The sequence below is a fragment of the Stenotrophomonas sp. AS1 genome, from assembly GCF_048957655.1.
GTDB lineage: Bacteria > Pseudomonadota > Gammaproteobacteria > Xanthomonadales > Xanthomonadaceae > Stenotrophomonas > Stenotrophomonas bentonitica_A.
Genome location: NZ_JARVXM010000003.1, coordinates 228,845 through 343,280, shown reverse-complemented (window position 1 = coordinate 343,280; position 114,436 = coordinate 228,845). Strand labels below are relative to the sequence as shown.

Annotated in this window: 99 protein-coding genes, 1 tRNA gene and 1 pseudogene (2 of these 101 cut by a window edge); 52 read left to right on the top strand and 49 right to left on the bottom strand. The window is 67.6% G+C overall.

Features of this window, described 5'->3' with window-relative positions; translation table 11 throughout:
• From PV764_RS05830 to PV764_RS05795, 8 genes are all read left to right on the top strand, one after another.
• On the top strand, positions 1–402 hold the 3' portion of the coding sequence (locus PV764_RS05830) for a CYTH domain-containing protein (protein ID WP_026069817.1). The gene continues 102 nt to the left of window position 1, outside the view; the window shows 402 of its 504 coding nt (coding positions 103–504); the start codon falls outside the window, past its left edge; its stop codon occupies positions 400–402.
• A 45-nt stretch (positions 403–447) separates the two neighbouring features.
• On the top strand, positions 448–1,140 hold the full coding sequence (locus PV764_RS05825) for a DsbA family oxidoreductase (protein WP_019183443.1): 693 nt from the start codon (positions 448–450) through the stop codon (positions 1,138–1,140).
• Between the two features lie 67 nt (positions 1,141–1,207).
• Positions 1,208–2,215 carry a beta-N-acetylhexosaminidase gene (nagZ, locus tag PV764_RS05820; RefSeq protein WP_019183442.1) on the top strand — a complete coding sequence of 336 codons (1,008 nt, stop codon included), beginning with the start codon at positions 1,208–1,210 and terminating at the stop codon, positions 2,213–2,215.
• A complete protein-coding gene (locus tag PV764_RS05815; RefSeq protein WP_019183441.1) occupies positions 2,215–2,769 on the top strand; it encodes a hypoxanthine-guanine phosphoribosyltransferase in 555 nt (184 codons plus the stop codon). Before nagZ ends, PV764_RS05815 begins: the two co-directional genes overlap by 1 nt.
• On the top strand, positions 2,769–3,515 hold the full coding sequence (locus PV764_RS05810; RefSeq protein WP_070425660.1) for an S-methyl-5'-thioinosine phosphorylase: 747 nt from the start codon (positions 2,769–2,771) through the stop codon (positions 3,513–3,515). The genes PV764_RS05815 and PV764_RS05810 overlap by 1 nt, the downstream gene beginning before the upstream one ends.
• An 88-nt stretch (positions 3,516–3,603) precedes the next feature.
• On the top strand, positions 3,604–3,810 hold the full coding sequence (gene cspE / locus PV764_RS05805) for a transcription antiterminator/RNA stability regulator CspE (RefSeq protein WP_019183439.1): 207 nt from the start codon (positions 3,604–3,606) through the stop codon (positions 3,808–3,810).
• Positions 3,811–3,873: 63 nt separating this feature from the next.
• The gene (locus tag PV764_RS05800) at positions 3,874–5,130 is read left to right on the top strand and encodes an FAD-dependent oxidoreductase (RefSeq protein ID WP_421116294.1); all 1,257 of its coding nucleotides are present in this window, start codon (positions 3,874–3,876) and stop codon (positions 5,128–5,130) included.
• Between the two features lie 256 nt (positions 5,131–5,386).
• Complete coding sequence (locus PV764_RS05795) at positions 5,387–5,656, top strand: hypothetical protein (protein ID WP_019183437.1); 270 nt, start codon at positions 5,387–5,389, stop codon at positions 5,654–5,656.
• Positions 5,657–5,700: 44 nt separating this feature from the next.
• On the opposite strand, the gene pdeM is transcribed toward PV764_RS05795, so the two are convergent.
• Genes pdeM through PV764_RS05775 form a run of 4 tightly spaced genes read right to left on the bottom strand, consistent with a single transcriptional unit; the run spans position 5,701 to position 11,405 of the window.
• Positions 5,701–6,345 carry a ligase-associated DNA damage response endonuclease PdeM gene (gene pdeM / locus PV764_RS05790; RefSeq protein WP_019183436.1) on the bottom strand — a complete coding sequence of 215 codons (645 nt, stop codon included), beginning with the start codon at positions 6,343–6,345 and terminating at the stop codon, positions 5,701–5,703.
• Positions 6,335–8,782, bottom strand: a complete 2,448-nt coding sequence (locus tag PV764_RS05785; protein ID WP_284128903.1) for a ligase-associated DNA damage response DEXH box helicase — start codon at positions 8,780–8,782, stop codon at positions 6,335–6,337. The genes pdeM and PV764_RS05785 overlap by 11 nt, the downstream gene beginning before the upstream one ends.
• Positions 8,783–8,796: 14 nt before the next feature.
• Positions 8,797–10,401, bottom strand: a complete 1,605-nt coding sequence (locus tag PV764_RS05780) for an ATP-dependent DNA ligase (protein ID WP_421116293.1) — start codon at positions 10,399–10,401, stop codon at positions 8,797–8,799.
• A complete protein-coding gene (locus PV764_RS05775; protein ID WP_421116292.1) occupies positions 10,398–11,405 on the bottom strand; it encodes a ligase-associated DNA damage response exonuclease in 1,008 nt (335 codons plus the stop codon). The genes PV764_RS05780 and PV764_RS05775 overlap by 4 nt, the downstream gene beginning before the upstream one ends.
• 109 nt (positions 11,406–11,514) lie before the next feature.
• Here PV764_RS05775 and PV764_RS05770 point away from each other — a divergent pair, with 109 nt between their 5' ends.
• Positions 11,515–13,146 carry an isovaleryl-CoA dehydrogenase gene (locus PV764_RS05770; RefSeq protein WP_421116291.1) on the top strand — a complete coding sequence of 544 codons (1,632 nt, stop codon included), beginning with the start codon at positions 11,515–11,517 and terminating at the stop codon, positions 13,144–13,146.
• A 74-nt stretch (positions 13,147–13,220) separates the two neighbouring features.
• Here PV764_RS05770 and PV764_RS05765 read toward each other — a convergent pair whose 3' ends face one another.
• The 3 genes from PV764_RS05765 to PV764_RS05755 form a co-directional block, all read right to left on the bottom strand.
• Positions 13,221–13,625, bottom strand: coding sequence for a hypothetical protein (locus tag PV764_RS05765; RefSeq protein ID WP_070425654.1), 405 nt, complete (start codon positions 13,623–13,625; stop codon positions 13,221–13,223).
• A gap of 152 nt (positions 13,626–13,777) precedes the next feature.
• Positions 13,778–14,119, bottom strand: a complete 342-nt coding sequence (locus tag PV764_RS05760; RefSeq protein WP_019183430.1) for a hypothetical protein — start codon at positions 14,117–14,119, stop codon at positions 13,778–13,780.
• 124 nt (positions 14,120–14,243) lie between these two features.
• Entirely contained in the window at positions 14,244–15,419 is a 1,176-nt protein-coding gene (locus PV764_RS05755) for a thiolase family protein (RefSeq protein WP_019183429.1), read from the bottom strand.
• 177 nt (positions 15,420–15,596) lie between these two features.
• Here PV764_RS05755 and PV764_RS05750 point away from each other — a divergent pair, with 177 nt between their 5' ends.
• Entirely contained in the window at positions 15,597–18,539 is a 2,943-nt protein-coding gene (locus tag PV764_RS05750) for an autotransporter serine protease (RefSeq protein ID WP_284128905.1), read from the top strand.
• Between the two features lie 77 nt (positions 18,540–18,616).
• On the opposite strand, the gene PV764_RS05745 is transcribed toward PV764_RS05750, so the two are convergent.
• A complete protein-coding gene (locus PV764_RS05745) occupies positions 18,617–19,714 on the bottom strand; it encodes a Glu/Leu/Phe/Val dehydrogenase dimerization domain-containing protein (RefSeq protein WP_026069816.1) in 1,098 nt (365 codons plus the stop codon).
• A 288-nt stretch (positions 19,715–20,002) separates the two neighbouring features.
• Between PV764_RS05745 and PV764_RS05740 the strand changes: the two genes are divergently transcribed.
• Positions 20,003–21,115, top strand: coding sequence for an HDOD domain-containing protein (locus tag PV764_RS05740; RefSeq protein ID WP_019183426.1), 1,113 nt, complete (start codon positions 20,003–20,005; stop codon positions 21,113–21,115).
• Position 21,116: 1 nt separating this feature from the next.
• Here the strand turns inward: PV764_RS05740 and PV764_RS05735 are convergent, their stop codons facing one another.
• The 3 genes from PV764_RS05735 to PV764_RS05725 form a co-directional block, all read right to left on the bottom strand.
• Positions 21,117–22,694 (bottom strand): phospholipase D family protein, encoded by a 1,578-nt coding sequence (locus PV764_RS05735; RefSeq protein ID WP_019183425.1) that lies wholly within the window; start codon positions 22,692–22,694, stop codon positions 21,117–21,119.
• A gap of 48 nt (positions 22,695–22,742) precedes the next feature.
• The gene (locus tag PV764_RS05730) at positions 22,743–23,453 is read right to left on the bottom strand and encodes an rRNA pseudouridine synthase (RefSeq protein ID WP_019183424.1); all 711 of its coding nucleotides are present in this window, start codon (positions 23,451–23,453) and stop codon (positions 22,743–22,745) included.
• Positions 23,454–23,534: 81 nt separating this feature from the next.
• Positions 23,535–24,032 carry a M48 family metallopeptidase gene (locus PV764_RS05725; RefSeq protein WP_019183423.1) on the bottom strand — a complete coding sequence of 166 codons (498 nt, stop codon included), beginning with the start codon at positions 24,030–24,032 and terminating at the stop codon, positions 23,535–23,537.
• A gap of 73 nt (positions 24,033–24,105) precedes the next feature.
• On the opposite strand from PV764_RS05725, the gene PV764_RS05720 reads away from it, so the two are divergent.
• Together PV764_RS05720 and PV764_RS05715 are read left to right on the top strand one after the other, a co-directional pair.
• On the top strand, positions 24,106–24,660 hold the full coding sequence (locus PV764_RS05720) for a DUF2058 domain-containing protein (RefSeq protein ID WP_019183422.1): 555 nt from the start codon (positions 24,106–24,108) through the stop codon (positions 24,658–24,660).
• A gap of 109 nt (positions 24,661–24,769) precedes the next feature.
• Positions 24,770–25,036: a DksA/TraR family C4-type zinc finger protein gene (locus tag PV764_RS05715; protein WP_019183421.1), complete on the top strand. Its 267-nt coding sequence runs from the start codon at positions 24,770–24,772 to the stop codon at positions 25,034–25,036.
• Positions 25,037–25,112: 76 nt separating this feature from the next.
• On the opposite strand, the gene PV764_RS05710 is transcribed toward PV764_RS05715, so the two are convergent.
• Positions 25,113–25,694: a mechanosensitive ion channel family protein gene (locus tag PV764_RS05710; RefSeq protein WP_019183420.1), complete on the bottom strand. Its 582-nt coding sequence runs from the start codon at positions 25,692–25,694 to the stop codon at positions 25,113–25,115.
• Between the two features lie 80 nt (positions 25,695–25,774).
• Positions 25,775–25,966 carry a hypothetical protein gene (locus PV764_RS05705; protein ID WP_019183419.1) on the bottom strand — a complete coding sequence of 64 codons (192 nt, stop codon included), beginning with the start codon at positions 25,964–25,966 and terminating at the stop codon, positions 25,775–25,777.
• Positions 25,967–26,101: 135 nt separating this feature from the next.
• On the opposite strand from PV764_RS05705, the gene PV764_RS05700 reads away from it, so the two are divergent.
• Genes PV764_RS05700 through PV764_RS05690 form a run of 3 tightly spaced genes read left to right on the top strand, consistent with a single transcriptional unit; the run spans position 26,102 to position 28,100 of the window.
• Complete coding sequence (locus tag PV764_RS05700; protein WP_019183418.1) at positions 26,102–26,686, top strand: RNA polymerase sigma factor; 585 nt, start codon at positions 26,102–26,104, stop codon at positions 26,684–26,686.
• Complete coding sequence (locus PV764_RS05695; protein ID WP_019183417.1) at positions 26,683–27,207, top strand: hypothetical protein; 525 nt, start codon at positions 26,683–26,685, stop codon at positions 27,205–27,207. The genes PV764_RS05700 and PV764_RS05695 overlap by 4 nt, the downstream gene beginning before the upstream one ends.
• Before the next feature lie 11 nt (positions 27,208–27,218).
• Entirely contained in the window at positions 27,219–28,100 is an 882-nt protein-coding gene (locus PV764_RS05690; protein ID WP_019183416.1) for a DUF4097 family beta strand repeat-containing protein, read from the top strand.
• 45 nt (positions 28,101–28,145) lie between these two features.
• Here the strand turns inward: PV764_RS05690 and PV764_RS05685 are convergent, their stop codons facing one another.
• From PV764_RS05685 to PV764_RS05675, 3 genes are all read right to left on the bottom strand, one after another.
• Positions 28,146–28,325, bottom strand: a complete 180-nt coding sequence (locus PV764_RS05685; RefSeq protein WP_019183415.1) for a hypothetical protein — start codon at positions 28,323–28,325, stop codon at positions 28,146–28,148.
• A gap of 11 nt (positions 28,326–28,336) precedes the next feature.
• Positions 28,337–28,636 (bottom strand): YkgJ family cysteine cluster protein, encoded by a 300-nt coding sequence (locus PV764_RS05680; protein ID WP_080114834.1) that lies wholly within the window; start codon positions 28,634–28,636, stop codon positions 28,337–28,339.
• A gap of 317 nt (positions 28,637–28,953) precedes the next feature.
• Complete coding sequence (locus PV764_RS05675; RefSeq protein ID WP_399619173.1) at positions 28,954–30,309, bottom strand: Hsp70 family protein; 1,356 nt, start codon at positions 30,307–30,309, stop codon at positions 28,954–28,956.
• 119 nt (positions 30,310–30,428) lie between these two features.
• Between PV764_RS05675 and PV764_RS05670 the strand changes: the two genes are divergently transcribed.
• The gene (locus PV764_RS05670) at positions 30,429–30,764 is read left to right on the top strand and encodes a zinc ribbon domain-containing protein YjdM (protein WP_019183411.1); all 336 of its coding nucleotides are present in this window, start codon (positions 30,429–30,431) and stop codon (positions 30,762–30,764) included.
• A 6-nt stretch (positions 30,765–30,770) separates the two neighbouring features.
• Here PV764_RS05670 and PV764_RS05665 read toward each other — a convergent pair whose 3' ends face one another.
• On the bottom strand, positions 30,771–31,910 hold the full coding sequence (locus PV764_RS05665) for a tetratricopeptide repeat protein (RefSeq protein ID WP_421116290.1): 1,140 nt from the start codon (positions 31,908–31,910) through the stop codon (positions 30,771–30,773).
• Between the two features lie 229 nt (positions 31,911–32,139).
• Here PV764_RS05665 and PV764_RS05660 point away from each other — a divergent pair, with 229 nt between their 5' ends.
• The 4 genes from PV764_RS05660 to PV764_RS05645 all read left to right on the top strand — a co-directional run bounded on the left by PV764_RS05660 (position 32,140) and on the right by PV764_RS05645 (position 35,073).
• Positions 32,140–32,745: a hypothetical protein gene (locus tag PV764_RS05660; RefSeq protein WP_070471019.1), complete on the top strand. Its 606-nt coding sequence runs from the start codon at positions 32,140–32,142 to the stop codon at positions 32,743–32,745.
• Between the two features lie 60 nt (positions 32,746–32,805).
• Positions 32,806–32,985: an oxidoreductase-like domain-containing protein gene (locus PV764_RS05655; protein WP_037553198.1), complete on the top strand. Its 180-nt coding sequence runs from the start codon at positions 32,806–32,808 to the stop codon at positions 32,983–32,985.
• Positions 32,986–32,999: 14 nt separating this feature from the next.
• Positions 33,000–33,647, top strand: coding sequence for a DUF998 domain-containing protein (locus tag PV764_RS05650; protein ID WP_421116289.1), 648 nt, complete (start codon positions 33,000–33,002; stop codon positions 33,645–33,647).
• A 79-nt stretch (positions 33,648–33,726) separates the two neighbouring features.
• Positions 33,727–35,073: a virulence factor family protein gene (locus PV764_RS05645; RefSeq protein ID WP_421116288.1), complete on the top strand. Its 1,347-nt coding sequence runs from the start codon at positions 33,727–33,729 to the stop codon at positions 35,071–35,073.
• A gap of 23 nt (positions 35,074–35,096) precedes the next feature.
• Here the strand turns inward: PV764_RS05645 and mprF are convergent, their stop codons facing one another.
• Positions 35,097–37,661, bottom strand: coding sequence for a bifunctional lysylphosphatidylglycerol flippase/synthetase MprF (gene mprF / locus PV764_RS05640; RefSeq protein WP_421116287.1), 2,565 nt, complete (start codon positions 37,659–37,661; stop codon positions 35,097–35,099).
• Positions 37,662–37,856: 195 nt separating this feature from the next.
• Between mprF and PV764_RS05635 the strand changes: the two genes are divergently transcribed.
• Positions 37,857–38,204: a RidA family protein gene (locus tag PV764_RS05635; protein WP_019183404.1), complete on the top strand. Its 348-nt coding sequence runs from the start codon at positions 37,857–37,859 to the stop codon at positions 38,202–38,204.
• 106 nt (positions 38,205–38,310) lie between these two features.
• Here the strand turns inward: PV764_RS05635 and rnfB are convergent, their stop codons facing one another.
• The 8 genes from rnfB to PV764_RS05595 form a co-directional block, all read right to left on the bottom strand.
• The gene (gene rnfB / locus PV764_RS05630; RefSeq protein ID WP_019183403.1) at positions 38,311–38,733 is read right to left on the bottom strand and encodes an Rnf electron transport complex subunit RnfB; all 423 of its coding nucleotides are present in this window, start codon (positions 38,731–38,733) and stop codon (positions 38,311–38,313) included.
• A 28-nt stretch (positions 38,734–38,761) separates the two neighbouring features.
• Positions 38,762–39,403, bottom strand: a complete 642-nt coding sequence (locus PV764_RS05625) for an HAD-IB family phosphatase (RefSeq protein ID WP_266086183.1) — start codon at positions 39,401–39,403, stop codon at positions 38,762–38,764.
• Between the two features lie 60 nt (positions 39,404–39,463).
• Positions 39,464–41,542, bottom strand: coding sequence for a methionine--tRNA ligase (metG, locus tag PV764_RS05620; protein WP_421116286.1), 2,079 nt, complete (start codon positions 41,540–41,542; stop codon positions 39,464–39,466).
• 97 nt (positions 41,543–41,639) lie between these two features.
• Positions 41,640–42,083, bottom strand: a complete 444-nt coding sequence (locus PV764_RS05615; RefSeq protein ID WP_266085437.1) for a DUF2147 domain-containing protein — start codon at positions 42,081–42,083, stop codon at positions 41,640–41,642.
• 101 nt (positions 42,084–42,184) lie between these two features.
• Positions 42,185–42,604: a VOC family protein gene (locus tag PV764_RS05610; protein WP_421116285.1), complete on the bottom strand. Its 420-nt coding sequence runs from the start codon at positions 42,602–42,604 to the stop codon at positions 42,185–42,187.
• On the bottom strand, positions 42,601–43,641 hold the full coding sequence (locus PV764_RS05605; protein WP_421116375.1) for a serine hydrolase domain-containing protein: 1,041 nt from the start codon (positions 43,639–43,641) through the stop codon (positions 42,601–42,603). Before PV764_RS05605 ends, PV764_RS05610 begins: the two co-directional genes overlap by 4 nt.
• A gap of 57 nt (positions 43,642–43,698) precedes the next feature.
• On the bottom strand, positions 43,699–45,615 hold the full coding sequence (locus PV764_RS05600; RefSeq protein WP_421116284.1) for a DUF885 domain-containing protein: 1,917 nt from the start codon (positions 45,613–45,615) through the stop codon (positions 43,699–43,701).
• A gap of 131 nt (positions 45,616–45,746) precedes the next feature.
• Positions 45,747–46,424 carry a DUF502 domain-containing protein gene (locus PV764_RS05595; RefSeq protein ID WP_019183396.1) on the bottom strand — a complete coding sequence of 226 codons (678 nt, stop codon included), beginning with the start codon at positions 46,422–46,424 and terminating at the stop codon, positions 45,747–45,749.
• Positions 46,425–46,522: 98 nt separating this feature from the next.
• Here PV764_RS05595 and PV764_RS05590 point away from each other — a divergent pair, with 98 nt between their 5' ends.
• Complete coding sequence (locus PV764_RS05590) at positions 46,523–47,794, top strand: hypothetical protein (RefSeq protein WP_421116283.1); 1,272 nt, start codon at positions 46,523–46,525, stop codon at positions 47,792–47,794.
• Positions 47,795–47,817: 23 nt separating this feature from the next.
• Here the strand turns inward: PV764_RS05590 and PV764_RS05585 are convergent, their stop codons facing one another.
• The 6 genes from PV764_RS05585 to PV764_RS05560 all read right to left on the bottom strand — a co-directional run bounded on the left by PV764_RS05585 (position 47,818) and on the right by PV764_RS05560 (position 53,626).
• Positions 47,818–48,546 (bottom strand): hypothetical protein, encoded by a 729-nt coding sequence (locus PV764_RS05585; protein ID WP_421116282.1) that lies wholly within the window; start codon positions 48,544–48,546, stop codon positions 47,818–47,820.
• A gap of 50 nt (positions 48,547–48,596) precedes the next feature.
• Positions 48,597–49,061, bottom strand: a complete 465-nt coding sequence (locus tag PV764_RS05580; RefSeq protein ID WP_019183393.1) for a DUF4442 domain-containing protein — start codon at positions 49,059–49,061, stop codon at positions 48,597–48,599.
• A 68-nt stretch (positions 49,062–49,129) separates the two neighbouring features.
• Positions 49,130–50,761: a CHASE2 domain-containing protein gene (locus PV764_RS05575; RefSeq protein WP_421116281.1), complete on the bottom strand. Its 1,632-nt coding sequence runs from the start codon at positions 50,759–50,761 to the stop codon at positions 49,130–49,132.
• The gene (locus tag PV764_RS05570) at positions 50,758–52,416 is read right to left on the bottom strand and encodes a FecR domain-containing protein (protein WP_421116280.1); all 1,659 of its coding nucleotides are present in this window, start codon (positions 52,414–52,416) and stop codon (positions 50,758–50,760) included. The genes PV764_RS05575 and PV764_RS05570 overlap by 4 nt, the downstream gene beginning before the upstream one ends.
• Positions 52,417–52,631: 215 nt before the next feature.
• Positions 52,632–53,495: a thioredoxin gene (trxA, locus tag PV764_RS05565; protein ID WP_421116279.1), complete on the bottom strand. Its 864-nt coding sequence runs from the start codon at positions 53,493–53,495 to the stop codon at positions 52,632–52,634.
• A complete protein-coding gene (locus tag PV764_RS05560) occupies positions 53,492–53,626 on the bottom strand; it encodes a hypothetical protein (RefSeq protein ID WP_266085418.1) in 135 nt (44 codons plus the stop codon). The genes trxA and PV764_RS05560 overlap by 4 nt, the downstream gene beginning before the upstream one ends.
• Here PV764_RS05560 and PV764_RS05555 point away from each other — a divergent pair.
• From PV764_RS05555 to PV764_RS05520, 8 genes are all read left to right on the top strand, one after another.
• Positions 53,625–54,236 (top strand): DUF998 domain-containing protein, encoded by a 612-nt coding sequence (locus tag PV764_RS05555; RefSeq protein WP_046273321.1) that lies wholly within the window; start codon positions 53,625–53,627, stop codon positions 54,234–54,236. The genes PV764_RS05560 and PV764_RS05555 overlap by 2 nt on opposite strands.
• 186 nt (positions 54,237–54,422) lie before the next feature.
• Positions 54,423–57,071, top strand: coding sequence for a leucine--tRNA ligase (leuS, locus tag PV764_RS05550; protein ID WP_070470989.1), 2,649 nt, complete (start codon positions 54,423–54,425; stop codon positions 57,069–57,071).
• Between the two features lie 162 nt (positions 57,072–57,233).
• A complete protein-coding gene (gene lptE / locus PV764_RS05545; protein ID WP_421116278.1) occupies positions 57,234–57,824 on the top strand; it encodes an LPS assembly lipoprotein LptE in 591 nt (196 codons plus the stop codon).
• A 31-nt stretch (positions 57,825–57,855) separates the two neighbouring features.
• On the top strand, positions 57,856–58,893 hold the full coding sequence (holA, locus tag PV764_RS05540; RefSeq protein WP_070425626.1) for a DNA polymerase III subunit delta: 1,038 nt from the start codon (positions 57,856–57,858) through the stop codon (positions 58,891–58,893).
• Positions 58,894–58,897: 4 nt separating this feature from the next.
• Positions 58,898–59,563: a nicotinate-nucleotide adenylyltransferase gene (gene nadD, locus PV764_RS05535; protein ID WP_019183385.1), complete on the top strand. Its 666-nt coding sequence runs from the start codon at positions 58,898–58,900 to the stop codon at positions 59,561–59,563.
• 121 nt (positions 59,564–59,684) lie between these two features.
• The gene (gene rsfS / locus PV764_RS05530; RefSeq protein ID WP_087947504.1) at positions 59,685–60,053 is read left to right on the top strand and encodes a ribosome silencing factor; all 369 of its coding nucleotides are present in this window, start codon (positions 59,685–59,687) and stop codon (positions 60,051–60,053) included.
• 84 nt (positions 60,054–60,137) lie between these two features.
• Entirely contained in the window at positions 60,138–60,608 is a 471-nt protein-coding gene (gene rlmH / locus PV764_RS05525; RefSeq protein ID WP_019183383.1) for a 23S rRNA (pseudouridine(1915)-N(3))-methyltransferase RlmH, read from the top strand.
• A gap of 57 nt (positions 60,609–60,665) precedes the next feature.
• Positions 60,666–60,742 (top strand) — tRNA-Asn (locus tag PV764_RS05520).
• A 124-nt stretch (positions 60,743–60,866) separates the two neighbouring features.
• Here the strand turns inward: PV764_RS05520 and PV764_RS05515 are convergent.
• Both PV764_RS05515 and PV764_RS05510 read right to left on the bottom strand, forming a co-directional pair.
• Positions 60,867–63,701 carry a TonB-dependent receptor gene (locus tag PV764_RS05515; protein ID WP_019182608.1) on the bottom strand — a complete coding sequence of 945 codons (2,835 nt, stop codon included), beginning with the start codon at positions 63,699–63,701 and terminating at the stop codon, positions 60,867–60,869.
• Between the two features lie 354 nt (positions 63,702–64,055).
• Positions 64,056–64,790, bottom strand: coding sequence for an SIMPL domain-containing protein (locus PV764_RS05510; RefSeq protein ID WP_070427441.1), 735 nt, complete (start codon positions 64,788–64,790; stop codon positions 64,056–64,058).
• Positions 64,791–64,920: 130 nt separating this feature from the next.
• On the opposite strand from PV764_RS05510, the gene PV764_RS05505 reads away from it, so the two are divergent.
• The 4 genes from PV764_RS05505 to tldD are packed head-to-tail and all read left to right on the top strand — an operon-like array spanning position 64,921 to position 72,373.
• Entirely contained in the window at positions 64,921–65,502 is a 582-nt protein-coding gene (locus PV764_RS05505; RefSeq protein WP_421116277.1) for a Maf-like protein, read from the top strand.
• Positions 65,495–66,982: a ribonuclease G gene (gene rng, locus PV764_RS05500; RefSeq protein WP_019182611.1), complete on the top strand. Its 1,488-nt coding sequence runs from the start codon at positions 65,495–65,497 to the stop codon at positions 66,980–66,982. Before PV764_RS05505 ends, rng begins: the two co-directional genes overlap by 8 nt.
• Positions 66,983–67,012: 30 nt before the next feature.
• Positions 67,013–70,873, top strand: a complete 3,861-nt coding sequence (locus PV764_RS05495; protein WP_421116276.1) for a YhdP family protein — start codon at positions 67,013–67,015, stop codon at positions 70,871–70,873.
• A gap of 54 nt (positions 70,874–70,927) precedes the next feature.
• On the top strand, positions 70,928–72,373 hold the full coding sequence (gene tldD / locus PV764_RS05490) for a metalloprotease TldD (RefSeq protein ID WP_019182613.1): 1,446 nt from the start codon (positions 70,928–70,930) through the stop codon (positions 72,371–72,373).
• Positions 72,374–72,451: 78 nt separating this feature from the next.
• Here tldD and yjgA read toward each other — a convergent pair whose 3' ends face one another.
• Positions 72,452–73,066 (bottom strand): ribosome biogenesis factor YjgA, encoded by a 615-nt coding sequence (gene yjgA, locus PV764_RS05485; RefSeq protein WP_019182614.1) that lies wholly within the window; start codon positions 73,064–73,066, stop codon positions 72,452–72,454.
• Between the two features lie 68 nt (positions 73,067–73,134).
• Between yjgA and pmbA the strand changes: the two genes are divergently transcribed.
• Positions 73,135–74,502: a metalloprotease PmbA gene (gene pmbA, locus PV764_RS05480; protein WP_421116275.1), complete on the top strand. Its 1,368-nt coding sequence runs from the start codon at positions 73,135–73,137 to the stop codon at positions 74,500–74,502.
• A 78-nt stretch (positions 74,503–74,580) separates the two neighbouring features.
• Positions 74,581–74,958 carry a DUF4870 domain-containing protein gene (locus PV764_RS05475; protein ID WP_019182616.1) on the top strand — a complete coding sequence of 126 codons (378 nt, stop codon included), beginning with the start codon at positions 74,581–74,583 and terminating at the stop codon, positions 74,956–74,958.
• 102 nt (positions 74,959–75,060) lie between these two features.
• Here PV764_RS05475 and PV764_RS05470 read toward each other — a convergent pair whose 3' ends face one another.
• The 5 genes from PV764_RS05470 to PV764_RS05450 all read right to left on the bottom strand — a co-directional run bounded on the left by PV764_RS05470 (position 75,061) and on the right by PV764_RS05450 (position 79,870).
• Entirely contained in the window at positions 75,061–75,939 is an 879-nt protein-coding gene (locus PV764_RS05470) for a polyprenyl synthetase family protein (protein ID WP_266085398.1), read from the bottom strand.
• Entirely contained in the window at positions 75,929–76,189 is a 261-nt protein-coding gene (locus PV764_RS05465) for an exodeoxyribonuclease VII small subunit (protein WP_019182618.1), read from the bottom strand. Before PV764_RS05465 ends, PV764_RS05470 begins: the two co-directional genes overlap by 11 nt.
• 36 nt (positions 76,190–76,225) lie before the next feature.
• Positions 76,226–77,515 (bottom strand): tRNA lysidine(34) synthetase TilS, encoded by a 1,290-nt coding sequence (tilS, locus tag PV764_RS05460; RefSeq protein ID WP_421116274.1) that lies wholly within the window; start codon positions 77,513–77,515, stop codon positions 76,226–76,228.
• 64 nt (positions 77,516–77,579) lie between these two features.
• Positions 77,580–78,158 carry a WG repeat-containing protein gene (locus PV764_RS05455; protein WP_421116273.1) on the bottom strand — a complete coding sequence of 193 codons (579 nt, stop codon included), beginning with the start codon at positions 78,156–78,158 and terminating at the stop codon, positions 77,580–77,582.
• The gene (locus PV764_RS05450) at positions 78,158–79,870 is read right to left on the bottom strand and encodes an alkaline phosphatase (protein WP_102788074.1); all 1,713 of its coding nucleotides are present in this window, start codon (positions 79,868–79,870) and stop codon (positions 78,158–78,160) included. Before PV764_RS05450 ends, PV764_RS05455 begins: the two co-directional genes overlap by 1 nt.
• A gap of 149 nt (positions 79,871–80,019) precedes the next feature.
• Between PV764_RS05450 and PV764_RS05445 the strand changes: the two genes are divergently transcribed.
• The 7 genes from PV764_RS05445 to PV764_RS05415 all read left to right on the top strand — a co-directional run bounded on the left by PV764_RS05445 (position 80,020) and on the right by PV764_RS05415 (position 87,676).
• Entirely contained in the window at positions 80,020–81,348 is a 1,329-nt protein-coding gene (locus PV764_RS05445; RefSeq protein ID WP_019182622.1) for a dicarboxylate/amino acid:cation symporter, read from the top strand.
• Between the two features lie 654 nt (positions 81,349–82,002).
• Positions 82,003–82,533: a hypothetical protein gene (locus PV764_RS05440; RefSeq protein ID WP_070425617.1), complete on the top strand. Its 531-nt coding sequence runs from the start codon at positions 82,003–82,005 to the stop codon at positions 82,531–82,533.
• Entirely contained in the window at positions 82,530–83,168 is a 639-nt protein-coding gene (locus tag PV764_RS05435) for a hypothetical protein (protein ID WP_421116272.1), read from the top strand. Before PV764_RS05440 ends, PV764_RS05435 begins: the two co-directional genes overlap by 4 nt.
• A gap of 44 nt (positions 83,169–83,212) precedes the next feature.
• Positions 83,213–84,691: an adhesin gene (locus PV764_RS05430; RefSeq protein ID WP_421116271.1), complete on the top strand. Its 1,479-nt coding sequence runs from the start codon at positions 83,213–83,215 to the stop codon at positions 84,689–84,691.
• A 159-nt stretch (positions 84,692–84,850) separates the two neighbouring features.
• On the top strand, positions 84,851–85,537 hold the full coding sequence (locus PV764_RS05425) for a C39 family peptidase (protein WP_026069689.1): 687 nt from the start codon (positions 84,851–84,853) through the stop codon (positions 85,535–85,537).
• Positions 85,538–85,546: 9 nt separating this feature from the next.
• A complete protein-coding gene (locus PV764_RS05420; protein ID WP_421116270.1) occupies positions 85,547–86,311 on the top strand; it encodes a hypothetical protein in 765 nt (254 codons plus the stop codon).
• Between the two features lie 48 nt (positions 86,312–86,359).
• Positions 86,360–87,676 (top strand): hypothetical protein, encoded by a 1,317-nt coding sequence (locus PV764_RS05415; protein WP_046273255.1) that lies wholly within the window; start codon positions 86,360–86,362, stop codon positions 87,674–87,676.
• Between the two features lie 31 nt (positions 87,677–87,707).
• Here PV764_RS05415 and PV764_RS05410 read toward each other — a convergent pair whose 3' ends face one another.
• From PV764_RS05410 to PV764_RS05400, 3 genes are all read right to left on the bottom strand, one after another.
• The gene (locus tag PV764_RS05410) at positions 87,708–89,045 is read right to left on the bottom strand and encodes a sigma-54 interaction domain-containing protein (protein WP_421116269.1); all 1,338 of its coding nucleotides are present in this window, start codon (positions 89,043–89,045) and stop codon (positions 87,708–87,710) included.
• A gap of 246 nt (positions 89,046–89,291) precedes the next feature.
• Positions 89,292–90,068 carry a C40 family peptidase gene (locus tag PV764_RS05405; protein WP_421116268.1) on the bottom strand — a complete coding sequence of 259 codons (777 nt, stop codon included), beginning with the start codon at positions 90,066–90,068 and terminating at the stop codon, positions 89,292–89,294.
• Positions 90,069–90,199: 131 nt separating this feature from the next.
• Positions 90,200–90,739, bottom strand: a complete 540-nt coding sequence (locus tag PV764_RS05400; RefSeq protein WP_019182631.1) for a C40 family peptidase — start codon at positions 90,737–90,739, stop codon at positions 90,200–90,202.
• 111 nt (positions 90,740–90,850) lie between these two features.
• Here PV764_RS05400 and PV764_RS05395 point away from each other — a divergent pair, with 111 nt between their 5' ends.
• The 7 genes and pseudogenes from PV764_RS05395 to PV764_RS05365 all read left to right on the top strand — a co-directional run bounded on the left by PV764_RS05395 (position 90,851) and on the right by PV764_RS05365 (position 96,476).
• The gene (locus tag PV764_RS05395) at positions 90,851–91,330 is read left to right on the top strand and encodes an FKBP-type peptidyl-prolyl cis-trans isomerase (protein ID WP_019182632.1); all 480 of its coding nucleotides are present in this window, start codon (positions 90,851–90,853) and stop codon (positions 91,328–91,330) included.
• A gap of 83 nt (positions 91,331–91,413) precedes the next feature.
• On the top strand, positions 91,414–92,661 hold the full coding sequence (locus tag PV764_RS05390; protein ID WP_019182633.1) for a DUF418 domain-containing protein: 1,248 nt from the start codon (positions 91,414–91,416) through the stop codon (positions 92,659–92,661).
• 17 nt (positions 92,662–92,678) lie between these two features.
• A pseudogene (locus tag PV764_RS05385) lies at positions 92,679–92,819 on the top strand (amino acid dehydrogenase); the annotation flags it as partial.
• Positions 92,816–94,171: a glutathione-disulfide reductase gene (gene gorA, locus PV764_RS05380; RefSeq protein ID WP_019182634.1), complete on the top strand. Its 1,356-nt coding sequence runs from the start codon at positions 92,816–92,818 to the stop codon at positions 94,169–94,171. The pseudogene PV764_RS05385 and the gene gorA, both read left to right, overlap by 4 nt.
• Before the next feature lie 261 nt (positions 94,172–94,432).
• Positions 94,433–95,353, top strand: a complete 921-nt coding sequence (locus tag PV764_RS05375) for a DMT family transporter (protein WP_026069690.1) — start codon at positions 94,433–94,435, stop codon at positions 95,351–95,353.
• Positions 95,260–95,712, top strand: coding sequence for an MGMT family protein (locus PV764_RS05370; protein ID WP_421116267.1), 453 nt, complete (start codon positions 95,260–95,262; stop codon positions 95,710–95,712). The genes PV764_RS05375 and PV764_RS05370 overlap by 94 nt, the downstream gene beginning before the upstream one ends.
• An 89-nt stretch (positions 95,713–95,801) precedes the next feature.
• Entirely contained in the window at positions 95,802–96,476 is a 675-nt protein-coding gene (locus PV764_RS05365) for a rhomboid family intramembrane serine protease (protein ID WP_019182637.1), read from the top strand.
• 102 nt (positions 96,477–96,578) lie between these two features.
• On the opposite strand, the gene PV764_RS05360 is transcribed toward PV764_RS05365, so the two are convergent.
• The 5 genes from PV764_RS05360 to PV764_RS05340 all read right to left on the bottom strand — a co-directional run bounded on the left by PV764_RS05360 (position 96,579) and on the right by PV764_RS05340 (position 110,581).
• Entirely contained in the window at positions 96,579–98,591 is a 2,013-nt protein-coding gene (locus PV764_RS05360; RefSeq protein ID WP_046273319.1) for a M13 family metallopeptidase, read from the bottom strand.
• 202 nt (positions 98,592–98,793) lie between these two features.
• Positions 98,794–101,886 (bottom strand): TonB-dependent receptor, encoded by a 3,093-nt coding sequence (locus PV764_RS05355; protein ID WP_019182639.1) that lies wholly within the window; start codon positions 101,884–101,886, stop codon positions 98,794–98,796.
• 220 nt (positions 101,887–102,106) lie between these two features.
• Positions 102,107–104,215 carry a M13 family metallopeptidase gene (locus tag PV764_RS05350; protein WP_174704342.1) on the bottom strand — a complete coding sequence of 703 codons (2,109 nt, stop codon included), beginning with the start codon at positions 104,213–104,215 and terminating at the stop codon, positions 102,107–102,109.
• A gap of 220 nt (positions 104,216–104,435) precedes the next feature.
• Positions 104,436–107,249 carry a TonB-dependent receptor domain-containing protein gene (locus PV764_RS05345; protein ID WP_421116266.1) on the bottom strand — a complete coding sequence of 938 codons (2,814 nt, stop codon included), beginning with the start codon at positions 107,247–107,249 and terminating at the stop codon, positions 104,436–104,438.
• Between the two features lie 530 nt (positions 107,250–107,779).
• Positions 107,780–110,581, bottom strand: coding sequence for a TonB-dependent receptor domain-containing protein (locus tag PV764_RS05340; RefSeq protein ID WP_421116265.1), 2,802 nt, complete (start codon positions 110,579–110,581; stop codon positions 107,780–107,782).
• Between the two features lie 204 nt (positions 110,582–110,785).
• On the opposite strand from PV764_RS05340, the gene apbC reads away from it, so the two are divergent.
• Positions 110,786–111,643 (top strand): iron-sulfur cluster carrier protein ApbC, encoded by an 858-nt coding sequence (apbC, locus tag PV764_RS05335; protein WP_399619086.1) that lies wholly within the window; start codon positions 110,786–110,788, stop codon positions 111,641–111,643.
• A 75-nt stretch (positions 111,644–111,718) separates the two neighbouring features.
• Here the strand turns inward: apbC and PV764_RS05330 are convergent, their stop codons facing one another.
• A protein-coding gene (locus PV764_RS05330) for a TonB-dependent receptor (protein WP_421116264.1) crosses the window boundary here: on the bottom strand, positions 111,719–114,436 show its 3' portion. 324 nt of this gene lie beyond the right edge of the window; the window shows 2,718 of its 3,042 coding nt (coding positions 325–3,042); its start codon lies beyond the right edge, outside the window; its stop codon occupies positions 111,719–111,721.

The following is a 114,436-nucleotide window of genomic DNA, read 5'->3' as shown; positions in this document are numbered from 1 at the left end:
GCCTCGCTGGAGAGCGGCGCGCAGAAGGCGTCGGTGCGCGTGCGCATCCAGGGCGCGCAGGCCTTCCTCAACATGAAGTCGCGCGAGATCGGGCACACCCGGCAGGAGTTCGATTATCCGATCCCGGTGGAGGATGCGCGCGCGCTGCTGGCGCTGTGCGTCGGCGGGCTGATCGACAAGCGCCGGCACCTGGTCGAGCACGACGGGCTGCTCTGGGAGGTGGACGAATTCCTGGGCGAGAACGCCGGGCTGGTGGTGGCCGAAGTGGAGCTCGAGCACGCCGAGCAGACGGTTACGCTGCCCGAGTGGGCAGGCGAGGAGGTCACCGACCAGGTGCGCTATTACAACCTGGCCCTGGCCGCGCACCCCTTTTCACGCTGGTCAAGCGCTGAACGCGGCTGATCCGCGGCCCTTGTGAAGCGGCCTTGCCGCCCAAAATCTGGCCAGATGAAAATCGATATCTGGTCGGATGTGGTGTGCCCCTGGTGCTGGATCGGCAAGCACCGGTTCCAGCAGGGACTGGCGTTGCTCGGCGATGACGCGCCCGAGGTGGAGGTGCATTGGCACCCGTTCCTGCTCGATCCCGACGCCGGCACGGCCCCGGTACCGCTGCGCCAGGCGTACGCGGCCAAGTTCGGCAGTGCCGAGCGCACCGAACAGATCCTGACCCAGACCCAGGCCGCGGCGCGCGCCGAGGGCCTGCCGATGGATTTCAACCAGGGCCAGGTCCGGGTGACCACGCTGCCGGCGCACCGGCTGATGTGGCTGGCCGGGCGTGAAGGCGTCCAGGCCGAGGTCGGCGAGGCACTGTTCCGCGCGCATTTCGTGGAGGGGCGCAACCTGGCCGATCCCCAGACCCTGATTGCCGCCGGCGCCGCCGGCGGGCTCCAGGCCGAGCGCATCACCGCGCTGCTGGAAGGAGAGGAGGGGCTGGAGGAGATCCAGGCGCAGCTGGCGCAGGCGCAGCGCTTCGGCATTCAGTCCGTGCCCACCTTCGTGATCGACGATAAATACGCCATCCAGGGGGCCCAGCCACCGGAGGCGTTCGCCCAGGCCCTGCGCCAGATCGCGGCCGAACGCACGCCTGCAGGCCCTGCGGGGCACGGCGATGGCTGCGGCCCGGACGGTTGCGAGGTCTGACGCTGCGCGCGGGTTCTGCGACAATGCGGCAGTGCGCCATGGTGGCGCCCCGTATTGGAGACACCCCATGCTCGTGATCGGCGTTGCCGGGACCGAACTCACCGCCCAGGAACGCGAGTGGCTGCAGCACGACGCCGTGGCCGGCGTCATCCTGTTCAAGCGCAACTTCGCCTCGCGCGAGCAGATCGCCGAGCTCTCGGCGGCCATCCGTGCCGCCGCGCCGCGCCCGCAGCTGATCTGCGTGGACCAGGAAGGCGGCCGCGTGCAGCGCTTCCGCGAGGGGTACAGCGCGCTGCCGCCGCTGCAGGGCTTCGATGCGCTGTATGCCTCCGATCGCGAGGCCGCGCTGGCCCTGGCCGAGCAGCACGCCTGGCTGATGGCCAGTGAAGTGCGCGCCAGTGGCGTGGACCTCAGCTTCGCCCCCGTCGTCGATCTGGGCCGTGGCAACCTGGCGATCGGCAATCGCGCCTTCAGCGCGGACCCGCAGGTGGTCGCAGCGTTCACTGCCGCGTATGTGCGCGGCATGCACAGCGTTGGCATGGCCGCCACGCTCAAGCATTTCCCCGGGCACGGCACCGTGCTGGAAGACACCCATTTCCACGACGCCAGCGACCCGCGCTCGCTCGATGAACTGCGCGCGCTGGACCTGATCCCGTTCGCGGCCGGCATCGCCGCCGGCGCCGATGCGGTGATGATGGCCCACGTGGTCTACCCGCAGGTCGCGCCGGAGCCGGCCGGCTACTCGCCACGCTGGATCCAGCAGATCCTGCGCGAACAGATGGGCTTCCGCGGCGTGGTCTTCTCCGACGACATCGGCATGGCCGCTTCATTCGCCGCCGGTGGCGTGAAGGCGCGCGTGGATGCACACCTGGACGCCGGTTGCGACGTGGTGCTGGTCTGCCACCCCGAACTGGTGGAAGAATCGCTGCGCGCCGTCGAAGGTCGCACCCTCAACACCGCTGCGCTGCTCGGCCTGATCGGCCGCGGCGCGCTGGGCTGGGACGGCCTGCTGGCCGATTCCCGCCACGGCACCACCCAATCCCGTTTGCTTGACACCCTTGGAAGAACCGTCTGATGCCCAACCTCACCATTTCCCAGGCCCTGGCCCAGGCCGACCTGCTGGTCGACCGTCCCACCATCGACAAGGCCATCGCTGGCATCGCCGACGCCATCGCGCGCGATTACAAGGGCGAGGTCCCGCTGTTCCTGTCGATCATGCACGGCGCGCTGCCGTTCGCCGGCCAGCTCGCACTGGAACTGGGCGCACGCGGCCAGGACGTGCAGTTCGATTACCTGCACGCCACCCGCTACCGCGGTGAAACCACCGGCGGCGACCTGGTCTGGAAGCACAAGCCGGCCACCGCGCTGTTCGGCCGCCGCGTGCTGCTGGTCGATGACATCCTCGACGAGGGCTACACGCTGCAGGGCGTGCGCACCTGGTGCCTGGAGCAGGGCGCCACCGACGTGCGCATCGCCGCGCTGACGGTCAAGCTGCACGACCGCGCGCTGCCGGACGTCAAGGCCGACTACGCCGGCATCGACCTGCCGGACCGCTATGTGTTCGGTTTCGGCATGGACGTCAACGAAACGCTGCGCTGCGTGCCGGCCATCTACGCGATGAAGGAATGATGGAACACATTTCCCTTGCCGTCATCGGCGGCACCGGCGTCTACAAGCTGGCCCAGCTCGACGATGTGAGCAGCCACCAGGTGCAGACGCGCTACGGCACGCCGTCCGGCCCGATCCGCGTCGGCACGCTGCTGGGTCAGCGCGTGGCCTTCCTGGCCCGCCATGGTGAAGGCCACTCGCTGCCGCCGCACAAGATCAATTACCGTGCCAACCTGGCCGCGCTGCAGCAGATCGGCGCGCAGCGTGTGCTTGCGCTCAACACGGTCGGCGGCATCACCGAACTGTTCGGCCCGCGCGTGCTGGCCTGCCCGGACCAGCTGATCGATTACACCTGGGGCCGCATCTCCACCCTGTGCGAAGAGCCGGGCACCGACGTGCTGCACGTGGACTTCGGCCACCCGTACACGCCGATGCTGCGCAGCAAGGTGCTGGCCGCGGCGAAAGTGACCGGCGTGCGCCTGCAGGACGGTGGCTGCTACGGCGCGACCCAGGGCCCGCGGCTGGAAACCAATGCGGAAATCGCGCGCATGCGCCGCGATGGCTGCGATCTGGTCGGCATGACCGGCATGCCCGAAGCCAGCCTGGCCCGCGAGCTCGGCCTGGACTACGCCTGCCTGGCGATCGTGGCCAACTGGGCCGCCGGCTGTGGCGATGGCGATGAAATCACGATGGCCGAAGTGCTGGCCAATGTGGACGCCGCCTCCTCCGGCCTGCCCGAATTGATCGGTGAATTGGCACGGGGGTGATTGTCATTACCGTACAAGGTTTGCATACTCCGCCAGTGCGCTGGTTGAGCGTACACCACCCATTCATAGAAGAAGGTCTCGCATTACCATGCCGAACGGTACCGTCAAGTGGTTCAACGACGCCAAGGGATTTGGCTTTATCTCGCCGGAGGACGGCAGCGCCGACGTCTTCGCGCACTTCTCCGCGATCAACTCCAAGGGCTTCCGCAGTCTGCAGGAAGGCCAGAAGGTCACCTATGACGTGACCCAGGGCCCGAAGGGCGCCCAAGCCTCGAACATCGTGCCGGCTGAGTGATTTTCTCGGCTGCGCATTGAAAACCCCGCTTCGGCGGGGTTTTTTTTCATCAGTGAGTCCCCCATGACCCCTCGTCGCACCATCGCCATCGTCGGTTACGGCACCGCTGGCCAGGCCCTGTCGATCCTGCTTTCACGTGACCATCACCAGGTGCACGTGTTCGAGCGCGCGGCGCGGCCCGGTCCGGTCGGGGCCGGCTTCCTGCTCCAGCCGACCGGGCTGGAGGTGCTCTGGCAGATGGGGCTGCTGCCCGCGGTGATGCAGCACGGTGCCCCCGTGCGCCGCTTGCACGGCCAAACCCCGTGCGGGCGCACGGTGATGGACATGCGCTATGCCGACTTGAATCCAGCGCTGCACGGCGTGGGCATGCAGCGCGGTGCGCTGTTCTCGCTGCTGGCCGCTGCGTGGGAGCAGCCGGGCAATCTGCAGCCCGCTACGTCCATCGTCGAGGTGGACACCGCGCAGGGGCGCGTGCGTGACGCACAGGGGCGCTGGCATGGCCCCTATGATCTGGTGATCGCCGCCGATGGCGCGGCCTCGTCGCTGCGTGCGCAGGTGCAGGGCACATCGCTTGACCGCGAATACCCGTGGGGAGCGCTGTGGTGCCTGCTGCCGCGCGGCGATTGGCCGCACATCGATGAGCTGCGCCAACGCTATGTGGCGGCGCGCAAGATGATCGGGCTGCTGCCGGTGGGCACGCGACCCGGCAACGATGAGCCGCAGTTGAGCTTCTTCTGGAGCCTGCCACGCGACCGGTTCGCCCAGTGGGAGCGTGACGGCATGGCGCGCTGGCTGGATGAGATCGCCACATTGTGGCCGCAGGCGCACGCGCGGTTGGCGGGCGTGTGTGAACCCACACAGTTGGCTCGCGCCGGGTATCGCGACGCGGTGCTCGCGCGCTGGCACCGCGAGCGGCTGGTGCTGGTGGGGGACGCCGCCCACGCGATGAGCCCCCAGCTGGGGCAGGGCGTGAACATGGCGCTGATGGATGCACTGGCGTTGCGCGATGCACTGCGCGCGCACGCTGATCGCGACAATGCGCTGCAGGCCTACCAGGCACAGCGCCGCGCGCATGTAGCGATCTACCAGTACTGGAGCCGCTGGCTGACGCCGTTGTTCCAGTCCGAACGGGATGGCCTGGCGCGCGCCCGCGATGTGCTGTTCCAGCCGATGGGCCGCATCCCGGGCGGGCGTGGACACATGCTCCGCGTCCTCAGTGGAACGCAGTGCGGCTGGCTCGGCAGACTGCCGTTGTCGCCCGCGTTCATGCAGGCGATGCACGGGCTGCAGGACACGCGCGAGCGCGACGGCATCTGCTGATAACCCCGCGTAGCAGCCCATCGCAGCGGATGTGAAGGCGTGAATAACATCCATTGACGGTGGACTCACCGCCCACGTGGGACAACACTCAGGCAAACGCAGCGTGCATGTGGTTCATCCATGCACGACCTGCTGCTTCCACGGACGCGCTGTCCGATGCCTGATCGCTTGGAGCCCCGCGACTGCGGGGGGGTTGGGTGGGGCTGCGTTTGCGACCTACGGTCCGGTGGACCGATCGCAACCCAAGGAGATTGAAATGCTGTTCTCGGCCGAAACTCTGGAAAGTGAAATCCGCAAACTGCGCGGACTGCTGCAGATGCTGCATGAGGATCAGCCGGACGTGATGGAAGACGTGTTCGAGTTCCATGTCACCAGCCTCATCACGCACGCTGCGCCGGAACACCACCCGCGCATCCGCAGCGCTGCCCATGAGATGTTGACCGCGATCCAGCGGCAACCCGTGCGGCCCAATCCGAATGCACCGGATATCCGGTTGATGCCCAGCCTGTTGGCCTCCGCTGCCTGATGCAGGCAAGGTAACTGCGTCACCGACGTCGCGCGCTGTCCGGATCAGCGCGCCGGCAACGCGATGGCCTGGTCCTCGACGCAGGCCACCAGCCTTTCGCCCGAGGCCAGTACCGGTGCGATGCCGGCAGTGAAGCCCGAGAACGCTGGCAGTATCGTCATTCCTTCGCGCATCCAGAACGCTGGCCAACGCCGCTGCATGCCCGGCAAGCGGGCCAGCGGATGCAGGTGACCACACAGCACATGCAGCCCTGGCTGCGGCTGCGGTGCATGACGCAGCAGGAACGGTCCTTCCTGGATACGCTCGCCCAGCAGTTCGATGCCCAGGTCGGCCTTGGGCAGCACACGGTCATGATTGCCTTCCAGTGCGCCGATCCACAGCTGTGGATGCTGCTCGCGCCATCCCTGCCACTGGCGGTACCACGCAGCGCGGTGCGCAGCGCCATGCAGCACATCGCCGAGTATCCACAGATGGCGGATGGCGCGCTGCTGCACCACCGCGCCCAGACGCTGCAGGTCATCGGAGGTGCCGCCACTGGGCAGGCCGATGCCCGAACGCCGGAACAGATCGGCTTTGCCCAGGTGAAGATCGGCGATCAGCAGTGCATCGCGCGCCGGCCAGTACAGCGCACGCGCACCGAGCAGATGGACGCTTTCGCCGGCGAGGGTGATCGGCAGTTCAGGCGCCATGGCGCTTCTCCAGTTGCTGTGCGGCGCGCAGGACGCGGGTCTTCCAGTCTTCGTTGCTGAGCTGGCCGCGCAAGCGTTCTGCCCAGAGCGGGAAAGACAACGGTCCCAGGCTGGTCGGATGCTGCACGCTCAGTGTTCGGGCCTGGCAGCTCGACAGAGCGCGGGCCAGGCTTCCCAGATCGAGTTGATCGTGCAGCACTTCGTGTTCGGCCAACGTCAGCAGGATGTGATCCGGATCGTGCTGGCGCAGCACGTCGTACAGCAGCCCGCTGGAGGCCTGCAGCTGGCGCAGGCTGCGCGGCGTGCGGCCGGGCAGTGCCGGTACGAGCATGCCTGACACCCGCGCGATATCGCGGAACTGGCGCCGCGCCAGTTCGCCCAGGTTGAGGCTCTCGCGCAGATCGGTGAGCAGTCCCTCCGGTGCCAGCAGGGTGCGCACGCTCGCCGCATCGAGTTCGACCGGGCGCGCCGGTGCGAGCACGAATCCATAGTCGTTGGCCGCGTAGCCGAAGGTATTGCTGTGCTGTCGCGTCCAGCGCAATGCCATCAGCGCGGCCAGCCCTTCATTGACCTGGCGACCGGCGAAGGGATACACGAACACGAACTGGCCATCGCGACGCCGCACGTGTTCCACCAGCAGCAGCTCCGGACCGGGGAGGACGGACAGGCGCGTCTGCAGCGCGAGCAGCGGCGCCAGCCAGCGCATCTCCGGGCTGTCGGCAGGGCGGGCCAGCACCGTTTCCATTTCATGGCCCAGCGCGTCGGACAGTGGCAGCCGGCCGCCCTGCCAGCGCGGCACCACGCCATCGCCGCCCCGGGCCAGGCGCACATACGCGGTCAGGTTCTCCAGCCGCACCAGTTCCAGCAGGCGCCCGGCGAACTGGAAGCGATCACCGGGGCGCAGCCGGCTGAGGAACTGCTCCTCCACCGCACCCAGCCTGCCGCCGCGCAGGAACTGCACCATGACACTGCCATCGCTGGTGATGGTGCCGATCGACAGCCGGTGCCGCAGCGCGACGCGACGGTCGTGCACGCGGTAGATGCCATCGTCATCGCGCACCACCTTGTGGAAGTCCGGGTACTGCGACAGCGCGCGGCCGCCCTGCACGATGAACTCGAGTACGCCCTCCCAGTGCGTGCTGTCCAGCCCGGCGAACGCGTGCGTGCGCCGCACCTGCTCCAGCAGCGCGTCCGGATCGAAGCCGCCGCCCAACGCGCAGCTCACCGCGTGTTGCGCCAACACATCCAGCGACAATCGCAGCGGCCGGCGGGCTTCGATGTGCCCCTGGGCCAGCGCGCGACGCGCGGCGGCATACTCCACCAGCTCCAGCGCGTGCGAGGGCACGCACACGATGTGCCCGGATTCGCCGGGGCGATGCCTGGCGCGCCCGGCACGCTGCAGCAGCCGCGCGATGCCCTTGGGGCTGCCGATCTGCAGCACCTGGTCGACACTGGGGAAATCGACGCCGAGATCCAGGCTGGAGGTGGCGACCACGCAGCGCAGGCGGCCTTCGCGCAGGCCCTGCTCGGCGGCGCGGCGCAACGCCGGGTCCAGTGAGCCATGATGCAGTGCGAGGGTATCCGGGTCTTCCGGCCACACTGCCGCCAGTGCCTGGTGCCAGAGTTCGGCATGGGCGCGGGTGTTGGTGAACAACAGGCTGGTGCGCACCGTGAGCAGCTTCTCCAGCACGCGCTGCAGCTGCGACAAGCCCAGGTGGCCGGCCCAGGGAAAACGCTCGCCCTGCGCGGGCAGCAGTGTTTCCACGCTGACCGGACGGGGGCGTGCGCCGGCCACCAGCGGCGCGTCGGGCACGTCGCGCAACAGTACCTCGCGCGCCTCCTCCAGATTGCCCAGCGTGGCCGACAGCCCCCATACCTGCAGGGCGGGCAGGGCGTCGCGCAGGCGGCGCAGATTCAACTGCAACAGTACGCCGCGCTTGTTGCCCAGCAGTTCATGCCACTCATCCACGACCACGCAGCGCAGGTGCTGCAGGCGGGCCATCGTGTCGGGGTAGCTGAGCAGCAGGGCCAGTGATTCGGGCGTGGTCACCAGCACATCCAGCCGACCCTCGCGCGCCAGTCGCTTGTCGCGCGCGCTGGCATCGCCGGTGCGCAGGCCGACCTGCCAGTCCAGCCCGAGGGCATCCAAAGGCTCGCGCAGCGCGCGCGCGGTATCGGCGGCCAACGCCCGCAGCGGGGTGATCCACAGCACCTGCAGGACCGGCACCGGTGTCTTGGCACGGCCACGCGTGGTGCGTGGTGGCGGATCGTGCAGCGCCTGCAGCAGCGGCCCGCCGAACATCGCCAGCGTCTTGCCGCTACCGGTGGGTGTGTGCAGCAGGCCCGAGTCGCCCGCCAGGTAATGCTTCCACATCGCTTTCTGGAACGGCAGCGGCGCCCAGCCCCGGCTGGCGAACCACGCTGTCAGGCGGGCCATGGCCTCCCGTCGCGTCACCGCGCCAGTGCCTGCAGCTGGGCCAGCGTGTCCGCTTCGCTGGCCGGTTTGTCATGCCGCCAGCGCAGGATCCGCGGAAAGCGCACGGCGATGCCGGACTTGTGGCGCTTGCTGCGGTTCACCGCCTCGAAGCCGAGCTCGAACACCTGCTCGCCACGAACGCTGCGGACCGGCCCGAAGCGCTCGATCGTGTTCGCGCGGATCCAGCGGTCCAGCGCGAGGATTTCCTTGTCATCCAGGCCCGAGTACGCCTTGGCTACCGGCACCAGCGTCTGGCCATCCCACACGCCGAAGGTGTAATCAGTGTACAGCGTACTGCGGCGGCCATGGCCGGACTGGGCATAGATCATCACCGCATCGATGGTCAGCGGCGCGATCTTCCACTTCCACCAGTCGCCGCGCCGGCGCCCGGCCTGGTAAACCGACTCGGCGCGCTTGAGCATCAGCCCTTCCACGCCACGCTCGCGGGCCAGGTCGCGCTGCAGTGCCGCCGCGTGCCAGTCCGCCACGCTGAGCGCCGGTGACAGCCGCAGGCGCGGGTCGTCCAGCGTGGCCAGTACCTCGGCCAGGCGCGCCCGCCGTTGCGAGAGGGGCAGGGCGCGCAGGTCTTCACCGCCCAGCTCGAGCAGATCGTAGGCAAGCACGCGCACCGGCGTATCGCGCAGTGTCTTCGGGCCGGGCTTGAGTCGCTGGATGCGGGTCTGCAGGGCGGTGAAGGGCAGCGGCAGATCGTCGCCGTCCGCCCAGGCCAGCAGCTCGCCATCGATCACGCAGCCATCGGGCAACGCCATCGCTGCCGCCTCGATCTCGGGGAAGCGACCGTCCAGCCGCTCCTCGCCACGCGACCACAGCGCGACCTCACCCTGGCGGCGCAGCACCTGCAGGCGGATGCCATCCCACTTCCATTCCAGCAGCCAGTCGTCGATCGGGCCCAGCGTGTCGACCCCCGCCTCCAACGGCGATGCCAGGAAGAACGGGTAGGGCTGCTGGCGATCCTCGGGGCGCTCTTCGGGGGACAACAAGGCAGCCAGCAGGCCCGGCGCGGGCACCCAGCTGCCGAGCATGCGCTGGGCAATGCGTGCGATGTCGATGCCCGACCATTCGGCCAGCGCCTGCTGCACCAGCCGCTGTGACACGCCCACCCGCAGCGCGCCGGTCAGCAGCTTGTTGAACACCAGCCGCTCATCGAAGGCGAGCTGTTGCCACGCCCCGGTGACGGCGGCATGACGCACCGGCTCGGGCTGATTGGCCACCGGCAGCAGCTTCTGCTCGATCCAGTCGGCCAGCCCGATATCCGCGCCGGCCTGCGCCGGATCATTCATGAGCAGGGTCAGCGTCTCGGCCAGATCGCCAACCTGGTCATAGCTGTCGTCGACCAGCCAGGCGGGCGTATCGGACAACTCGGCCACCCACGCACGCAGCTCGGCGTTGCCGGCGATCTTCTGGCGCGCGCTGGTGACCTTGCCGCCGGCCAGCAGGAACAGGGCCCATGCGGCGTCGTGCGCAGGGGCCTGCTGGAAGTAGCGCACCAGCGCGGCGCGTTTGTCGCCGGTCGCGGTGCTGCGGTCCAGCTCGCTGTAGAGCGCGGCAAAGCGTTTCATTCTTCGTCCCCGTAGCCGGTGGCGAAGGCCTCGGCGGCGACGCCACGCTCGCGCAGGAAGCGGATCAGCGCGTCGGTGTTGCCGTGGGTGGCGATGACGCGGCGCGCACCGGTCTCGGCGATGGTGCGCAGCAGGTCAGGCCAATCGGCGTGATCGGAGACGACGAAACCGCGATCGTAATTGCGCCGGCGACGGTTGCCGCGCACGCGCATCCATCCGGAGGCAAAGCCCAGCTGCGCGCGCTTGAAACGGCGCATCCACGCGCTGCCCGCCGCCGAGGGCGGCGCCAGGATCAACTTGCCGGCGAACGCCGCCCCGCGTTCCTGCTCGCTGACCGGTTCGGTGGCCAGCATCGGGATTCCCGCCTCGCGATAGACCGCCACGCCGGTGGCGATCGCCCCATGCAGCAACGCCGGTTGGGTTTCCAGCGGCAGCAGTTCGGCGAGGATCCGCTGCGCCTTGCCGAGTGCGTAGCACAGCAGCACGGCTGCCTCGCCACGCGCTTCGCACTCCCGCCGCCAGGCCACGATGTCCGCGGCGACCTGTGCGGTGTCCGGCCAGCGATACACTGGCAGGCCGAAGGTTGCTTCGGTGATGAAGGTATCGCACGGCACCACCTCGAACGGCGCGCAGCTCGGATCGTGCTGGCGCTTGTAGTCGCCCGAGGCCACCCACACCCGGCCCGCATGCGCGATCCGCACCTGCGCCGAGCCGAGCACATGCCCGGCCGAGTGCAGGGAGACCTCGGTGTCGCCAAGGGTGAAGCGTTCACCATAGGCGTGCGCGGTGCAGTCCACATCGCCCAGCCGCCAACGCAGGATCGGCAGGGTCTGCGTGGTGCAGTGATAGTGACCCATGCCGTTGCGCGCATGGTCGCCGTGGCCATGCGTGATCACCGCGCGCGGCACCGGCCGCCACGGGTCGATATGGAAGTCACCGGCCGGGCAGTACAGCCCCTCCGGGCGCAGCACCACCAGGTCGTCGTTGTCGGCATTGGCGTTCATGCCTGCACTGTGCCGCCGCGCTCGTGCAGGAGGTGAGAATCCGCATGAACGGCGGCCTGCACGGGGATGCGGCAGAATCGGTGCATCTGTCTGCAAGGAGGTCGCCCTGATGACGTCTGCCTGGCCCGCGTTCGAGACGCACGAGGTGAGCAACCAGCCGCCACCCTTCGGAGGCCGGAACCTCTGGGCCGACGACAGTGCACTGGCCGATGCCGTCCAGCGCGAGGGAGGTGGCATTTTCGTGAGCCCGCTGGCGCGCTACGGCGGCCTCGCCGGCGATGCGCTGTACCGGCTCGGCTTCGATGCCAACCGCGACCGCCCGCGTCTGCGCACGCACGACGCGCAGGGCCATCGCATCGATACCGTCGAGTTCCATCCGGCGTACCACGAGTTGATGAGCACGGCCAAGACGCATGGCGTGGCGGGGCTGTCCTGGCACGACGGCCGCCCCGGCGCGCATGTCGCGCGCGCTGCCTTGAGCTACCTGCATCACCAGGCCGAGGCGGGCACCAGCTGTCCGTTGACGATGACCCATGCGGCGGTCGCGGTGCTGCGCCAGGCGCCGGCGCTCGCCGAATGGGCGGACAAGGCGGCGGCACCGCACTACGACCCGCGTGACGTCCCGATTGCCGACAAGGCCGGGATCACCCTGGGCATGGGCATGACCGAGAAGCAGGGCGGTTCTGATGTGCGCAGCAACACCACGCGCGCCGAGCCGCAGGCCGATGGCAGCCATGCGCTGATCGGGCACAAGTGGTTCTTCTCCGCGCCGATGTCCGATGGCTTCCTGGTGCTCGCGCAGGCACCGGGTGGGCTGAGCTGTTTCCTGATGCCGCGGCGCCTGGCCGACGGCAACCGCAACGCGTTCCGTCTGATGCGCCTGAAGGACAAGCTTGGCGACTGGTCCAACGCCTCCAGCGAGGTGGAACTGTGCGGGGCCTGGGCGCAGCGCGTGGGCGAGGAAGGGCGTGGGGTGGCCACCATCATCGGCATGGTGATGATGACGCGGCTGGACTGCATGCTTGGTGCCGCGGCGGAGATGCGCATGGCACTGGCGCAGGCACTGCACCACACCCGGCACCGCAGCAGTTTCGGCACGCGGTTGAGCGAGCATCCGCTGATGGCCAATGTGCTGGCCGACCTGGCGATCGAATCCGAAGCGGCCACCGTGTTCGCCATGCGCGTGGCGCGTGCGGTCGACCAGGCCGGAGGCGATCCGCAGCAGGCGGCCTTCGCGCGCATCGCCACGGCGGTGGGCAAGTACTGGGTGTGCAAGCGGGCTGCCGTGTTCGTCAACGAAGCGCAGGAATGCCTGGGCGGCGCGGGCTATGTGGAGGAGTCGATGCTGCCGCGGTTGTACCGGCAGGCGCCATTGAATTCGATCTGGGAAGGCAGCGGCAACATCCAGTGCCTGGACGTGCTGCGTGCGCTGTCGCGCGAGCCGCAGGTACTGCAGGCGCTGCAGGTTGAGCTGGACGCGGTGGCCGGGACCGATGCCCTCTATGACGCCGCGTTGCGGGCACTGCGGGCGCAGTTGGCGGTGCCACCAGAGCAGGCGCAGGCACGCCGGGTCACCGAGCGCCTGGCGCTGTTGTTGCAGGCCGCGGTGCTGCTGCGTGCGCAGAGCCCGAACGCGTCCGCCTTCATCCGCTCACGGCTGGGGGCCGAGCATGGGATGGCCTTCGGCACGCTGCCGGCCGATGTGGACTTCGCGGCCGTGCTGGGCCGCGCTCTGCCGTAAGCGGCCGCCAATGAAAACGCCCCCTCCGGAGAGGGGGCGTTGGTCACCACGCTGTGGCGGTGCGTAACGCCGACTCAGCGCTTGGCTTCGTTGGCGTTCTTCTTGGCATCATCGGCCACGTCGCGCGCCTTGTCGGCGACCTTCTGCGCGGCATCGGCGGTGGAATCGCTCGCGTGGGCCGCGGCATCCTTGGCCGCGACCTTGGCTTCGCCGGCGGCTTCGGAGGTGGCGGCGGCAGCTCGGTCGAGTGCCTGCTGGGTATCGGCGGCAGCGCGCTCGGAGGCGGCGGCGGCATCGTCGGCGGCACTGCGGGTCGCCGCAGCGGCCTTGTCGACTGCTTCGCGGGCGGCAGCGTTGGTGCTGTCGGCGGCCTGGGCGGCATCACGGCGCGCCTGTTCGGCTTCCGGGCCCTTGCAGGCGGCCAGGCCGAGCAGCAGGGAAGCGGCCAGCAGGGAGGTGGTCAGCGGACGGATCTTCATGTGGCGCTCCAGAACGGCGATGGATGGGAGGCCAGCCTATTCATGCGCCTGTGAAGAACCGGTGGGTGGCGGCCCGGCCACCAAAACGCGCCCAAAGAAAAAGCCGCTGGCGAACCAGCGGCTTCTTCAGACTTGCTTGAAGAAAGAAGTGATTACTTCTTGGCTTCTTCAGCAGCGTCCTTGGCCTGCTCAGCGGTGTTTTCCGCAGTCTTGGCAGCGTCCTTGGCCTGCTCAGCAGCAGCGTCGGTGGCAGCGCCAGCAGCCTGGGCAGCGGCATCAGCCGAAGCGTCAGCAGCGGTGGTGGCGGTGTCAGCAGCAGCCTGGGCAGCGTCAGCAGCCGGGGCGCCAGCAGCAGCGGCCTGGTCAGCAGCGGCCTGGGCGTCAGCGGCGGCTTCGTTGGCCGAAGCGGCGGCGTCAGCAGCCTGCTCCTGCTTCGAGCAGGCGGTCAGAGCCAGGCCCAGGGCCATTGCGATCAGCAGCTTGTTGATGCTCATTGTTGTGAATCCTCGTCGTTAGATTAGGCAACGCGCTATTGCGCGCCCGGCAACATGATGACAAGCCACGATTGGCTGTCAAGCGATCGCGCATTCAGTTTTGAGAAATGCGCGTTAAACCAAATCAAATCAATTCGATAGCGATGGCGGTCGCTTCGCCGCCGCCGATGCACAGGGTAGCAATTCCGCGCTTGGCCCCACGCGTGCGCAATGCGTTCACCAGCGTGACCACCAAGCGTGCGCCCGAGGCACCGATGGGATGGCCCAATGCGCAGGCCCCGCCATTGACATTGACCTTGTCGTGCGGGATGCCCAGCTCGCGGATCGGCGCCATCGCAACTACGGCGAAGGCTTCGTTGATCTCGAACAGGTCCACCTGGTCCAGCGTCCAGCCGGTCTTGTCCATCAGCTTCTGGATCGCACCGATCGGCGCGGTGGTGAACCACTCCGGCGCCTGCGAGTGGGTGGCGTGGCCGACGATGCGCGCCAGCGGCTGCAGGCCGCGGGCGGCGGCATCGTCCTCGGAGAGCAGCACCACGGCAGCGGCGCCGTCGGAGATGCTCGAGGAGCTGGCGGCGGTCACCGTGCCGTCTTTCTTGAAGGCCGGGCGCAGGGTCGGAATCTTGGCGATGTCCGAGCGGCCGGGCTGCTCGTCCTGCGCGTACTCGACCTCGCCCTTGCGGGTGCTGACCTTGACCGCGACGATTTCGCCATCGAAGGCGCCGTTGGCCTGCGCGGCCTGCGCGCGGCGGACCGATTCAATCGCGAAGGCATCCTGGTCCTCGCGGCTGACCTGGTACTTCTCCACGGTGCATTCGGCGAACTCGCCCATGGCCTTGCCGTCGTACGCATTGACCAGGCCGTCGTGGGCCATATGATCCACGGCCTGGAAGTTGCCGAAGCGGTTGCCGGTGCGCGAGTTGGGGATCATGTGCGGGGCGTTGGACATCGATTCCATGCCGCCGGCGACCACGATGCTGGCCGAGCCGGCCTTGATCAGGTCATGCCCCAGCATGATGGCCTTCATGCCCGAACCGCACACCTTGTTCAGGGTGGTGGCGCCGGTGGACACCGGAATCCCGGCGGCGATCGCGGCCTGGCGGGCCGGCGCCTGGCCGAGGTTGGCCGGCAGCACGCAGCCCATGATCACTTCGGAAACATCCGCGGCCGGTACTCCGGACTGCTCCAGGGCCGCAGCGATCACGGTGGAGCCCAGGGTCGGGGAGGGCACGCCGTTGAACTGGCCCAGGAAGGAGCCGATGGCGGTGCGCTTGGCGGCGGCGATGACGATGTTGGACATGTGCAATCTCTTTGGTGCGTGAGCTAAGAGCGGAATGGGAACGCGGGCGTTGGAAGCCGACGCATTTCCCGGCAGACTGCGTGGGGGTCGGCCCAGTATAGAGGGTCGGCATTGACTGCCGGTGTCTGCCCGGGGGGGCAGGCAGGTGGGGAAGGTCCATTCACTAGGGGAACAGGGATGAAGCAGGTTGTGATCGGCAGGTCGGCCTTGGCCGCGGCATTGGCATTGGCACTGAGTGCCTGCGGAGGTGGGGGCAGCAATGTCCGGGGGGATCTGGAGCCGTCGCCGCCCCCGACCACGCCCCCGTCGCCGCCGCCAACGACGCCCCCCACAACGCCGCCGGTAACGCCACCGGTAACGCCTCCGCCTCCGGCCGTCGATGCACACCTGACGGTGATCAATGCGCGCGATGCGCAGTTCACCGGCAAGGGCATCCGCATCGGCGTTGTCGATTCCGGCGTGAGCCGCACCAATCCGGCGGTGTCCGGGCGGGTGGTGTCCAGCCGCGCCTACATCGATCCGCTGGTCAACAATCTCAACATCGATGACGTGGTCGGCCATGGCACGACGGTGGCCTCGCTGGCGGCGGGACGCGCGTTCGGCGCCTGGCCGGGCGGCGTCGCGCCGGAGGCGCTGATCGTCTCGGCCCGGATCATCGCCGACAAGCGGCCTGCCGACGATGGCACGGGCAATGGCAACGAAGTGACCGGCGCGCTCGGTCTGGCCGGCGTCCACCAGGATCTGATCACCGACGGTGTGCGGATCATGAACAATTCGTGGGGCGGGCTGTATTGGACCAACACGGCCGCCACCGCACCCATCGCCGCGGAGTATCGCCCGTTCATCGTCGGCCACAACGGTCTGGTGGTGTTCGCGACCGGCAACGAGAGCCGCGCCAATCCGTCCAGCATGGCCGCGCTGCCCAGCCAGCCGGGCCCGGGCAATACCCGGCCGGCGGCGGATCTGGAGCGCGGGTGGCTTGCGGTGACCGCCGTGGACACCAACAAGCCCGATACCCTCGCGTCCTACGCCAATGCCTGTGGTGTGGCAGCCAATTACTGCCTGGCCGCGCCGGGCACGGCCGTCTTCCTCGATCCCAAGAACCCTGGCGGTCCGTTGCTGTACGGGTCTGGCACCTCTTACGCGGCGCCGCTGGTCTCCGGGGCCGCCGCGCTGGTCTGGGAAGCTTTCCCGACGTTGACCACGGACCAGGTCCGGCAGGTATTGCTGGGCACCGCGACCGATCTGGGCGCGGTCGGTACCGATGCGGTCTTCGGGCATGGCCTGCTCAACGTGGGTCGCGCCGTGCGCGGGCCGGGTCGGCTGGACTGGGGCGACTTCCATGCGGCGCTCGGCACCGCCTACACCGTCTGGTGGGGAGGCCTGTCGGGCGCGGGCGGGGTGGTCGTTGACGGCGGTGGCAACGTGGTCGACGGGATCGATGATCCGGGCATGACGCTCGGCGGGGAAAACCGCAATGCCGGGCAACTGCGCATCACCGGCGGCGCGACCGTAGCCATCAACGACCTGTATCAATCCGACATCGTGGTGGACGCCGACTCCTATCTTTACGCCTGGGATGTGATCACCAACGGGACGATCACCAACAACGGCGTCATGCAGATCAACTCCAACGCGAACCCGCGGATCGCCACGCAGTACAACGGCGATCTGTACAACAACGGCATCCTGTTCAACCGCGACCACGCCAACAGCACCCTCAACGGCAACTTCATCCAGAGCGCGACGGGTGAGTTCTGGATGTTGCTGGGCACCGATCCGCTCCACATCGGCGGCCGGGCGACGCTGGATGGCGGACTGTTCGTCTATGGGTTGGCGGAGGGCTACGTCGCACGGCGGGAGCATGAGGTGCTGGTGGCCGACGGGGGCGTCAACGGACAGTTTTCCTCGCTGGGCTTCAATGCGGCCACGTTGCCACTGCTGCAGGCGACCGTGCACTACGACCCCAACCGCGTGTATCTGGACGTGGAGCCTACGTCGGTCACCACTGCTGCGGCGGCCCGCACATCCGATGTCGGCACACTGGCCTCGGCCGCACGTGTGGAAGCGGCGTTCCAGGCGCTCGATGCGCGCCTGCAGCCGTCGGCACCCTCGACCGCGATCGTGCTGGATCCCGACCTGACTGCAGCGGCGGGGGCGATCCAACAGACGCCCACCGACCAGGCGTTGAGCCAGACGCTGGACAGCTTGTCCGGCAAGGCGCACGGGCTGGCCGCTGCGATGACGTTCGATGCGATCGACATGAACCGTCGCGGTCTGTCGGCGCGTCTGGATGCAGCGATGGCCACGCCCCGTCTGCGCGGCGCATGGCACAGCGCGCTGGGCGAGGCGGGGCAGGGCAGCTTCGCCGGCACGGGGGCGCAGACCCAAGGCTGGATGATGGGTCAGGATCTGGCCCTGGGCAGCAGCGGCATGATGGGCGTCGCCTTCGGCGAGACGCGCAGCAACAGCAGTCGTGACTGGGGCGGTGACCGTGGCCGCGATCGTCAGTCGCAGGCGCAGGTATATGCCGGCTGGAATGTCGGCAACGGCTATGCCATCGGCCAGGTCGGGGTCGGTCAGTTCACCCGCAACATCGACCGGCAACTGCTGCTGGGCGCTGGGCAGTACGGCGTCAACGCGCGTTACGGCGGCCACTTCAGCACCGCCAGCATGGAGTCCGGCTACCGCTTCGGCTCGGCGGTGGCGGGGCTGACGCCCTACCTGGGCGCGGAATACGCCCGCGTGGACAGCGACAGCTTCAGCGAGGACGGCGGCTTTGGCTTCGGCCTGCGCGCCGAAGGCAACGTTGCCAGCCGCAGCCAGGCGCTGGCCGGCCTGCGGGCGGAGACGCGCTGGGGCAGCTGGTCGCTGCGCGGTTACGCCGAGTGGCAGCAACTGCTGTCCAGCACCGGGCTGGATCCGCAGGCGAGCTTCGTCGGCGTGGAGGCCTGGGCACCGTTGGCAGGCCTGCAGCCGGCGCGCTCGGGCGGCTTGTTCGGGCTCTCGGTGGAGTCGTGGCTGAGCCGCAGCAGTCGCCTGGCGTTCGGCTATGACCAGCGCTTCGGCCCGCGCGGCGATCTGCGCCAGGTGCAGCTGCGCTACTCGGCCGGGTTCTGACGGCCGGTCTCACTGCGACGTGTATGAAAAAAGAGGGCGCGATCGATGATCGCGCCCTCTTCGTTTTTCACGCCGGCTCAGTTTCCGCGCAGCGTGCCCCGCCGCGGCGTGCTGCGCCCCAGCGGCATTTTCAGCTTGCCGATGGAGAGGATGCGCGACTCGGCGATCTGGTCGGCGGCGCGCTGCGGGGCGATGCCCTCGCTCTGCGACAGCGCGAAGATGCGGCCGAGGTTGTGGTAGATGCTGCGGATCAGGCGCATCGCGCGCTCACGGTTGTAGCCGTCGATCTCCAGCGAAACGTTCATCACGCCACCGGCGTTGACCGCGTAATCCGGTGCATAGAGGATGCCGCGGGCATGCAGTTCATCACCCACTTCCAGGCTGGAGAGCTGGTTGTTGGCCGTGCCGCAGACGATCCTGCACTTCAGGCGCGGCAACGTGTCCGGATTGATCGCGCCTTCGAGCGCGCACGGCGCGAAGATGTCGGCGTTGACGTCGTAGATGTCCTCCGGCTTGACCGCTTCGGCACCGTACTCGGTGACGGCGCGATCCACGCGCGCGCTGTCCAGGTCGCTGACGTACAACTTGGCACCACGGTCGCGCAGCAGCTTCACCAGTTCCATGCCGATGTGCCCCAGGCCCTGCACCGCGATGCTGGCCTTGCCCACTTCCTCATGGCCCAGCTTGTGCTGCATCGCCGCCATCAGCGCCTGCAGCGCGCCATAGGCGGTGAACGGGGCCGGGTCGCCGGAGCCGCCATGTACCTGGTGCACGCCGGTGACGTACTCGCTTTCCAGGTAGATGTTCTCCATGTCGTTGACATCGGTGCCCACGTCCTCGGCGGTGATGTAGCGGCCGCCCAGCGAATCGACATAGCGGCCGAACGCGCGGAACAGCACTTCGCTCTTGTCCCGCTTCGGATCGCCGATGATCACCGCCTTACCGCCGCCCACGTTGAGCCCGGCCAGGGCGTTCTTGTAGGTCATGGTGCGGCTCAGGCGCAGCGCATCGGCCAGGGCCTCGTCGGTGCTGGCGTAGGGACGCATGCGCACGCCGCCCAGGGCCGGGCCCAGGGTGGTGTTGTGGATGGCGATGATCGCCCTCAGACCGGCATCGCGGCTGTGGCAGAACACCACTTGTTCGTGACCGGTGGTTTCGAGGGTTTCAAATAACATGGTGGCTCCGATGGTGCGAACGGTGGCGAACAGCGGCGAACGCGCCAGCAAAAGGTGGGTTGTAAAACAAAAAAAGCGACGTCGTCGGGTCTCGGACGGGTCGCGCGGCGCCATTCTAGTCCATTCCGATGGAGGGTGCTGTCAGGGGATCTCCCTTCGCGCCGTCATTAAAGTTGCTGAAGCGCAGGCCGATGCCGTGGCAACGGTGTGGATGGCCGGTCATCGCAGGAAGGATCACGTGGGCGCAGTCGCAACAGGGCAGGTGCGGGACCCGGTGCATCCGGGGCGATGGGCATGAGCGTCGCGATCTGGGTGGGGGCTGCGGTGCTGGTGCTGCTGGGTGGGGTCGCGCTGCTCCGCCAGCGGCGTGTCGCGCCGGTACCCGCGACGGGGCGCGCAGCCGCCACGCAGGCGTGCGAAGCGTTGCCCGCAGGCAGCGTTCCGCCAGGCACCGACCCCGTGGCGGTGCTGCAGGCCGGGCTGCACACGCTGGCGCTGGTGCCCCGCAGTGGCGATGCTGCCGATGCAGCGGCCCCGCACGCGCTTGAGCTGCGCGATGCGGTCACCGCCTCGCTGCTGGCGCGGGACTGGTCGGCCCGCCACCTGCCTCGCCGCCCACAACTGCTGCCGCAGCTGATCCAGACCGTCAACGACAGCGATGCCTCGGCGCGCGCGATGGCCGGGATCATCAGCCAGGACCCGGTGCTGACCGGCAACCTGCTGCGCATCGCCAACAGCCCGGTCTACCGGGTACAGACACGGCCGGTGGAAACGCTGCAGCGGGCCGTCACCCTGGTAGGGACCGATGGCATCCGCCAGATCATCAGCGCGGTGCTGGTGCAGCCGGTGATGCAGCTGCAGTGCGATGCCTTTCCGCAGTTCAGCGCGGTGATCTGGGAGCACGCGCTGCTGGCATCGCGCGCCGCCGCTGATCACGCACGCACGGTGACCCATGAAGATGGCTTCGCCGCGCAGTGGCTTGGTCTGACCCAGGGCCTGGGGGCGGCGCTGGTGATGCGGCACCTGCTCGATGCCTGCGCCGAGCAGGGCGTGGCGGTGCCGCCGCGCGCGCTGGCGGCCGAACTGCTGGACAGCTGGACCCTGCCGGTGGCCAGCCGGATCGCCGCCGCGTGGGAGCTGCCCAAGGCCGTGCACGATGCCTTGATCCGCCAGAGCGGCAGTGGGCTGGCGGCCAGCCTGCGCCTGGCGCGCGCGGCGGCCGCGGCCAGCCTGCTGTGCCGCCACGGCCAGATCGGCCAGGCCCAGGCGCTGGCCCTGCTGGAACAGCTGGACGACACGCCGCCGCACGCGCTGCAGTGGATCTGGCGGCGGGTCCACGGCCGGGCGGTGGAGACCGTGGACAGTGACGAGGCCGAGTACGACGTGGCCCGGGCGGGCTGAGCTAGAGCTGAGATTCCAGTGGCAGCCAGCTGATCGCTCGCGCGCTGGCGCGCAGCCAGAAACCGGCGTCCGGTTCGCGGTACAGCCAGTGCGGCGGCTGTGCATCGCGTTCCAGCCAGCGCACGTCGCCCTCCGGGCCCAGGGCCACCCAGTAACTCTGGCTCGGGCTGGCCAGGCGCAGATACTCCTGGCGCAGTTGCGCGGCAAGCACTGGATCGTTGAACAACACGCCCATCTCGGTGTTGAGGTACGCCGAGCGCGGATCCAGGTTGAACGAGCCGACGAAGCCACGCTGGTCATCGATCATGAACGCCTTGGTGTGCAGGCTGGCCCCGCTGCTGCCGAACAGGCCACCGCCATCCACGTTGCCGCGTGATTTGAGCTCGTACAGCTGCACGCCACTGCGCAGCAGCGGCGCACGGTAGTGCATGTAGCCGCTGTGCACGGCGGCCACGTCGTTGGCCGCCAGCGAGTTGGTGATCACCCCGACCTGGGCACCGCGCGCGACCATCGCGCCCAGCCCTTCGGTGCCGTCCTCGCCCGGGACGAAATAGGGCGAGATCAACAGCGCCTTGTGCCGCGTGCTTTCCAGTTCCTCCACCAGCCGCGTCACCAGCCAGCCGGCCTGGTCGTCGCGGCGGTGCTTCATCGGCGGGTCCGAGGCGATCTCCACCTTGCCGCTCCAGTGCAGGTCCAGTGCATCGCGGTAGTACGAGCGCTGCGCCTGCGAGCGCGCGACCCTCTCCAGGTAGGGCCTGGCACTGTCCAGGCGCGCTTCGTGCTCGCTTTCGCGGATCAGCAGGCGCAGCTGCGGTTCGGTGTAGAACGCCAGCGCGCGGATCGGCACGGCGGTGTCGCTGTTCCAGTAGTCGTCGAAAATGGTGTTGGCCTGCTTTACCGCTTCGCCGGCGACGAGCAGGTCCAGGTCGCGGAAGTTCACGTCCTGCCGCGCGCTGAAATATTCCTCGCCGATGTTGCGGCCACCGACGATCGCCACGCGCCCGTCGGCGATCCACGACTTGTTGTGCATGCGGTGGTTGACGCTGAAAACGCGCTGGACCATCTCGACCAGCCGCCACAGCCCGCTGCGGTTGCGGAACGGGTTGTACAGGCGGATCTCGATGTTGGGGTGCGCATCGAGCGCCATCATCAGCGCGTCCTTGTCCTGGGCATTCATGTCATCGAGCAGGATGCGCACCCGCACGCCGCGCTCGGCGGCGCGGTACAGCTCGTTGGCCATCAGGTGGCCGATCAGGTCGTCCTGCCAGATGTAGTACTGCAGGTCCAGGCTGCGCCCGGCGTGCTGGGTGATCACCGCGCGCGCGGCGTAGGCATCGAGCCCATCGGAGAGGAAGGCCACGCCGGTCTGGCCGGGATGCTCGGCCTGCAGGCGGACCAGCTCGCGATCGATCGCGGTCTGGTCGGCCTGCGTGGGCAGCACCGTGGAGCGCTCGCCGAGCGCCTGCGGGGTGAGGTGATCGGCCAGCAGCAGGCCACTGAGCACCAGCAGCACCAGCAAGGCCACGATGATCCCCAGCCAGCGCAGCAGCCGGCGCCAGAACGGTCGTTTCTCGGTCATGCCCCGATCGTAAGCGGCAGGGGCGTGCAGGGCGAGTGCCGGGACGGTCTAGAAACGCTCGTCCGGCGCCAGGTAACGCCACTGGCCCGGGACCAGCTTGCCCATCGCCACGCGGCCAATGCGCAGGCGGCGGATACTGACGACCTCCAGCCCGACCTGGCGGCACATGTCGCGCAGCTGGCCCGGATGCACCGGCTTGATCGCAAAGCGCAGGCGCGTTTCGTTCTGCCAGCTCACCTTGCACGGCGGCAGCGGCCAGTTGCGGAAGCTCAGGCCATGCGCGAGCCGCTTCATGCCGTAAGGCGCCAGCTCGCCACTCACTTCCACCAGGTACTCCTGCTCCAGCGTCGCGCCGCGGTCCTTCAGGTGCGAGATCACGCGCCCGTCCTGGCTGACCACGACCAGGCCGCTTTCGTCATCGGACAGCGGCATCACCAGTTGCAGGGCGTGGAAATGCCGCTGCAGCAGGGTCACCCCGGTGGCGTCGAGCTCACTGCGGCTTTCCGGTGTCACCAGCGCGCACAGTTCGTCCGAACGCATGCCGGCCGGCTTGTGCAGCAGCATGCTCACGGTCTCGGTGCGGGTTGCCTCGGCGTTCTCGCGCAGCACGATCACTTCGTCGGTGACCAGGGTCTGCGGCTGCTCGACCACCTGGCCGTTGACGGTCACCCAGCCGCCCTCGATATAGCGCTGGGCGTCGCCACGGGAGCAGCCGATCAGGCTGGTCAGGCGTTTGTCGAGTCGGATCGGGTCGGTCATCGGGCAGGCAACATAAAACGGGAAGCGGGCGGGGAGTGTACTGGCTTGGGCCCGGCGCTGCGCGATGACGGCGGCCGTGGCTCAGGCCGCGGTGCGTTCCAGGTGGGTCAGGTACAGGCGCAGATCGAACTCCAGCTGGTGGTAATCCGCTTCCATGTGGGTACACAGCTGGTAGAACGCCTTGTTGTGGTCCGATTCCTTCAGGTGGGCCAGCTCGTGCACCACGATCATCTTCAGGAACGGCGCCGGCGCCTCGCGGAACACCGTGGCGATGCGGATCTCCCGGCTGGCCTTGAGCTTGCTGCCCTGTACCCGTGAGACGGTGGTGTGGGTGCCCAGGGCATGCTTGAGCACCTGCAGCCTGCTGTCGTAGATCACCTTGGACAACGGCGCGGACTGGCGCAGATAGCGCTCTTTCAGGCCTTGGGTGTAGTCGTAGAGCTGGCGGTCGTTGCGCACGGTGTGCAGCTGCGCATAGCGGCGCTCCAGCCACGGCCCCAGCCGGTCGCCCGCGATCAGCTCGCGCACCTGCTGCTGCAGGGCGTCGGGATAGCCGGCGAGGTACTTCAGGGCGGTCATGCGGGCGGTTGGGGCGGGGCGGGCAGACCAGTATGATGGCCCCCGGAATCCCGCAACAACAGATGCTAGGCGTATGGCGAAGGCAAATCCCCTCCAGGAGCAGCTGCTCAAGGCTGGGCTGGTCAAGAAATCCCAGGTCTCCCAGGCCGCCCGTGAACAGGTGAAAGCCCGCCACGGCAAGGCCCCGGTCGCGCCCAGCGAAAGCCAGCGCGAGGCCGAGCGCCTGCGTGCGGAAAAAGCCGAGCGTGATCGTGCGCTGGAAGCCGAGCGCAAGGCCAGGGCGCACGCGCAGGAGCTGCAGGCCCAGGTCCGCCAGATCATCGAGGCGCACAAGGTCAAGCGTGAGGGCGAGAGCGAATACCGCTTCAACGACGGCACCGTGATCCGTACCCTGCTGGTCAACAACGTGCTGCGCCGGCAACTGGCCTCGGGCAGCCTGGTGATCGCCCGCCACGGCGAGGGCTTCGAACTGCTGCCCCGCGCGGCGGCCGAGAAGGTCCGTGAGCGCGATGCGAGCGTGATCGTGCTCGACAACAGCCAGCCCGCCGGCAGCGAGCCGAGCACCGGCAACGCCGAGGATGATGCGTACTACGCCCAGTTCCAGGTGCCCGACGACCTGGTCTGGTAAGCGCTGCCTGAAGCGTTCACCCGGCGCAGTCCGCGTTCAGCCCCACGTCGGCTGGCCGCGTCGGGCCGGGTCTATGCTGGTGTCCTGACACCGGCATGGGAGACACATCATGGCGACAGGTTGGGCAGGCGACGGCGCCGTCCAGGATCAGATCGACGCCACCGTCGATGACGCCATCCAGCGGGCCCGCGCACAGCTGCGCGACGGCCCCGGGCTGACCCACTGCGAACACTGCGAGGCGCCCATTCCCGAGGCGCGGCGCAAGGCCGTGCCCGGTGTGCGCCTGTGCGTGCGCTGCCAGGAAGAAGAAGACGCCGCCCAGCACGAAGGCAGCGGCTACAACCGCCGCGGCAGCAAGGACAGCCAGCTTCGGTAGGTGCCGACCGTTGGTCGGCACGCAACAACCCATACCGACCAGCGGTCGGTATCTACAAGCGGCCTGGCACGCGCCCTCAACCGTCCCCCTGGATTCCGCCCGGTGCCTGTGACGGATCCCGCCAGCGACGCACGGTGCGCTGGAAGAACATGTTGTTGGGCATCTGCAGCACCGTGCCTTCGTGGCCGCTGCCGGTTTCCTGCAGCGTGGTGTAGATCAGGTTGATGTCGATCACCCGGCCCTTGAGCCCGGGCTTCTCACCGTTCTCCAGCAGCTCGATGTAATCGTGCAGGCGGAACGGGCGCGTGGTGAAGATCAGCAGCGTGCAGAAAATGTTGGACAACACGCTCCAGGCGGCGAAGAACGCCACCGCGCCCACCGCAGCGAAGCCGGTGAACGCCGTCCACAGTACCGTCGCCGAGACGCCCACGATGTTGAGCACGATCAGCAGTACCGTGAAATACACCACGAAGGTGAACACCCGGCGCGCGCCCATGATCATTTCCGGCGGCAGTGTGTAGTGGTCGCCGACCCGGCGGATCAGGCGCCGGGCGACCAGCCGCAGCAGCCAGGCCACCAGCAGCGTCACCAGGATCTGCAGGGCAGGGACCCCGTAGTGCAGCCATTCGTGGGTCCAGGCGGGCAGATGGTCTTTCATGGGGGCGGAATTCCTTTGCAGCGATAGTGCCGATCCCACCATGGTAATGCCGATGCGCGTCACCGCATCGTGGTATCGGCTTACTGCAGCGGCCTGCCGTACACATCCAATGCAGCAATCATCGCCGAGGCGCACAGCGGCGCGTTCTGCGCGTATTGCACACACACATCGGGTGCTGCGGGCGCCAACGACAGCTGTATCTGCAGCGGGCTCCACGGCAGCGTGCAGCTGGTGGCCAGCGAGAGCAGCACGGCCAGGCAACTGGAAGACATGGGGATACTCCTTGGCGAGCGCCGGTAGTGACATGGGATTGGATGCCGCTGCCACCGGAAAGGTTTAAAGGCCGCGCAGAAAAAGAAATCCAGCGGCGGCTTAAACCTTTTCCGTGCCCCCCGCATCCAACGGATATGCTCGACACGACCATGTCCCCTTCCAGCGCCCCGACCGAGGCCGACGCCGCCGATGACCACGCCCTGGTGCGTGCCGCGGCGGCTGGTGACGTCACCGCGTACGAGCGCATCTACCGGCGGCATTCGCCGCGCGTGTACGCCGTACTGTGGCGGCTGTGCGGCGGCCACGCGGCCCGCGCCGAGGATGCCCTGCAGGAGGCCTTCCTGCAGGCATGGCGCGCCCTGCCGGGGTTCCGCTTCGAAAGCAGCCTGGGCACCTGGCTGCACCGCCTGGGCGTGAACGCGGCATTGATGGAACTGCGCGCCAACGCCACCGGCGATGCGCGCGATGCCGGCGAGGAGGGCTGGGAGTCGCTGGCGACGCTGCCGGCCCAGGACCGCTGCGCCGGTACCTCCATGGACCTGGAGCGCGCGCTGGAAACACTGCCGCCCCGTGCCCGGGCAGTGCTGGTCCTGCACGACATAGAAGGCTGGAAACACCAGGAAATCGCCGACCAGCTGCAGATGGCGGTCGGCAGTTCCAAAGCACAGTTGCACCGTGCGCGTGGCCTGCTGCGCGCGCGCCTAGGAGAAACCGCATGAACCCCCATGATTCCGATGACAACGCACTGAGCGCACGGCTGCGCGCCCTGCCGGCCGAGCGTCTCCCGCCGGCACGGGTGTGGCAGGGCATTGCCGCACAGTTGCCGGCGCAGACCCCGGCCCCGACCCCGACCCCGGCGGCTGCCGTGGCAACGCTGTCGACACGCCGCCGGCGGGAGCGCTGGCCGCTGCGCATCGGGCTCGGCCTGGCCGCCGCGCTGGCGCTGCTGATGGTGGTGCCGACGCCGGTCCCGCATACGCCGGCGCCCTCGTTGCTGCAGCGCCAGGCCGACGCCATGGCCGGTGAATACCAGCAGGCCATCGCCGCCTTGCCCAGTGACGGTGTCACCGAGGAGTGGCGCCCGGCCCTGCACGAACTCGATGCCAGTGCGGTCAACATCCGCGCCGCCATCGCTGAAAACCCCCGCTCGGGCTATCTGCTCGGGCAACTGCAGCGCACCTACGCGCTGCGCCTGCAACTCACCCAGCAGGCGGTGTTCTCCGCCGGCCTGCCCACCTGAAGGAGATCCCCATGCGTAGTCCTCTGTCCCTGATCGCGGCCCTGGCGCTGTGCCTGCCGCTGGTCGCCCAGGCCGCCACCAGCGTCAATGAGCGCCATCCACTGGGCGCCGGCGGGCGCGTGGAAATCAGCAACATCGCCGGCAAGGTCACCGTGCGTGGCTGGGATCGCAACGACGTGGCACTGACCGGTTCGATGGCCGACGGGCTCACCCTCAAACAGGACAGGAGCAGCAACCGCGTGCGCTGGGAAGTGGAGTATCCGCGCGGCCGCAGCAACGGTGGGGCCACGCTGGAGCTGCGCGTTCCGCGCGCGGTGGAAGTGCAGCTGGGCACCGTCAGCGCCGACATCGACGTGGCCGACATCGACGTGCGTCGCCTGCAGGCCAACAGTGTCAGCGGCAGCATCACCGCGGCCGGGCGCAGCGGAGAAACCACCTTGAACACGGTCAGTGGCGGCATCCGCTCGCAGGTGCAGACCCCGCGGCTGGACGCGCGCACGGTCAGTGGCCAGTTGCTGGCGGGCGGCGGTGCCTCGGGCGAGGTGGCGGCCGAATCGGTCTCCGGCCGGGTCAACGTCACTGCCGGGCGGATCCAGCGGCTGGCGGTGGAAACCGTCTCGGGCAGCCTGGACGTGAGCGCGACCGGCATGGCGCCGGGCGGCAAGGTGACGATGCAGACGGTCAGCGGATCGGTCGCGCTGAAGCTGCCGGTGAATGTCTCGGCGCAGCTGAACGTCAAGACGTTCAGTGGGGGTATCCAGTCCGATGCCGGGCAGGTGGAGAAGCCGCGCTATGGCCCGGGCAGCAGCCTGGATGCGCGTCTGGGCTCGGGCGATGGGGATATTTCGATCAACTCCCATTCCGGGAGCGTGCGGGTCAGCCTGGGCCGCTGAGTGCGGCCACCGCACCGGCCGATGCCGGTGCGGTCGGCAGCAACGTCAGCCGGCTTTTTTCAGCGCCAGGGTATTGCCCAGCACTTCGATCTTGCCGCCACCTTTACGGAAGGCAGCCAGATCCGCAGCGATGCTCTGGCTGCTGACGGCGGAGTTGGACCCTTGCTTGCGGTCGACGCGAACGGTGTTGCTTGCCTTGGGGGAGGTCTTTGGCGTACGAGCCATGGATGCTCCTGCTATGGATGAAGCGTGGAAGAAAACGTCGACAGATCCTGCTGTTGTCGACGGTAGTCCTGCCGCACGAGGCGGCAATCATCGCCGCCCATGTCGAACTGGCGGCAGATCGCGGGTCGCTGCGAGTAGATCGTGCAGCGCAGGTGATACGGGTCGATCGCGGCGCACCAGCCTTCTTCGTTGCGTGCCATCACCGTGCCGCCACGCGCATCGGTGTCCAGCAGGTAGCCGGGCACGTTGTCGTCAGGCATGACGGTGACGGTGAGCCGACAACACACCGCATCGCAACGACGGCAGTCGATGGGGTCGGGCTCGGACGATGTAAGGAGTGCAGCCAGGCGTTCGCCCAATCTGAAGATCTCTTGGCGGCTCGGGGTGCAGCAGGCTGTGAACGAGCCGGATCACAGCGATGAGCGATCCCGGCACCGCGGACGAATCCGGACGGTGGCAGCATCGAAGAGGACGGTGGCCTGGGAGGCCCGGAAGATGGTGCTTGTTGCGTCAAGCGCATTGCGCTTTGAAGCCGAAAGATGATAGCGCTTCCGGCGTAACGTTTTGTTAATAAGGCCGTTCACGCCTCTTCAGGCCTTGTGCGACAAGGCCTGGTGCAAAAAAAGGGTCAGTTGGCGGCGGCCAGCGCCAGCCCGTGGACCACACCGAAGGACGGATTGCCGCGGACCAGGGTCGAGCCCGGGAAGGCATTGGCGACGGCCTGCTGCAGGTAGCCGGCGCGCGACATGCCCCCGGTCAGGAACACTGCTGCCGGGTCGTGGCCGATATCGCTGCGGACCTGCTCGAGCAGGGCGGTCAGTTCGCCCAGATAGCCGCCAGCGGCGGTTTCCAGCCGCGAGGCATCGATCTGCACCTGCAGGTCGCGTTCGATGAACCCAAGCGTGCTGTCGTGACTGGACACACTGCTCAGGGCGATCTTGCAGCGTTCGACCTCGCGGTACAGGCGCGCGGTGTTGCCGGTGTCCTGCAGGGCAGTCAGGCGCGGGCCGAACGGCGCGTCCACATCGCGGTAGGTGTGCTGGCGGAAATCGCGCTGGCGGGTCATGTCCTGCACCATCGCCGCTTCCACGTAGTGATGCGCGGGCACGCGGGTGATGCCGCGGCCGAACAGCGGCATGTAGCCGCCCAGGCTCAGCGCCAGGTCGATATCGGTACCGCCGCGGGCGATACCCCAGGCACGGTGGATGGTCGGGGCCTGGCCACCGCCCACCCGGGCATGGGCGATATCGGTGGTACCACCGCCGATGTCCACCACCACCGCGTCGTGTTCCTGCGGGCTTTCGGCGTGGTAATGCATGGCCGCGGCCGCGGGCTCTTCGAGGAAATCGATGCTGTCAAAGCCGGCGGCGATCGCCGCGCCGTGCAGGATCTCCAGCGCCTGGGCGTTGCCGGCCTCGCCGATGGAACTGCGGAACTGGACCGGACGGCCCAGCGTGGCGGTGCGGATCGGGGTGTCCAGCTGGCGCGAGGCGGTCAGGCGGATGTGCTCAAGGATGTGCGTGGCGATGCCGGCGATGGTCTGGCGCGCGCGCGGGTGCAGGTTGTAGCCGAGCATCGATTTCGGGCTCTGCACCAGGTTGCCTTCGTTCTCTTCGAAGTAGGCCTCCAGCGCGTCATCGCCGTAGACGGCGTTCTGCAGCAGGGTGGTGGAGCTGAGCGGGGCCCGCATCTGCTCTTCCATCCACTGCCGGCGCACCACGCGCAGGGCCTCACGGCGCAGTGCATCGGGCGCGCGCTCCTGGCCGGCGGCGCGGGCATCGCGCGCGGCCGCGTCGACCAGCCGGGCCAGATCGTGCTCCAGCGCCGGGGTCAGTTCGAAGTCGTTCGGGTCGCGCATCACCTCGGGGAAATACACCGTGGTGCGGAACTGTTCGGCCTGGCCGAACTGGATCGGCACCACCTTGCCGTCGATCACCACGGCGGCGGCGGAGTTGCTGGTGCCAAAGTCGATGCCGAGTTTCATGCGGTGGGCCGGGCCGGTGGTCAGGGGGCGCGCACTTTGCGGCAACGGGACCGCCGACGCAAGGGCAGGCGGTAACGGGCGGTTACACTAGTGGCCGTTTCGTTACCGAAGAGCTGTCGATGTCCGCCATTCCCGCCTGCCCGCAGTGCACCCTGGAAAACACCTATGCCGATGGCGCGCTGTTCATCTGCGCGGACTGCGGCCACGAGTGGGCGGCCGGTGACGGCGGCGGCGAGGCCCTGGTGGTACGCGACAGCAACGGCAACGTGCTGGCCGCCGGTGACACGGTCACCGTGATCAAGGACCTGAAGGTGAAGGGCTCCTCGATCCCGCTCAAGCAGGGCACGGTGATCCGCAACATCCGCCTGGTCGAGGACGACGCCGAGCACATCGAGGGCAACTCGGAAAAGATCAAGGGCCTGGTCCTGAAGACCTGCTTCCTCAAGAAGGCCTGAGCGGGCTCAGTTGGCGTTGGTGCCGCGCTGGCGCCAACGCTGCAGGCTGTCCAGCTTGGCCTGGTAGCGGGACCTGAGCGCATCGCCGCTCTCCCCGGCCAGGTCCCGCGCGCGCTGCATTTCGATCGAGGCCCGGCGTGCATCGCCGGCCAGGAAATAGCTCCGGGCCAGCGCGAAGTGGAACGGATGCGCCGTCTCGTACAGATGGACCGCCCGGCGGTAGAAACGCACGGCTGCTGCATAGTCCCGGCGCTGCTCGGCCTGGGCGCCGAACATGTACTGGGCGAACGGATCGCTGCGCTGCACACGCGCCAGCCGGCTCGCCAGCAGCGCCGCCTGGCGGGTGTCGCCCATGCGGCGGTACAGGGCGCTGGCGTTGCTCAGGCTGGCGCCATGCCGCGGCTGCAGGCGCAGCGCGGTTTCATAGTCCCTGCGGGCCTGGTCCAGGTTGCCGATGCGTGCATCGAGGACGCCGAGGTTGTTCCAGGCCGCCACGAAGTCCGGTGCCATGCCGAGGGCTGCGCTGAAGTAGGCGCGGGCCGTATCGATGTCGCCGGCGGTCATGTGGTCCGCGCCGCGGTTGTTGTAGAAATGGGCCAGCGTGCGCTGCCGGTTGATGCGCTGCGGGCCGAGGTGGTCGTAGAGCACGTTGTGGTCCAGATCGACGGTGCCGTTGCGCCCGTCCAGCACGATGCCCGCGTTGACGTGGCCCACGCTGTAGATCACCCCGGAAGCCTGGTACCAGCTCACCACCTGCGCCACTTCCTGGACATGCGCGTCGATGCCGGCCAGGTTGGCCAGGGTGACGAACAGCAGCGTAAAGGACAGGCAGTTGGCACGCCGCGTCTGCCAGGTTTCGGTGATCGTGTAGGTCGCCTCCGGGTCGTAGGCCAGGTGCAGCCCCTGTGCGTCGAAGATCATCTCCACCAGCCGCTGCAGGCGGCGCTCGCGCGAGTAGCCGGGATCGATGACCCGTTCGTGCAGCAGCGCCAGCAGCGGCGCGGGCACCTCCAGGATCTGCGCGGGCGTGGGTGGGACGGCCGCGCTTGGCCCGGCGGTGGTCACAACGGGCGCGGGGTCGGCTGCCCAGGCCGGTGCGGCGGCCAGGGCCATGCACATCATCAGCAGGAATCTGCACGCGGTCATCGCCGTCACCTCGCAGGGCGCTGGGGTCCGTCGGGTCCAGTCTAGGCGCGTTGATGGGCCCCGGCATGCCGTTCATCGGCTGTCCGCGCCATCCACAGAGGATGTGGACCAGCGGTCGACAAACGTGTGGATAACCGCGCGCACCGCCTGCACGGCAACGGTTCTGGGAAGGTGGTCAAAAAACCACCGCCCGGCTTGCCAGCGTCGCGGCGACGGCCAATCATGGTGCATGCGCTTCGAACCGATCCCCCTGCCTGCCGGGCAGCGTGCCGAGCTGGAAACCGCCTACGCCCTGCCGCCGCGGGCGTACCACAACTGGTCGCACGTGCAGGCCGTCCTGCAGCACTGCAGCACCGTCGCCGAGGCCGGCCCGGGCTGGACCCGGCCGCGCGAGGTGCAGTTGGCCGCGCTGTACCACGACGCCATCTACGAGGCGGGACGGGGCGACAACGAAGCCCGTTCGGCGGCGCTGGCGCGCGAGGCGATCGCGCGCTGGTTGCCGGCGGCCGGGATCGATGCGGGCCGGGTGGTCGAGCTGATCGAACTGACCGCCCGCCACAGCAAGCTCGCGCCCGGCGATGTCGACCCCGAAGCGGCGCTGTTCCTGGATTGCGACATGGCCATTCTCGGGGCGCCGGCGGCAGTGTTCGACGCCTACGACCGCGGTATCGCCGAGGAATACGCCGGACACGTGCCGGGCTTTGTGTTCCGGCTCAACCGGCGGCGCTTTCTCAAGCAGGTGCTGGGGCAGCCGCGGATCTTCCTGAGCGACTTCTTCCACCAGCGACTGGATGCGGCCGCGCGCGACAACCTGCGCCGGCGGGTCGGGCGCTGAAGCCCCGGCGCGAAGCATGCCCGTTACACTGTGCGCGCTGTTTTTCCTCCCTGTGTGGCCATGCCTGTGTCCGTTCCAGCCTCCGATCCGCGTCCGCAACCGCCGGAAGAACCCGGCCCCAACGAGTGCTGCGGCAGTGGCTGCCCGCTGTGCGTGCTGGATCTGTACAGCGATGAGCTGCAGCGCTACCGCGCTGCCCTGGCTGCATGGAAACAGCGCCACCCCGAGGCCACCGACTGACGCCAGGAGCCGCGATGTCGCTGCCGCTGCCACGCCCCTCCCGCTGGCCCGCCCAGCATCATGGACGCGTCGCCATGGTGACCCTGGTGGCGCTGGCGCTGTTCGTCACCACCGCGCTGTGGACGCAATGGGCACGCGATGATCTGGACTGGGTGCAGGCCACCCTGAGCCTGTACCTGCATGGCCCCTGGGGACTGGCCCTGCGCACCGCCTATTGCGTGCTGGCGCTGGCGATCATGCTGCTGGCGGTCTCGCTGCATGCCAACAGTCGTTCGCCGCGCCGCAGTGCGGCGGCGCCGCTGCTGTTCTGGGTCGCCGCGCTGGGCCTGATGGGGGTGGCGATCGGCGACAGCTGGCTGCCCGAGCGCGCGCCGCTGCTGGCGCCGCTGGTGCACGGGCTGTCGGCCAATACCGCGTTCCTGTGCGTGAGCGTGGCGATGCTGCTGCAGAGCTGGTATCTGCGCGCCGACCCGCGCTGGCGCGATTGGGCCGCTCCGGCCTGGTGGTGGGCCTGGTTGTGCTTCGCACTGCTGTGGCTGCACGTGCTGTGGCGGGGCCCACCCCGCGGCGCGGGACAGAAGCTGGTGATCGCAGTGGTGGTGGTGTGGCTGGTGTCGGTGGCCTGGCAGCTGTGGCGCCAGGCGCGCCGCGAGCCGCGCTGAGCGTCCGGCCACGGTTTGTACATGCCCTTGGCCGGGCAGGGGCGTATCGTTGGCACTCTATCCATGGGGATGCGCGACGATGCGGCGAGCCGGTTTGGGGGTGATGCTGGGACTGGTGATGGCAGGGATGACGGGGGCGGCGCTGGCCGCGCCACCGCAGCAGCTCAGCCATGGTCGTTTCGAGAACGTGCCGGTCCATCTGCCCGACGGCCACCCGCAACGGGTGGTGGTGTGGTTCGACGGCGCGGCCGGCCGCGCCGTCAGCCAGCAGCGGATCGACGCGCTGCGTGCCGACGGCGCGCTGGTCGCCCAGGTCGATGTCGCGCATCTGCGCCAGGTGCTGGCCCGCGAGAACAGCGGTGACTGCGCGTTCGGTGCGGGCGACGTCGAGAATTTCTCGCGCTGGTTCCAGGCCTATCTGCATGTGCCCGGCTACCACCTGCCACTGATCGGCGGCGATGGTGAGGGGGCGGCGCTGGCCTACGCGGTGGCCGCCCAGGCCGACACCCAGGTGTTCGCCGGGCTGATCACCACGGGGTTCTGCCCGTCCGGCGTGCGCGAGCGCAAGGTCTGCGGGGCTGGCAGCAGCCATGGCCGCCTGCAGCCGACCGAGCTGAATTTCCCGTGGTTGAACGCGGCCGGCGATGTGCATTGCCCGGCGGGAGAGTCAGCCGCGTTCGTGCGCAAGGTCGGCATGGGGCGCCAGTTCGAGCGCACCGCGCAGGGCGACGCATTGCCCGGGCTGTTGGCGGCGGCCAAGGTGATCGGCGCCCAGAAGGGCGTCAGCCTGGCGCCGCCGCCGGATGACCTCAACGGCCTGCCGGTGGTCGATGTGCCGACCACCAAAGCCGGTGACACCTTCGCCATTTTTGTCTCGGGCGATGGTGGCTGGGCGGGGCTGGACAAGGAAGTGGCCGCGTCGCTGAGCGAGGCCGGCGTGCCGGTGGTCGGCGTGGATTCACTGCGTTACTTCTGGACCGCGCGCACGCCGGAAGGGTTCGCCCGCGACCTGGAGCGCATCGCCACTCACTACAGCCGGCAGTGGCAGCGCCGCAACGTGGTGCTGGTCGGTTTCTCGCAGGGCGCCGACGTGTTGCCCGCCGCGATCAACCAGCTGTCACCGGCAACGCGGGAGGCGGTCTCGATGATCGCGCTGCTGTCGGTCGGCAAGAACGCCGATTATGAGTTCCATGTCAGCAACTGGCTCGGCGGCGGTGGCGATGGCCTGCCGATCGCGCCGGAAGTGGCCCGGCTGCCCGCCGGGAAAACACTGTGCGTGTATGGCGAAGAGGATCGCGATGCACTGTGTCCGTCGCTGCCTGCAGCGGGCAACGCGCAGATCATCAAGCTGCCCGGCGATCATCATTTCAAAGGTGACTACGATCGCCTCGCCGATACCATCGTGCAGCATCTGCCGGCGCGCTGAGCGCCGGCAGTCCCGGTGCGGCCTCAATCGTGCCGACGTGGATCCAGGGAGATCAGCCGGGTCGCATCGAGCAGGGCGGCGGGCAGGTGCACGCCGCCGGGCGCGGCCAGATAACGGGCGCGCCAGACCGGGGCGAACTTCGATTTGAAGCGGCGCAGGCCGCTGAATCCGTAGAAGCGCTCACCGTGCCGCGCGACCACGTTGGCGAAACGGTTCCAGCGCCCGGCCAGGCGATGCTGGGCGAGCCCGGACAGCGGCGCCATGCCCAGCGAGAAGCGGTGGAAGCCCTGCGCGCGGCCCCACAGGAACAGCTCGATGAACAGGAAATCCATGGTGCCTTTGGGCGCATCGTCGACATGCCGCATCAGGTCGACCGACAGTTCATTGCCGGCCGGCGCCTGCCATAGATTGGCGAAGGCCACGATGCGGCCCTCGGCCTCGACCAGCGCCACCGGGAAGCGGGACAGGTAGGCCGGGTCGAAGCTGCCCAGGGAGAAGCCCTTTTCATCACCGGCCTTGTCGTCCAGCCATTGCTGGGAGACCACCGACAGGGCCGGCAGCAGGGCCGGTACTTCCTCGGGGGGCGCGACGCGGAAGCTCAACCCGCCGCGCTTGCCGCGGTTCCAGGCCTGGCGCAGATCGGCGCGATCGCGGCCTTCCAGGGTGAAGTCCTGCAGCGGGACCATCGCCTCTTCGCCGAGTTTGACCAGGGTCAGGCCGAGATCGAGGTAGGTCTGCCAATGCGCTTCGCCGACCTGGTAGAACACCGGGCGCAGGCCGAGCCGGTCAGCCTCCTCGCGGAAGCGCCAGATCAGCGCACGCACCACCTCCGGCGGGCCGACCGGATCGCCCATCGCGATCAGCGAGCCGCCGTAGCGCTGCATCATCACGAAGCCGCGCTGCGCCTCGTCGCGCAGCACCGCCTTGTCCGCGGTGAGTACCAGGCAGGCCTGGGTGTCCTCGGCGGTGGCGAGGATCGGGGCGAGTGCGTCCAGCGTGGCGGCGTCGGCGGCCGGCAGCGGGCTGCGCGTGCTGTGCAGCAACCGCGCCAGGCCGAAGATGGTCAGCGCGATCGCCACCAGCAACAGCGCCCGCAATGCACGCGGCGCGTTGCCCTGCAGCGCGAACTGCCACCACAGCTCGTTCTGGTATTCGACGTGGCTGTAGACGAAGAACAGCAGCCAGATCACCGCCACCAGCACCAGCCCGAGGTTGCGGATCCACGGCCACGACCAGGCCTCATCCAGCAGCGCGCCCTGGCGGTAGAACTCGCGGCGCGAGGCCCACAGCGCGGCAGCCACGAGCAGCGCCGACAGCGCGATCAATACCTGCCCGCCGCGCAGCCAGATCGGCAGCGGGGACAGCACGCAGATGCCGAGTGCCAGCATCCACGCGGCATGGCTGCGCCGCTGCAGGCCCTGACCGATCAACAGCAGCGCGACACCGGCCAGACTGCCCAGCAGATGCGAGGTTTCCAGGATGGGCAGCGACGCGGTGATCAGGTGCCGACGAGGGGTCGGCAGGGTGCCGTCGATCACCAGCGCGGCGCCGACGCTGAACACCGCCAGCGCGATGATCTGCGGCAGCCACGGGCGCAGGGCGGTCCAGCCGACCCGGGTCGCACCGGCACCGGCGCGCAGCGGGCGACGCAGCGCGGGCGCCACCGCCAGCACCGTGGCCAGCAGCAGCGGCAGCACGTAGTAGGTCACGCGGTAGATCAATGCCGCCGCCAGCACCGCAGCGGGGGCAACCTGTGGCAACAGCTTCAACAGGCTCCACTCGAATACGCCCAGGCCGGCCGGCACGCTGGAGATCAGGCCGGCCAGCACCGCGACCAGGTACAGACCGACGAAACCGGGCAGCCCGGTCGGCGTATCCATCGGCAGCAGCACATAGAAGGCTGCGCTGGCCAGCACCAGTTCGACCACGCTCAGTGCCGTGACGCCGAGCATCGTGCGGCGATCCGGCAGCCACAACGCATGCCCGCGGATCCGGAAACTGCGGCCCTCGCGCCCCACCAGCAGCACCGTGCCGGCATAGGCCAGCAGGCCAAGGACGCCAATCACACGCACCGCCTGCACCGGGATCGGCAACGCCAGCGCGGCCGCGCCGGGCTCAAGCACGAAGGCCAGCGCCAGCAGCAGCCAGGCGCCGAACATGAAGCCCAGCGTGCTCATCAACACCACCTGGCCGATCTCGCCGAGCGTCAGCCCCGCGCGACCATAGCCACGCAGGCGCACCGCACCGCCGGTGAGCGCGGCAAAGCCCAGCGTCTGCCCCAGCGTATGGGCGAGGAAGGCGGTGATGCCGACCCGCGCTGGATGAAGGCGTTTGCCGCTGCGGCGCAGGCCGATCGCATCGAAGCCGATCAGGCAGGCGTAGCTGGCCAGGCCGAGCAGCACGGTCAATGCGATCTGGCCGGCGCCGAGATGACGGAACGCCTCGCGGATCGCGCGGTAACCGTGTTCGTCGAATTCGTTGGCCAGCCCGCGCAGGGCCAGGGCCAGGATCACCAGCGGGATGACGACGGTCGCGGCGCGACGCCAGGGGGCGCGGGCCGGCGTGGGAGCAGGGGCGGTGTCGGTCATCGGTACAGCGTGCTCCGGGATGGGCGATGAAAGAGTCAACGGCGGGCGTGCCTGCCGGGTTCGGCAAATCGTGCGCCTGATGCCGACGCTTGCCAAGCGGCGGCGCTGTGCGTGCTGTGGCTGCTTTGCGCACCGGCCCCGGCAGGCGCACGCTGCATCGGTGACAATGCGGTTTCATCCAGAGGAGCAAACGCCATGTTGGAACGTTTCGACGTAGGTCCGCGCATGTCCGAAATGACCGTGCACAACAAGGTCGCGTATCTGTCCGGGCAGATCCCCGAAGACACCAGCCAGGACATCACCGGCCAGACCCGTCAGGTGCTGGAAGAGATCGACAAGCTGCTGGCACTGGTGGCCAGTGACAAGCAGCACATCCTGCGCGCGGAAATCTTCCTGGCCGACATCGGCGATTTCGCCGGCATGAATGCCGCGTGGGATGAGTGGGTGGTGGCAGGCATGACCCCGGCGCGCGCGACCGTGGAAGCCAAGCTGGCCGACCCGAGCTGGAAAGTGGAGATCGTGGTGACGGCGGCCCTGCCGTAACCGTGCCGTGAAGCAGGGGCGCCATGGAGATCGACGCATCGCCATGCGCCCCGCTGTCACCGCTGTCACCGCTGTCACCGCTGTCGCGAGCAGGGCCGTAGCCGGCCTACCGCGTTACGCTGACCAGTGCGATGCAGTCCACCGGGCACGGCGGGATGCACAGTTCGCAGCCGGTGCACAGATCGGCAATGACGGTGTGCATGTACTTGGCACCGCCGACGATCGCATCGACCGGGCACGCCTGGATGCACTTGGTGCAGCCGATGCAGTCCGCTTCGATCACCACCGCGACCTGCGGTGCCTTGTGTTCGCCGCGCGAGCGGTCGAACGGCAGCGCGACGACCCCCAGCACATCCGCCAACGCGCGTGCGCCGGCATCGCCGCCTGGCGGGCAATGATCGACGCCCGCCTCGCCGCGTGCCATCGCCTCGGCATACGGGCGGCAGCCGTCGTAGCCGCATTGCCCGCATTGGGTCTGTGGCAACAGCCGGTCAAGGCGTTCGGTGAGGGTGTCGATGGGAAGGCTCATGGCGTGGCGGTGGCTGCGCGGTGGGGCATCAGGCCCGGCTGTCGCGGGCGGGTGGGGCACTGGCCGGCGCCGTCCGGCGCGGCTTCATGGGTTTGCCGCGGTACCAGCGTTCGTGGGCGAGGGCGAGCATCGGGCGGTCCTCGCTGCTGTCGCCGTAGGCATGGATGCGCAGATAGCGCGGAAGGTCGAAGCGACGGCGGATCTGCGCCGCCTTGTGCGGAGCACAGTCGCCCTGGGCATAGCGCCCGGTGAGGCGCCCGTCGCGGCTCTCCAGCCGGTTGCAGATCAGCTCCAGCCCCATCGCCTCGCACCACGGGCGCAGGTACAGGTCCAGCGAGCCGGACACGATCACCACCGTGTGCTGCTGCTTGAGGTGCCACTGGATCTGCTCGAGCATCTCCGGCCGCATCACGCCTGGCAGCACGTCACGCGCGTAGCCAGCGGCCTGCGCGGTGATGTCCTCCAGATGGCGATCGGTGAAGGTCAGGCGGGTGACGCGGCGGCGGAGCCGTTCGGCCGAGATCAGCTTCAGGCGATAGGCCAGCAGCCACGGGCCCACTTTCCACCAGGCCTGCGCGAGCTGTTCGGGGGTGGCCACACGGCGCAGGAAACGCCCATAGGTATCGCAGGTGGTGACCGTGTGGTCGAAATCGAACAGCGCCAGTTCCAACCCACACCTCCAGGCAGAAAAGCGTGGCAGGGCGACCGGGTGGCCGCCCTGCCGTCGCGGTCAGCGGACCGGCATGCCCGGCAGCGCGGCGCTGTCGGCGTCCAGCAGGGCGAGTGCGCCGCCGTCGAAACCGGCCGACAGGATCATGCCTTCGCTCAGACCGAAGCGCATCTTGCGCGGGGCCAGGTTGGCGATGAACACCACGCTGCGGCCGACCAGCTGCTCCGGCTCGCCGTAGCTGGCGCGGATGCCGGAGAAGATCTGGCGCTTGCCCAGGTCACCGGCGTCGAGTTCGAAGCGCAGCAGCTTGTCCGAGCCCTCCACGAACTCGCAGACCAGCACCTTGCCGATACGCAGATCCAGCTTGGCGAAGTCGTCGATGCCGATGTAGGCCGGCGCGGCCTCGCCATCGGTGGCCACCGCCGGTGCCGGTGCGGCAGCGGGCTTGGCCGGCTTGGCCGGGGCGGCGGGGGCCGGGGTGGCGGCCTGCAGGGTGTCCTTGGAAGCGTCGGTCATGGCGTCGATTTTTTTCGGGTCGATACGGGTGAACAGGGGCTCGTACACCGCGATGGTGTGCGCGGTCAGCGGGGTGGCGATGTCGGTCCAGGCCTGCACCGGCGCGGCCAGGAAGGCCTCGGCCTGCGCAGCGGTGGCCGGCAGCACCGGCTTGAGCGCGGTAACCAGCACGCGGAACAGGTTCAAGCCCTGGGTGCAGACCGACTGCAGCTGCGCATCGGCGCCGTCCTGCTTGGCGATCACCCACGGCTTTTCATCGTCGATGTAGCGGTTGGCTTCATCGGCCAACGCCATGGTCTGGCGCAGTGCACTGGCCGGATCGTTGCGTTCGTACGCCTCGCGGATCGGCGCCAGCGCGGCGACGAAGCGGTCGTACTGGGCGGCATCGGGCAGCGCAGCGGCCAGGCGGCCCTCGAAGCGCTTGCTGATGAAGCCGGCGCAGCGGCTGGCCAGGTTGACGAACTTGCCGACCAGATCCGCGTTGACGCGCGCGATGAAGTCGCCCAGGTTCAGGTCGAGATCGTCCACGCCGCCGGAGGACTTGGCCGCGAAGTAATAGCGTAGCGCTTCCGGTTCCAGCCCGGCATCCAGGAAAGTGCGCGCCATCACGAAGGTGCCGCGCGACTTGGACATCTTCGCGCCATCCACGGTCAGGTAGCCGTTGACGTGCAGGCGGGTCGGGGCGCGGTGGCCGGTGCCGTGCAGCACCGCCGGCCAGAACAGGCCGTGGAAGTTCACGATGTCCTTGCCGATGAAGTGGTGCAGCTCGGTGCTGGTGCCCGCGCGCAGGTGCGCCTCGAAGTCTTCGCCGGTCTTCGCGCACAGCGCCTGGAAGCTGGACAGATAGCCGATCGGCGCATCCAGCCAGACATAGAAGTACTTGCCCGGGTGGCCGGGAATCTGGAAGCCGAAGTACGGCGCATCGCGCGAGATGTCCCACGCGCGCAGGCCACCGTCGGCATTGAGCCACTCACCTAGCTTGGCCTTCACGCCCGGCAGGGCGACGTCGCCGGCCAGCCACTCGCGCAGGAAGCTTTCGAAGCGGCCGACCTCGAAGAAGAAATGCTCCGAATCGCGGATTTCCGGCGTCGCGCCGGAGATCACCGATTTCGGGTCTTTCAGGTCGGTCGGGCTGTAGGTGGCGCCGCAGACTTCGCAGTTGTCGCCGTACTGGTCCGGGGTGCCACAGTTCGGGCAGATGCCCTTGATGTAGCGGTCCGGCAGGAACATGCCCTTGGCCGGGTCGTAGAACTGGGCCACGGAGCGGCGCGCGATGTGGCCTTCCGCCTCGAGCTTGAGGTAGAAGGCTTCGGTCAGCGCCTTGTTGGCCGCCGAGTTGGTCGAGTCGTAATGATCGAACGCGACGCCGAACGCGGCGAAATCGCGCTCATGGCTGGCCTGGATGCTGGCGATGAAGGCTTCCGGGGTCACGCCGGCCTTTTCGGCCGCGAGCATGATCGGGGTGCCATGGGTGTCATCGGCGCAGACGAACCAGGTCTTGCCGCCGCTCATTCGACGCGCGCGCACCCAGATGTCAGCCTGGATGTAGCCGACCAGGTGGCCCAGGTGCAGCGGGCCGTTGGCGTAGGGCAGGGCGGTGGTGACGAGAGCGGTGCGGGTCATGGTGAGCGCTGTTGCCAGGGGAACCAGGGATTATCGCATGCCAAAACGCAGTAACCCGGCCGAAGCCGGGTTACCGGGGCTGGAACCTGCGCGGGGCTTACTCGCGCACCCAGGTCTGGGCGCGGCAGATGAAGGCCACGCAGCCGGACACGTCCAGCTTGGCGCCACCGGTCTGCAGCTTCATCTTGGACTTGTAGGTCTTGCCGTTGCCCGGGTCCAGGATGGTGCCGCCGGACCAGGCGTTGGCGCCATCGGCCTTGAGGTTCCACAGGATGGTCATGCCCTTGACCGGCTTGTTCTTGTTGGCGCCCTCGCAGCCATCGCAGACCGGGTTGGGGCCCTTGTCCGAGTGCAGGATGTCCACGACCTTGCCGGTCAGGGTGCCGTTGGTGGCCTGGGTGATCTCCACGATCGACTTCACCTTGCCGGTCTTGTCATCGATGGTCTTCCAGCGGCCGACGGCGCCATCGGCGGCGCTGGCCGACAGGGCGGCCATCATCAGCGGCAACGCCAGCAACAGGGTCTTGAAGGTCTTGCGCATGTTCCCCTCCCAGGGATGTCCGTGAACGCCGGCGCAGGCGGCCGGTACAAGGCCGACTGTATACCCATTCGCTCCGGTACGGAACGTGCCCGGCGCACGGTTCAGCCGGCGTCGGCCGGGATCTCGTACAGCTCCAGCGGCAGGTCGTCGGGATCGGCGAAGAAGGTGAACCGGCGCCCGGTGTACTCGTCCACCCGGATCGGCTCGCAGGCCACCCCGGCCGCGGCCAGGCGTTCGATCATGGGCTCCAGCAGGTGCACGCGGAAGGCCAGGTGGCGCAGGCCCTGGGCCTCGGGGCGGCTGGGGCGCGGCGGCGCCCCCGGGAACGAGAACAGCTCCAGCTGGCTGCCGTCGGGCAGGGCCAGGTCAAGCTTCCAGGAGTCGCGCGCCGCGCGGTAGTTCTCGGCGATCACCCGCAAACCGAGCACGCGGGTATAGAAATCCTTCGAGCGGGCGTAATCCGAGGCGATCAGGGCCACGTGGTGGATGCCGGTCAGCGGCGAGGTGTCCGAAGCGTTCATTGCAGGGTGTCCAGCCAGCGCCGGGCGATCTGCAGCGCCAGCGGATAGGGTTCGGGTGCGTTGCGGTTGCTGAGCACGATCACGGTGAGGCGCTGCGCCGGGTAGCGCAGGATCACGTTGCGGAAACCGATGCTCTCGCCGCTGTGCCAGTGTGCGCCGCCGTTGAGGCGCCAACCGAAGCCGTAGAACGGCACGTCCGGTTCGGCGGTGGGCGTGGCAGGGGAGAACATCTGCGTCAGCGATGTCGCTTTCAGCAGCCGCTGGTCATACAGCGCGGCATCCCACCGGGCCAGATCGTCCACCGAGGAATAGATGCCGCCATCCCCGAGCACCGCGCTCGTCAGGCTCTGGTCGGTGCGCTGCCAGCGCCCGTCGACCTCGCTGTAGCCATAGGCGCGACGGGCGATATCGTCCACCCCGTCCTGATGGGCCACGCTGTCGCGCATGCCCAGCGGCAGGAAAATCCGCTGGCGCAGGAAGGTCGCGAAATCGCTGCCGGAGGCCTTGCCGACCACCAGCGCCAGCAGTGCGTAGCCGCTGTTGCTGTAGCGATAGGCCGTGCCGGGTGTGAAGTACGTCCGGTCCTGAGCCTCCAGCAGATGCAGCACATCCTGGTCATGCACCTGCGCGGTCGCGTCGGCGGCCATCAGGTCTTCGTAGTCGAGCAGGCCGCTGGTGTGGCTGAGCAGCTGGCGCAGGGTGATCGCATCGGCGGCGGCCGGCAACGAGGGCAACCAGCGCTTCAGCGGATCATCCAGGGTCAGCGCGCCGTCCTCGGCCAGCAGCAGGATCGCCGCGGCGGTGAACTGCTTGCTGACCGAGGCCAGCCGGAAGTTGGTCTGTGCGGTCACGGCGGTGCGATCTTCCAGAACCGCCAGCCCGTAGCCGCGCCGGAACACCGGTTTGCCATCATGCAGGACCAGCACCGCGGCGCCCGGCACCTGGCCGTCGTAGCGCTGCATCAGGGCATCGATGCCCGGATCCGGCGGTGTCAGCGCCGGCGCGGCCATCACTGAACCGCTGCCGGCGATGCACATCGCGCCGATCCACCCACGTAGATGCCGCACGATGTGCATGTCCGGTTCCTTCTGCGGTCAGGGCGCGGGCGTTGCCGCACCGTTCTGGCTGGCGATCCAGCGGGCGATCTTGGCATCCAGGATATCCAGCGGCATCGAACCATCGCGCAGCACTTCCTCATGGAAGCGACGTGCATCGAAACGCGGCCCCAGTGCCGCCTTGGCCTTGTCGCGCAGCTCCATCATCTTCAGCTCGCCCAGGCCGTTGGCCAGGGTCTGCCCGGGCAGGGCCATGAAGCGCTCGACTTCGGCATTGGCATCGCTGGCACTCATGTCCGCAGTCTTGACCAGGTAGTCCACGGCCTGGCGCTTGCTCCAGCCCTGCGCGTGCACGCCGGTGTCGGCGGCCATGCGTGCGGCGCGGGTCAATGCGGCCTGGAGATAGCCGATGCGTTCGTACGGATCCTGATAGACGCCCAACTGCTCACCCAGCGACTCGGCGTACAGGCCCCAGCCTTCCACGAAGGCGATATCGCCGCCCAGTCGACGGAAGCGCGGCAGCTTGTCCAGCTCCTGCTGCAGGCCCAGCTGCACGTGGTGGCCGGGAATGCCTTCGTGCAGGAACTGCATCGGTGCGGCCCAGCGGCGGCGGCTCGGCAGATCGCCGGTGTTGATGTACAGCACGCCCGGGCGCATGCCGTCCGGCAGCGGCTGCTGGTAGCTCACCGCGCCGGCGGTGGCGGCACGCTCGGGCTCCACCGCGCGGATCTCCATCGGCGCCTTGGGCAGCGTGCCGAGCAGGGTCGGCAGGCGCGCATTGACCTGGCTCTGCAGCTGCTTGTAGCGGTTGATCAGTGCATCGGCGTTGGCGTACTGGAAATCGCGGTCGGTGCGCATCGTGCGCAGCAGCTTCTGCTGCGAGCCGCGGATCCGGTTGTCTTTCATGATCGTGGCGATCTGTGCCTGCAGCGAGGCCACGCGCTGTTCGGCCAGTGCGTGGATCTGCTCGGGCGTCAGCGTGGAGGCCGTGCTCTGCACGATGGTCTGCGCATACCAGGCCTTGCCGCCGGGCAGGCCGGCCAGGCCATCGGTGCTGCGCGCGGCGGGCAGGTACTCGGTGGCGATGAAGCCGCGCAGGGCGCGGTAGGACGGCATGATGCGCAACTCGATCATGCGCTTGTACTCGGCCGTGATGCGCGCCTTGTCAGCCTCGGGGAAATCCTCGGGCAGATTGCGCACCGGCGCCCAGAAGATGCTTTCCTCGGCGGTGGGCTTGATCACCGCATCCAGCTGCGGCAGCACTTTTTCCATCAGGTCGCGCGGCTGCACCACGCCGGCAGCCATGCCTTGGCGCATGTTGGCGATGGCCTGTTCGAACAGTGCGGGGATGCCCAGCGAACGGCGCGACCAGCCGTCGTAATCCTGCACCGTGTTGAACGGCTGGGCGCCGGAGCCGGAGCCGAGAATGGCCATGATGCTGCCGAGGTTGTAGTACTGGCTCACCGGCAGCATCCAGCCCGGGAACTGTTCGGCCGCCAGCGACATGCGCGCATCGCGCACGAAGATTTCGTAGCTGAGCAGGTCCTGGCCGGTCAGGCCATCCGGGCCGATCTTCTCGACCTTGCCCAGCCATTCCACGGTGAAATCATGCGACTGCTGGCGGTACGCAGCCGAGAGGATGTTGGGGAGTTGATCGTTGTGGCGGCTGTCGCCCTGGAAAGTGGCCTGCAGCGGGTTGAGCCGCATCGAGGCATCCCAGTACTCATCGTAGATCCGGTCCAGCTGCGCGGCCTTGCTCTGCTGGCGTACCAGCGGCTGGCGGGCAGGGGCGGCGGCCGGGCGTGCACGCGGCTTGGCCTTGGGCTTGGCGGCGGGCCGGGACTGGGCCGCGGCGGGCCGGGTGGCCTTTTTCTTGGCGGCTTCGGCCGGAGCGGCGGCACTGAAGGCCATCAGTACGGCGATGGCAAGCGCCAGGGCGCGGGCGGGGTGGGGCATCGGCTGTTTCCGTAAACGCACAGACGAGGGAGCTTGCCCGATTCGCCTGCGTACGGCCAGCATCGGCCCCCGGTCAGCTTTGTCATGTACGGCGCGCGGTCAGCTGCGGCAGCGCGAGGCTGCCGCCACGCTCAACGATCGCCGGCGCGGGTGAACGGCATGGTTTCCGGCGCGACCGCACCGCCGGAAATGATGAAGCTCATCGCCTGGTCCACGGTCCAGTCGGTCGGGGTCAGCAGCTCGACCGGCACGATTTCCAGATAGCCCGAGGTCGGATTGGGGGTGGTCGGCACGTACACCGCGGCCAGCTCGCGCCCACTGCCTTCTTCCTTCATCACCCGCGTGACCAGCCCGACCGACTTCATGTCACGGTGCGGGAAATCGATCAGCACCACGCGCTGGGTGCTGCCCGGTTCGGTCTGCAGCATGTCCAGCAGTTTCTTGGCGCTGTCATAGATGATGCTGGCCAACGGGATGCGCTTGATCACCGCGCCGAACCAGCGCAGCAGGCGCTGGCCGATCACGCGGCGGCTGAGCACACCCACCGAGAGGATGACCAGCAACGTGGCGGCCAGGGCGATGATGTCCTGCATCCACTCGACCTTGATCCAGCCCAGGTAATGCGGGAAGGAGGCGGCGATCTGCTCCGACAGCGGTACCACCAGCGGGCTGGAGATGCCCGAGAGCAGCACGAACACGAATTTGACCACCACCCAGGTCAGCCAGATCGGCAGCAGGGTCAGCAGGCCGGTCAGGAACAGGCGTTGCACGGAGGGGCGCGGAACGAGTTGGGGGGCTTCGGGCGACATCCGCGCATTGTAGCGGCGGCGATGCCCGGTTTACGCTGCCGGTCCCCGCAGGACGCGGGTACGGGGAGAATGCTGTGTTGAGGAATGGACTGAAATGGGTGGGCATCTCGATCCTGAGCCTGGTGCTGGCCGTGGTGGGACTGTGGGCAGCCTCCCGGTTCTGGCCGCTGCCGGCACAACAGCGCGAGGCGATGCGGCTGCTGCAGGCGCCCGTGCCCACGAACGGCGGCAACGGCTTCTCCGCGTTGTGGACCCTGCGCTACGACGGACTGGATGCCAACGCACGCGAGGCGGTGCTGGCGCACGATGTGGAGCGTTGGCGCACCGGCACGCCCGGCCAGCGGCCGGTGGACTCCAGCGCGGAAGGACGCTACGCCGCTACGCCGCTGCCCGCGCTGGCGCGGTGTGGCCGTCGGGGCATGGGCTGTCTTGCGGCGGTGCGCGCCGACCCGGAGCGTTTCGCCGCCGCGCATGCCGGTCATGATGCGCTTCACCAGCGCGTGGCCGCGATTGCCGGCCATGGGCACTTCGTCTCCCCGTTCATGCCGTTCGATACCGACCCGATGGTCCCGCTGCCGGCCTTCCACCCGATGCTCGACCCGGTATCGGCGCATGCGCTTGCCCACGTGCGTGGCGACAGTGGCGCCGCACTCGCTGGTGCGTGTGCGGACATCCTCAGTGGGCGCCGGATGACGGGGCAGGGCGATACGCTGATCACCAGCATGATCGGCGCGGCGGTGGTGGAGACCAACGCGCGGCTGCTGGCCGACATCCTGGTCGAACTGCCCGCCGATGCGACGCTGCCTGCGGCCTGTGAGGCCGCACTGACACCCATGACGTCCGGCGAGCAGAGCCTGGGCATGGCGATGCGCGGTGAGTTCGCGCTGGCCGGGGCGGGGTTGCGCCTGGCCAGCGGAGACCCCAAGGGCAATCGCCTGCTGCTGGATGTGCCCCGTACCCAGGCGCGCATGGCGCCGCGCTACGCGTGGGCGTGCGCTGCCAGTGCCGAGCTGGTGGCAGCGCGCGATGCGCCCGCCCCGATTCCCGGGCCGGCGCAGGATCGCTTTGCGTGCATCGCCAATCCGCTGGGCTGCAGCCTGGCCAATCTTCCCGGGCCGGACATGCAGCAGTACGCGGGCCGCCCGCAGGACGCCGCCGCGATGCTGCGCCTGGTGGCAGCACAGCGCTGGCTGCGCCAGCAGCCTGGCGAGGCATCCGTGGCGCTTGAGAGGTTGCCGGAGGCGCTGCGTTCGCCCACCCGCACCCCGGTGCTCAGCGACGATGGCCTGTGGCTGCAGGTGGACCGGCGCGTGGTGAGGGACGAGGGCGGGCCGACCCTGCAGGTGCCGATGCAGGCGCCGGCACATTGAACCGCGCGCGGTGCGGCGGCGGTTCAGCGCCCCTCGGCGTCCGCCAGCGGTTCGAAGCTGCTGCCGTCGCCCACCGTCTCCAGGGTCCAGCGGCGCGGTGAGGTCAGCGTTTCCCAACGCACCGTTTCGCGGTCGGCGTCGGTGCTGCCCTCGGCGTGGCGCACCCGGCGGGTCGAGTAATTGATGCTCAGGTCTTCGGTCTGCCCGGAATTGCGCATCAACGAACTGCGGTCGTAGCCGATCAGCGCGAAGGCGCCATCCTGCCAGCGGAAGGTGAAGCTGGCCGAGCCGGTGGACCAGCTGCCGGCATTGGAAAAGAAGAACAGGGTGGTGCGCAGGGTGCCGCGCACGATCGAGACGCCCGCGCCGTCCTCGAATACGTCGGACAGGTTCGGCGCCTCATGGCGGGTGATCAGCGTGTGGTTCTGCGCGGCGAGCGCGTAGCCGTCCTGCGTGGCCCACGCGATGGCAAGCAGGCGCGGATTGCTGTCCAGCGGGCTGATCCCGAAGCCATCGTGTTCGACGATGTTGCGCGGGTCCTGCTGGCGCAGCACCAGTACCAGGTCATCGCGCCTGTCACCGTTGAGGTCGCCGCTCAACTGCTGCTCGATACGCCAGCCTGCGGGCACGAAGCCGGCCGCGGAGGTGGCACTGGCCGGCAGCACCGGGTAGGCGACCGGCGGGATCCGCAGTTCCTGGCCAACGGCGGGCAGGGCGGTGAGCAGCAGGGTGATCAGAAGCGGCAGGCGCATGGTCGTCCGTGGGGTGGAGCCGGCGCGCGAGCATAGCAGCGCGCTGTCGTTCACCCCGCGCGCTGGCGCGCCCCGGGCTTGAGGCGCAGGTAGACCTGCTTGCGCACGCGCGCGATGACCTCGCCCTGGGCATCGACGATGTCATTGCTGAACCAGTGCAGGTATTTCCCGCCGTCGGCGGTGGCTGCGCGCAACTGGTCCAGCAGTGGCTCGTCCAGACGGAACTCGGCCGCCACCGTGCCGCGGCCCGGCTTGAGGAATTCGATCTCGCCGGCGCGGTCCCAGACGTAGTAATCGCGCCCCAGGTTCTGCATCACGGTGAGCATCCAGAACGGATCGGTCATCGCGAACAGGCTGCCACCGAAGTGGGTGCCGACGTAGTTGCGGTTCCACGGGCGCATGCGCAGCTCGACGCGCACATGGCGGTAGTCCGGGCTGACATCGGTCACGTGGATGCCGGTGAACAGGAACGGCGGCCACAGGTTGATGCCGTGGCGGAAGACAGCGGCCTTCATTCGGATCACGTCACGCTGGGGAGGTGATCGGAGTCTAACATTCGCTTGCGTATGGTGCTTGGCGGGGCTCAGCCCGGGCCGCCGTCATCGGCCGCATAGCCGTTCCGCCCGGCCGCCTTGGCCTGGTACAGCGCCGCATCGGCTCCTTCGAAGAAGTGACGCGGTTCGGTGCCCGGCGTCGGCACCCGGGTGAACACGCCGGCGCTCAGGGTGATATGGGTGGTCGCACCGCGGCCGGCCGGAATCTCCAGCCCCTGCGCCCGTGCGACCAGGTCCTGCACCACCTGCACCGCACCTTCCGGCGTCGTGTCGGGCAGGATCAACGCGAACTCGTCGCCGCCGAAGCGCGCGGCCATGTCGCGCGGGCGGCGCGCGTGCGCACGGATCTCCTGGGCGATCCGGCGCAGCACGGTGTCACCGGCCTGGTGACCGAACTCGTCGTTGTGGCGCTTGAAGTGATCCACATCGATCAACACCAGGCTCAGCGGCCGCCCGCTGCGCCGACCGGCGTCGTGCTCGGCCTGCAGGGTCTGCTCGAAGCGCAGCCGGTTGCCCAGCCCGGTGAGCGCATCGCTGTTGGCCTGGCGACGCCAGGCGCTGACCCGCCACAGCGTCCAGGCCAGCAGCACGGCCAGCATGCCGGTCAGGGCCGCAGCCGGTGCGAACCACAGGTTGCCCGCGCGCAGCAGCACGAAGCTGAGCAGCAGCGTCAGCGGGAGGGCGAGCACGCCGATGAGCCATGCCCGCGGCAGCGTCAACAACAGGCAGCACAGCGCGACCAGCACCCCGGCGAGGGCGCTCTGCCATGCCGACGGCAGCGGGTTGATGACCTTGTCGGCCAGCAGCATCGAAGCGACGTTGGCCTGGTACTCGCTGCCACTCATCCAGCGCTCGCGGGTGGTGGGCGTCAGCAAGCGCGGCGCGATCCCGCTGGCAGTCGTTCCGACCAGCACCCGGCGCCCGCGCAGCAAGGCCGGATCAACCTCGCCGTTGAGTACGTCGGCATAGGAAACCTGCGGGAAGCGCTCGGGCGGGCCGGCGTAGCGCACGCGCACATAGTGGTCGCGCCGCCATTGATAGGGCGAGGCCAGATCGGGCTGGGGGTCATGCAGGCCCGGCAGCGGGCCGCGCGTGTCGGCCAGCGCCAGCCCCAGTGCCGGCCAGTGCGGTGAGCCGATCCCGGCGGTGAGGTACAGGCCACGGGCCACGCCATCGCCGTCGACTTCGATATCGCTGTGCCCCAGGCTGGCCGCGTTGGCGGCGATCAGTGGGATCGGCAGCAGTTCCTCGGCCATGCGCGGGCCACTGGCCGGGGCCGCCAGTACCGGCAGCACCACGTGCCCGTTGCGGCGGATCGCCGCGGCCAGCTCGGCATCCTGGGCGCTGTCCTGCCGGTCCGGCTCGGACAGCATCAGGTCCAGCACCACGCGCTCGGCGCGGGCGTCGGTGAGCCGGTCCAGCAGGCGCGCGTGGGTGCCGCGCGGCCACGGCCACTGGCCCAGCTGCTGCAGGCTGTTGTCGTCGATCGCCACGATCAGCAGGCGGGCGTCGGGGGTGTACTCCCACCCGCCGACGTAGGCGTCGTAGACCGCCTCGTCCTGCTTCCAGAACCATTGCCAGTGACTGGCCGCGACCGCCAGCGCACCGACCAGCGCGGCCAGCAGGAGGCGGTGGGGCCAGGGCAGATGCAGCGGCGTCACAGCAGCAGCCACAACAGCAGCGCACTGCCCCCGGTGGCGTAGCAGGTGCGGCACGGCAGGGCGATCTGCTGTGCCGGCGAGAACGGCCCCGCGTAACCGTCGTCGTCGATGTACTGCACGCGCACATGCAGGGTGCCGCGCCAGGGGCGCTTGATCGACACCTCCGGCTGGTCCAGTTCGCGATCCAGCAGCGGCGCACTGAAATCGCCGCGGCGGTCCAGCTGCACGCGATAGCGCTGGCCCGGTTCGCCCGCCTGCCAGCGCAGGGTCAGCTGGCCCTGGGCGGCTTCCGGCGGTTGCAGCGCCGGGTCGACCGGCTCGTCGGTGATGGTCAGCGGCAGCGGCTGGCCGAAGCGGCCGCGGTCGCCGTTGCGATCCACCGACGCCACGCGCCAGACATAGTCCCCCGGGGCCAGATCCAGGATGGGACGCAGGTGGGTGGCGCGGGTGTCCTGTTCAAGCAGAAGAGTGAGGAACTGCGGATCGCGGGCGATCTGCAGCACCGTGCGCTCGGCCTCGGCCACCCGGGTCCACTCGAAGCGCGGGCGCGCGCTGTTGAGGGTCTGCCCATGCAGCGGGCGCACGGTCAGCGGCGGGACCGGCTGATCGCGCACCAGGAAGTCCTGCCTGGCGTCCAGGCCTTCGACCTGCGCTGCGCTGACCGCCCGTACCAGCAGGCGCAGCTCGCCTGGCGGCAGGTCGGGCAGGGTGAGCGTTGTGGCAGCGGTATCGCGCCCGAACAGCAGCACGTCGGGTTGATCGGCGCGGACCACCTCGACCCGGTATCCGGCAGCATCGCTGACCGGCTGCCAGGCCACGGTAGCCGGCAGGGTGGCGAGCCGCTGCGGCTGGGTCGCCATCATGGGTGCGGGCAGCAACGCCTCCAGGCCGGCCGGGCGCGTGTCCAGCGAGGGGCTGCGGGTGGCCTGGCCGCGGCTGACCAAGCGCTGGCCACGGCGGTTGCCGACCTGCACCCGGCCTTCCAGCACTTCGGTCGCCGCGCCGCGGCCGTCCTGGCCGGCGCTGACCCGGAACACGGTGCCGCGCACGCTGCTGGTCGCGGTCGGTGCATCGATGATGTAGCGCGAGGCCGGTCCCTTGGCAGGGGTCACCCGGTTGCTGGCGCGGCCCTGTTCCAGCCGCAGGCGGGTATCGACCATGCCGGTGTGCCCGTAGCGCGAGAGCTGGTCGAAGCGCAGGCGCGAGCGCTCGCGCAGCTGAAGACGCGAATCATCGGCGAACACCACGGTGACGCTGGCGTCCTCGCCGGTGACCAGCTCCTGACCGATCCGCAGCAGATCACCTTCGATCACATCGCGACGGGGCTGGCCGTCGGCCTGGCTCTGCACCGGGCCGCGCACGGCGAGCACGCGTGCCGGCGCGGGCTGCACCTGCAGCCAGGCCACCGGGAAGCGCAGCTGGCTGCCGGGGGGCAGGCGGTAGGGAGCGGCGATGCCGTTATGCGACTGCAGCTGTTCCCAGGCAATGGACGGCTTGAGGTAGCGGGCACTCAGGTCCCAGATCGTGTCGCCGGGACGCACCCGGTAGGTCCAGTCCTGTGCCAGCAGCGGCGCGGCGGACAGCAGCAACGCCACCAGCACCACAAGGCGGGCAGCCAAAGGGAAACGAGGCAATCGGGTCAATCTCACGGTCATTCACGGCCCTGCAAGGCGGGGCGCAGCCAAGTAGGCCGCCATGGCCCAGACCTCATCCTCCCCGATGGATCGCAGCCTCCAGTGGGCCGCGGCGGCATTATTGCCCGGGAGCCGTGCAGGGTTTCTGAACGTGATTCACGTCACACATCAAAGCTGCCAGTTGGGATAGGCAGGTTCGACTGGCCAGCGCCCCGAGAGGCGCTGGCCGCCGGCGATCAGAACAGCAGCGACGCCATGCGGCGGCGATACTGGCCGACCAGATCTTCATCCTCGATCACCTTGAAGGCATCGATCAGCAGTTTGCGCGGACGCCCGTCGTCATAGGTGCGATCCCGGCGCAGCATGTCCAGGAACTGCTCCAGCGCAGCGGCGTCCTGGCCGGACAGCAGCAGCTGCACGCCGCGCAGGTGGCGGGCCTGCAGGTCGTCGCCGTTGGCCGCAATGCGCGCGTCCAGCATCTCCGCGGCCGGGGCCTCCTGCAGCGCACTGGCGAACTCCAGGCGGGCACGGGCGCGCACGGCGCGGTCATCGGTGGACAGATTGGCCGGCAGCGCATCGATCAGCGCGGTGGCCTCGGCGGTGGCGCCGGTCTGCAGCAGGGCCAGGGCGAGGTCGAGCTTGAGTTCTTCCTTGTCCGGCTCGGCGGCGATCGCCGCGCGCAGCACGTCGACCTGGGCCTGCGGATCCAGCGGAGGCGCCTCGACGGCTTCTTCCTCGTCCGGGGCCGCCTCCAGCGGGACCACGCCATGCTGGGTCAGGAACTCGCGCAGTTGACCCTCCGGCACCGCACCGGGGAAGCCGTCCACGATCTGCCCGCCCTTGACCAGGAACACGGTGGGCACCGAACGGATCTGGAACGCGGCCGCGATCTGCTGTTCCTTGTCGACATCGACCTTGGCCAGCTCGAAGGCACCGTGGTATTCGCCCGCCAGCTTTTCCAGCATCGGGCCCAGGGTCTTGCAGGGGCCGCACCAGGTGGCCCAGAAATCGACCAGCACGGGGGTCTGCAGGGACTTCTGCAGGACCTCGGTCTCGAAGGTCTCGGTGGTGGCGTCAAAGACGTGGGGCAGATCGCTCATGGTTTCAAATCAACCGGGAAACTGGAGATCAAGTGTATGGTGCCGGCCGCGGCCGGACGCAACCCCGGCCGGCGGATCGGCGTGGAAGCGGCGACAATACGGGCCTTGTAACGCAGCCGGGTGAGCAACATGCAGGGAATCCAACGTTGGGAAGGGGCGCTCGGCATTGCCGCCGCCGTGTTGTTCGTGGGCGCGGTGCTGGGTTTCGGCGCGGCGCTGCCGCTGTTCGATCCGATCGGCCACCCGGTGGCGCTGCTGGGCGCGATGGGCGTGCCGCATGCGCTGGCCTTCAATATCGTCGGGTTCGCGTTGCCCGGCCTGCTGGCCAGCCTGGTGGCGCTGCGCCTGCTGCTGCGGGTGCCGCGCACGGCGCCGTGGTCGATGCGCGTTGGCGCCCAGCTGCTGATGCTGGCCGGGGTCGGCTTCACCGCGATGGGCGTGCTGCCGCTGGATACCAGCGACCTGGACAACCCGGCCAGCCAATACCACGCCAGCGCGTGGATGGTCTGGGTGCTGGCCTTCGTGCCCGGGGCGGTGATGTCCGGGATCGGCGCGCTGCGGCTGCCGGCGTGGCGCGCCGTGGGCGCGCTGCACCTGGCCTGCGGGCTGGGCGTGCTGCTGGCGGCGTTCGCCCTGCAGGCCCTGCTGCCGGCACCGCTGGCCCAGCGCGTGGCCTTCGGTGCGTGGCTGGTCTGGCTGGTGGCGGTACTGCCGCTGGCCCCGGGCGCGCGCCGTGCCTGAGCGCGGTTCACCTGCCGCTGCGCCCCGGCACCGCGCCGGGGCCAGGGCAGGGCGATGACGTATTCGGCCAATCCCCAGTCAATTCAATGAGATGACGGGTTTGGGCGCTGCGGTGGGCCACCTCGATTGGAGCCCTATGCCGCACTGCGGTACCCTGTGCCGCTTTGCCGCCGCACTAGCGTTTTTATGACCAGCGTCGAACCCAACGTTTACGATCCGCAGCAGGTTGAATCCGCCGCCCAGCAGTACTGGGATGCCACCCGTGCCTTCGAGGTCACCGAGACCTCGGACAAGCCGAAGTTCTACTGCCTCTCGATGCTGCCGTATCCGTCCGGTGCGCTGCACATGGGCCACGTGCGCAATTACACGATCGGTGACGTGATCAGCCGCTACAAGCGGATGACCGGCCACAACGTGCTGCAGCCGATGGGCTGGGATGCGTTCGGTCTGCCGGCCGAGAATGCGGCGATCAAGAACAAGACCGCGCCGGCCAAGTGGACCTACGCCAACATCGAGCACATGCGTGGCCAGTTCAAGGCCATGGGCTATGCGATCGACTGGTCGCGCGAGTTCGCCACCTGCACGCCCGAGTACTACGTGCACGAGCAGCGCATGTTCACCCGCCTGATGCGCAAGGGCCTGGCCTACCGCCGCAACGCGGTGGTGAACTGGGACCCGATCGATCAGACCGTGCTGGCCAACGAGCAGGTCATCGACGGCCGCGGCTGGCGTTCCGGCGCGCTGGTGGAAAAGCGCGAGATCCCGCAGTGGTTCCTGCGCATCACCGATTACGCCCAGGAACTGCTGGACGGCCTGGATGAACTGCCGGGCTGGCCCGACTCGGTCAAGACCATGCAGCGCAACTGGATCGGCCGCTCGGAAGGGCTGGAGATCCAGTTCGACGTGCGCGATGCCGACGGCAGCACGCTGGACCCGCTGCGCGTGTTCACCACCCGTCCGGACACCGTGATGGGCGTGACCTTCGTGTCCATCGCCGGTGAGCATCCGCTGGCCCAGCACGCGGCCAAGTCCAACCCGGCACTGGCCGCGCTGCTGGCCGAGATGAAGCAGGGCGGCGTCTCCGAAGCCGAACTGGAAACCCAGGAAAAGCGCGGGATGGATACCGGCCTGCGCGCCATCCATCCGGTCACCGGCGCCCAGGTGCCGGTGTGGGTCGCCAACTTCGTGCTGATGGGCTACGGCACCGGCGCGGTGATGGCCGTTCCGGGCCATGACCAGCGCGATAACGAATTCGCCAACAAGTACGGCCTGCCGATCCGCCAGGTCATCGCGTTGAAGTCGCTGCGCAAGGAAGAAAGCGCTTACGACGCCACGCGCTGGCAGGACTGGTATGGCGACAAGACCCGCGACACCGAACTGGTCAACTCCGAAGAGTTCGACGGGCTGGATTTCCAGGGCGCCTTCGAAGCACTGGCCGAGCGCTTCGAGCGCAAGGCCCAGGGCCAGCGCCGCGTGAACTACCGCCTGCGCGACTGGGGCGTCAGCCGCCAGCGCTACTGGGGCTGCCCGATCCCGGTGATCTACTGCCCGAAGTGCGGCGCCTTGCCGGTACCGGAAGAGCAGCTGCCCGTGGTCCTGCCGGAGAACGTCAATTTCGTCGGCACCGGTTCGCCGATCAAGGCCGATCCGGAATGGCGCAAGACCACCTGCCCGGACTGCGGCGGCGCGGCCGAGCGCGAGACCGACACCTTCGATACCTTCATGGAGTCGAGCTGGTACTACGCGCGCTACACCTCCCCAGGTGCCCGCGACGCAGTGGACAAGCGCGGCAACTACTGGCTGCCGGTGGACCAGTACATCGGCGGCATCGAGCACGCGATCCTGCACCTGATGTACTTCCGTTTCTTCCACAAACTGCTGCGTGACGCGCGCATGGTGGACAGCAACGAACCGGCGCAGAACCTGCTGTGCCAGGGCATGGTGATCGCCGAGACCTACTACCGCCAGAACCCGGACGGCTCCAAGGACTGGATCAACCCGGCCGACGTGGATGTGCAGCGCGACGAGCGCGGCCGCATCGTCGGCGCGACCCTGATCGCCGACGGCCAGCCGGTGGTGATCGGTGGCACCGAGAAGATGTCCAAGTCCAAGAACAACGGCGTGGACCCGCAGGTGATGGTGAGCAAGTACGGTGCCGACACCGTGCGCCTGTTCTCGATGTTCGCCGCGCCGCCGGAACAGTCGCTGGAGTGGAACGAAGCCGGCGTGGACGGCATGGCCCGCTTCCTGCGCCGTTTGTGGGCGCAGGTGCAGAAGCACGCCGCCGACGGTGCCGCCCCGGCGCTGGACGTGGCCGCGCTCAACGCCGAGCAGAAGGCGCTGCGCCGCAAGACCCACGAAACCATCGGCAAGGTCGGCGACGACTACGGCCGCCGCCACAGCTTCAACACCGCCATCGCCGCGGTGATGGAGCTGATGAACGCGCTGGCCAAGTTCGATGACGTCAGCGAGCAGGGCCGTGCGGTCCGCCAGGAAGCGCTGCGCGCCACCGTGCTGCTGCTCAACCCGATCACCCCGCATGCCAGCCATGCGCTGTGGCAGGTGCTGGGCCACGCCGAGGAACTGCTGGAAGACCAGGCGTTCCCGCAGGCCGATCCGGCCGCGCTGGTGCGCGACGCGGTGACGCTGGCAGTGCAGGTCAACGGCAAGCTGCGCGGCACGATCGAGGTCGCTGCCGATGCCCCGCGTGATCAGATCGAAGCGCTGGGCCTGGCCGAGCCGAACGCGGCCAAGTTCCTGGAAGGTCTGACCGTGCGCAAGATCATCATCGTGCCGGGCAAGATCGTGAACATCGTGGCCGCTGCGCAGGGCTGATGCTGTCGTGCCGCCGGGTGCCTGCGCGCCCGGTGGCACGGATCTCCAGGGGCAGGGTCCGGACGCGCCATGCAGGCCGCCCGGTATCAAGTCCTGTTCACGCGGCATCCGGCACGATCACTGCTTGTTGCCGCGACCGCCCGGCTCCTACAGACTGTGTCCATGACCCGATTCCTGCTTGCCCTTGTCCTGACCTCAACCCTCGCTGGCTGCGGCTTCCATCTGCGCAACAAGCTGATGCTGCCAGCCGATACGGCGGCGGTGCAGGTGGTGTCCACCGCGCCCTACAGTGAACTGGTCAAGCTGCTGCGTCGTGGCCTGCAGGCCTCGGGCGCGCAGATTGCCGACAGCGACAGCACCGAACCTGCCGCACAGCTTCAGGTGCTGTCCGAGCGTTGGGGCGATCTGCCGATCGCGATCGATGCCCAGGGCCGTGCCCAGGAATACAGCCTGCGCTACGCGGTGATCTTCATCTTCCGCCGCGAAGACGGCAGCGAGCTGGTGCCGCAGCAGGTGATCGAGCTCTCGCGCGATTACGTGTCGCCGCCGACCGACGCCACCGGTACCACCACCGAGCGCGAGATCCTCGCCGACGAACTGCGTCGTGAAATGTCGGCCTCGATCATGCGCCGCATCGACAGCGTGGTCCGTGCCGAGCTGGAGCACGGCCGTGCCCCGGCCAAGCCCGGCACGACGCCGGCCACCACCCCGGCCACGCCGGCGGTGCCGGCCGACGTGCCGCAGGGGCGCTGAGCCCGCTCCGCCCGCGGATCGGCCTGCCCGGATGGAACTTCGTCCCGAACAGCTTGCCAGCCAACCGGCCAGCCAGCCGCTGGCTCCGGTGTATCTGATCGCCGGGCCGGAAACACTGCGCGTGCTGGAAGCGGCCGACGCCGTGCGTGCACGTGCTCGCGCCGACGGCGTCAATGAACGCGAAGTGTTCGATGCCGATGGCCGTGACTTCGACTGGAACCAGCTCGACGCCAGCTTCAACGCCCCCAGCCTGTTCAGTGCCCGGCGCCTGATGGAACTGCGGCTGCCCAGCGGCAAGCCGGGCAAGGAAGGCGCTGAAGTGATCAGCCAGTTCTGTGCCAACCCGGCGCCGGACGTGATCCTGCTGATCACCTGCAACGAATGGAGCAAGGCCCACCAGACCAAGTGGGCCGATGCGGTGGGCCGTGCCGGGGTGATCTCGGTGGCGTGGGCGATCAAGCCGCATGAACTCACCGAGTGGATCGAGCGCCGCCTGCGTGGCAAGGGCCTGCGCGCGGATCCGCAGGCTGTGCAGCGCCTGGCCGAGCGGGTGGAGGGCAATCTGCTGGCCGCCGCCCAGGAAATCGACAAGCTGGCCTTGTTGGCCGACGGCCAGACGCTGGACGTGGACACGATGGAGTCGCTGGTGGCCGATGCCGCCCGCTATGACGTGTTCCGGCTGGTGGAAGCCACCTTCTCCGGCCAGCCTGCCGCGGTGCTGCGCATGATCGCCGGGCTGCGTGCCGAAGGCGAAGCCGTGGCGGCCCTGACCCCGATCGTGATCCGCGAGCTGCTTTCCACCGCCGGCCTGGCGCGGGTGCAGGCGCGCGGTGGCAACCTGGCCGCGGAAATGAAGAGCCGCGGCATCTGGGAATCGCGGCAGGCGCCGTTCAAGCGCGCCCTGCAGCGCCATCCCGAGGTCAAGCGCTGGGAGCGCTTCGTGGCCGAGGCCGGGCTGGTGGACCGCATCGCCAAGGGGCGCGCCGATGGCGATGCCTGGCTGGCGCTGGAGCGGCTGTTGATCGCCGTGTCCGAAGCCCGTGCCGTGCGCCTGCTCGCCCGGGCCTGAGCCCATGGGGCTGCGCATCTATTACGGCGGGACCTTCGACCCGGTTCATCTGGGCCACCTGGCCATTGCCCGCGCCGCGCGCGACCAGCTGCAGGTGGCCGTGCGCCTGCTGCCGGCCGCCGATCCGCCGCACCGCGCCGCCCCTGGCGCCGATGCCGCGCAGCGCCTGGCCATGCTGGCCCTGGCCGTCGGCGACGAACCGGGCCTGCTGCTGGACCGGCACGAGCTGGACCGCGCCGAGCGCCAGCCCGGCGTGCCGTCCTACACCGTGGATACCCTGCGCGAGCTGCGCGCCGAACTGGGCCCGCGCCAGCCCATCGCCTGGCTGGTGGGGGCCGACAGCCTGTTGGCCCTGCCCAGCTGGCACGAGTGGGGCGCGCTGTTCGAGCTGGCGCATTTCATCGTGGCCGACCGCCCGGGCAGCCCGCTGGCCGACACGCTCGACCCGGTCCTGGCCAAGGCCCTGGAAGGACGCTGGGCCAGCCACGAGCGCGCGCTGTTCACCGCCCCGGCCGGGCGCCTGCTGCGTCTGCAGGCCCCCTTGCGCGAGGAATCGGCCACCGCCGTACGGGCGCAGATCCAGGCCGACGGTCCCTGGCAGGCGCTGCTGCCGGCGCCGGTGGCCGACTACATCCTCGGTCACCGCCTGTACGGCGCAACACCGTCGTGAATACGCGCGGCCCCGCCGCCCCGTATAATCGGCCCCACATTTATCGAGTTGACCCGCTTTGAGCAACCAAGCCCAGCCCCAGACCATCAAGGTCCAACTGCCCAATCCGGCGCCCTCCGTCATGCAGCTGCTCGAGTGCGTGCGCGGGGCCACCGAAGAACTGAAGGCCAAGGATCTCGTTGAGATCGACGTCATCGGCCGCTCCAGCGTCGCCGATTACATGGTGATCGCCTCGGGCACCTCCAGCCGTCACGTCAAGTCGATTGCCGATGAAGTGGTGAAGTTCGCCAAGAAGCTGGGTGTGATGCCGCTGGGCGTGGAAGGCGAGCGCGAAGCCGAATGGGTGCTGGTCGACCTGGGCGACGTGATCGTCCACGTGATGCTGCCGCGCGTGCGTGAGTTCTACGCGCTCGAGCGCCTGTGGACGGTGGGCGACCAGCCGCCGATCGAGCTGCTCGACGATGCGGACGACGACTACGACGCGCGCTGATCGCAGCGTGCCCGGTCACGACAACGGCGCCGATGGCGCCGTTGTCTTTTGCGGCGCCGCCTGCGGTAGCTGCGGAGGACACCGATGAAAGCCAGGTTGATCGCCACCGGCGAGCGCGCGCCATCCTGGGTCGCGCAGGGGTTTGCCGAGTACCAGAAGCGGCTCTCGCACTGGCTGCCGTTCGAGCTGGTCGAGATCGAGCCCGGCCTGCGCGGCAAGGGTCGCGATGCGCGCCGCGCGACCGATGACGAAGGCAAGCGGGTGATCGCCGCGCTGCCGAAGAATGCCTATGTGGTCGCGCTCGATGTGCCGGGCCGCCAACTCAGTTCCGAGCAGCTGGCCCAGCGCCTGGAGCATTGGCGTGGGCAGGGCAGGGACCTGGCGTTCCTGATCGGCGGGCCGGAAGGCCACTCGGCCGAGGTGTCGGCGATGGCCGACGAGAAATGGTCGATCGGGCCGTTGACGCTGCCGCACATGCTGGTGCGCCTGGTCGTGGCCGAACAGCTGTACCGCGCTGCGGCCATGCTGGCCAATCATCCGTATCACCGTGCGTGAAATAGTTGTCGCCAGACGGGTTACATCTCGCGAAAAACGGGCTACAATGCGCACCCCGCCCGAATAGCTCAGCCGGTTAGAGCACTTGACTGTTAATCAGGGGGTCGTTGGTTCGAGTCCAACTTCGGGCGCCAAGATTTGAAAAAGCCTCGCAGCGATGCGGGGCTTTTTTTTGCCTGCGATGTGCGCAACTCGCGTGGCCGAGCAACAAAAAGCCCGGGCACTGCCCGGGCTCCTTGCTCCCCAAGTGCGGCTACCTCATTCGAAGGTGTACTTGGCACCGACGGTGAAGTAACGGCCGATCGCACCGCTGAAGTGCAGCGGGTTGTAGTTCACGCCACCGTAGGTGGTCGGATCCAGCGGAGCGATGCGGTCGAACAGGTTCTGCACCGATGCATTCAGTTCGAAGGCCTCGGTGATGTTCCAGCGACCGGACAGGTCGAAGGTGGTGAACGAGGAAATCTTGGTGACATCCGTGCCGTCGGCATAGGCGAACTGATACGAGCCGTCCGGACCGCGGAAGTCGGTGTTCTCCATCTTGGAGATGTAGTTGGCCACGCCGCTGACGCTCCACGGGCCCTGCTTCCAGGTGGTACCGAAGTTGATGCGGTCCTTCGGGGTGCCGATGCAGTTGGTGACGTCGCAGTTGCCGTGGGTACCGGCATAGTCGACGGTCACGTCGGCATCGGTGCGCTCGAACTTGAGCACGTGGCTCCACTGCAGGTCCATTTCCAGCTGGCCCGGACCGATGTCGAAGGTCTGGCGGATGTCGGTATCGATACCGCGCACGCGGGTCGATGCCGCATTGATGTACTGCGTATTGACCGCCAGGATGCTGCCGGTGCCCGGAACGCCATTGAGCAGGTTGTTGTCACGCAGCACATTGCCCGCGGCAATCGCTTCGGCCGTACTGCCCTGGGCGATTTCGTTGGTGCGCTTGATCTGCCACGCGTCGACCGTCATCGAGGTGCTGGAGGTCGGCTGCAGCACCAGACCCACCGAGTAGCTCTTGGACTCTTCCGGCTTCAGGTCGGCGTTGGGGCGGGTGATGATGGCGACCGGCAGTGCGCCGCAATCGTCATCGTTCGCGCCCGGGGCCGGGTTGCCGCCGGGGCAGCGCACGGGATCGGAAGCGTTGGAGAACGCGGCCAGGCCACCGTCGCCGTTCTCGGCCGGGTTGGGGGCACGGAAGCCTTCGGCATAGCTGCCGCGGACGGCGATCCAGTCGGCCGGGGTCCACTTGATCCCGACCTTCGGCGTCGCCTTGCCTTCGCCGCTCTCATACTTGTCGTAACGGACCGCGCCGGACAGTTCCAACTGCTCCAGCACCGGGGCGGACAGCTCGACATAGCCGGCGTACACGTTCTGCGTACCGTCGTAGGCCGAGTAGCCCAGGCCGATGATCTGGCCCTGGTCGGTGAAGGTCTGCGGGGTCAGGCTGTTGCTGGTCTTGCGCCATTCGGTACCCAGCGCCAGGCCCAGCGGGCCACCCTTGAGGTCGGCCAGGCTGCGCGACACGGTGAAGTCGAACATGTCCAGGCTGGACTTGGCGCGGGCGCTGATGTCCGGCGAGATGTAGTCATACAGGGCCTGCGAGTTCAGCCCCGCGTTGTCGCCGATGCGCCACACGCCTGCCGGGCAGGCCGGATTGCCGAGCACGCAACGCACGGCGTCGTAGTTCAGGAAGCCGGTACGCTTGTTGACCAGGTCGGTGCCCGAATGCAGGTAGGCCGTGTCGTAGCTCCACTCGCCCCAGTTGCCCTTGACGCCCACCAGGAAGCGGTTGAACTCGTTGGTGTTCTCGGTCACACGCGGGCCGACATCCCAGGCCGAGTAGCGCAGGCGCGAGGCCTGGCCGGGGATCGGGTTGTCCGGGTGGGTCGGGCTGAGCACGGTGGCGCCATCGCCGCTGTTGGCGTTGACCGGGCCACCGGGATAGCCCCAGCCACCGGAAACGCCGGAGGGCGTGTTGCTGAAGGTGGTTTCCTTCTTGGAGTAGCCGATTTCGGTGTAGATCTCACCGCCCTCGCCGAAGGCGAAGCTGGCGCGACCAAATACGTTGACGTACTTCTCTTCCGGGGTCAGGTCACGGTACAGCTGGGCCGGATCCCACAGGCAGCCCTGCTGCTGGGCGGTGACATCGTTCTGGCCGGGGATGGTGGTCAAACCGGCGCAGCCCGGCAGCGCGACGAGGAAGGCCGGGTCGTCATCCGTCACCGCACGGTCGTCGAACACCGAACCGTTCGGACCCACACCGCCACGGGTACCGCCGGAGAGCGCGGCGCCACCCAGGAACTGGGCGTTGTTGCCATAGCCCCACGGGCGGATATCACCGGTGCCGATCCACTTGCGGTTCTTGCGGTCGCTGATCTTGATCGCGTCGGTCTTGCCCACGTCCAGACTGAAGAACGCGTTCCAGCCATCGGTGGCCAGGTCGCCGGTGCCGGCGGTCAGGGTGGCCTTCTTGGCATCGCCGTCGCTGTCGCCGGACAGGCCGTAGGAGGCGCGCAGAATGGCGCCGTTGAAGTCGCTGCGCAGGATGATGTTGACCACGCCGGCGATGGCGTCCGAACCGTAGATCGCAGAAGCGCCGTCCTTCAGGACTTCAATGCGCTCGACCGCATCCAGCGGAATGGTGCTCAGGTCGGTGAAGACTTTCTGGCCGTCATCGGCCAGGCCGTAGGTCGCCATGCGGCGGCCGTTCAACAGCACCAGCGTGGAGCCGGCGCCCAGGCCGCGCAGCGAGATGCCGGCGCCACCGCCGGCAAACCCGTTGCCGAAGGTCTTGGGAATGGAGCCTGACCCGTCCGCGGTCAGGGTCTGCAGATACTCGGCGACCGTGGTCTTGCCGGTACGGTCGATTTCCTGGCGGGTGACCACCTGGACGGGGGAGGGAGTTTCGGTATTCGTGCGGGGGATGTTCGACCCGGTGACGGTGATCCGGTCAAGGTTGGTCGCCTGCTCCTGCGCGAACGCGGAGGACGACGCCATGGCCCCTACCAGCAGCAGCGCGCCGCTGGTCAGGATCGTGGAAATGGAATGGGCCAGGGTATTGCGGCGGCTGTCGTCGCGGCGTTGGGTCGGGTGTTTCACAGCTTCTCTCCTGACTGGGAAAACCTAGATGTCAATAAGTCGACACCAGAACGGTGGCAACGGCGCCAATCTAGGTTTCCGGCAGGTGACGCAAGTGTGAAAAATTGCTTAATTCGGGAAAGATGGCGTGAGGGCGTTGTATGAATGGGGAGAGCCCCGTCGCGGGGCTCTCCGGACGCATCAACGCGGCAACGAGAATTCCACCGGCACCCATCGGTCCCGGCGACCTGACCATCGACGATGGCGGTGCGCCGCGGACTGCAGTCGGGCTCCGACCGCGGACAGCATGACGGCGCCCTAAGGCGCCGTCATCCCAGGCAGGAGCGGACCGTGGGTCCGCTCTGCTGCGACGTGTTACCGGCCCAGATCGAACACCACGTCCAGGTTGACCGACACGGTCGATTCGCCCGGCGACACCGGCGTGGAGACATCGGCCGCCATCGGCGCGGCTGCCGCACGCATCATCACCGGGCGGAAGTTGCCGCCACCGCTTTCGGAGATGCTCACGATCCGGCGCACGCGCAGGCCCAGCGACTTGGCATACGTTTCGGCGCGGGCCTGGGCCTTCTTCAGTGCGGCCAGGCGGGCTTCGTCGTAGACCGGCTCGGGCTGGTCGATCTCGAACTGCGGGCCGTTGATCTGGTTGGCGCCCTGCGCGGCCAGTGCATCAAGCACTTTGCCGAGCTTGGCGATGTCGCGCACCTTCAGGCTGACCGTGTTGCTGGCCTGGTAGCCGGTGATCTTCGGCGCCTCGTTGTCGGCGTAACGGTACTGCGGGCTCAGGTTGACGCCGCTGGTCTGCACATCGCGCTCGGCAATGCCGGCGGCCTTGATCGCGGCAAGCACCTTGGTCATCTGCTCGGCGTTCTGGCGCATGGCGGTGTTGCCGTCCACGGCCTGGGTGACGACACCGGCCGACAGCGTGGCCACGTCCGGCACGCGCCTGGCCTCGGCATTGGCCGAAATGTTGAGCAGGGTGCCGTCGGCCGGCACGGCGATGGCGGGCTGGGACTGGGCGTGGGCGGTCATCGAAGCTCCCAGGGCAAGGGACAGGGCGAGCAGCAACGGGGACAGGGACGGGCGGCGCATGTACATCTCCTTGTGAAGGCGTTGAGGTTGGTGTCGGGGCGATGAACGCGTCGTGAGGTTTGATGGGGTTGATGACGATTGGAGGGTGTTGCTTGCGATTCAGACAGTAGCCTCAGGTTATGCTTCCTCGATGCTTTATCTCGCCTCTCGATCCCCCCGACGAAACGAACTGCTTGCGCGCCTGGACCGACCGTTCCAGGCGCTCGACCTTCACGTGCCTGAAGTCCGCGCGCCCGCCGAGTCGGCCGCCGATTACGTGCAGCGGGTCGCCGCCGACAAGGCGCGTGCCGGGCTGGCGCTGGTCGCCCATGACCCGGACGCGGTGGTGCTCGGCTCGGACACCGAGGTGGTGCTGGATGGGCGCGTGTTCGGCAAGCCGGTCGATGCCGACGATGCGCGCGCGATGCTGCGCGCGCTGGCCGGGCGCACCCACCAGGTGATGACCGCCGTGGCGCTGGTCGCCGCCGGCCGGGAGCTGGGCGTACTGGTGGTCTCGGAGGTGACGTTCGCGGCGATCGACGAGGACCGGATCGCCGCCTACGTGGCCACGGGCGAGCCGATGGACAAAGCCGGCGCCTATGCGATCCAGGGCGGCGCCGAACGATATATCCGCCACCTGGCGGGAAGCTATTCGGGTGTGATGGGTTTGCCCCTGCAACAGACCGAGCAGTTGCTGCAGGCGTTTGAACTGAAGGGAGTCGCCCATGTCTGAAGAAATCCTGGTCAATGTCACCCCGCGGGAAACCCGCGTCGCCGTCATCGAAAACGGCATGCTGCAGGAGCTGCATATCGAACGCGGCTGGCGCCGTGGCGTCGTCGGCAACATCTACAAAGGCAAGGTCCAGCGGGTGATGCCCGGCATGCAGGCGGCGTTCGTGGAGGTCGGGCTGGAGCGCGCCGCGTTCCTGCACGCCAACGACGTGATCCGCCCGGCCCCGGTGGCCAGCGCCGATACCGAAGGCACCACCCTGCCGCCGCCGTCCTCGGTGCCGATCGTGGAGCTGCTGCGCGACGGCCAGGACATCGTGGTGCAGGTGGTCAAGGATCCGATCGGGACCAAGGGGGCCCGGCTGACCACGCAGATCAGCATTCCCTCGCGCTACATGGTGCTGCTGCCGCAGTCCAAGGTGGTGGGCGTGTCGGCCCGGATCGAAGACGAGGCCGAGCGCGCGCGCCTGAAGACCCTGGTGACCGAACTGTCGGCCCAGCACGGCGGTTACGGCTATATCGTGCGCACCAACGCCGAAGGCCAGCCGGCCGAAGCGATCGCCGAGGACGTGGCCTACCTGTCGCGGGTCTGGAACGTGGTCGAGCGCCGTGGCCGCGATGCCGCCCCGTGCAGCGTGATCTATGAAGACCTGAGCTTGCCGCTGCGCTCGGTGCGCGACCTGATCCGCAAGGACGTGGACAAGGTCAAGGTCGACTCCAAGGAGACCTTCAACCAGTTGCAGGCATTCGTGGCCAAGTACATGCCGGTGCTGGCCGAGAAGCTGGAGCTGTACAGCGGCGATCGCCCGATCTTCGACATGTTCGGGGTCGAGGACGAGATCGGCCGGGCGCTGGACAAGCAGGTGCCGCTCAAGTCCGGTGGCTATCTGGTGATCGACCAGACCGAGGCGATGACCACGATCGACGTCAACACCGGTTCGTTCCTGGGCCAGCGCAATCTCGAAGAGACGGTGTTCCGCACCAATCTTGAAGCGGCGCAGGCCGTGGCGCGCCAACTGCGGCTGCGCAACCTGGGCGGCATCATCATCATCGACTTCATCGACATGGATGACGCCGAGCATCGCCGTCAGGTGCTGCGCACGCTGGAGAAGGCGCTGGCCCGCGACCATGCCAAGACCACCGTCTACGACTTCTCGCCGCTGGGCCTGGTCGAGATGACGCGCAAGCGCACCGTGGAAAGCCTGGAGCGCCAGCTGTCCGAGCCGTGCCCGGAGTGCAGCGGGCGGGGCTCGATCAAGACCGCCGAGACGGTGACCTATGAGATCTTCCGCGAGATCACCCGGGCGGTGCGCCAGTTCGATGCGGCCCGCCTGCTGGTGATTGCCTCCTCGAAGGTGGTCGCGCGCATCACCGACGAGGAGTCCTCGGCGGTGGCCGAACTGGAGGAGTTCCTGGGCAAGAGCATCCGCTTCCAGGCGGACGAGCAGTACCTGCAGGAGCAGTTCGATGTCGTGCTGCTCTGACCGCGGCCGGTCCGGCGTACCCAGGTTCCGATGAGCACACCGCTGCGCCTGCGCCTGCGCCGGATCCGCCGCCATGCCGTGTATGCGGTGGCGGTCCTGCTCGTGGGCGTGGCCCTGCTGGTCGGCACCGCCAGCCAGCTGCTGCCGCTGGCCGAGCGCCATCCGGACAGGGTGGCGGCATGGCTGAGCGCGCGTGCCGGCCAGCCGGTGCGTTTCGATGCGCTGGATACCGCCTGGACCCGGCGTGGGCCGCTGCTGCAGCTCAAAGGGCTGCGGATCGGTGAAGGGCAGGGCCTGCGCATCGGCGAGGCCGAGGTGCTGGTGTCGATGTATGCCGGGCTGCTGCCGGGTCACTCGCTGACCGAGCTGCGCCTGCGTGGCCTGGCGCTGGTGCTGCAGCGCGCCGATGACGGCCGCTGGTCGGTGCAGGGGCTGCCGCAGTCGGCTGCGGGTGATCCGCTGGAAACGCTGCGCCGCTTGGGCGAGCTGCAGGTGATCGGCGGGCGGCTGCGGGTCGATGCGCCCTCGCTGGGCGTGAACGCCTCGCTGCCGCGGATCGACCTTCGCCTGCGCGTCAACGGCCAGCGCCTTCGCGTGGGCGCCCGTGCCTGGGCCGATCCTGCCGCCCAGCCGCTTACAGCGGTGCTGGAGTTCGAGCGCAAGCGCGGCGATGGGCAGGCGTGGCTGTCGGCCGATCCGGCCGATTTCCGTGCGTGGTCCTCGCTGCTGCAGTTCGGCGGCATCGGTCTGCAGCAGGGCACCGGTGAATTCAATGCATGGGTGGATCTGCGCGATCACCGGGTGGTGATGGTCACCACGGATGCGGACCTGCAGAACGTGCAGGTCCGCGGCGTGAAGCTTGCAGACGGCACCCACCCGCAGCTGGCGCTGGACACGCTGGAGCTGCGCGCGCGCTGGCGCTGGGTGCACGGTGGCTGGCGCGCCGATGCGCCGCGCCTGCGGATCGGCATGGAAGGCAGCACCCAGCAACTGGATGGGCTGTTGCTGGCCGGCGGGCAGCATTTCGCGCTGGCCGGCGACAACATCGATGCCACCGCGCTGTTGCGCGGCCTGGCGCTGACCGACAGGATCGACCCCGGCCTGCGCGAGTGGCTGCATGACGCCGCGCCGCAGGTCCGGATGACCCGCGTGCGGGTGGCGGGCGAACAGGGCGGCCCGCTGTCGGTCGAAGGCGACCTGGAAGACATCCGTTTTGCCGCGGTCGGGCATTCGCCGGGGCTCAGTGGCGTGGGCGGCCGCTTCGATGGCGACGCCGATGGCTTCACCCTGGAGCTGCAGCCGCAGCGGGTCATGCAGTTTGATTGGCCCAGCGGCTTCGGCGAGCGCCACGACGTGCGCCTGGCTGGCCGCCTGGTCGGCTGGCGTGATGAAGCCGGTGGCTGGCGCATCGGCACCCCGGCCCTGCGCGTGCAGGGCACCGATTACGCGGCCGATGTACGCGGCGGGATCTGGTTCCAGAACAACGGCACGCGCCCGTGGCTGGAGCTGGCGGCCAAGATCGACGATGTACCGATGACCGCCGCCAAACGCTTCTGGATCCATTCCAAGATGAGCAAGGCCGCCACCGATTGGCTGGACGCCGCGCTGGTCTCCGGGCAGGTGCGCGGCGGCGTGGGCCTGGTGACCGGTGATCTGGAAGACTGGCCCTTCGACAAGAACAATGGCCGCTTCGAAGCGACCGGACATATCGACGCTGGCAGCATCCGTTTCCAGCACGACTGGCCGGCGATGAACAAGGTCGATGCGGACATCGCCTTCATTGGTCCGGGCTTCGAACTGCATGGCAAGGGCGACCTGGCGGGCGTGGCGGTGGACCACTTCGACGCCGGCATCCCGGATTTCGGCGTGACCGATCTGTACGTCAAGGCGACCAGCCGCAGCGATGCCGGTGCACTGCTGGCCATGCTCAAGCAGAGCCCGCTGCAGGCCACCTACGGCGAGACCCTGGACAACCTGACCGCGAAGGGACCGGCTGCGGTCACCTTCGATCTGCTGCAGCCGCTGCACCACGACGAAGGGGGCGGCCATCTGCAGGGCACGGTCGATCTCAACGGTGCGACGCTCACCGAGAAGCGTTTCGACCTGGTCTTCGAGAACATGCGCGGCCAGGCCCGTTACGGCCATGGCGGCTTCGATGCGGAACAGCTTGCCGTGCGGCATCAAGGCCAGGACGGGCTGCTCAGCCTGCGCGCCGGCGAGTTCGTGCGCGACCCGCAGCAGGCCTTTGAATCCGAGTTGACCGCTTCGCTGGCCGCGGGTGCGCTGCTGGACCGCGCGCCGGAATTGAACTGGCTCAAACCCTATATCCAGGGTACTTCGCGCTGGACCATCGGGGTGACCCTGCCCAAGGTCGCCGCCGGCAGCAAGGTCGAGCCGCCGACCGTGCTCAAGCTGCATTCGGACCTGGTCGGCACCACGCTGGAGCTGCCCGCGCCGCTGGACAAACCGGCCGCCACGCCGCTGGCCACGGCCGTGACCGCGCAGCTGCCGATGGGCAGTGGCCGCGTGGACGTGGCGTTCGGCCAGCGCCTGGCGCTGGCTGCCCGCACGCATGACAACCAGACCGGCGTACAGGTCACGCTCGGCAGTGACCATGTGGATCGGGATCCCCCCGCCAGTGGGCTGGTGGTCAACGGCCGCAGCGGCTCATTGGATGCGCTGGAATGGGTCGGCCTGGCCCGTTCGCCCGAAGGGGGCGATGACAAGGACCCGATGCCGCTGCGCCATGTGGATGTGCAGGTCGGCCAGCTGTTGCTGGCCGGTGGGGTGTTCGAGCAGACCCGGCTGCAGCTGCGTCCGACCGGCAACAGCGTGGACGTGCGCCTGGATGGCCCCTCGCTGGCGGGCAGCCTGAGCGTGCCCAATGCCGATGGCGGCACCATCGTCGGCAAGCTCAGCCGCGTCCACTGGCAATCGCTGCCCACGCCGGTCAAGGCGCCCAGTGATGGCGCCCCGATCCTGCTGCCGCCGGACGTGGCGTTGCCTGCACGGGTCCAGGCCAGTGCCAATGACACCAACCCGGCCAAGGTGCCGCCGCTGTCGCTGGATATCGATGACCTGCAGTTCGGCAAGGCCAAGCTCGGCCAGGCGGTGCTGCGCACCCGCCCGATGGCCAACGGCCTGAGCGTGGACCAGCTGCAGTTCCGCGCGCCCAAGCAGGAGATCGACGTCAATGGCCGCTGGATGGGCATGGGCGCGGCCGCGCGCAGCCAGTTCAACGTGCAGGTCAGCAGCGAGGACCTGGGCGGGCTGATGCAGAACCTGGATTACGGCGGCCAGCTGCGTGGCGGGCAGGGCCAGCTGAGCATGACTGCCGGGTGGCAGGGGGGGCCGTCGGATTTCCAGCTGGGCGCGCTGCAGGGCCAGCTCGACGTGCATGCCCGCAACGGCCAGCTGCTGGAGCTGGAGCCGGGCGCCGGTCGCGTTCTCGGGCTGCTGAGCGTGGCTCAGCTGCCGCGCCGGTTGATGTTCGATTTCCGCGATTTCTTCTCCAAGGGCTTCGCCTTCAACCAGGTCGAAGGCAGCGTGGCCTTCGGCGACGGCATGGCCACCACCGACAAGGTGCTGATCGAAGGCCCGGCGGCGAACATCACCATCCGCGGCCAGACCGATCTGCGCCAGCAGCGCTTTGACCAGACGATCGACGTCAATCCGCGCGCGGGCAACCTGCTGACCGTCGTTGGCGCCGTGGCCGGCGGCCCGGTGGGCGCCGCGGTGGGCGCGGCGGCCAACGCGGTGCTGTCCAAGCCGCTGGGCGAGATCGGCGCCAAGACCTACCGCGTGACCGGCCCCTGGGCCGAACCCAAGGTCGAGGTGATCGACCGCGACACCGCGCCCAGGCCGGCGCCGGCCGCGCCCTCGGCGCGCTGACTCCTTTCCCGCGCCCGGGTTGCGATTGCGCCCGGCGCCCATAGATCAAAGAGCATGAACAACAACGCACTTTCGCTGGCCACCGACCGTCTGCTGCTGCCCGCCGGGCTGGATGCGGGCGGTCTGGAACGCACGTTCGGCACCCTGCTGGGGCCGGGCATCGATTTCGGGGATCTCTATTTCCAGCACGCGCGCCGCGAGAGCTGGAGCGTGGAGGATGGCATCGTCAAGGACGGTGCGCATTCGATCGAACAGGGCGTGGGCGTGCGCGCCATCGCCGGTGAAAAGACCGGTTTCGCCTATTCCGATGACATCCACAGCGATGCGCTGCTGGCCGCCGCCCAGTCGGCCCGCGCGATTTCGCGCGAGGGCGGGGCGCAGTCGGCCCGCTCGCTGGTGCGTGGCAGCGGCCGCGCGCTGTACCCGGCGCTGGACCCCATTGATGGCATGGGCAACGAGGCCAAAGTCGAGATGCTCAAGCGCCTGGACCGCTACCTGCGCGCCGCCGACCCGCGCGTGCAGCAGGTGATGGTCAGCCTCTCCGGGGGCGTGGACACGGTGCTGATCGCGCGCAGCGATGGCGTGCTTGCCGCCGACATCCGCCCGCTGGTGCGGTTGAACGTGCAGGTGATCGTCGAGCAGCACGGCCGTCGCGAATCCGGTTACTCCGGCGGCGGCGGCCGCTACAGCTATGAAGAGCTGTTCGCCGAGGGGCGCCCGGAGGGCTTCGCCCGCGAGGCGCTGCGCCAGGCACTGGTGAACCTGGAGGCGATCCCGGCCCCGGCCGGCGTGATGACCGTGGTGCTCGGCCCGGGCTGGCCCGGCGTGCTGCTGCACGAAGCGGTCGGCCACGGCCTGGAAGGCGACTTCAACCGCAAGGGCACCAGCGTCTACGCCGGCCGGATCGGCGAGCGCGTGGCCGCGCCGGGCGTGACCATCGTCGACGACGGCACCCTGGACGGGCGCCGCGGCTCGTTGAACATCGATGACGAAGGCCACCCGACCCAGTGCACCACGCTGATCGAAGACGGCATCCTGGTCGGCTACATGCAGGACTCGCTCAACGCGCGCCTGATGGGCGTGGCGCCGACCGGCAACGGCCGCCGTGAGTCGTTCGCGCACATGACCATGCCGCGCATGACCAACACCTACATGCGCGCCGGCCAGCACGATCCGGAAGAGATGATCCGCTCGGTCAAGCGTGGCCTGTACGCGGTCAACTTCGGTGGCGGCCAGGTCGACATCACCAGCGGCAAGTACGTGTTCTCGGCCACCGAGGCCTACCTGATCGAAGACGGAAAAATCACCGCGCCGGTGAAGGGCGCGACCCTGATCGGCAATGGCCCGGAAACCATGCAGAAAGTGCGCATGATCGGCAACGATCTGGCCCTGGACGAAGGCGTGGGCATCTGCGGCAAGGATGGCCAGAGCGTGCCGGTCGGCGTGGGCCAGCCGTCCCTGCTGATCGATGGCATCACCGTGGGCGGCACCCAGGCCTGAGCCGGGATGCGTGCCCTCGTGCTGCCCGACGACGCGGCCGCCAGCCTGGTGCTGGCGGTGCCGCGTGAGCGGCGAGGCTCAGTCCTCGGCGTTCTCGTCGCCGTCGGTATCCGTATCGACCGCGTCGTCCAGGTCATCGTCGGACGAGGCGTTCACGCCCTCCAGGCCGAGCGCGGCCGGCAGCAGCAGCGTACGCAGCACCTGGAAGATCTCCCGGTAGGCGCGCGGCGGCTTGTTCTTGGCCTTCTCGGCCTGGGCGTTGCGCACCAGCGTGCGCAGCTCCTGGCGGTCGGCATGCGGGTACTCATCCAGCAGCGCACCCAGCGCCTTGTCGCCGTCCTTGAGCAGGCGCTCGCGCCAGTCTTCAACGCGGTGCATGGTGGCCACTTCACGGCGCGAGGTCTCGCTGTTGGCATCCAGCGCGTTGCGGATCGCATCCAGCACGGCGTCGTCTTCGCGGCGCATGTGCTTGGCCAGGAACGCCAGCTGGCGCTTGTGGGCGATATGAGCGGTGATGCGCTTGGCCTCGGCGATGTGCGGCAGCAGGTCTTCGGGCACCGGCAGGCGCGCCAGCTGGGCCGGGGTCAGCGAGACCAGCTTCTCGCCCAGGGCCAGCACGTCCAGCGCAGCCCGGCGGTTCTGGCTGCGGCTGATATCAAGGAATTCACCGGTTTCTTCGTCGCGTCCGCGCATCGTCTTATTTCCACATCCGTAAACTGTGCCGGCGTCGCGCCGGGCACTCACCTGTACAGGATAAAGCATTGAACGTGATCTCCCCTGAAGTCTCCCCGGCCGACGACAGCCTGCAGCGCCTGGAGCAGCTGGCCGACATCTCCCAGCGCCTGCTGGAGCGGGCCAAAGCCCTGGGCGCCACCCAGGCCGAGGTCAGCTGCAGCGATGAGCGCGGGCTGGATGTGAACGTGCGCCTGGGCGAGGTCGAAACGGTCGAGTCCACCCGTGACCGCGGCATCGCCGTGACCGTCTACTTCGGCCAGCGCAAGGGCAGTGCCAGCACCGCCGACCTGCGCGAGAGCAGCCTGGAGTCGACCGTGGCCCAGGCCTGCGCGATCGCCCGTCACACCGAGGACGACGAAGCCGCCGGGCTGGCCGAGGCGGCGCTGATGGCCCGCCAGTTCCCGGATCTGGACGGCTGGCACCCCTGGCAGCTCAGCGCCGATGCGGCGCTGGACCTGGCGCTGGCCTGCGAAGCGGCCGGGCGTGAGGCCGACACCCGCATCAGCAATTCCGACGGTGCCTCCGCCGCGACTGCGCAGAGCCTGTCGGTGTATGCCAACTCGCATGGCTTCATCGGCCGCGAGCGCAGCAGCCACCACTCGATCGGCTGCGCGCTGATCGCGGGCCAGGGCGATGGCATGCAGCGCGATGGCTGGTACAGCAGCGCGCTGGCCCGGGAAGACCTGGATGATGCCGCCTCGATCGGCCGCCGCGCCGCCGAGCGCACCGTCGCCCGCCTGGAGCCGCGCTCGATGACCACCGCGCAGATGCCGGTGCTGTATTCGCCGGAGGTGGCCCGCTCGCTGATCGGACATCTGCTCGGCGCCGTCTCTGGCGGCGCGCTGTACCGCCGCGCCAGCTTCCTGCTCGACAGCGTTGGCACCCGGCTGTTCCCGGCGTGGTTCGGCATTGAGGAACTGCCGCTGCTGCGCCGCGGGCTGCGTTCGGCCGCCTTCGACGGCGATGGCGTGGCCACGCGCAATTCGGCGCTGATCCGCGATGGCGTGCTGGAGCGTTACATCCTGGGCAGCTATTCGGCGCGCAAGCTGGGCCTGCCGACCACCGCCAACGCCGGTGGCGTGCACAACCTCAAGGTCACCGCCAACGCGGACGATCTGGTCTCGATCGCCCGGCAGATGGGCAATGGCCTGCTGGTCACCGAACTGATGGGGCAGGGCGTCAACAGCGTGACCGGTGATTACTCGCGCGGCGCCGGCGGGTTCCGCGTGGAGAACGGCGAGATCAGCTACCCGGTGGACGGCATCACCATCGCCGGCAACCTCAAAGAGATGTTCGCCAGCATCGAAGCGGTGGGTGCCGACATCGACACCCGCTCGCACGTGCACACCGGTTCGATCCTTGTAGGACGAATGACCGTTGCCGGTAACGATTGACGTATTCTATTGGGGCTGCCCTGGCAGGCGGGGAGCCTGCCGCGTGCAATACCCATTACCTCGAACAAGGAGTTTCACGTGAGCGATTTCGACAACGTCACCACCCCGCCGCCGCCGGTGAGCGCCCCGGCACCGGCCGATCAGCGCACCATGGCGCTGGTGGCCCACCTGCTGGGCATCTTCACCTGGTTCCTCGGCCCGCTGATCATCTGGCTGATCAACAAGGACGACAGCAGCAAGCGCTTCGTCACCGACCAGGCCAAGGAAGCGCTGAACTTCCAGATCACCATCACCATCGCGATGCTGATCTGCATCGTGCTGACCATCGTCATCATCGGCGGCCTGCTGGCGCCGATCGTCGGCCTGCTCAACGTGATCTTCTGCATCATCGCAGCGGTCAAGGCCAACAACGGCGAAGCCTACCGTTATCCGTTCGCCCTGCGCCTGATCAAGTAATCGATCCGCAGCGCTGGAACGAAAAACGCCCGGGATTCCCGGGCGTTTTTCTGTGTCCTGGCGTTGTGCAACCACGCCATGCGTGGCTGCCGGCACGGTCGCTCAGTGATCCCGCTCAACCGCCAGCGTCGCCAGCGCACGCAGTGCATCTGCCGGCTCGCCATACCCGGCCAGGCCATCGAACATCTGCTCGCTCAGCGTGCGCAGATGCGCCTTCGCCCCGTCCATGCCGAGCAGTGCCGGGAAGGTCGACTTGGCCTGTGCCTCGTCCTTGCCGGCGGTCTTGCCGAGCTGTTCGGAACTGGCTTCGACATCGAGGATGTCATCGCGCACCTGGAATGCCAGACCGAGCGCCGAGGCGACCGTATCCAGCGTTGCCAGATCGGCGGCGGGTGCCTGGCCACACAGCGCGCCCATGCGCACTGCCGCGCGGATCAGTGCGCCGGTCTTGAGCGCGTGCATGCGCTCAAGATCCTGCAGCGGTTGTTGATGACCGGTGGCGTCGATATCCAGCGCCTGGCCGCCGCACATGCCGGCGGCACCGGAGGCGTGGGCCAGCGTCTGCAGGCAGGCCACGCGCAGTGACGCGGGCAGCGGCGCATCGGCGATCAGGCCGAACGCGCGCGTCTGCAGGGCATCACCGGCGAGGATCGCGGTGGCTTCATCAAAGGCGATGTGCGTGGTCGGGCGGCCGCGACGCAGGGCGTCATCGTCCATCGCCGGCAGATCGTCATGCACCAGCGAATACGCATGGATCAGCTCCACCGCCATCGCCGGCGCGTCCAGCGCGTTCTCGTCGGCGCCGAAAATCCGGCCGCCGGCATACACCAGCAGCGGGCGCATGCGCTTGCCGCCCCCGAGCACCGCATAGCGCATCGCCTGGTGCAGTCCACGCGGGGCATCGGACGGGGAGGGCAGGCTGGCGTCGAGCTGGCTTTCGATCCGGTCGCGCCAACGCGCGAACGTGGCCTCAACCGTCATGGCTGGGCGGGTCGAATGGCACCGCGGTGTCGGGCTGGGCCGGATCGCTGAGCAGGCGCACGCGCAGTTCGGCCTGTTCCAGCGCCTGCTGGCACTGGCGGTACAGGCCGACGCCACGTTCGTAGGCGCTGAGCGATTGCTCCAGGCTCATTTCGCCGGTTTCCATCTTCTCCACCAGCTGTTCCAGCTCTTCCAGCGACTGCTCGAAGTGGGCGACCGGGGAGGTTTCATTGGGGGACTTCTTTGCCATGTGCCAAGTGTGGGCTGCTGGCCGGGCGGGGTCAATTCAGGCCGCGCCGGGTGTCCACTGCAACTGCGCGTGATGGGCCAGCAGCCACGGTTGCAGGGCGGCACCGATGACCCGGTCACCGGCGGCCAGCAATGTGTCCTCGTCGAACAGCAGCGGCAGCTGGCGACGCTGCCACGGCGGCAGGCCCTGCTGCTGCAGCAGGTCCTTGAGCGCATGGGAATGCGTGCGCCCGGGCAGCTGGATGCGCTCGCCGCCGCGGCGTGCGCGGATCTGCACCGGGCTGTCGAAACCGGCGTCCGTGCCAAGCAGGCGCAGCTCGCCACCATCTGGCAATGCCAGTGGCGCGCGGCCATCCCAGTGCACGCTCCAGTCGGCCGGCAAGGCCAGGCTGGCCGAGAGCAGGTGCAGTTGCCCGCGCCAGCGGCGGATGCGTGCCCCCTGCCAGGCGAACTGCGCATCGGCGTGGTGGGCAGCCGGGAGCAGCTCGCGTTCCACCGCCTCCACGCCCGCGGCCGGCAGCGGCGGCAGGCCACTGCCGCGCACCCAGTGCCGCAGCAACCGTGCGCGGCGCTCGAGCGGCTGGCGCAGCAGCCGCGCACAGTCGATCACGCCCGGGCCGACGCTGCAGCGTTCCAATGCGTCGCGGTCGGCACTGTCGAGCAGGTGCTGGGACTGCGCGCACAAGGCGGCACTCCGGGCGAATGCCGCATCGGCCTGCGGCCAGCGCTGGCGCAGTTGCGGCAGCACGTGCAGCCGCAGGAAGTTGCGATCGGCGTCATCGCTGGCATTGCTGGGATCTTCGATCAACTCCAGCCCCTCGGCCTGCGCATGTGCGCGCAACGCACTGCGCGGAACCTCCAGCAAGGGCCGCCACACGGTGCCGGCGCCAAACGCGCTGGTGACCTGCATGGAGGCCAACCCATCCACGCCGGAGCCGCGCAGCGCACGCATCAGGAAGGTCTCGGCCTGGTCATCGCGGTGATGGGCCAGGGCCAGGTGTTCACCAGGCAGCAGCTGCGAAGCGAACGCCTCACGGCGCGCATGCCGCGCGGCGGCTTCCAGGCCTTGTCCCTGGTGACGCGGCACCTGCACGCGGATCACCCGCAGCGGGATGTTCCAGCGCGCACAGAGCTGCGTGCAGTGCACGGTCCAGGCGTCAGCCTGTTCCTGCAGGCCGTGATGGATATGCACGGCGCGCAGGCCGGCCGTCCGCTGTGCCGGCGAGGTGGCCAGCCAATGCAGCAGGACGGTGGAATCGAGGCCACCGCTGAAGCCGACCAGCACAGGGTGGACGACAGAGGGCGGTGGCGGCAGCAGGGAGGTCATGGGAAGTGCGATCTCAGGCAGACCGGCAGTATCGGTGCTGCGTGGCGACGTTGCCACGCGGGAATCACGGTGTGCCGGCATCCATCGCCGGGCGCCCCTGCCGATCGATGCGATACCAGGTGCCGCCAACCATCGCGATGTGGCCGTGGTCGTCCGGCGTGCCCGGACGGCAGCCTTCGCAGACGCGGGCCACCCCATCATCGAACGCCCAGCCAAAATCGAACGTGCCCGGAAAGGCTTGGCGCAGCTGGGTATCGAAGTAGCCGATGCGCTGCCCGACACGCCCACGGACCAGCCCCTCCACGACGTAGTCCGGGCCGTTGTCGAAGGTGATCACCGGCAACTGACGGCCATCGGCACGGACGTAGTGGAATCCACCGCCGGCGTAGACCGCTGCCAGCCCGTCCTGATCGTAGGACAGCGACGCCAGGGACGCCGCGTCGAGTTCCAGATGCCCATCGAGCCACTGGCAACCGGGCAGCGGCTGCAGCCCATCTTCCTGGGTCAGGGCGGTGCAGCCGGTGCCGGTGTCGGTGTCGGTGCCGGCGGCCAAGGCCAGCGGCGATGCGAACAGACCGGCCACCAGCAGCAGGGGCCGCGCGAGACGGCCCCTGTTCGCTGCATTGCGACGAATTTGATGCATTACTTGCTGTCGCCCGCCTGGCGCTCGAACGCGGTCGGCTTGGGCAACTCGACCGGCACGCCCTTGGCATCACAGGTGCCGGCTTCGCACAGGCGCTGGCGCAGGCGCGGGGTGGCCTGCACGATCATGTGGTAGATCGCGTTCTGCTCCATCGTGCCGCGGACCGCCTTGCTGCCCGGGCCACGTGCCCAGATGCCGACGTCTTCGCCGCCATGCGATTCGCTCTTGGCCGGGACCAGCGCTTCCTGCATGTAATCGGGATGCTCGGTATCCACCGCGGTCAGGTCCGGCCGGCCCGTGGTCGGATCGAAGCTGCTCGGGTTGTGCGGGTAGCGCTTCGGGCCGACCGGCTGCTGGTTGGTGGCACCGGTGTAGCCCGGGCCGTTGGCGTAGGTCAGCGTGGTGTACGGCAGGCCGAGGCCGTCGCGGGCCAGGTCCAGCTTGCCGGCACCGTCTTCGCCCCCCTTGTCCTTGACCTTGCCCAGGATCGGGTTGCCACGGGCCGGGTAACCAACGAAGTTCAGGGTGTGGGAGTGATCGGCGGTGACGATGATCAACGTGTCCTGGTCGGAGGTGGCCTCGACCGCGGCGCGCACCGCATCGGACAGCGCCACCGTATCGGTCAGCGCCCGGTAGGCGTTGCCGCTGTGGTTGGCGTGATCGATGCGCGCGCCCTCGATCATCAGCACATAGCCTTCCTGATGGCGCGACAGATTGGCGATCGCCGCCTTGGTCAGCTCGGCCAGGCTCGGCTCACCGGCCGGATCGTCCTTGCGCTCGGCTTCGTAGCGCATGTGGTCCGGCTCGAACAGGCCCAGGATGGCCGGCGCATTGGCCGCCGCCTGCAGCTGCCTGGCGTTCCACACGTACGCGCCCTGCGGGTGCGCCTGCTGCCATTCGGTCACCAGGCTGCGCCCGTCCAGGCGCTGGCCGACCTTGTCGTCGTACTCGGGATCGCGCTCTTCCACCGTGGTGAACTCACCGCGTCCGCCGCCGAGGGCGACCAGCGGGCCGCGCCCGAAGCGCGAGGTCGACAGCAGCTGCTGGGCGATGTCACGGCAGCCGGCGGCCTTGGCCTCTTCCGGCACATCGGTGTCGTTCTCCCAGTTGCGCTCCGGCGAGTGCGCGTAGGTCGCTGCCGGGGTGGCATGGGTCAGGCGGGCGGTAGAGACCACGCCGGTCGCCATGCCGGCACTGTCGGCCAGCTGCAGCCAGGTCAGCAGCCCCTTGTCGAGGCTGTCGGCGCAGTCATTGCGGGTGCCCGCGCTGACGCCGATCGCGCCCATGTGGGTCTTCACGCCGGTGGTGATCGCGGTCATGGTGCCCGCCGAATCCGGCGTCTGCGAATCGGTGTTGTAGGTCTTGCTGAACGCCGTCGCCGGGAAGCGCTCCCAGGAAAGCAGGTTCTCCTCGCCCGGGTGCCCGTTGCGCTGCCCCTCGAAGATGCGCGCCGCCGCCACCGTGGTCAGGCTCATGCCGTCGCCCAGGAACAGGATGACGTTCTTGGCCTTGCCGTCCATTGCACCGGTGCTGGCCGCCCGTGCCGCGCCGCTGCGGTACCACCACTGCGGTGTCTCCCCGGCGGGGTGGGCAATGGCCGGCACATCGACCTGGACCGCGCCGGCAGAGGCGCTGGAGGAGGGAGCGGTACTGGCGCAGGCGCCGAGCAGCAGGGTGGTGACGGCAGCCACCAAGGGCGTGAAACGGGACATGGATGAATGAATCTCACATGTGAAACGGGCGTTCATTATGCAGAACGCCGCAAGGCACGCCGATGACACGCTGATTTTCCGTCCACGCCTCGTTCCGCGGCCCGGCTTGGGCTAAGGTGCCTAGCTGTCAAATCATCTCTGGAACGCACATGAAGCTGGTCTCTGCCTGGCTGCGGATCCCCTTCTGGCAACGGGTCCTCGGCGGCTTCGTGCTGGGCGCACTGGCCGGCTGGCTGCTCGGCCCGGCGGCCGAAACCTGGTTCGGCCCCCTCGGCGATCTCTACGTCACCCTGATCAAGATGATCGCGGTGCCGCTGGTGTTCTTCGCCGTGATCAACGCCATTTCCTCGCTGCACGGGCAGAAGTCCGTGGCGGCACTCGGCGGGCGCACCTTCCTGTGGTTCATCATCACCGCGGCCCTGGCCGTGTGCGTGGGGCTGGGCGTGGGCACCCTCATGCAGCCGGGCAGCGGCGCGCTCAGCCTGAGCATGGACCACAGCTACACCCCGCGCGAAGTACCCAGCGTGATCAAGGTGCTGATGGATGTCGTGCCCTCCAACGTGTTCTACGCGTTGACCGGCATCGGCACCCGCGTCAACGCCGCCGGTGAAACCGTCCTGGCCGCCGGCCGCGGTTCGATCCTGCCGGTGATCTTCTTCGCCGGCCTGCTGGGCTTCGCCATGGTCAAGCTGGGCGACAAGGTCAGCGAAGCACGCAAGCTGACCGGCCAGATGAGCGACATCATGATCCAGGTGACCCGCTTCGTGCTGGAGATCACCCCGCTGGGCACCTTCGGCCTGATCGCCGGCCTGGTCGGCAGCTATGGCTTCGAGAAACTGCTGCCGCTCGGCAACTTCGTCCTGGCCCTGTACATCGCCTGCGCGCTGCACATCGTGGTGGTCTACGGCAGCCTCCTGCTCATGCACGGCCTGAACCCGCTGAAATTCTTCCGCGGCGCCGCCCCCGGCATGCAGGTGGCCTTCGTCAGCTCCTCCAGCTTCGCGGCCATGCCGGCCGCGATGCGCTCGATCACCCACAACCTTGGCGTCAACAAGGACTACGCCTCCTTCGCCGTCCCCCTGGGTGCCAGCATCAAGATGGACGGCTGCGGCGCGATCTATCCCGCCCTGTGCGCCGTCTTCATCGCCCAGTACACGGGCGTTCCGCTCACCCCCGAGCAGTACATCGTCGTGCTAATCGCCTCGGTCCTGGGCAGCTTCGGCACCGCCGGCGTCCCCGGCACCGCCGTGGTCATGGCCACCGTCGTGCTGAGCGCGGCCAACCTGCCACTGGAAACCATCGGCTACCTCTACGCGATCGACCGCATCCTGGACATGATGCGCACCATGACCAACGTTACCGGCCAGATGCTGGTCCCGGTGATCGTCGCCAAGGAAACCGGCCTGCTCGATCGCGCGGTCTACGACAACCCATCCACCAACCTGGGTGTGGACGAAGGCGAAGAACGAACGTCCTGATGCAGGCACGAACGCAGCACCCAAAGACCGGCGAGAGCCGGTCTTTTTTTTCCGCTTTGGGTGTCCGCGAGCGTTACGCCCCGAAGCGACCGGCAGGCCCCTCGGCAAATGTCCCCCGGCCGCCGCCTGGCGGCGACGGCCTCCTCCTTGATTTTGCCCAGGAGCCTACCGGCCGCTTCGGGGCTCGTGCGCGGTGGTAGGCGTACTGCAAACATGTGCTTGCTGAGGGGGGCGCCAGTGGCTGGACACGATGGGCCTCGCTGCGCTTGTGGGCGAAATCAAGGAGGAGGGGACGGCCGCAGGCCGGCACCGGGGGACATTCGCCGACAGGCGTAGCGAGGCCCAGCGCTCGACACACCGGCCGCCCCCGCCAGTGAACAGTTGAAGCGTTGCGCGCGCCAGGCAACCACCCTGAATCCGCACCGTAAACCCCTGTATCACCCGGTGTAACACCCGTGATACACCCGCACCGCGTCTACCTGTCAGCAACGCGTGATCACCGCACCGACCCATTCATTCGCCCAAATGCCAACGCCCCTGTAACAGCAATGTTGCGTGCGATTAAGCCGAACCGCACGGAAAGCTAGGAAGCACGGGCGTTCGGAACTTGGCACGAATGCTGCTCCAACCCTCCGCATGTCATCGGAGGTCGCCATGGACAGCGTTGCCGCACACCGCACACGACACATCACCCTGTGGCTGCTCGCCGCTGCACTCGCCGTGCCGGCCGCAGCCAACGCCTCCGGCGCACGCCAGGGCGTCAAGGCCCAGCCAGGCGAAATCGTCCTCCTGCGTGACGTCTCCGCACGACCGGCCTATCGCCCCGCACCTCCGGGCATGGCCCTCATCGCAGACCCCTCGCCGCGCCGCGAAATCGGCCACGCCCTCGGCACCTCCACCGGCATGGATGAACTCAGCGATGACGATTACGCCTCGCTCGGCTCCAACACCGGTGCCGGCATTCCGCGCAACGCCACCACCATCGAGCGCGTCACCGGGCATACCGTCAACGGCACGCTCGGCAAGGTCACCGACAGCGGCATGCTGTCCAGCGGCCAGTTCAGCAACACCATCGGCGGCCCCATGGGCGCGGTCGGCAACGCGACCCGCGGCATAGGCGATCAGGTGCGCGGCGCGCTCGCCCAGTTCCCGCTCGGCCAGCCTGCGGGCGGGCCCGGCAAATGAACACCGTCCTGCGCACCGCACTGCTCACGGGCCTGATGCTCGCGCCGTTGGCCGCGCATGCCCAGCAGGGCAACGACTACGCCGCGATGCTGTCCTATCTCAACCAGAGCCGCATCGACGGCCGCACCCTGGCCGGCGCCGATGGCGCCATGACCGTCAACATGGCCGCCGGTGATCTCAACCAGCAGGCCAACCTGATGGGCATCGCCAACGGCCGCAACGCCCACATCAACGTCGATGCGCGCCAGCAGCAGTCCAACAACCTCAGCATCAGCGACACCGCCATGGACGCCAGCGCCACGATCGGCGGCCAGGCACTGAACGGCGCCAGCGGCGTCGCATCGATCAACCAGGCCAGCGGCAATGGCAACGCGACGCTCAACGTCGTCACCGCCACGCTGGCGCAACAGGGCATACGCGAAACGAACGACGAGGCCTTGGCCGCGTCGGGCGCGCTCGCGTCAGCAGGGGGGCAGGGGGCCGTCAACAGCGGTCGGTCGGCCGGAGCTCGCAGGGTGGCGGTCGAAGCCTCCGCACTGCAGGGATTCGACGGCGTCCTGCAACTCAATCAGATCGCGGGATCCGGCAACGCCACCGCAAACCAACTGAGCATTTCGGTGCAGTCCACCCCGTGAGTAGTCACATCCACCCGATTGTCTGTGATGAGAGAGAGGGCACCATGAACACCAACATGAAACGGACCGTACTGGCCATCGCCGTCGCCGCTGCATCCGCCTCCGCCGGCGCCAATGGCTGGGGCAATGACCGCGACAACCAGAACCAGAGCGCCAACATCAACCACCTGCACAACGTGGCTGAAACGCGCACCAACACGAACACCGATACCAACACCGAAACCAATACCACCACCAACACCAATACCGATTCGCGTACGCGGAACCGGACCTGGAACGACACCCGCAACAACAACAGCACCACCAACACCACCATCAACGACAACGTGACGAGCAACACCAACGTCACCAGCAACCGCAACGTGACCAGCAACCGCAACGTCACCGAGAACGTCAACAAGAACAGCAACATCCAGGCTGACGAGCGCCAGGAAAAGAACAACCACGGCGTCGACGTCAACATTGAAAAGGACCTGCGCCTGAGCTCGGACATCAGCTTCTCGGGTGATCCGGAAATCACCGGCTCGATCGACATCGATTCGGCCGCCATCGCCGTCATCGACAACCGCCAGTCGGTCACCAACAATCTGGCCGGCAACAGCCTGGTGACCAACAGCGCCTCGATCGCCGACGACGTCGGTGCCGATGCCTCCGGCAACCTGGGCTTCAACGTCGCCGCCGGTGACAACAACGCGCAGGACAACGCCGCTTCGCTGTCCGCCGCCGATGCCTCCTTCAGCTTCGGCATGGCCGATGCGGAAGTCTTCGTCAACCAGTTCGGCGGTGGCAACACCACGATCAACTCCGGCGTGACCAACGCTGCGGGCCTGGGTGGCAATGCCTTCAGCGGTGCGTCGGGCAACATCGGCGCCAACGTCGCTTCCGGCAACAACAACGAGCAGAAGAACGCGCTCGCCGCATCGGTCGCCACCAGCGCCTATGCGACCTCGAGCATCAGCTCCAACCAGGTGTCCTCCGGCAACACCGTCAGCAACGCCGGCTACCTGCAGTCGATGACCGACACCGTGGACGTGAACCTGAGCGGTCGCGTCGCCGGCGCCACGTTGGCAGTGGGTGCGGGTCGTTACAGCGGCACGGGTAGTGCCTACCAGAAAGACAACTACTACCTGGACAGCTGGAGCGGCGCGCTGGATCACCCGAGCGGCAGCGCGAACGGCCACATCGATCTGGATAGCGACATCCAGAATGCCACCGCCAACCCGAATCGTCCGGGCGTGGGCGGCATTGCCTTCGATACCGATGAGCGCGGCACCAGCCAGTTCGTCGAACTGGGCGTGGCCGATCTCTACGCAAGCCTGAGCGGCACCGTCTCCACCACCCGCTGGGTGAACGTGGATGCGACCAACACCGCGGCGTTGTCCGGCAGTGCGTTCTCCGGCGCCTCCGGCAACATCGGGGTGAACGTCGCCTCCGGTACCGGCAACCTGCAGGCCAACAGCCTGGCCCTGGCGGTTGCGCAGCCCTCCACCGGCGGCGGTGGCGGCGGCGGTCCGGAACAGTAAGAAGGTTGTCCGTTTTCGCAGGCAGTACGCGTTGAGCGCAACAAACCCGGTCATCCGCCAATGACCGGGCTCCCCGGGAGCCCCTGTCCCTTCTCCCCCTTGGGGCAGGGGCTCCTTCCTGAGCCGGAGTAGACGATGTCCACACGTATGCGCACCTGGATGCTGGCCTGGGCACTGTCGATGCTGATGATGCCCATCGGCCTGGTGCGGGCCGGCGACATCGGCTTCAGCGGGGTGCTGCCCAACGGGGCGGTGCTCACCCAGCGCGTGGAGAGCATGCAGGAACGGCGCTTCCGCAACGTGGTAAGGCAACACACCGATTACAGCTGTGGCGCGGCAGCCCTGGCCACGATCCTGCGCTACGCCTACCACCTGGAGGCGGATGAGGGCACGGTGATCGAAGGGATGATGGGGGTCTCGGATCCACAACTGGTCCACCAGCGCGGGTTTTCACTGCTGGACATCAAGCGTTATGTCGAATCGATGGGCATGCGTGGACGCGGCTACCGCGTCAATGAAGAGCGCCTGCGCTCACTGCGCGTGCCCGGGCTGGTGCTGATGGATGTGCGGGGCTTCCGCCATTTCGTGGTCCTCAAGCAGGTCCGTGGCGATGTGGTGGATGTGGCCGACCCGATCCTGGGCAACCGCAGCATTCCCGTCAGCGAATTTCTCCAGGCGTGGCCGTCGCGCGCCGTGTTTGTCGTGATCGGCAGTGACTTCGATCGCAACACGGTGCTGCTGCAGCCCGGTGAACGGCCGAGTGCCCGTTCGCTGTACGCCAGGCAGGGACCGATCACCGACGCCGAACTGGTCGATTTCGGATTCACCCATGCCGATCTGTTTTAAGGAGGCAACATGAACATCGCAACCTGGACGCCCGGCATCGTGCTGCTTGCCCTGCTGGGCATTGCACCGGCACATGCCGACGACAGCCGGCCCGGCAAGGGATTGAGCGAAATCCCCGATCCGGAATTGAACCTCATGCGTGGCCGCTACACCGTTGGTGGCAACACCGTGGCGTGGTTCGGGGTCACCATGGTCTCGCAATGGCAGACCGCCGGTGGGCAGTCGGCACAGAGCGCGCTGAAGCTGGGCATGGACTTCAGCCACGGCGGCAACACGCCGAAGATCAGCTTCGCGCCCAGCGTGAGTGTCACCGCCGCGGATGCGCCACTGCCCGTGACACCCGGGCGCAGCGTGGACGCCAGCGGCCTGCAGAACGTGGCCGGCCTGAGCCAGAGCATCCAGGTTGCCGGTGACGGCAACCTGGCCAGCAACGCCACCCAGCTGACCGTGCGCGATGGCACCGCGCCAACGCCCACCGGCGAAGGCGTGAACCTGGCCAGCGTGCACCAGGGCGGGGTCAGTGCGCTGGCTCAACTGGAAGGCAACACGGCCAAGGTGCAGTTGCAGATCGAGGGTGTCGGCGCGGTCCAGCAATGGATCCGCAACGGCAGCGTCGGGCAGAGCATCGCGCTGGGCAGTGATGGGCAGTCGGTCACCAACCGGCTGCAGATCGACCTTGTCAGGCAGTCAATGGCCAACAACGTGCCGCTCAACCAGAACGTGGCGCAGGCGATGACGCTGGTACGCGGGGTAGGCATGGGGCCGGGCCAGTGATCCATCGGCACGGCAGGGGGAGCGTCAACACAACAGTGGGCCAAGGCAATGCACACGATGATCCGCGCAACACCGCTGGCGCTGGCGGCGCTGGCACTGATGGCGGCTGCGTCCGCCCAGGCACAGGCGCAACAGCCTGCGCCGGTTGACGAGGCCGAGGTCAAGGCACTGATGGCGCAGCTGGAAAGCCTCAAGGCCAACTACGCGCAGGAAGTACGTCGCCTGCGCGAACTGGACATGCAGGTGCAGGCCATGCAGGCACGGCTGACCGGCAAGACCGCGCCGGTGGCCTCCAGCGCGCCTCCCCCGCAGCAGGCCCTGCCGGCGGGCACCCCGGCCGCACCGGCCAGTGCCGATGGCTATGCCAGCTCGGCGGCCGAAGCGCAGCAGGCCAAGCAGGAGTCGCGGCGCAGCGTGGATGATGTCAAGCAGCAGCAGGCCGCACTCTTCAGCCGCCGCTTCACGATTGAAAACAGCCTTTCCTACGCCCGCTACGACCGCAAGCAGCTCAGCCTCAACGGCTTCCTGGCGCTGGATGCGATCTTCCTCGGCAACATCGCCATCGAGAACGTGGAGTCGGACACGCTGACCTACAACCTGGCCGCGCGCTGGGGCATCAGCCCGCGCCTGACCTTGAACCTGGACGTGCCGTACCTGGCGCGCAAGACGGTGTTCCAGAAGGGCGGTGCCGGTGGCTCGGCCGCGGCCATCGCGCAGGAAGAGACGACGGGCAACGGCATCGGCGACGTTGGCCTGAGCGCCAACTACCGGCTGTTCGCCGAACGCGGGCGGCTGCCCGAAACCGTGCTCACCGTGGGCGCGACCGCGCCGACCGGGCGGGCGCCGTACGGCCTGGACTGGAAGGTGCTCGAGCGCGATGACGATGACTTCATCCGCTTTGCCGTGCCCGAGCAGCAACCGACCGGCAACGGCGTGTGGCAGGCCAACGTCGGCCTGTCGGCCGTGAAGACCGCCGACCCGGCGATCCTGTTCGCCAATATTGGTTACATCCATTCCTTCCCGCGCAGCTTCGATGACATTGATGCCAACCCGGACACCACCAACCCGGGCGACGTAAAGCTTGGAGGCTCCTATTACTTCGGCGCCGGCGTGGCGTTCGCGTTCAATGAGCGCACCAGCCTGAGCATCTCCTTCAGTGACAAGCTGAGCGCGCGTGCCTCCACGCGCTACAAGAACGGGCAGTGGTTGAAGGTGATCGGCAGCGACGCCAATGCAGGCACGCTCAACCTGGGCATCACCTATGCGCTCAACCAGAAAACCACCCTGGTCAGCCTGCTGGGTATCGGCCTGACCCCGGATGCACCGGACTTCACCCTGGCCTTCAAAGTGCCGTACAGCCTGTGAGCGCGCCCGCTCACTCGCTGCGCCGTGCGGCTCAACGCAGTTCGGGCAGCGCGAGCTGGTGCTTGCGGCACAACCGGTAGACCGTCACCCGCGAGACCTGCATGTGACGGGCGCAGGCGGTGACGTTGAAATCGTGCTGGCGCAGTGCATGCAGCAGCGTTTCGCGTTCGGCGATCTGCTTTGCGCCGTGCAGGCCGCGTTCGGTGCTGGCCAGAAGCGGCTGGCTCAACTCCAGGTCCGCCGCCGTGATCAGCTCGGCATCGCTGACGATCGCCGCACGCTGGACCCGATTGAGCAGCTCGCGCACGTTGCCCGGCCAGCCGAAGCGTTCGAGCGCCTGCACTGCCTCGGCCGTGAAGCCGCGCGCGCGGGTGACATGGCGATGCCGGAAGCTGCTGAGGAAATGGTGGGCGAGCAGTGCGATATCACTGCCGCGCTCACGAAGCGGCGGCAACGGCAGGCGCAGCACATTGAGCCGATAGAACAGGTCGCGACGGAAATGGCCTTGTTCGACCGCCTTCTCCAGATCCACGTGCGTGGCCGCGAGCACGCGCACATCGACCTCCAGCGGCCGGTTGCTGCCGACGCGTTCGACTGTGCCTTCCTGCAGCACCCGCAGCAGGTTGGTCTGCGCATCCAGCGGCAGGTCGCCGATCTCGTCCAGGAACACGGTGCCGCCACTGGCCGATTCGAACAGGCCCAGGCGCCGCGTCGCCGCGCCGGTGAAGGCGCCGCGCTCATGGCCGAACAGTTCGGACTGGACCAGCGCAGCCGGAATGGCGCCGCAGTTCACTGCCAGGAACGGGCGCGCATGCCGTGCCGATAGCGCATGCAGCGCCTGGGCGGCGAGTTCCTTGCCGGTCCCGGTTTCGCCGGTGATGAGCACCGGCAGGTCCACCGGCGCGTACTTGCGGATGGCCGCACGGGTGACCTGCAGCACTGCGCTGTCGCCGATCAGGGACTGCGGGCCATGCGCGGCGGGCAGGGATTCGGCGCCGGCCAGCTGCTGCAGCCGCTGCACGACGCGCGGCAGGTCGATCGGGGCGGCATAGGTATCCACGCACGCCGCCAGCAGCGCATCGAGCACCGGCGAGGAGCGCAGCGGCGCAGCAGGCAACAGCGCCAGCAGGCTCATGTGGCGGTGATCGACCAGCAATTGCTGCAGGTGGGCCAGGTTGGCCGGCACCACCGTGCGCAGGTCCAGCAGGCCGACCACCTGGTCGCTGCCGCGCATGCCGATCCCGGCGCATTGTTCGGGGGCCACGCTGCGGACCTGCCAGCCGGCCGCAGCCAGCGTCGCCCGTTCAAGCGTGAGGGGTTGCCCAAACCAGATCACACACCGGGCAGGAAAATCGGGGACAGCCGCCATGCGTCACCTTGTCGACAGGAATCGCGGGCGGTGTCTGCTGCCTGATCGGTTGCCACGGACGTGCCGCCCCACGTCCGGGTCCGTCCCCCGCCGCAGCACGTGTGCGCCGGGCGCGTCGCCGGTCGGGAAAAAGACCGTGACAGAGAAGGGAACGCGGGTTGGGGCGATCAGCGGCCACTGCCGCGGCCCAACGAAAAAGGCCGCTGCAGGGCAGCGGCCTTCGATCCGGTGGTCCCGCAGGGCGGGTCAGAGGTCGACGCGGCGGGCCTGCATGAACTTGCCACCCCAGTAGCCGCTGACCAGGCTGTCCACACGGACGTCCTTGCCGGTGCTCGGGGCGTGCAGGAAGCGGCCTTCACCTACATAGATGCCGACATGGTCCACACGGCCCTTGCGGCCGAAGAACACCAGGTCGCCAGCGGCCAGGGCGTTGCGATCGTTGATCAGCTGGGCGGCGCCGTCATGGGCCATTTCGCGCGAGACACGCGGCAGCTCGACGCCCAGCGCGGTACGGAACACATAGCCGACCAGGCCACTGCAGTCGAAACCGCTGTCCGGCGAGGTGCCACCCCAACGGTACGGGGTGCCCAGCAGGGTCATCGCACGGCGCAGCAGGGACTGGACCTTGCCGTTTTCGGCGGCGTCGCCGGCCACGGTAATCGCGCCGGTGCTGGCATCGTAATTGGCGAGCAGGCGGCTCAGATCGCCGGCGAACATCGCCGAACGGTCCATGAGGGGGATGGTGTCGTTGGCCGCCAGGTGCGGAAGCAGGGCGGCGAGGGTGGCGCTGGCAGCGGCATCGGCCTTGCTGCGGGCCGGCGCATCAGCCTTGGGCTTGGCCGGCGCGGAGGAATCGGGGGCAACAGTGACAGGGGTTGCAGAAGCTTCGGGGGCGATCGTCGGTCCGGACTGCGCCCAGGCCGGAAGGCTGGCCAGGCAGAGCGCTGCAGCGAGGAAAGCGGGTCGGGCACGTCGCCGGGTTGCGGCGGTCTGGCCTTTGCAAGTCAGGTCGTCTGTCGTCACGCGGCGGTCACTGAATAAAAACGATGGGTGATGATGCCGTGTAAGCGCAGTGATTAGGTACAAATTCCGTTAATTTTTCGTTTACAGCTATGTGATTCGCGTCACAAATTTGTACCTTACCCCTGTTCAGCTTAGTTAAGGACGCGTTTCGCGCCGGTGTAGTGGTCCTTCCAATAGGGGCCACCGAGCGAGTCCAGCCGGACCGTGCCCCCGGTGCTCGGGGCATGCACGAAGCGCCCTTCACCCACATAGATCCCGACATGGAAGACGTTGCCCCTGTCGCCGAAAAAGACCAGGTCGCCCGGTGCCAGTCGTTTGGGGTCGATCTTCGGCCCCTGCACCGCGGCCAGATCGCGCGAGGTCCGCGGCAGGCGCAGGTCGAGCATTTCCCGGTACACATACGCGACCAGGCCGCTGCAGTCGAAACCGGATTCGGGGGTGTTGCCGCCATAGCGGTAGGGCGTGCCGACCAGTCCGATCGCGCGCATCAGCACCGAGTTGGCAGCCTGCGGATCGTTGGGGGTGACGTTGGGCCAGACCTGGGCCGAGGCGGGCGGCGGGGCCGGGCGGGTGGTCTTGCCGCCGCCGCAGGCGCTCAGCAGGGCGATGATCGCCAGCAGGGCCACGTGGCCGGGCAGGCGGGTCAGGCGCGAAACTGGCGTCATGTGCATGTTGTCCGGATAATGCGCGACCTTAGAAGGCCGTCATGATGGCGGCGTATCCGGCAGGCCACAACCCGCCTCACCCGTCTGCCCTCGGCAGTCTCCAGACCAGAGTTGCGCATGAAGATCGAAAAAGACCGCGTCGTCCGTTTCCATTACACCGTCGCCGAGCAGGGCCAGGAGCCGATCGAGAGCTCCAGGGACCGTGATCCGCTGGCGATCCTGATCGGCCACGGCAACATCATCCCCGGCCTGGAAAACGCCATGATGGACAAGGAAGCCGGCGCCACCTTCGAGGTGGACGTCAAGGCGACCGACGCCTACGGCGAGCGCCGCGAAGGCCTGACCCAGCGCGTGCCCAAGAAGCACTTCGGTACCAGCAAGCTGGTCCCGGGCCAGCAGGTCGTGCTGCAGACCAACTTCGGCCCGCGCGCGGTGACCGTGGAGAAGGTCGGCATGAGCGTGGTCGACGTCGACCTGAACCACCCGATGGCCGGCAAGGACCTGCACTTCAACGTCGAGATCGTCGACGTGCGCGAAGCCAGCAAGGAAGAAATCGAGCACGGCCACGTGCACGGCGACGGCGGCCACCAGCACTGAGTGCTGCGCCCCCTCGTTGATCCAACGGCCCGCTTCGGCGGGCCGTTTTCGTTTCCGCGGCAGGCCGCCGTGCGCACGGCATAATGACGGACCTGGTCAGCGGATTGCCTGTGAACGCAGCTTCTTCTCCTTTGCAGCCGGTGGGCGCGCATGAGCGCATCGCCGTCATCGATATCCTGCGCGGGTTCGCGTTGCTGGGCATCCTGCTGATGAACATGGAGGCGTTCAGCGGTCCGCTGGACCTGTCCTTCACCGGCATCGATCCGCACTGGCAGGGCGCGGACTACTGGGCCGACGCGGCGATCTACGTGCTGGTCCAGGGCAAGTTCTTCACCCTGTTCTCGCTGCTGTTCGGCGCCGGCTTTTCCGTCATGGCGCAGCGCGCCGAAACGGCTGGCCGCGCGTTCGCACCGTTCTATCTGCGCCGCAGCGCCGCCCTGCTGCTGATCGGCCTGTGCCATGCGCTGCTGGTGTGGTCCGGCGACATCCTGGTGATCTACGCGTTGATCTCGCTGCTGTTGCTCGCCTGCCGCGAAGCGCCGCGCAGTTGGCTGCCGGCGATGGGCGCGATCAGCTACCTGGGCGCGGCCGGGCTGGTGCTGGTGCTGGGTGCACTGATGAGTTGGATGGCCAGCATGGAGCACGCGCAGGACCCGCTGCGCGAGGCCATCGCCCAGGCCCAGCGCACGATCGAACTGCAACGGCAGGCGTACGCGCACGGCACGTGGGGCGAGGCCGTCGGCCAACGCCTGCGCGACCTCGGCGCGATGCTCTCGGGCATCTTCGTGATCGGTCCGGAAGTGCTGGGCATGTTCCTGATCGGCAGTTGGTTCGCCCGTAGCGGCGCGCTGGCCGAGCCGGAACGGTTCGCGCGGCTGTATGCGCGGCTGCGCTGGATCGCCCTGCCGGTCGGCCTGGTGTTGATGCTGGGCAGTGCGATCTGGCATCCGTACCAGGCCCCTGGCACGCTGGATCTTGCCGGCGGCGTGGCCTACGCCGTGAGTGCATTGGCGGGGCTGCTGATGTGCCTGGGGTACCTGGCCTGGATCGTGCACTGGCGCGCGCGGCTGCAGTTGCTGGCGCCGATGGGGCGGATGGCGTTGACCCACTACATCGGGCAGTCGCTGGTCTGCACCTGGGTGTTCTATGGATACGGACTGGGCGCGTTCGAGGCGATGCCCCGGCTGTGGCAGATCCCCTTTGCGCTGGCGCTGTTCGCGCTGCAGGTCGGCATCAGCCATGTGTGGCTGCGCTGCTTCCGCTTCGGGCCGCTGGAGTGGATCTGGCGCGCGATGACCTATCTGCAGTGGCCGCCGCTGCGCCCGACCTGACCCCGTCGCGCCCAGCCCCTCACGTCTGGATCGCGGCCGGTCATGGCATGCTGGGAATGCGCATGAGCGTCGGCACCGGCGGTTGATGGCAGAGCTGATCAACTGCCCGCGCGCCGGCGATCGATCCTGCCCCTTACCGAGTTGAGCGATGCCAATGACGACGCAATACGACTATGACCTGATCGTGCTGGGCGGTGGTTCCGGCGGCCTGGCCGCGGCTTTCCGCGCTGCGCAGCATGGGCAGCGGGTGGCGATGCTGGAGCCGGGCGAACTCGGTGGCACCTGTGTCAACGTCGGCTGTGTCCCCAAGAAGGCGATGTGGCTGGCCGCCGATCTGTCTGCACGCATCGGCCTTGCCGCGGCGATGGGATTCGATGTCCCGGTACGCCCCTCGCTGGATTGGAAAGAACTGGTGGTACACCGCCAGGCCTATATCGCCAACATCCATGCCAGCTATCTCAAGCGCCTGGACGAGAACAAGGTGGTGCGCGTGCCGCGCCGTGGTCGGCTGGTCGACGCGCACACCGTGGAATGCAGCGATGGTGTACGCATCAGCGCCGGGCACATCCTGATCGCCACCGGTGCGCATCCGCAGCGCCCGGACATTCCCGGCGCCGAGCTTGGCCTGGTCTCCGATGATTTCTTCAACCTGTGCAGCGCGCCCGAACGCGTCGCGATCGTCGGTGGCGGCTACATCGCGGTCGAGCTGGCCGGGCTGCTGCAGGCCCTTGGCAGCCGCGTGACCCTGCTGGTCCGTGGCGAGCGCCTGCTGGAGCGCTTCGATGCGGAACTCACCGGGCAACTTGCCGAGAATCTGCGCCATCAAGGCGTGCAGGTCCACTTCGGCTACCGCCTGCGCGAGCTGCGCCGTGACGGCGATGCCGTTGTGGCGTTCGGGCACGATGGACCCGCGGATGGCCAATTCGATGCCGTGTTCTTTGCCACCGGCCGGCGCGGCAACAGTGCCGATCTCGGGCTGGAGGCGATCGGCGTGGTGGTGGGCGACAAGGGCGAGGTCGAGGTCGATGCGTGGCAGACCACCGCGGTACCCAGCGTGCACGCGGTGGGTGACATCGCCGGCAAGGTCGGCCTGACCCCGGTGGCGATCGCCGCGGCGCGCAAGCTGATGGACCGCCTGTTCGGTGGCCAGCCCCAGGCGAAGATGGACTATGAGAACGTGGCCAGCGTGGTGTTCTCGCATCCGGCGCTCGGCGCCGTGGGGCTGAGTGAAGAGGAGGCGTGTGCGAAGTACGGCGACGTGCGCGTGTACCGCAGCAACTTCCGCCCGATGCTGCAGGCGCTGGCCGACGGCACCCAGCGCAGCGTGTTCAAGCTGGTCTGCGTGGGCGAGGAGGAGCGCGTGGTCGGTGTGCACCTGCTGGGCGAATCCGCCGATGAAATCCTGCAGGGATTTGCGCTGGCGGTGAAGATGGGCGTGACCAAGGCCCAGTTCGACGACACCGTGGCCATCCATCCGACCTCTGCAGAAGAAGTCGTACTGATGCGCTGAAAGCGCGCCAGCGGCGTGTCGCCGCCGAAGCCGCGCCCGGGATCCGGGTAGTGCCACGCCATGCGTGGCAACCGCGCACGAAGCGGCACAGCCTTCCGCAGGCGCCGGGTCTGTCGGTCGGCCGAGCCCTTTCCGCCGTTGAAACAGGCTCGGAGCGCCGTCCCTGCAGGGTCTGCCGGCACAGAACACCCGCCGCCAGCATGCGACAATGGCCGCCCCACCTGCTGCCCAGCCGCCTCCGTGCGGCTGTTCGCCGTCCTGATGTCGTCACCCGCTTCCTCGCTCCCCACGTCCTCCAGTCGCATCGCCGCCGGCGGCATCGCCTTGGCCGCGATCGGGGCCATTGCCGCCTCGGGCAAGGCGGTCATCGTCAAACTTGCGTACCGGCACGGCGTGGATGCCACCACGCTGCTGGCACTGCGGATGCTGATGGCCTTTCCGTTGTTCGCGGTGCTGGCGGTATGGTCGGCACGGCGCGCGCCGGCGTTGTCCTGGGGCGACCGCGGGCGGGTGGTGTGGCTGGGCTTCACCGGCTACTACCTGTCCAGCCTGCTGGACTTCCAGGGCCTGCAGTACATCAGCGTCACCCTGGAACGGCTGATCCTGTATCTGAACCCGACGCTGGTGCTGCTGATCAGCCTGGTCCTGCTGAAAAAGCGCCCCGGTCGCTGGCAGGTGGCGGCATTGGTGCTCAGCTATCTCGGCGTACTGCTGGCCTTCGGCCATGACCTCCAGCTGGAAGGCGGGCGCATCGTGCTGGGTAGCGCGCTGGTGTTCGCCAGTGCGCTGAGCTACGCGCTGTATCTGTTCGGCAGTGGCCAGGTGGTGGCGCGGATCGGTGCGATCCGCCTGACCGCCTACGCCAGCTGCGTAGCCTGCGTGCTGTGCGTGCTGCACTTCGCGGTGCTGCACCCGATGTCCGCCCTGGGCCAGGCACCCCCGCCGGTGTACTGGCTGTCGCTGATCAATGCGACGGTCTGCACCGTGCTGCCCGTGATGGCGATCATGCTGGCGGTAAAGCGGATCGGCTCGTCGCTGGCCGCGCAGGTCGGTATGCTCGGTCCGGTCTCCACCATCGTGATGAGTCTATGGCTGCTCGACGAACCCATGGGAACGTGGCAGATCCTCGGCACGGCCCTGGTCCTGCTCGGCGTGCTGCTGGTCAGCCGGGTCCGCGCGTGAACGCCGCTGCCGTGGGCGATGACCCGGCCGCGCAGGCACGGGCGCGGATCCTGGCGGTGATCCATGCGATTCCGCGCGGGCAGGTGATGGGCTACGGCCAGGTCGCCGCCAAGGCCGGGCTGCCGGGCAGGGCGCGGCTGACCGCACGCGTGCTCGGCATGAATGACGATCCAGCTCTGCCGTGGCACCGGGTGCTGCGCTCGGACGGCCGCATCGCGATGCCGGAAGGCTCGGCCGGCTGGAAGGAGCAGAGCCAGCGGTTGCGTGCCGAGGGCGTGGTGGTGGAGCGCGGCCGGGTCAAGGGAATGCCGGTGGCCGGTGCCAACGATCTGGATGCCGCGCTGTGGGGACCGGGCTGACGCTGCCTGCGGGTTGAACGCGGGCGCTGGCGCGCAGATCGCAGCGGGGTGCTGCGGCTATGATGGAGGCAGTTCCAAAGGATGCCCCCATGTTTCCCCGCCTGCCTACCGTCACCAAAGCGTTGCTGATCGCCAACGCCGTGCTGTTCCTGCTGCAGCAGCCGTTCCTGCTCGGCAATGCCACGTTCGAGCCCTTCATGCTGCAGCCCCTGGGCGGCGGCTTCGATCCGTTCTCGCCTGGCGGCAACTTCCAGCCCTGGCAGCTGCTGACCTATGGCTTCCTGCATGGCAGCTTCGGCCATCTGTTCTTCAACATGCTCGCGCTCTTCATGTTCGGCGCGCCGTTGGAACAGACCTGGGGCGAGAAGCGTTTCCTGACCTATTACCTGGTGTGTGTCGCTGGCGCCGGCCTGTGCCAGTTGGTGGTCGGCATGATGCTGGCCGATCCGGCCACGGTGCTGGGTGCCTCCGGTGGTGTGTTCGGCCTGCTGCTGGCCTACGGCATGCTGTTCCCCAACCAGCGGGTGATGCTGCTGTTCCCGCCCATCCCGATGAAGGCGCGCACGTTCGTGATCGTGTTCGGTGCAATGGAGCTGATGCTGGGCGCCACCGGCTGGCAGCCGGGCGTGGCCCATTTCGCCCACCTGGGCGGCATGCTGTTCGGCTGGCTGCTGATCCGCTATTGGCGCGGCCAACCGCCGTTCAACAACCGGCGACCGCCGGGCCCGCCGAAGCGGCCCAACCATCTGCGAAGCATCAAGTAACGCAAATAACAGGGACGGAGGTAGTTAATAACCACCTCCGTCCCTGTTAAATGAAAAGGGCGCCCAGTGGGCGCCCTTTTCGTTTCTGCTGTGCAGCGGGGCTCAGCGCCAGACCTTGATCTGATCGTTGTCCACGCGCTGCATCGGCTGGCCCGGCTTGCAGGTGAACGTGGCACCGAAGGCCGGCAGGTTGGACAGCGGGCCGTTGGTGCGCCAGCGGCCCGGGGCCAGGATATCCGAGCTCAGGCGCTGGGCGGCGACGTTCGGCGAGAGCTGCTGCGGCCACAGGCTCGCCCAGGCACGGAAGAAGCCCTGCTGTGCGGCCGGCTTGGCGGCCGGCTCAACGGCCTTGTAGGCCTCCCACGCCAGTTCGAGGCCGGCCAGGTCGGCCAGGTTCTCTTCACGGGTGAGTTCACCGTTGACCTTGGCGCCCTTCACGCCCGGGTAGTCATAGCCGCTGTACTGCGCGGCCACGCGGTTGCCGAACAGGGTCCAGGCGGTCTTGTCGGCCGGGGTCCACCAGCTGCGCAGTTCGCCCTTGGCATCCACCAGCGCGCCCTTGGCGTCGATCGCGCGGGTCAGCTCGTGCGCGACCAGCGCGCCGTAGCTGCCGAACAGGTCGGCGGTATCGCCCTTGGCATTGAACACCGGGCCCTGCAGCACGGCGGCGGTGACGATCAGGCGGTTCTGCGCGATGTCGTAGGCCAGGGCCGGCTGCTGCGGCAGCACGTCCCAGCGACGGTCGGCGTTGCCCTTGCCGATGCGCTTCATCTCTTCGCGGTGGCGCCAGGTCGAGGCGATCAGCATGTTGCCGCCAAAGCTGCCACGGCCCATCGGCTGCACGGTGTAGTCCAGATCGCGCAGCGGGGTGCCGATCTCGATCTTCAGCGCGGCCAGCTTGGCCTGCGCTTCGGTCTTGGCCTCATCGCTCATCCAGGTGCTGCGCTTGACCGCATCGATCTGCACTTCGCGGATCTTGTCCACCACCAGCGCCGCCTTGCGACGGTCGTCGGCCGAGAGATGCTTGGCGGCGTACTCGCGGCCGACCATCGGGCCGGCGGCGACGTTGATCGCATCCAGCACCTGCTCCCAGCGTGCCGGCGGCAGGGTCTGGCCACGCATCACGCGGCCGCGGAACTCGAACTCGGCGTCGCGGTAGGCCTTGGACAGGTACGGGGCCATCGCATCACCCACGCGCCAGCGCAGGTAGACCTTCCACTGCTCCGGCTTGAGCCGGGTGACCATGCCGTCGAGCTGCTTGAACAGCGCCGGATCGGACAGCGAGACCAGGTCGTCATTGACGCCCTGTGCCTTCAGGAAGGCGTCCAGCTGCAGGTTGCGGTAACGGCTGTTGAGCTCTTTGGTGGAGATCGGCGCGTAGTTGTTGAACGGGTTGTTGATGCCAGCCAGCGACTGCGCATTGCGCGCCAGTTCGGTTTCCAGTGCGATCACCGACTGCGATTCGGCATCGAGCTTGTCCGCCGGGGTGCCGGTCAGCGCCAGCACCTGCTTGACGTAGGTGCGGTAGCGCGCCATCAGCGCGACGGTGTCGGCATCGGTACGGGTGTAGAACGCCGGGTCCGGCAAGCCCATGCCGCCCTGCATGAAGTAGCCGATGTGGCGGTCCAGTGCCTTCAGGTCCACGTCCGGGGCGAAGTTGAAGGCCACCGGGATGCCCACCTGGTGCAGCGCGGCGATCGAGGCCGGCACGTCCTTGGCCTTCTTGATCGCGTTGATGCGGGTCAGCAGCGGGGCGATCGGGTTGGAGCCATCGGCTTCCACGGCGGCTTCGTCCAGGCCGCTGGCCCAGAAGTCGCCGAGCAGCTTCTGCACGTTGCCCTGCGGCGCGGTCATCGCGCCATCCAGCAGTTCACGCTGCTGCTGGCGTGCGCGGTCGGCCAGCTGGCCCAGTGCGGTGGTGGCACCGGTCTGCGGCACCGGATTGGCTTTCAGCCAGGTCGCATTGGTGGCCTCGTAGAAGTCGCTGCACTGGGCGCTGACGGCCGGCGCACGCGCGGCGGCCTTCTTCTTCGGCGCGGCGTGCGCATCGGGAGCAGCGACCAGGGTGACCAGGCTGATGCCCAGGGCAATGGCAAGCGGACGGAAGTTGGGCATGTAAAGCAAATCCATCGAGGATTGAAGATCGCGCGAGTGTATCAAGCCGCGATGCATGGCGGCATGCAAGGAAGGGCAGGCAGGCGGCACCGTGGGCCAAGCGGGGGCTGAGGCACAAAAAAGCCCCGCCGGAGCGGGGCAGGAGAGAGCACGGCCAAGCCAACCAGGGCCCGGCCAGGTGGCCGGGGCCCTGCAGGGTGGATCAGAAGTCGTATCGAGCGCTCAGGCGGACCTGGCGCGGGGAGTTGTAGTTCAGTGGCTGGTTGTAACGCGGATCCGGGGTCACCCGGTCGGTCGCGTAATTGCTGTAGTACGACCCGGCAACCTGGCGATTGAGCACGTTCAGAACGTCCGCCTGCAGGCTCAACTTGTTGTCCGCCCAGTTCGGCGTGTAGGCCAGGGACAGGTTGAGGTTGAAGCCCCACGGCGTGGTGCCGTTGTCGCCGCGTGGCGAGAACCGGTAGTCAGCCGAGGGCGGAATGTAGCCGGCACTCCCCGGGGCGGTGCCGCTGCCGGCCAGGCCACAGAAGTGGTAGTACGCGCCGTTGTACAGGCCCTGGTCCGCAGTCGGGTAATAGCTGGTGCACGAACGCGGGCGGCCGGAATCGATCAGCAGGGAGCCACCGACGCGCCACTCGGGCGTGATCCGGTAGGAACCGTAGGCCTTGATCTGGTGCGCACGGTGGTTCGGCAGCGGGCCATTGGCGCCGACCATCAGCTGCGGCAGATCCCAGTCCTGGGTCACCGAGACGTCGGTCTGACCGCCCGCGCCGGTATCGAGATCCGATGCCAGCTGGCCTTCGGTATTGCCGTAGTTGCGGGCGAAGGTGTAATTCACCTTGCCGTAGAACCTTTCACCGATCGAGCCTTCCAGGAACAGGTCAACCGCGTAGTACCGGCGCTTGAGCTTGGGCAGATCGAGTTCGGCGGCGGAGTAGGTGTGCTTGGCCAGCGTTCCGTCGGCCTGCTCTTCCCAGAACGTGTTGCCTACCCCCGGGTTGAAGATGAAGCAGCCGCCTCCCAGTGCCGGGGTGCAGGTGTCATCGATCGCACTTTTCAGGTCACGGTAGGTCACCTTGGCACCCCATACGGCGTTCTCGCCCCAGGCCTGTTCCATGCCGACGATGAATTCGTCCTGGTAATGCGATTTCAGGTCGACCGCGGCAACCGTGCGCGGATCGGGTGCATCGCCGCATTCCAGGTTGGAGGAGATGGCGTTCGGGTTGCCGGGGCAGGTATAGCCCAGGCTCGGATCGACGGGAACGTTGACCAGTCCGGTCGGCGTACCATCGGCAGCAACGCCGGTATAGGTGAAGTACTCCATCGTATACAGCGAGCCGGAGGCCGCGCGGACCGCAACGTTGTTGGGCAGGGCCAGGTGATAACGGCCCGCATTGGCGAACAGCTTCAACGAAGCATCGCCATGGACATCCCAGACGCCACCCAGGCGCGGTGCCCACTGGTTGTCCTGCTTGACGTACACCTCATCGGCGCTGGTGAAGTTCTTGAAGGTCTCGTTGCGCAGGCCCAGCGTCAGCAGGACGTTGTCGCTGACCTGCCAACGGTCCTCCAGGAACTGCGCGGACTGTTCGGTTCTTACCTTGGCGATCTGGGTGTAGTACTGCTGGCGAACGTAGTACCCCTGGCTGCCCAGGCCACCGGCCGAGGCCGGCGAACCGACGCCGTGGGAAGCATCGATGGCGGCATTGGGGTTGTTGGAACGGCTGTACACCCAGATGAACCCGCCGCCGTACTCGCTGCCGGTGTACGACTCTGCTTCCATGACATCCAGGCCGGCGCGCAGGTCATGGTTGCCCAGGCGATAGCCCACGTCCAGGCGCCAGCCCTTGGTTTCGTCGTAAGCACCGGGGACGTTGACCGTGGCGGCCGTCCAGCAGCCGGCATAGTTTGCGGCCGGAATGCCGGGTGCGCGTGCGGTCGCCACGGCGGACGTGCGCGGGCAGGCCGGATCGTAGCCCCACGGATTCTGGCTGTGATCGATCTTCTGGGTGCCGTACAGCGCCGACACCGTGAGGTCATCGGTCAGATAGCCGGTGTACTTGCCGATGTACAGTTTGGACTTGTCCTCATTGCTCGTGCCCGCGTTCTGCTCGTTGCCGTGGGTGAAATCGGCGTAGTTGAAGGTATAGCCGGCGCTGTCGTACTTGGTGACGTCGGAGATGCCGGTGAACTCAAGCAGGTGATTGTCAGTGATGTTCCAATCGATCTTCGCTGCCCAACGCGGATACTCGTAGGAGTATTCCTGCCATGCGTTTGTGGTCGTTGCAGCGGCCTGGCTCGTCGATGCCACGCCGGCACCCTCACGCTTGGTCACCTCGACATTGGCGTAGATGAACAGTTTGTCCTTGACGATCGGGCCGCCGACGTAAGCGCCGGTGGTCTGGGTCCAGCTCTGGTTCTTGTTCCGCAGCTGGTACAGCTGGCCATCCGTGCGCTTGGTCGGATCCGGATTGTCCGCACCGTAGAAACCGGTATCGGCGAAGTTGCTGTTGCGCGGGCTTGCACGCAGGGTTTCCGGGCTCCAGTAGGCGTAACCGCCGCCACTCCATTCATTCGTGCCGCGCTTGGTGACGATGTTGACGACACCACCAGTGGCACGACCGAATTCGGCGCCGTAGCCACCGGTCAGGACCTGCTGCTGCGAGATCGCATCGAAGGGAAGCGTGGTGAAGCCGATCGACGACAGCGGGTTGGTCACCGCGAAGCCATTGATGTAGAACGCGTTTTCGGACGATGCGGCACCGCCGAAACTGGGGACCGTGACGCCACCGGAGGTGTAGCTCGCGTTGGAAATCACGCTGGGCGCCAGCAGCGCCACGCTGGCGATATCACGGCCGACCGCGATCTCCTTCAGCTGTTCCGAGGTGAATACCGTGCGGGTGTCAGTCTGGCTGACGTCGATCTTGGGCACGGCCGTCGCCCTGACCTCGATGCGGTCCAGCTGCTGGACGCCGGTGCCGGAGAAGGAAACCTCGGTGCCACTGGCGATCACGACCTGCACCCGTTCGCGGACTGCGATCACCTGGCCATCTTTCTCGACGGTCACCTTGTAATTGCCGTTCGGCAGATCGCTGGCACGGTAGCGACCATTGCGGTCGACGGTCACGGTACGGCTGGTACCGGTGTCCAGGTTCTGCACGCTGATGGTGCTGCCGGGTTCGCCGGTACCGTAGATATTGCCGGTAACGGACTGCGCGTGCGCTGCCCCGGCCAGGCACAGCCCCAGCGCGATGGTCAGGGTGGCCCGACGAAGCGGCATGGCTTGCTTGATCATCAACTTCCCCCATTCAATTGAAAGAATTAACGGGTGCTTAATGAAGCCCCGTTAGCTGAATATCAAATAAACCACCTGGTTGCAACAATTCTGTCATTCAATTTTTACATCAGAGACAAAAACACCCGTTCGTTACGCATGCGGCCGTAGATCGGGAAAACGACAAAGGCCCGGGTTTCCCCGGGCCTTTGCATGGGTAACGCTCAATAAAGGGCGCTTGTTACCAGATCACGACCTGCTGGTCGCCAGCGCGCACCATCGGCGAGCCGGCCTTGCACTGGAACGCCGCGGCGAAGGTGGGCAGGTTCGACGGGGCACCCATCGCGCGGAACTGCGCCGGGGCATGCGGGTCGGTCGCCAGACGGACCTTCATGTTCTCCGGGGTGTACTTGGTGCGCCACACGGTGGCCCAGTTGAAGAAGAAGCGCTGGTCACGGGTGAAGCCGTCGACCTTCGGATCTTCCTTGCCGGCCGAGGCCTTCTGCAGGGCGTCGTAGGCGGTGGCCAGGCCACCCAGGTCGGCGATGTTCTCGCCCAGGGTCAGCTTGCCGTTGACCGGCTGGCCGTCCACCTTGTAACCGTCGAACTGCTTGATCAGCTTGCCGGTCAGGCCGCTGAAGTTCTTAGTGTCCGCCTCGGTCCACCAGTTCTCGAAGTTGCCGGTCGGCCCGAAGCGGCTGCCCTGGTCGTCGTAACCATGGGTCATTTCGTGGCCGATCACCGCACCGATGCCGCCGTAGTTCAGCGCGTCATCGGCCTTGGGGTCGAAGAACGGCGGCTGCAGGATGGCGGCCGGGAAGACGATCTCGTTCTGCAGCGGGTTGTAGTAGGCATTGACCGTCTGCGGGGTCATGCCCCACTCGGTCTTGTCCACCGGCTGGCCGATCTTGGACAGCGCGAACTTGTAGTTGAACGCATTGGCGGCGCGGACGTTGCCCAGGTAGCTGTCGCGGCCGGTGGTCAGGCCGCTCCAGTCACGCCACTTGTCCGGGTAGCCGATCTTCGGAGTGAAGGTTTCCCACTTGGCGATGGCCTTGGCCTTGGTCTCATCGCTCATCCAGGTCAGCCCCTGGATGCGCTCCTTGAGGGCGGCGGCCAGGTTCTTCACCAGCTCTTCCATCTTGGCCTTGGCTTCGGGGGAGAAGGCGACCTTCACGTACAGCTGGCCGAACGCATCACCGGCATCGTTTTCGATGGTGCCCAGCACGCGCTTCCAGCGCGGCTTCTGCTCCTTCTGACCGTTCAGGGTCTTGCCGTAGAAGTTGTAGTTCTCATTGACGAAGGCATCGGCCAGGTACGGCGAGGCGCTGTCCACGGTGTGGAAGCGCAGGTAGGCACGCCACACCGACGGATCGGTATCGCCCAGTGCCTTGCTCACTTCCTGGTGGAAGCTGGGCATGGCCAGCGAGAACTTCTCCGGGGCGGCGATGCCCTGGGCCTTGAAGAATTCGGTCCAGCTGAAGTTCGGGGTCAGCTTGTCCGCGTCGGCCACGGTGACCGGGTTGTAGAACAGCGAGACATCGCGCGAGAGCTCGACGCTGGACTTGGACGCCTTGGCCAGGCGCGTTTCGAACTTGACCACATCGGCGGCCTGCTTCTCAGCGTCGGCCGTGGCCACGCCGGCCAGTTCCAGCACCTTGGCCACGTGGGCCTGGTAAGCCTTGAGCTTGTCGGCGTTCTTGGCGTCGGTGTAATAGGTGGTGTCCGGCAGGCCCAGGCCGCCCTGGCTGGCGTAGGCCAGGTTCATGCTGGAATTCTTGAAGTCCGCTTCCGGACCGAAGCCGAACAGCACGTTCTCGCCCTTGGCGGCGCTGGTGCGCAGGTAGTTGGCGATCGCATCCTTGTCCTGCAGGCCGTCAATGGCGGCCAGGTCGGCCTTGATCGGCTCGATGCCCTGGGCGTTGATCTTGGCTTCGTCCATGCCGGTGGCCCAGAAATCGCCGACGATCTTCTCGATGCCGGCCGGATTCTTGACCGCCGCGACCTGCTCGGCGAGCTGGTGCTGCACGGCGACCGAGCGCTCGTCCAGGATGGTGAAGGCGCCCCAGCTGGTGCGGTCGGCCGGGATCTCATTGGCGGCCAGCCACTTGCTGTTGACGTAGTCACCGAACGCGCCACAGGCGTCCATGCTGGTGTCCAGATCGGACGGGTGGAAGGCGTTGTAGGCCGGCAGCTTGCTCTCGTCGAGCTTGTACTCGGTGGCGGCCGGGGCCGCCGGCGCGGCGGTGGAGGCTGCGCTGTCCGTGGCCGGGGTTTCGTTCTTGCCGCAGCCGACCAGCGCGGCCGAAACGGCCAGGGTCAGCAGTACCAGTTTGGGTGTACGTGCGATCACGTGATTGGCCTCCAGGCCGGAAAAGTCGTGCAGGAATGGCCCCGAAGAGCCTGTGGGCCAGACGATACGCCGCCGGCCCGGCCTGCAAGGGTGTCGAAGGTCATGGCCGATGGCAAGAGGCCTGATCCGGTCAACTGCGGACGTGGCCCCGGCCGGCAGCGGCCAAGGAAAAGCCCCGCCTTGCGGCGGGGCCTGGGGGTGTCATCCCGGGTTTGGCTCAGTTGGTCTTGGTGCCGAAATCGTACTTGGCCTGCACATACACCGCGCGTCCGTACGGGTTGTAGATGCTGCTGTTGTACGGCGAGGCGATGTTGCCGGCGTAGCTGTGGGCCTGGCCGTCGGGCATCTTGTTGAAGACGTTGTTGACCATCAGCGACAGGGTCAGGTTGTCCAGCGCCCGGTAGTTCACACTGAGGTTGTAGGTGGTGTAGGAGCCCCACTTGCCGGCTTTGTAACCGGACGGGTGGACGTAGTCGAAGCTCTCGCCCAGGTAGGACATGTAGTTCGGCGTCTTGCCGATGTAGTTGAAGTACAGCGTGGTGGTCCAGCGGTCCTTGGCCCAGCCCACCGAACCATCGGTACGGACCTTGGCGTAGGCGTCGTAGTACCACATCGCATACGGGTCGCGCAGCAGATCCAGATAGTCGTCGCCCGGCTGCGGCTGCAGCTCGCGCTTGAGGATGTTGGTGTAGTTGCTGGCGAACTGCAGCGAGCCGAAGCGGCCGATGTCCTGCACGTACTTGAAGCTGGCCGTCAGGGCCTGCAGGTTCTGGCGCGCGACGTTGAGCTTGGGCGTGAAGATCTGCTCGATGTTGCCGGCCGCATCGCGGGTGATCCAGTCAGCGACGTTCTCGCAGCTGGCCGAGGTCGGGTTGCCCTGGCCATTGCGGCAGTAGTACTCCGCGCGCAGCAGCTGGTCCGAGCTCAGGGTGTCGACTTCGTTGTCGATCTTCCAGTTGTAGTAGTCCACCGAGACCGAGAGGTTGTTCATCGGTGCCCAGACCACGCCGGCGTTCCAGACATCGGCGGTGATCGGTTCCAGCTCCGTGTTGCCGGCCTGCACGCCGAACACCGACTCGTTGCCGTACGGGCAGGCGAGGGTATCGGCCGGGGCGTAGCCGAGCTGGCCGCAACGGTAGTAATCGACCGCGCCGTTGGCGTAGTAACCGCTCTCGCCCTGGAAGGCGTCGGGCAGGGTCGGCGCACGGAACGCGGTGCCGTACTTGCCACGGAACAGCAGGCTTTCGATCGGACGGAACTCCACGCCGACGCTGTAGGTGGCCTTGTCGACGGTGTTGTTGGCGATCTTGTAGGCGTCGTAGCGACCCGAGCCGGTCACGGTGAGCGAGTCGATCAGCGGCAGGCGCAGTTCGGAGGTCACCGCGTAGTTGCTGCGATGGCCATTACCGGCCACCGAGGTGGTGCCCCACACGCTGCCGTCCATCAAGCGCTCATCCGGACGGTAGTCCCAGCCTTCGCTGCCGGCTTCGGCGACCACGGCAAAGCCTGCATCGCCACCGGGCAGGGTGAACAGCGAGCCGTTGGTGAGCTGGAAGCGGCCCAGGTTCTGCCAGGTCTTGCTCTGGTTGTAGGTGTAGCCGGTGAAGGTCTGGAAATCGCCGGCTGGCAGCTGCGAATAGAACGCGCCCCAGTTCGGGCTGTAGATGTTGTAGCCGTCATCGGTGGTGCCCAGCACCGGGCCGAGCACGCGGTTCTCGAAGTAGCTGTCGATGTCATCGGCCCAGCGCACGAAGCCGCGCTCGGTCAGCTTGTATTCGCCGCGGCTGAAGCTGGCGCTGTAATCCCAGTTGCCGAACGTGCCACGCCCGCCCAGGGTGACCTGGTAGGCCTTGTTGCGGTCGGTGTTGAGGATGTCCTTGTAGCCGTTCGGCCCGATGTCCTCAGGCGCGAACGCGCGCTGCAGGTTCATGTACTGATCGGTGTCCTGGTCATAGAACGCGCCGAAGCTCAGGTCGCTGCCCCAGAACGTATACCCCGAACCCGGCGTGTACTTGACCTCTTCCAGGCTGTACAGCGCATCGGCGAACAGGGTGAAGTTGTCGTTCACATCGAACGTCATCGAGCTGTAGAACTGGCTGCTCTCCTTGTCGTTCTTCAGCATGCGGTAGCCGGCGCCGTAGGCCGAGCCGCAGGACTCGCCGGCCGCGCGCGTGCCCAGCACGGTGGTGCCGCCGAACTGACCGGCGACGCTGGCGCAACGGGTCGGGTCCATCATCACGAACGCGTTGTTGTCGGCGGGCAGATAGACCAGGAAATCGTTGGCGGGCACCTGCGCGCTGTAGCCGACGCGGTTGTTGGTGCGGGTCAGGTCGCGCTGGTAGCCCCAGATCGGGTTGCTCTTTTCGTACTGCACGTTGACCAGTGCATTGAAGCGGTCATCGGCGCTGTTGAAGCCCCTGGCGCCGCTGACGCGGATGTTGTTGCCGCCGCCTTCGGTGGTGGCGCCGCCGCGGACATTGAGCACGCCGCCATCCATGCGCTCCTTGAGGATGATGTTGACCACGCCGGCGATGGCGTCAGAGCCGTACAGCGAGGACTGGCCGCCGGGCAGGATCTCGATGCGCTCGACGATGTCGATCGGAATGCCGCTGAGGTTGTTGAACGCGTCGCTGCCGTTGTACAGCGCCGGGTACTGCAGCATCGGCCGGCCGTTGATCAGGTATTTGGTGTAGCCCGGGTCCAGGCCGAACATGCCGGCCGCTTCGGCACCCTGTGTGAAGGAGGCGGCGGTCTGGCCGCCCTGCAGGCCGCCGGTGGTCAGCGAAGACTGCTGCAGCACCTCGGAGATACTGGTGAAGCCGCGAGTCTGGATGTCCTCGGCGGTGACGGTCAGCACCGGTGTGTGGTTCTCGATCTCCGTCTGTGGGATCAAGGACCCGGTGACGGTGACGCGGTCGAGATTGGTGGCGGCGTTGTCCTGTGCGAAGACGGTGGCGCTGGTGAGCAGCAGGCCGGTGAGGACGGCGGCGGCAAGCGGATGACGCGAGATCGAATTACCTTGGCGAGACATGTGCAACCCCATGTAGTGGTGATGTCGTGGCTTTCCCTTCCATGGGACCTCTTGATTGCGTGCAATAACGATCCGGTATCAGGCCTGCATGGCCGTCCTTGGGTGTTTCATTCTGCGTTCAGTCGGTACCGGCGTGCCGCGAACGTAACACGCGCTTAACGTGAAATACGCTGAATGGTCATCGCCGATAATTGCTTTGCATTGACGGAAATTGAAACGCTTTGAAAAACAAGTGCCTGGGTCTAGATGAAATTTTATTTATGTTTCGTCAATGAGTGGATGCTGAATATGGCCCAGCGTTAACAACTGAGATCAGTGTGCATATGCTTGTCCCATAGACGCATCGCACCATGAAAAAGTCGGACATGCTCATGCCTCTCTCGCGGCGGCGCATGTCGTTGCATTCAGGGCGGCGGACGGGCAATACGCCGGTTGCAGCCCCACAAACGCGAAACGCCCCTTTCGGGGCGCTCCGGATGGCGAACCGGCAGGGCAGGGCCCTGCACGGTCGCCGGTGTGGCCTGCGGCGGTTACTTGCCGAAGTCGTACTTGGCCTGGACGTACACGGCACGGCCGTACGCGTTGTACAGGCCGGTGTTGTACGGCGCACCCGAGGTGCCCAGGTAGCTGTAAGCCTGGCCGTCGGGCATCTTGTTGAACACGTTGTTGACCATCACCGACAGCGTCAGGTCATCCTGGGCGCGATAGTTCACGCTCAGGTTGTACGTGGTGTACGAGCCCCACTTGCCTGCCGCCTTGCCCGACGCCGGGTGGACGTAGTCATAGCCGTTGATGCCGGCCAGGTAGTTCGGGGTCTTGCCGATGTAGTTCGCGTACAGCGTGGTGGTGAACTTGTCGACCGACCAGCCAACGGAGGCATCGCTGCGGACCTTGGCGAAGTTGTCGTAGTTCCACATCGCGATCGGGTTGCCCAGCAGATCCTGGAACTCCTCACCCGGCTGCGACTGCACTTCACGCTTGAGCATGTTGGTGTAGTTGGCCGAGAACTGCAGCGAGCCGAAGCGGCCGATGTCCTGCAGATACTTGAAGCCGACCGTCACGGCCTGCAGGTTCTGGCGAGCCACGTTCATCTTCGGGGTGTACAGGCTGCTCAGGTTGCCGGCGGCGTCGCGCACGACCCAGTCGGCCACGTTCTGGCAGCTGGCCGAAGAGCCGTTGGGCAGGCCGTTGCGGCAGTAGTACTCGGCCAGCAGAAGCTGGTCGGTGCTGGCCGTATCGACTTCGTTCTCGATCTTCCAGTTGTAGTAGTCGGCCGAGATGGAGAGGTTCGCCATCGGTGCCCAGACCACGCCTGCATTCCAGACGTCGGCCGTGATCGGCTCCAGGTCCGGGTTGCCGGCGCGCTCGGAGTACACCGAGACGTTGTCGTGGTAACGGCAGTCGGCGGTGTTGCCCGGTGCATAGCCCAGGGTGCCGCAACGGTAGTAGTCGGTCGAGTTGGGCGCGTAGTACCCGCTCTTGCCCTGGAAGGCATCGGACAGGGTCGGTGCGCGGAAGGCAGTGCCGTACTTGCCGCGGAACAGCAGGCTGTCGATCGGGCGGTATTCCAGGCCCAGGCTGTAGGTAGCCTTGTCGACGGTGTTGTCGGCGATCTTGAACGCGTCATAGCGACCCGAAGCGGTCACCGTGACCTGCTCCAGCACCGGCATGCGCAGTTCGGAGGTCACCGCATAATTGCTGCGGTGGCCATTGCCGGCCACGGCCGAGGAGCCCCACACCTGGCCGTCCAGCAGGCGCTGGTCGGGGGAGTAGTCCCAGCCTTCGCTGCCACCTTCAACCACCACGGCGAAGCCGGCATCGCCGCCCGGCAGCGAGAACAGCGAGCCGTTGGTGATCTGCACGCGGCCCAGGTTCTGCCAGGTACGGCTGCGGTTGGTCGCGTAGCCGGTGAAGCTGGCGAAATCTTCTGGCGAGATCGGCGAGTAGAACGCGTCGTAGTTCGGGTTGTAGATGCCCCAGCCGTCGGCCGTGGTGCCCAGCTGCGGGCCCAGTACGTGTTCGGCGAAGTAGTTGTTGATCGGGTCCTTCCAACGCATGAACTTGTTTTCGGTGAGCTTGTACTCACCGCGGGTGAAGCTGGCGCTGTAGTCCCAGTTGCCGGCCATGCCCTTCGCGCCCAGGGTCACCTGGTAGGAGCGGCTCTCGTCACTGTTGAGGACGTCGTTGTAGCCCTGGCCACCGATGTCTTCCGGGGCGAACGCGCGCTGCAGGTTCACCACCTTGCCCGAGGACTGGTCGTAGAAGCCGCCCATGCCGCTCTTGGTGCCCCACCACAGGTAGCTCGAACCGGAGGTGTACTCGGTCTTTTCCTTGCTGTACAGCACGTCGGCGAACAGCTGCAGATTGTCGTTGACGTCGAAGGTCATCGCCGAATAGAACTGGCCGCTGTCCTTGCCGTTCTTGAGCGTCTTGTAGCCGGCGCCGAAGTAGGTGCCGCACGACTGGCCGGTCGGGCGGGTGCCCAGCACGGTGGTGCCACCGAACTGGCTGGCCACGTTGGCGCAGTTGTTCGGGTCCATCATGTACAGGCGGTTGGTATCGGCGTCGATGACGGCGAAATCGTTGCTCGGCAGCTGCGCGGTGTAGCCGTTGGCATTGGTGGTGCGGGTCAGGTCGCGCTGGTAGCCCCAGATCGGGTTGCTCGACTCGATCTGCACGTTGACCAGTGCGTTGAAGCGGTCATCGAACGCGCTGAAACCGTGCGCGCCGCTGAAGCGAACGCTGTTGCCGCCACCTTCGGTGTAGGTGCCGCCGCGCACGGAGATGCTGCCACCGTCCATGCGTTCCTTGAGGATGATGTTGACCACGCCGGCGATGGCGTCCGAACCGTACAGCGACGACTGGCCGCCCGGCAGGACTTCAATGCGCTCGACGATGTCGATCGGAATGCCGCTGATGTTGTTGAACGTATCGCCGCCGTTGTACAGCGCCGGATACGACATCATCGGACGGCCGTTGATCAGGTACTTGGTGTAACCCGGGTTCAGGCCGAACATGCCCGAGGCTTCCGCGCCCTGGGTGAAGGACGCCGAGGTCTGGCCGCCCTGGAGGCCGCCGGTGGTCAGCGAGGACTGCTGGAGGACTTCGGCCACGCTGGTGAAGCCGCGGGTCTGGATGTCCTGCGCGGTGATGGACATCACCGGCGTCTGGGTTTCGATATCGGTCTGCGGAATCAGCGAGCCGGTGACGGTGACTTTGTCCAGCGTCGTGGCTTTATCCTGTGCCATGGCCGGAGCGGCTGCGGTGGCGATCAGGGCGGAGAACAGTGCAGCGGCGAGCGTGTTGCGACGTGCGGTGGTGCTGTAATTCATTGATAGTCCATAGAACAAAACAGAAAGCACTGACGCCAATGATTCCCTCCCGGAACGCGCGGAAAACGCTCAACGTAGTGCGTTTCGACCGTAACATGAACTTAACGAAAATTGCATGGTTTCGTAGCAATCGGGATTTTCAGTCAGGTGCAGTCAAGGTTGTATAGTGTTGCGTCCAATTGTTGTGTTCCCGGAGTGCCCGCAGTGAGTGCCAGCCAAGTGCGTCGTCCCCACGCCAGCCAAGTGCAGAAGGGGTTGTCGCCGCATCCGCGCGTGCGCAACGTGATCGCAGTGGGGTCGGGCAAGGGCGGGGTCGGCAAGTCCACCACCGCGGTCAACCTGGCCGTCGCACTTGCCGCGCTCGGCGCGCGCGTGGGCCTGCTGGATGCCGATATCTACGGCCCCAGCGTGCCCGCCATGCTCGGTCTGAGTGGCCGTCCGGAAAGCCCGGACAACAAGTCGATCGAGCCGATGCGCGCGTTCGGGGTGGAGACCATGTCGATCGGTTACCTGATCGAGGACGAGACGCCGATGATCTGGCGCGGGCCGATGGCCACCTCGGCGATGACGCAGTTCTTCAATGACACGCTGTGGGACGACCTGGATTACCTGCTGATCGATCTGCCGCCGGGCACCGGCGACATCCAGCTCACCCTGACCCAGAAGATTCCGCTGGCCGGCGCGGTGATCGTCACCACGCCGCAGGACATCGCCACGCTGGACGCGAAAAAGGCGCTGAAGATGTTCGAGAAGGTGGAGGTGCCGGTGCTGGGCATCGTCGAGAACATGGCCGTGCATACCTGCAGCAAGTGCGGCCAGGTCGAGCATCTGTTCGGCGAGGGCGGTGGCGAGCGCATGGCCGCCCAGTACGGGGTGCCGCTGCTGGGGTCGCTGCCGCTGGAGATCGGTATCCGCGAGCAGGGCGATGCCGGTACGCCGATCACTGCTGCCGCGCCGGCGTCTTCTGCGGCCCAGGCCTACCTGCGCGCGGCCGAGCGGTTGATCGAGGAAGTGGCCAAGCGGCCGCGGGCAGCCATCCCGATCCTGTCCTCGTTGCTGTAAGGCTTTTGTTCCCTGCAGAAAAAACCGCCGGCACGAGGCCGGCGGTCAAGAGAGAAAGCAACGCGGGTTTTCGGCTTACCAGTCGTACTGCACCTGGAACCGGACATAGCGCGGATCGTTGAAGTACTTCGGCGTGTTGTAGTTGTAGTAGGTCCGGATGGTCGGTGCCGAGCTCGGGCGGCCGTACTGGGTTTCGTACACCTGGACCGGCTTGATGTTGTTGAAGGCGTTGATCACCGAGACCTGCATGCTCAGCCCTTCCAGCCAGTTGGGCGTGTAGGTGATGTTCGGGCTGACGGTGAACTGCCACGGCGTGCGGCCAGCGCTGCCCACCTTGGAGATCTCGTCGGTACCCTGTTCGCAGGTGTGGAACACGCCGGTATAACCGTACTCGGTGTCGAAGCTGCCCCAGCCGCCACCGAGGCAGCTTTTCGGTGCGCCGGACTGGGCCAGCACGTTGACGCCGACCGACCACTCGTCGGTGAACTTGAAGCCGCCGAAGAGCTTGAAGCTGTGGCGGTGGTCGTTGAACAGGTAGCCGTCGGCGCCGTACATGATCTCGGCAAAGTCGAAGTCCGAGGTCGTGCCGGTGTCATCCTGGCCGTTGGTGCTCTTGACCAGACCTTCGTAGTTGCCCTCCAGCTTGGACCAGGTGTAGGAGAGGCTGGCGTACCAGCGCTCGGTCTGCTTGTCCGCGCTCAGGGTGACGGCCTTGTAGGTGCGCTTGGCCTTCGGGCCCAGCGTATCGCCCGGCACATTGATCTCTTCCACCGTGCCATCGCCGTCGACATCCAGGGTAACGTTCAGGTCGCTGCCGGGATTGTAGATCCAGCAGCCCGGCAGGCCTTCCGGCACGGTCCACGGGTCGGACCAGTTGGACAGGTCATAGCCGGCGGCAACCGCTGCGTTGTAGAGCGAACGCGAATCGCAGGTGTCATCGATCGCATTGTTGATGCGACGGTAGGTGGCCTTGATGCCCACGGTCCAGTCGTTGAAGAAGTCGACCGACGAATTGATCTGCTGCTGGTAGCCCAGGATGACTTCGTCCTGGGTGTACGGCTTCAAGCCCCGCGACGCGACCGCGCGCGGATCAGGCGTAGCACCGCTTTCGCCGTTGATCACTGCGTCATACGCACCGTCCTCGAAGCTGCCGGTGACGATCGGCGAGCCGTTCGGATTGATGCCGCTGTAGGTGAAATACTCGTCCAGATAGTACGAGGCACTGGCTGCGCGCAGCGCGACGTTGGCGGCGATCGGCAGCGAGTACCGGCCAACCGAGGCGAACAGCTTGCTGCGACCGTCGCCCAGGATATCCCAGGAGAAGCCTGCACGCGGCTGCCAGATGTCATCCTGCTTGACGAAGGAGATGCCGTCCGAGTTTTTGTTGTCGAACGAGTCATTGCGGATGCCCGCATACAGCATCAAGTTCGGTGTGATCTGCCAGTTGTCCTGCAGGTACCACGACTGCTGCTTGATCTCGATGGAGCCACCGTTGCGGAAGTTCACCCGCTCGGCATAGTCATCTTCCAGATACCACAAGGCCCCGCCGGAGTAGGACGTGCCCTGCACGGAGGTCCATTTTTCGTCGCTGTAGCCGAAGCCGATCTTGTGGTCGCCCAGCTGCCAGTCGAGATCCAGGCGGGTGCCTTTGCGCTCGTTGCGGCCGCCGAAGATGCCGACGGTGCTGGCCACGGCGCAGCCGATCTGGCGACCGGTCCCGCCGGTCTCGGACCGGTAGTCCAGAACGTAGGGGCAGCTGCCCTGCGGGCTGTTGATGTCGCCGTCGTAGGTGCTCATCACACCGTCGGGGCTGATCGTGTGCTCCGAGCTGCGGTTGCGCATCTGGCCGTACTGCAGCGATGCAGTCAGGTTGTCGGTCAGGTAGCTGGTCCACTTGAAGACGTCGGTCTGGCCGCCGGACTTGCCGATCAGCGCGCCGAGGGCGCTGGTCTTTGCCGGTTCGCCACCACTGCTGGCATCATCATAGGCAGCGTTGTAGTAGTCGTAATTGTAGCGGCGGCTGTTGTCGAAACCGGTGTACTCGAGGTGGTTGCTGTCGTTGAGGTACCAGTCCAGCTTCAACAGCCAGTACGGGGTCTTGGACTCATAGTCGTAGGCCGACGTGGACAATGCGGTAGCGGAGGGCGGACGGCCATTGGTGGTGTACTGCGAGCCGCGGTTGCCGTAATTGCCGATCTTGGAGTTGCTGAACTGGCCCATCGCAAACACGAACAGCTTGTCTTCGATCAGCGGGCCACCGGCCCAGACGCTGTAGACGTTGGAGCTGCTGCTGTTGCGATCATAGGAACGGAAGAGCGAGCCATCGTCGTAGTACGTATCGGGCGCGCTCTCGCGCAGCGAATCCGGGGCGCCGGTCCAGCTGAAGCCACCCTTCCATTCGTTGGTGCCGCGCTTGACGTTGACGCTGGTCACGCCGCCGGTGGAGAAGCCGTACTGCGCGCCGTAACCGCCGGTCTGCACGTCCAGCTGGTCGATGGCCTGGTAGGGGATCTCGGAGAACGACAGGCTGTCGTACAGATTGGTGACATTGAAGCCGTTGACGTAGTAGCTGTTCTCTGCGGCCGAGGCGCCGCCGAACGATGCCGGGCCGAAATATCCACTTGATGCAACGGTCCCGGGGGTGAGCAGCGAAACGCTCGTGATATCGCGTCCCACGGGGAGGGAATTGAGCTGGTCGGCGGTAAAGGTGGTGCGCGATTCCACGCTACCGAGATCGATGGCATTGGCCGCGCCGAGCGCGCGCACATTGACCGTGTCGAGGGAGGTGGCGCC

Bases quoted from the DNA above. Each gene is read 5' to 3' on its own strand.
- PV764_RS05395 (WP_019182632.1), top strand. From the start codon at position 90,851: ATGAAGATCGAAAAAGACCGCGTCGTCCGTTTCCATTACACCGTCGCC.
- PV764_RS05665 (WP_421116290.1), bottom strand. From the start codon at position 31,910: ATGACCGCGTGCAGATTCCTGCTGATGATGTGCATGGCCCTGGCCGCC.
- PV764_RS05410 (WP_421116269.1), bottom strand. From the start codon at position 89,045: ATGGCGGCTGTCCCCGATTTTCCTGCCCGGTGTGTGATCTGGTTTGGG.
- tilS (WP_421116274.1), bottom strand. From the start codon at position 77,515: ATGACCTCCCTGCTGCCGCCACCGCCCTCTGTCGTCCACCCTGTGCTG.
- PV764_RS05450 (WP_102788074.1), bottom strand. From the start codon at position 79,870: ATGTCCCGTTTCACGCCCTTGGTGGCTGCCGTCACCACCCTGCTGCTC.
- PV764_RS05770 (WP_421116291.1), top strand. From the start codon at position 11,515: ATGACGTCTGCCTGGCCCGCGTTCGAGACGCACGAGGTGAGCAACCAG.
- PV764_RS05710 (WP_019183420.1), bottom strand. From the start codon at position 25,694: ATGAAAGACCATCTGCCCGCCTGGACCCACGAATGGCTGCACTACGGG.
- PV764_RS05430 (WP_421116271.1), top strand. From the start codon at position 83,213: ATGAACACCAACATGAAACGGACCGTACTGGCCATCGCCGTCGCCGCT.
- cspE (WP_019183439.1), top strand. From the start codon at position 3,604: ATGCCGAACGGTACCGTCAAGTGGTTCAACGACGCCAAGGGATTTGGC.
- PV764_RS05440 (WP_070425617.1), top strand. From the start codon at position 82,003: ATGGACAGCGTTGCCGCACACCGCACACGACACATCACCCTGTGGCTG.
- PV764_RS05795 (WP_019183437.1), top strand. From the start codon at position 5,387: ATGCTGTTCTCGGCCGAAACTCTGGAAAGTGAAATCCGCAAACTGCGC.
- PV764_RS05825 (WP_019183443.1), top strand. From the start codon at position 448: ATGAAAATCGATATCTGGTCGGATGTGGTGTGCCCCTGGTGCTGGATC.
- PV764_RS05660 (WP_070471019.1), top strand. From the start codon at position 32,140: ATGCGCTTCGAACCGATCCCCCTGCCTGCCGGGCAGCGTGCCGAGCTG.
- PV764_RS05715 (WP_019183421.1), top strand. From the start codon at position 24,770: ATGGCGACAGGTTGGGCAGGCGACGGCGCCGTCCAGGATCAGATCGAC.
- PV764_RS05605 (WP_421116375.1), bottom strand. From the start codon at position 43,641: ATGTGCATCGCCGGCAGCGGTTCAGTGATGGCCGCGCCGGCGCTGACA.
- PV764_RS05560 (WP_266085418.1), bottom strand. From the start codon at position 53,626: ATGTTGCTCACCCGGCTGCGTTACAAGGCCCGTATTGTCGCCGCTTCC.
- PV764_RS05705 (WP_019183419.1), bottom strand. From the start codon at position 25,966: ATGTCTTCCAGTTGCCTGGCCGTGCTGCTCTCGCTGGCCACCAGCTGC.
- PV764_RS05670 (WP_019183411.1), top strand. From the start codon at position 30,429: ATGTCCGCCATTCCCGCCTGCCCGCAGTGCACCCTGGAAAACACCTAT.
- PV764_RS05595 (WP_019183396.1), bottom strand. From the start codon at position 46,424: ATGTCGCCCGAAGCCCCCCAACTCGTTCCGCGCCCCTCCGTGCAACGC.
- PV764_RS05610 (WP_421116285.1), bottom strand. From the start codon at position 42,604: ATGAACGCTTCGGACACCTCGCCGCTGACCGGCATCCACCACGTGGCC.
- PV764_RS05355 (WP_019182639.1), bottom strand. From the start codon at position 101,886: ATGATCAAGCAAGCCATGCCGCTTCGTCGGGCCACCCTGACCATCGCG.
- PV764_RS05765 (WP_070425654.1), bottom strand. From the start codon at position 13,625: ATGAAGATCCGTCCGCTGACCACCTCCCTGCTGGCCGCTTCCCTGCTG.
- PV764_RS05635 (WP_019183404.1), top strand. From the start codon at position 37,857: ATGTTGGAACGTTTCGACGTAGGTCCGCGCATGTCCGAAATGACCGTG.
- PV764_RS05750 (WP_284128905.1), top strand. From the start codon at position 15,597: ATGAAGCAGGTTGTGATCGGCAGGTCGGCCTTGGCCGCGGCATTGGCA.
- PV764_RS05555 (WP_046273321.1), top strand. From the start codon at position 53,625: ATGCAGGGAATCCAACGTTGGGAAGGGGCGCTCGGCATTGCCGCCGCC.
- PV764_RS05695 (WP_019183417.1), top strand. From the start codon at position 26,683: ATGAACCCCCATGATTCCGATGACAACGCACTGAGCGCACGGCTGCGC.
- PV764_RS05815 (WP_019183441.1), top strand. From the start codon at position 2,215: ATGCCCAACCTCACCATTTCCCAGGCCCTGGCCCAGGCCGACCTGCTG.
- PV764_RS05685 (WP_019183415.1), bottom strand. From the start codon at position 28,325: ATGGCTCGTACGCCAAAGACCTCCCCCAAGGCAAGCAACACCGTTCGC.
- PV764_RS05585 (WP_421116282.1), bottom strand. From the start codon at position 48,546: ATGCGCCTGCCGCTTCTGATCACCCTGCTGCTCACCGCCCTGCCCGCC.
- PV764_RS05690 (WP_019183416.1), top strand. From the start codon at position 27,219: ATGCGTAGTCCTCTGTCCCTGATCGCGGCCCTGGCGCTGTGCCTGCCG.
- PV764_RS05725 (WP_019183423.1), bottom strand. From the start codon at position 24,032: ATGACCGCCCTGAAGTACCTCGCCGGCTATCCCGACGCCCTGCAGCAG.
- PV764_RS05420 (WP_421116270.1), top strand. From the start codon at position 85,547: ATGAACATCGCAACCTGGACGCCCGGCATCGTGCTGCTTGCCCTGCTG.
- PV764_RS05580 (WP_019183393.1), bottom strand. From the start codon at position 49,061: ATGAAGGCCGCTGTCTTCCGCCACGGCATCAACCTGTGGCCGCCGTTC.
- PV764_RS05745 (WP_026069816.1), bottom strand. From the start codon at position 19,714: ATGTTATTTGAAACCCTCGAAACCACCGGTCACGAACAAGTGGTGTTC.
- PV764_RS05435 (WP_421116272.1), top strand. From the start codon at position 82,530: ATGAACACCGTCCTGCGCACCGCACTGCTCACGGGCCTGATGCTCGCG.
- yjgA (WP_019182614.1), bottom strand. From the start codon at position 73,066: ATGCGCGGACGCGACGAAGAAACCGGTGAATTCCTTGATATCAGCCGC.
- lptE (WP_421116278.1), top strand. From the start codon at position 57,234: ATGACCCGATTCCTGCTTGCCCTTGTCCTGACCTCAACCCTCGCTGGC.
- PV764_RS05600 (WP_421116284.1), bottom strand. From the start codon at position 45,615: ATGCCCCACCCCGCCCGCGCCCTGGCGCTTGCCATCGCCGTACTGATG.
- PV764_RS05785 (WP_284128903.1), bottom strand. From the start codon at position 8,782: ATGGCCCGCCTGACAGCGTGGTTCGCCAGCCGGGGCTGGGCGCCGCTG.
- PV764_RS05470 (WP_266085398.1), bottom strand. From the start codon at position 75,939: ATGACGGTTGAGGCCACGTTCGCGCGTTGGCGCGACCGGATCGAAAGC.
- PV764_RS05720 (WP_019183422.1), top strand. From the start codon at position 24,106: ATGGCGAAGGCAAATCCCCTCCAGGAGCAGCTGCTCAAGGCTGGGCTG.
- PV764_RS05735 (WP_019183425.1), bottom strand. From the start codon at position 22,694: ATGACCGAGAAACGACCGTTCTGGCGCCGGCTGCTGCGCTGGCTGGGG.
- PV764_RS05465 (WP_019182618.1), bottom strand. From the start codon at position 76,189: ATGGCAAAGAAGTCCCCCAATGAAACCTCCCCGGTCGCCCACTTCGAG.
- PV764_RS05650 (WP_421116289.1), top strand. From the start codon at position 33,000: ATGTCGCTGCCGCTGCCACGCCCCTCCCGCTGGCCCGCCCAGCATCAT.
- PV764_RS05425 (WP_026069689.1), top strand. From the start codon at position 84,851: ATGCTGGCCTGGGCACTGTCGATGCTGATGATGCCCATCGGCCTGGTG.
- tldD (WP_019182613.1), top strand. From the start codon at position 70,928: ATGAACAACAACGCACTTTCGCTGGCCACCGACCGTCTGCTGCTGCCC.
- gorA (WP_019182634.1), top strand. From the start codon at position 92,816: ATGACGACGCAATACGACTATGACCTGATCGTGCTGGGCGGTGGTTCC.
- PV764_RS05645 (WP_421116288.1), top strand. From the start codon at position 33,727: ATGCGGCGAGCCGGTTTGGGGGTGATGCTGGGACTGGTGATGGCAGGG.
- mprF (WP_421116287.1), bottom strand. From the start codon at position 37,661: ATGACCGACACCGCCCCTGCTCCCACGCCGGCCCGCGCCCCCTGGCGT.
- nagZ (WP_019183442.1), top strand. From the start codon at position 1,208: ATGCTCGTGATCGGCGTTGCCGGGACCGAACTCACCGCCCAGGAACGC.
- holA (WP_070425626.1), top strand. From the start codon at position 57,856: ATGGAACTTCGTCCCGAACAGCTTGCCAGCCAACCGGCCAGCCAGCCG.
- pdeM (WP_019183436.1), bottom strand. From the start codon at position 6,345: ATGGCGCCTGAACTGCCGATCACCCTCGCCGGCGAAAGCGTCCATCTG.
- PV764_RS05655 (WP_037553198.1), top strand. From the start codon at position 32,806: ATGCCTGTGTCCGTTCCAGCCTCCGATCCGCGTCCGCAACCGCCGGAA.
- PV764_RS05730 (WP_019183424.1), bottom strand. From the start codon at position 23,453: ATGACCGACCCGATCCGACTCGACAAACGCCTGACCAGCCTGATCGGC.
- PV764_RS05375 (WP_026069690.1), top strand. From the start codon at position 94,433: ATGTCGTCACCCGCTTCCTCGCTCCCCACGTCCTCCAGTCGCATCGCC.
- rng (WP_019182611.1), top strand. From the start codon at position 65,495: ATGTCTGAAGAAATCCTGGTCAATGTCACCCCGCGGGAAACCCGCGTC.
- PV764_RS05755 (WP_019183429.1), bottom strand. From the start codon at position 15,419: ATGTCCAACATCGTCATCGCCGCCGCCAAGCGCACCGCCATCGGCTCC.
- PV764_RS05780 (WP_421116293.1), bottom strand. From the start codon at position 10,401: ATGAAACGCTTTGCCGCGCTCTACAGCGAGCTGGACCGCAGCACCGCG.
- PV764_RS05570 (WP_421116280.1), bottom strand. From the start codon at position 52,416: ATGACCGTGAGATTGACCCGATTGCCTCGTTTCCCTTTGGCTGCCCGC.
- PV764_RS05340 (WP_421116265.1), bottom strand. From the start codon at position 110,581: ATGAATTACAGCACCACCGCACGTCGCAACACGCTCGCCGCTGCACTG.
- PV764_RS05445 (WP_019182622.1), top strand. From the start codon at position 80,020: ATGAAGCTGGTCTCTGCCTGGCTGCGGATCCCCTTCTGGCAACGGGTC.
- rnfB (WP_019183403.1), bottom strand. From the start codon at position 38,733: ATGAGCCTTCCCATCGACACCCTCACCGAACGCCTTGACCGGCTGTTG.
- PV764_RS05700 (WP_019183418.1), top strand. From the start codon at position 26,102: ATGCTCGACACGACCATGTCCCCTTCCAGCGCCCCGACCGAGGCCGAC.
- trxA (WP_421116279.1), bottom strand. From the start codon at position 53,495: ATGAGCGATCTGCCCCACGTCTTTGACGCCACCACCGAGACCTTCGAG.
- PV764_RS05345 (WP_421116266.1), bottom strand. From the start codon at position 107,249: ATGTCTCGCCAAGGTAATTCGATCTCGCGTCATCCGCTTGCCGCCGCC.
- PV764_RS05390 (WP_019182633.1), top strand. From the start codon at position 91,414: ATGACGGACCTGGTCAGCGGATTGCCTGTGAACGCAGCTTCTTCTCCT.
- PV764_RS05675 (WP_399619173.1), bottom strand. From the start codon at position 30,309: ATGAAACTCGGCATCGACTTTGGCACCAGCAACTCCGCCGCCGCCGTG.
- leuS (WP_070470989.1), top strand. From the start codon at position 54,423: ATGACCAGCGTCGAACCCAACGTTTACGATCCGCAGCAGGTTGAATCC.
- PV764_RS05760 (WP_019183430.1), bottom strand. From the start codon at position 14,119: ATGAGCATCAACAAGCTGCTGATCGCAATGGCCCTGGGCCTGGCTCTG.
- PV764_RS05400 (WP_019182631.1), bottom strand. From the start codon at position 90,739: ATGCACATGACGCCAGTTTCGCGCCTGACCCGCCTGCCCGGCCACGTG.
- PV764_RS05360 (WP_046273319.1), bottom strand. From the start codon at position 98,591: ATGCCCAACTTCCGTCCGCTTGCCATTGCCCTGGGCATCAGCCTGGTC.
- PV764_RS05510 (WP_070427441.1), bottom strand. From the start codon at position 64,790: ATGCGCCGCCCGTCCCTGTCCCCGTTGCTGCTCGCCCTGTCCCTTGCC.
- PV764_RS05365 (WP_019182637.1), top strand. From the start codon at position 95,802: ATGTTTCCCCGCCTGCCTACCGTCACCAAAGCGTTGCTGATCGCCAAC.
- rsfS (WP_087947504.1), top strand. From the start codon at position 59,685: ATGCAGCTGCTCGAGTGCGTGCGCGGGGCCACCGAAGAACTGAAGGCC.
- metG (WP_421116286.1), bottom strand. From the start codon at position 41,542: ATGACCCGCACCGCTCTCGTCACCACCGCCCTGCCCTACGCCAACGGC.
- PV764_RS05740 (WP_019183426.1), top strand. From the start codon at position 20,003: ATGGGCATGAGCGTCGCGATCTGGGTGGGGGCTGCGGTGCTGGTGCTG.
- PV764_RS05615 (WP_266085437.1), bottom strand. From the start codon at position 42,083: ATGCGCAAGACCTTCAAGACCCTGTTGCTGGCGTTGCCGCTGATGATG.
- PV764_RS05505 (WP_421116277.1), top strand. From the start codon at position 64,921: ATGCTTTATCTCGCCTCTCGATCCCCCCGACGAAACGAACTGCTTGCG.
- PV764_RS05415 (WP_046273255.1), top strand. From the start codon at position 86,360: ATGCACACGATGATCCGCGCAACACCGCTGGCGCTGGCGGCGCTGGCA.
- PV764_RS05495 (WP_421116276.1), top strand. From the start codon at position 67,013: ATGAGCACACCGCTGCGCCTGCGCCTGCGCCGGATCCGCCGCCATGCC.
- rlmH (WP_019183383.1), top strand. From the start codon at position 60,138: ATGAAAGCCAGGTTGATCGCCACCGGCGAGCGCGCGCCATCCTGGGTC.
- PV764_RS05810 (WP_070425660.1), top strand. From the start codon at position 2,769: ATGGAACACATTTCCCTTGCCGTCATCGGCGGCACCGGCGTCTACAAG.
- PV764_RS05775 (WP_421116292.1), bottom strand. From the start codon at position 11,405: ATGAACGCCAATGCCGACAACGACGACCTGGTGGTGCTGCGCCCGGAG.
- PV764_RS05370 (WP_421116267.1), top strand. From the start codon at position 95,260: ATGGCTGCTCGACGAACCCATGGGAACGTGGCAGATCCTCGGCACGGC.
- PV764_RS05455 (WP_421116273.1), bottom strand. From the start codon at position 78,158: ATGCATCAAATTCGTCGCAATGCAGCGAACAGGGGCCGTCTCGCGCGG.
- PV764_RS05800 (WP_421116294.1), top strand. From the start codon at position 3,874: ATGACCCCTCGTCGCACCATCGCCATCGTCGGTTACGGCACCGCTGGC.
- nadD (WP_019183385.1), top strand. From the start codon at position 58,898: ATGGGGCTGCGCATCTATTACGGCGGGACCTTCGACCCGGTTCATCTG.